At 60.1% G+C, this 89506-nt stretch carries 78 protein-coding genes, 4 tRNA genes, 1 pseudogene and 1 riboswitch; of the genes and pseudogenes, 56 read left to right on the forward strand and 27 right to left on the reverse strand.

Features of this window, described 5'->3' with window-relative positions; genetic code table 11:
• Positions 1–675: 675 nt before the first annotated feature.
• The gene (gltA, locus tag ACTJKS_RS21610; RefSeq protein ID WP_003222994.1) at positions 676–1965 is read right to left on the reverse strand and encodes a citrate synthase; all 1290 of its coding nucleotides are present in this window, start codon (positions 1963–1965) and stop codon (positions 676–678) included.
• Positions 1966–2328: 363 nt separating this feature from the next.
• Between gltA and sdhC the strand changes: the two genes are divergently transcribed.
• From sdhC to ACTJKS_RS21670, 12 genes are all read left to right on the forward strand, one after another.
• Positions 2329–2703 carry a succinate dehydrogenase, cytochrome b556 subunit gene (gene sdhC / locus ACTJKS_RS21615; RefSeq protein ID WP_016773673.1) on the forward strand — a complete coding sequence of 125 codons (375 nt, stop codon included), beginning with the start codon at positions 2329–2331 and terminating at the stop codon, positions 2701–2703.
• On the forward strand, positions 2697–3065 hold the full coding sequence (gene sdhD / locus ACTJKS_RS21620; protein WP_003222999.1) for a succinate dehydrogenase, hydrophobic membrane anchor protein: 369 nt from the start codon (positions 2697–2699) through the stop codon (positions 3063–3065). The genes sdhC and sdhD overlap by 7 nt, the downstream gene beginning before the upstream one ends.
• A gap of 3 nt (positions 3066–3068) precedes the next feature.
• A complete protein-coding gene (gene sdhA, locus ACTJKS_RS21625; RefSeq protein WP_007962857.1) occupies positions 3069–4841 on the forward strand; it encodes a succinate dehydrogenase flavoprotein subunit in 1773 nt (590 codons plus the stop codon).
• An 11-nt stretch (positions 4842–4852) separates the two neighbouring features.
• Positions 4853–5557 carry a succinate dehydrogenase iron-sulfur subunit gene (locus tag ACTJKS_RS21630; RefSeq protein WP_003223007.1) on the forward strand — a complete coding sequence of 235 codons (705 nt, stop codon included), beginning with the start codon at positions 4853–4855 and terminating at the stop codon, positions 5555–5557.
• A 259-nt stretch (positions 5558–5816) separates the two neighbouring features.
• Positions 5817–8648: a 2-oxoglutarate dehydrogenase E1 component gene (locus ACTJKS_RS21635; protein WP_086794958.1), complete on the forward strand. Its 2832-nt coding sequence runs from the start codon at positions 5817–5819 to the stop codon at positions 8646–8648.
• A gap of 42 nt (positions 8649–8690) precedes the next feature.
• A complete protein-coding gene (gene odhB, locus ACTJKS_RS21640) occupies positions 8691–9914 on the forward strand; it encodes a 2-oxoglutarate dehydrogenase complex dihydrolipoyllysine-residue succinyltransferase (RefSeq protein WP_262948063.1) in 1224 nt (407 codons plus the stop codon).
• 97 nt (positions 9915–10011) lie between these two features.
• Positions 10012–11448 (forward strand): dihydrolipoyl dehydrogenase, encoded by a 1437-nt coding sequence (gene lpdA / locus ACTJKS_RS21645; protein WP_041074385.1) that lies wholly within the window; start codon positions 10012–10014, stop codon positions 11446–11448.
• A 201-nt stretch (positions 11449–11649) separates the two neighbouring features.
• On the forward strand, positions 11650–12816 hold the full coding sequence (sucC, locus tag ACTJKS_RS21650; RefSeq protein ID WP_003223015.1) for an ADP-forming succinate--CoA ligase subunit beta: 1167 nt from the start codon (positions 11650–11652) through the stop codon (positions 12814–12816).
• The gene (gene sucD / locus ACTJKS_RS21655; RefSeq protein WP_003223019.1) at positions 12816–13697 is read left to right on the forward strand and encodes a succinate--CoA ligase subunit alpha; all 882 of its coding nucleotides are present in this window, start codon (positions 12816–12818) and stop codon (positions 13695–13697) included. The genes sucC and sucD overlap by 1 nt, the downstream gene beginning before the upstream one ends.
• 388 nt (positions 13698–14085) lie before the next feature.
• On the forward strand, positions 14086–15399 hold the full coding sequence (brnQ, locus tag ACTJKS_RS21660) for a branched-chain amino acid transport system II carrier protein (protein WP_047292845.1): 1314 nt from the start codon (positions 14086–14088) through the stop codon (positions 15397–15399).
• Positions 15400–15656: 257 nt separating this feature from the next.
• Positions 15657–16394, forward strand: coding sequence for a DUF599 domain-containing protein (locus ACTJKS_RS21665; protein ID WP_108182074.1), 738 nt, complete (start codon positions 15657–15659; stop codon positions 16392–16394).
• Positions 16394–16795, forward strand: coding sequence for an MAPEG family protein (locus ACTJKS_RS21670; protein WP_041074377.1), 402 nt, complete (start codon positions 16394–16396; stop codon positions 16793–16795). Before ACTJKS_RS21665 ends, ACTJKS_RS21670 begins: the two co-directional genes overlap by 1 nt.
• An 88-nt stretch (positions 16796–16883) precedes the next feature.
• Here ACTJKS_RS21670 and ACTJKS_RS21675 read toward each other — a convergent pair whose 3' ends face one another.
• Positions 16884–17120 carry a hypothetical protein gene (locus ACTJKS_RS21675; RefSeq protein WP_007962865.1) on the reverse strand — a complete coding sequence of 79 codons (237 nt, stop codon included), beginning with the start codon at positions 17118–17120 and terminating at the stop codon, positions 16884–16886.
• Positions 17121–17278: 158 nt separating this feature from the next.
• On the opposite strand from ACTJKS_RS21675, the gene ACTJKS_RS21680 reads away from it, so the two are divergent.
• The 4 genes from ACTJKS_RS21680 (at position 17279) to ACTJKS_RS21695 (ending at position 20987) form a co-directional block, all read left to right on the forward strand.
• The gene (locus tag ACTJKS_RS21680) at positions 17279–17755 is read left to right on the forward strand and encodes a PaaI family thioesterase (RefSeq protein ID WP_047292851.1); all 477 of its coding nucleotides are present in this window, start codon (positions 17279–17281) and stop codon (positions 17753–17755) included.
• On the forward strand, positions 17752–18204 hold the full coding sequence (locus tag ACTJKS_RS21685) for a PaaI family thioesterase (RefSeq protein ID WP_041074374.1): 453 nt from the start codon (positions 17752–17754) through the stop codon (positions 18202–18204). Before ACTJKS_RS21680 ends, ACTJKS_RS21685 begins: the two co-directional genes overlap by 4 nt.
• Before the next feature lie 81 nt (positions 18205–18285).
• Positions 18286–20190: a molecular chaperone HtpG gene (gene htpG / locus ACTJKS_RS21690; protein ID WP_198759072.1), complete on the forward strand. Its 1905-nt coding sequence runs from the start codon at positions 18286–18288 to the stop codon at positions 20188–20190.
• Positions 20191–20258: 68 nt separating this feature from the next.
• Positions 20259–20987, forward strand: coding sequence for a dienelactone hydrolase family protein (locus ACTJKS_RS21695; RefSeq protein WP_108182077.1), 729 nt, complete (start codon positions 20259–20261; stop codon positions 20985–20987).
• A 157-nt stretch (positions 20988–21144) separates the two neighbouring features.
• On the opposite strand, the gene ACTJKS_RS21700 is transcribed toward ACTJKS_RS21695, so the two are convergent.
• Positions 21145–22008, reverse strand: a complete 864-nt coding sequence (locus ACTJKS_RS21700) for a pirin family protein (protein ID WP_108182078.1) — start codon at positions 22006–22008, stop codon at positions 21145–21147.
• Between the two features lie 61 nt (positions 22009–22069).
• Positions 22070–22486, reverse strand: a complete 417-nt coding sequence (locus ACTJKS_RS21705) for an OsmC family protein (protein WP_027614046.1) — start codon at positions 22484–22486, stop codon at positions 22070–22072.
• A gap of 129 nt (positions 22487–22615) precedes the next feature.
• On the opposite strand from ACTJKS_RS21705, the gene ACTJKS_RS21710 reads away from it, so the two are divergent.
• Together ACTJKS_RS21710 and ACTJKS_RS21715 are read left to right on the forward strand one after the other, a co-directional pair.
• Positions 22616–23671 (forward strand): amidohydrolase family protein, encoded by a 1056-nt coding sequence (locus ACTJKS_RS21710; RefSeq protein ID WP_411157857.1) that lies wholly within the window; start codon positions 22616–22618, stop codon positions 23669–23671.
• Between the two features lie 130 nt (positions 23672–23801).
• On the forward strand, positions 23802–25427 hold the full coding sequence (locus ACTJKS_RS21715) for a methyl-accepting chemotaxis protein (protein WP_108182080.1): 1626 nt from the start codon (positions 23802–23804) through the stop codon (positions 25425–25427).
• Positions 25428–25614: 187 nt separating this feature from the next.
• On the opposite strand, the gene ACTJKS_RS21720 is transcribed toward ACTJKS_RS21715, so the two are convergent.
• Genes ACTJKS_RS21720 through purM form a run of 3 tightly spaced genes read right to left on the reverse strand, consistent with a single transcriptional unit; the run spans position 25615 to position 28045 of the window.
• On the reverse strand, positions 25615–26328 hold the full coding sequence (locus ACTJKS_RS21720) for a DUF3108 domain-containing protein (RefSeq protein WP_041074363.1): 714 nt from the start codon (positions 26326–26328) through the stop codon (positions 25615–25617).
• An 8-nt stretch (positions 26329–26336) separates the two neighbouring features.
• Positions 26337–26987 carry a phosphoribosylglycinamide formyltransferase gene (gene purN, locus ACTJKS_RS21725; protein ID WP_041074361.1) on the reverse strand — a complete coding sequence of 217 codons (651 nt, stop codon included), beginning with the start codon at positions 26985–26987 and terminating at the stop codon, positions 26337–26339.
• Entirely contained in the window at positions 26987–28045 is a 1059-nt protein-coding gene (gene purM / locus ACTJKS_RS21730; RefSeq protein WP_041074359.1) for a phosphoribosylformylglycinamidine cyclo-ligase, read from the reverse strand. Before purM ends, purN begins: the two co-directional genes overlap by 1 nt.
• 374 nt (positions 28046–28419) lie before the next feature.
• Between purM and ACTJKS_RS21735 the strand changes: the two genes are divergently transcribed.
• The 5 genes from ACTJKS_RS21735 to ACTJKS_RS21755 all read left to right on the forward strand — a co-directional run bounded on the left by ACTJKS_RS21735 (position 28420) and on the right by ACTJKS_RS21755 (position 33098).
• Positions 28420–29472, forward strand: coding sequence for a DUF2066 domain-containing protein (locus ACTJKS_RS21735; RefSeq protein ID WP_108182082.1), 1053 nt, complete (start codon positions 28420–28422; stop codon positions 29470–29472).
• A gap of 31 nt (positions 29473–29503) precedes the next feature.
• Positions 29504–30577: an AI-2E family transporter gene (locus tag ACTJKS_RS21740; RefSeq protein ID WP_041074356.1), complete on the forward strand. Its 1074-nt coding sequence runs from the start codon at positions 29504–29506 to the stop codon at positions 30575–30577.
• A gap of 219 nt (positions 30578–30796) precedes the next feature.
• Positions 30797–31501: a DnaA regulatory inactivator Hda gene (gene hda / locus ACTJKS_RS21745; protein ID WP_025111852.1), complete on the forward strand. Its 705-nt coding sequence runs from the start codon at positions 30797–30799 to the stop codon at positions 31499–31501.
• A gap of 225 nt (positions 31502–31726) precedes the next feature.
• Positions 31727–32341, forward strand: a complete 615-nt coding sequence (locus ACTJKS_RS21750) for a C40 family peptidase (protein ID WP_108182083.1) — start codon at positions 31727–31729, stop codon at positions 32339–32341.
• A gap of 220 nt (positions 32342–32561) precedes the next feature.
• A complete protein-coding gene (locus ACTJKS_RS21755) occupies positions 32562–33098 on the forward strand; it encodes a C40 family peptidase (RefSeq protein WP_034156233.1) in 537 nt (178 codons plus the stop codon).
• Positions 33099–33230: 132 nt separating this feature from the next.
• Here the strand turns inward: ACTJKS_RS21755 and ACTJKS_RS21760 are convergent, their stop codons facing one another.
• Together ACTJKS_RS21760 and ACTJKS_RS21765 are read right to left on the reverse strand one after the other, a co-directional pair.
• Complete coding sequence (locus ACTJKS_RS21760) at positions 33231–34544, reverse strand: PQQ-dependent sugar dehydrogenase (RefSeq protein WP_108182084.1); 1314 nt, start codon at positions 34542–34544, stop codon at positions 33231–33233.
• A gap of 66 nt (positions 34545–34610) precedes the next feature.
• Positions 34611–35195 (reverse strand): hypothetical protein, encoded by a 585-nt coding sequence (locus tag ACTJKS_RS21765; protein ID WP_041074348.1) that lies wholly within the window; start codon positions 35193–35195, stop codon positions 34611–34613.
• A 164-nt stretch (positions 35196–35359) separates the two neighbouring features.
• A riboswitch (cobalamin riboswitch) is annotated at positions 35360–35590 on the forward strand.
• A gap of 81 nt (positions 35591–35671) precedes the next feature.
• Between ACTJKS_RS21765 and cobO the strand changes: the two genes are divergently transcribed.
• From cobO to ACTJKS_RS21835, 14 genes and pseudogenes are all read left to right on the forward strand, one after another.
• Positions 35672–36283 carry a cob(I)yrinic acid a,c-diamide adenosyltransferase gene (gene cobO / locus ACTJKS_RS21770; RefSeq protein WP_041074346.1) on the forward strand — a complete coding sequence of 204 codons (612 nt, stop codon included), beginning with the start codon at positions 35672–35674 and terminating at the stop codon, positions 36281–36283.
• Positions 36280–37675: pseudogene (locus ACTJKS_RS21775) on the forward strand (cobyrinate a,c-diamide synthase). The gene cobO and the pseudogene ACTJKS_RS21775 overlap by 4 nt, the downstream one beginning before the upstream one ends.
• Entirely contained in the window at positions 37672–38322 is a 651-nt protein-coding gene (gene bluB, locus ACTJKS_RS21780; protein ID WP_086794931.1) for a 5,6-dimethylbenzimidazole synthase, read from the forward strand. Before ACTJKS_RS21775 ends, bluB begins: the two are co-directional and overlap by 4 nt.
• Positions 38319–39227, forward strand: a complete 909-nt coding sequence (cbiB, locus tag ACTJKS_RS21785; protein WP_108182086.1) for an adenosylcobinamide-phosphate synthase CbiB — start codon at positions 38319–38321, stop codon at positions 39225–39227. Before bluB ends, cbiB begins: the two co-directional genes overlap by 4 nt.
• A complete protein-coding gene (gene cobD / locus ACTJKS_RS21790) occupies positions 39220–40212 on the forward strand; it encodes a threonine-phosphate decarboxylase CobD (protein WP_108182087.1) in 993 nt (330 codons plus the stop codon). The genes cbiB and cobD overlap by 8 nt, the downstream gene beginning before the upstream one ends.
• Positions 40209–41660 carry a cobyric acid synthase gene (locus ACTJKS_RS21795; RefSeq protein WP_108182088.1) on the forward strand — a complete coding sequence of 484 codons (1452 nt, stop codon included), beginning with the start codon at positions 40209–40211 and terminating at the stop codon, positions 41658–41660. Before cobD ends, ACTJKS_RS21795 begins: the two co-directional genes overlap by 4 nt.
• A 185-nt stretch (positions 41661–41845) precedes the next feature.
• Positions 41846–42367: a bifunctional adenosylcobinamide kinase/adenosylcobinamide-phosphate guanylyltransferase gene (cobU, locus tag ACTJKS_RS21800; protein WP_108182089.1), complete on the forward strand. Its 522-nt coding sequence runs from the start codon at positions 41846–41848 to the stop codon at positions 42365–42367.
• On the forward strand, positions 42364–43419 hold the full coding sequence (gene cobT, locus ACTJKS_RS21805; protein ID WP_108182090.1) for a nicotinate-nucleotide--dimethylbenzimidazole phosphoribosyltransferase: 1056 nt from the start codon (positions 42364–42366) through the stop codon (positions 43417–43419). Before cobU ends, cobT begins: the two co-directional genes overlap by 4 nt.
• Positions 43416–43991: an alpha-ribazole phosphatase family protein gene (gene cobC / locus ACTJKS_RS21810; protein WP_108182091.1), complete on the forward strand. Its 576-nt coding sequence runs from the start codon at positions 43416–43418 to the stop codon at positions 43989–43991. The genes cobT and cobC overlap by 4 nt, the downstream gene beginning before the upstream one ends.
• A 1-nt stretch (position 43992) precedes the next feature.
• A complete protein-coding gene (locus ACTJKS_RS21815) occupies positions 43993–44724 on the forward strand; it encodes an adenosylcobinamide-GDP ribazoletransferase (RefSeq protein ID WP_108182092.1) in 732 nt (243 codons plus the stop codon).
• A gap of 201 nt (positions 44725–44925) precedes the next feature.
• Entirely contained in the window at positions 44926–45330 is a 405-nt protein-coding gene (locus tag ACTJKS_RS21820) for a MarR family winged helix-turn-helix transcriptional regulator (protein ID WP_007950413.1), read from the forward strand.
• Between the two features lie 53 nt (positions 45331–45383).
• Positions 45384–46592: an MFS transporter gene (locus ACTJKS_RS21825; RefSeq protein ID WP_262948062.1), complete on the forward strand. Its 1209-nt coding sequence runs from the start codon at positions 45384–45386 to the stop codon at positions 46590–46592.
• Entirely contained in the window at positions 46589–46714 is a 126-nt protein-coding gene (locus tag ACTJKS_RS21830; RefSeq protein ID WP_256588587.1) for a hypothetical protein, read from the forward strand. The genes ACTJKS_RS21825 and ACTJKS_RS21830 overlap by 4 nt, the downstream gene beginning before the upstream one ends.
• Before the next feature lie 55 nt (positions 46715–46769).
• Positions 46770–47330: a glutathione peroxidase gene (locus ACTJKS_RS21835; RefSeq protein ID WP_041074325.1), complete on the forward strand. Its 561-nt coding sequence runs from the start codon at positions 46770–46772 to the stop codon at positions 47328–47330.
• A 180-nt stretch (positions 47331–47510) separates the two neighbouring features.
• Here the strand turns inward: ACTJKS_RS21835 and ACTJKS_RS21840 are convergent, their stop codons facing one another.
• The 3 genes from ACTJKS_RS21840 to ACTJKS_RS21850 form a co-directional block, all read right to left on the reverse strand.
• Positions 47511–48782, reverse strand: coding sequence for an OmpP1/FadL family transporter (locus ACTJKS_RS21840; RefSeq protein WP_198759057.1), 1272 nt, complete (start codon positions 48780–48782; stop codon positions 47511–47513).
• A 146-nt stretch (positions 48783–48928) separates the two neighbouring features.
• Positions 48929–49411, reverse strand: a complete 483-nt coding sequence (locus tag ACTJKS_RS21845; RefSeq protein WP_108182096.1) for a hypothetical protein — start codon at positions 49409–49411, stop codon at positions 48929–48931.
• 274 nt (positions 49412–49685) lie between these two features.
• Complete coding sequence (locus tag ACTJKS_RS21850) at positions 49686–49910, reverse strand: hypothetical protein (RefSeq protein WP_007962908.1); 225 nt, start codon at positions 49908–49910, stop codon at positions 49686–49688.
• Positions 49911–50921: 1011 nt separating this feature from the next.
• Here ACTJKS_RS21850 and ACTJKS_RS21855 point away from each other — a divergent pair.
• On the forward strand, positions 50922–51245 hold the full coding sequence (locus ACTJKS_RS21855; protein ID WP_080963253.1) for a sel1 repeat family protein: 324 nt from the start codon (positions 50922–50924) through the stop codon (positions 51243–51245).
• A 175-nt stretch (positions 51246–51420) separates the two neighbouring features.
• Positions 51421–52785, forward strand: a complete 1365-nt coding sequence (rmuC, locus tag ACTJKS_RS21860) for a DNA recombination protein RmuC (protein ID WP_198759074.1) — start codon at positions 51421–51423, stop codon at positions 52783–52785.
• 91 nt (positions 52786–52876) lie between these two features.
• Here rmuC and ACTJKS_RS21865 read toward each other — a convergent pair whose 3' ends face one another.
• Both ACTJKS_RS21865 and ACTJKS_RS21870 read right to left on the reverse strand, forming a co-directional pair.
• A complete protein-coding gene (locus ACTJKS_RS21865; RefSeq protein ID WP_198759055.1) occupies positions 52877–56347 on the reverse strand; it encodes a hybrid sensor histidine kinase/response regulator in 3471 nt (1156 codons plus the stop codon).
• Positions 56348–56569: 222 nt separating this feature from the next.
• Entirely contained in the window at positions 56570–57112 is a 543-nt protein-coding gene (locus ACTJKS_RS21870; protein WP_262948061.1) for a TetR/AcrR family transcriptional regulator, read from the reverse strand.
• A gap of 91 nt (positions 57113–57203) precedes the next feature.
• Between ACTJKS_RS21870 and ACTJKS_RS21875 the strand changes: the two genes are divergently transcribed.
• From ACTJKS_RS21875 to ACTJKS_RS21890, 4 genes are all read left to right on the forward strand, one after another.
• Positions 57204–58391: an MFS transporter gene (locus tag ACTJKS_RS21875; protein ID WP_262948060.1), complete on the forward strand. Its 1188-nt coding sequence runs from the start codon at positions 57204–57206 to the stop codon at positions 58389–58391.
• Positions 58392–58443: 52 nt separating this feature from the next.
• Positions 58444–58755 carry a cupin domain-containing protein gene (locus ACTJKS_RS21880; RefSeq protein ID WP_262948059.1) on the forward strand — a complete coding sequence of 104 codons (312 nt, stop codon included), beginning with the start codon at positions 58444–58446 and terminating at the stop codon, positions 58753–58755.
• A gap of 105 nt (positions 58756–58860) precedes the next feature.
• A complete protein-coding gene (locus tag ACTJKS_RS21885; RefSeq protein WP_262948058.1) occupies positions 58861–60012 on the forward strand; it encodes a TDT family transporter in 1152 nt (383 codons plus the stop codon).
• Positions 60013–60109: 97 nt separating this feature from the next.
• Positions 60110–61984 carry an MFS transporter gene (locus ACTJKS_RS21890; RefSeq protein ID WP_262948057.1) on the forward strand — a complete coding sequence of 625 codons (1875 nt, stop codon included), beginning with the start codon at positions 60110–60112 and terminating at the stop codon, positions 61982–61984.
• 123 nt (positions 61985–62107) lie between these two features.
• Here ACTJKS_RS21890 and sugE read toward each other — a convergent pair whose 3' ends face one another.
• The 3 genes from sugE to rdgC all read right to left on the reverse strand — a co-directional run bounded on the left by sugE (position 62108) and on the right by rdgC (position 64602).
• The gene (gene sugE, locus ACTJKS_RS21895; RefSeq protein ID WP_003223093.1) at positions 62108–62422 is read right to left on the reverse strand and encodes a quaternary ammonium compound efflux SMR transporter SugE; all 315 of its coding nucleotides are present in this window, start codon (positions 62420–62422) and stop codon (positions 62108–62110) included.
• 119 nt (positions 62423–62541) lie between these two features.
• Positions 62542–63507 (reverse strand): bile acid:sodium symporter family protein, encoded by a 966-nt coding sequence (locus ACTJKS_RS21900; protein ID WP_047292912.1) that lies wholly within the window; start codon positions 63505–63507, stop codon positions 62542–62544.
• Positions 63508–63681: 174 nt separating this feature from the next.
• Complete coding sequence (gene rdgC / locus ACTJKS_RS21905; RefSeq protein WP_003223096.1) at positions 63682–64602, reverse strand: recombination-associated protein RdgC; 921 nt, start codon at positions 64600–64602, stop codon at positions 63682–63684.
• A gap of 159 nt (positions 64603–64761) precedes the next feature.
• Here rdgC and ACTJKS_RS21910 point away from each other — a divergent pair.
• The 4 genes from ACTJKS_RS21910 to ACTJKS_RS21925 all read left to right on the forward strand — a co-directional run bounded on the left by ACTJKS_RS21910 (position 64762) and on the right by ACTJKS_RS21925 (position 65305).
• Positions 64762–64837 (forward strand) — tRNA-Val (locus ACTJKS_RS21910).
• A gap of 19 nt (positions 64838–64856) precedes the next feature.
• Positions 64857–64933: transfer RNA gene (locus tag ACTJKS_RS21915), tRNA-Asp, on the forward strand.
• A 200-nt stretch (positions 64934–65133) separates the two neighbouring features.
• Positions 65134–65209, forward strand: a tRNA-Val gene (locus ACTJKS_RS21920).
• 19 nt (positions 65210–65228) lie between these two features.
• Positions 65229–65305: transfer RNA gene (locus tag ACTJKS_RS21925), tRNA-Asp, on the forward strand.
• Positions 65306–65505: 200 nt separating this feature from the next.
• On the opposite strand, the gene ACTJKS_RS21930 is transcribed toward ACTJKS_RS21925, so the two are convergent.
• Together ACTJKS_RS21930 and ACTJKS_RS21935 are read right to left on the reverse strand one after the other, a co-directional pair.
• Complete coding sequence (locus ACTJKS_RS21930; RefSeq protein ID WP_262948056.1) at positions 65506–66669, reverse strand: catalase family protein; 1164 nt, start codon at positions 66667–66669, stop codon at positions 65506–65508.
• Entirely contained in the window at positions 66666–68474 is a 1809-nt protein-coding gene (locus ACTJKS_RS21935; protein WP_262948055.1) for a cytochrome c, read from the reverse strand. The genes ACTJKS_RS21930 and ACTJKS_RS21935 overlap by 4 nt, the downstream gene beginning before the upstream one ends.
• A 270-nt stretch (positions 68475–68744) precedes the next feature.
• On the opposite strand from ACTJKS_RS21935, the gene ACTJKS_RS21940 reads away from it, so the two are divergent.
• From ACTJKS_RS21940 to ACTJKS_RS21970, 7 genes are all read left to right on the forward strand, one after another.
• On the forward strand, positions 68745–69461 hold the full coding sequence (locus tag ACTJKS_RS21940) for an FKBP-type peptidyl-prolyl cis-trans isomerase (protein WP_007966725.1): 717 nt from the start codon (positions 68745–68747) through the stop codon (positions 69459–69461).
• A 300-nt stretch (positions 69462–69761) separates the two neighbouring features.
• Positions 69762–70217 (forward strand): YkvA family protein, encoded by a 456-nt coding sequence (locus ACTJKS_RS21945; protein WP_041071886.1) that lies wholly within the window; start codon positions 69762–69764, stop codon positions 70215–70217.
• Positions 70218–70329: 112 nt separating this feature from the next.
• Positions 70330–70671: a helix-turn-helix domain-containing protein gene (locus tag ACTJKS_RS21950; protein ID WP_041071888.1), complete on the forward strand. Its 342-nt coding sequence runs from the start codon at positions 70330–70332 to the stop codon at positions 70669–70671.
• The gene (locus tag ACTJKS_RS21955; RefSeq protein WP_003223109.1) at positions 70668–71039 is read left to right on the forward strand and encodes a hypothetical protein; all 372 of its coding nucleotides are present in this window, start codon (positions 70668–70670) and stop codon (positions 71037–71039) included. The genes ACTJKS_RS21950 and ACTJKS_RS21955 overlap by 4 nt, the downstream gene beginning before the upstream one ends.
• Positions 71040–71438 (forward strand): sel1 repeat family protein, encoded by a 399-nt coding sequence (locus tag ACTJKS_RS21960; RefSeq protein WP_041071894.1) that lies wholly within the window; start codon positions 71040–71042, stop codon positions 71436–71438. It begins immediately after the preceding gene.
• Between the two features lie 246 nt (positions 71439–71684).
• Positions 71685–76466 (forward strand): RHS repeat-associated core domain-containing protein, encoded by a 4782-nt coding sequence (locus ACTJKS_RS21965; protein WP_411157856.1) that lies wholly within the window; start codon positions 71685–71687, stop codon positions 76464–76466.
• Positions 76466–76882 (forward strand): hypothetical protein, encoded by a 417-nt coding sequence (locus ACTJKS_RS21970; protein WP_262948054.1) that lies wholly within the window; start codon positions 76466–76468, stop codon positions 76880–76882. The genes ACTJKS_RS21965 and ACTJKS_RS21970 overlap by 1 nt, the downstream gene beginning before the upstream one ends.
• Positions 76883–76901: 19 nt before the next feature.
• Here the strand turns inward: ACTJKS_RS21970 and ACTJKS_RS21975 are convergent, their stop codons facing one another.
• Both ACTJKS_RS21975 and ACTJKS_RS21980 read right to left on the reverse strand, forming a co-directional pair.
• Positions 76902–78692: a bifunctional diguanylate cyclase/phosphodiesterase gene (locus ACTJKS_RS21975; protein WP_262948053.1), complete on the reverse strand. Its 1791-nt coding sequence runs from the start codon at positions 78690–78692 to the stop codon at positions 76902–76904.
• Between the two features lie 133 nt (positions 78693–78825).
• A complete protein-coding gene (locus ACTJKS_RS21980) occupies positions 78826–80910 on the reverse strand; it encodes a carboxy terminal-processing peptidase (RefSeq protein ID WP_161794910.1) in 2085 nt (694 codons plus the stop codon).
• Between the two features lie 138 nt (positions 80911–81048).
• Here ACTJKS_RS21980 and ACTJKS_RS21985 point away from each other — a divergent pair, with 138 nt between their 5' ends.
• Positions 81049–82011 (forward strand): zinc-binding dehydrogenase, encoded by a 963-nt coding sequence (locus tag ACTJKS_RS21985; protein WP_262948052.1) that lies wholly within the window; start codon positions 81049–81051, stop codon positions 82009–82011.
• 97 nt (positions 82012–82108) lie between these two features.
• Here the strand turns inward: ACTJKS_RS21985 and ACTJKS_RS21990 are convergent, their stop codons facing one another.
• The 6 genes from ACTJKS_RS21990 to ACTJKS_RS22015 all read right to left on the reverse strand — a co-directional run bounded on the left by ACTJKS_RS21990 (position 82109) and on the right by ACTJKS_RS22015 (position 87419).
• Positions 82109–82762, reverse strand: a complete 654-nt coding sequence (locus ACTJKS_RS21990; protein ID WP_108182112.1) for an HAD family hydrolase — start codon at positions 82760–82762, stop codon at positions 82109–82111.
• A 34-nt stretch (positions 82763–82796) separates the two neighbouring features.
• Positions 82797–83786 carry an ABC transporter ATP-binding protein gene (locus ACTJKS_RS21995; protein ID WP_262948051.1) on the reverse strand — a complete coding sequence of 330 codons (990 nt, stop codon included), beginning with the start codon at positions 83784–83786 and terminating at the stop codon, positions 82797–82799.
• Positions 83783–84583, reverse strand: coding sequence for an ABC transporter permease (locus tag ACTJKS_RS22000; protein WP_007965346.1), 801 nt, complete (start codon positions 84581–84583; stop codon positions 83783–83785). The genes ACTJKS_RS21995 and ACTJKS_RS22000 overlap by 4 nt, the downstream gene beginning before the upstream one ends.
• Entirely contained in the window at positions 84570–85406 is an 837-nt protein-coding gene (locus tag ACTJKS_RS22005) for an ABC transporter permease (RefSeq protein WP_262948089.1), read from the reverse strand. Before ACTJKS_RS22005 ends, ACTJKS_RS22000 begins: the two co-directional genes overlap by 14 nt.
• A 5-nt stretch (positions 85407–85411) precedes the next feature.
• Positions 85412–86218: an alkaline phosphatase family protein gene (locus ACTJKS_RS22010; protein WP_047292932.1), complete on the reverse strand. Its 807-nt coding sequence runs from the start codon at positions 86216–86218 to the stop codon at positions 85412–85414.
• A 133-nt stretch (positions 86219–86351) separates the two neighbouring features.
• The gene (locus tag ACTJKS_RS22015) at positions 86352–87419 is read right to left on the reverse strand and encodes an ABC transporter substrate-binding protein (RefSeq protein WP_041071914.1); all 1068 of its coding nucleotides are present in this window, start codon (positions 87417–87419) and stop codon (positions 86352–86354) included.
• A 352-nt stretch (positions 87420–87771) separates the two neighbouring features.
• Between ACTJKS_RS22015 and ACTJKS_RS22020 the strand changes: the two genes are divergently transcribed.
• Positions 87772–88485 carry a UTRA domain-containing protein gene (locus tag ACTJKS_RS22020; protein ID WP_007965348.1) on the forward strand — a complete coding sequence of 238 codons (714 nt, stop codon included), beginning with the start codon at positions 87772–87774 and terminating at the stop codon, positions 88483–88485.
• Positions 88486–89506: the final 1021 nt, after the last annotated feature.

The following is an 89506-nucleotide window of genomic DNA, read 5'->3' on the forward strand; positions in this document are numbered from 1 at the left end:
TGTTTGGCTGCGCCAAACGGTCGCTGCGCTCCCACCCCCGGATAAATCCCTCCACTCAGCCTGCCGACGGGCCCTCAGATCAAAAGCGGTACTCGAGCTAACGCTCATCGTGTTGAGTGGTGAAAAGCTAGCGCTTGGCTTTGGCGCTTCTGTGGGAGCGAGCTTGCTCGCGAAGGCGGCCTGACAGCCGACCAAATTCCAACTGAAAACACCCAATCCCCTGTAGGAACTGCCGAAGGCTGTGATCTTTTGATCTGCTTTGGCTTTGGCTTTGGCTTTTGATCTTAAGCCCCTTCGGCAGGCCGAGCGTAGGTGTCCATCAGGGGGTTAGGCGCGCAGCGCCGTGCGGCGAAGCCGCATACATCGAAAGGAGGTGCAGCGAAGCAAACCGTAGGCGATGCCCCCGGATGGGCACCGTAGCGAGGGAACGCTGAGCCTAAGCGAAGTGCCGTACGCCGGGGCAAAGCCTTTTGGGTTACCTTTTCGGCGTCTGGAAAAGGTGACTCGCTGTAAGAGCGAAACCGCCAGCGGCAGCACTCGCAGCAACGGATATGCCCACAAATGCCCAAAAGCCAGTCGGCCCCCAGGCCGCTGCGACCCCACAAACAAAAACGGCCTCTATATAAATAGAGGCCGTTCCCGATACAACTTCAAGACGTTATCGCAAGACAAGCCTTATTTGCGGTCTTCCAGCTTGGTGATATCACGCGACTCATAGCCAGTGTACAACTGGCGCGGACGGCCAATCTTGTACGGGCTGGAGAGCATTTCTTTCCAGTGCGAAATCCAGCCGACAGTACGTGCCAGGGCGAAGATCACGGTGAACATGCTGGTCGGAATGCCGATCGCCTTGAGGATGATCCCCGAGTAGAAGTCGACGTTCGGGTACAGCGAGCGTTCGATGAAGTACGGGTCGGTCAGGGCGATCTCTTCCAGGCGCATGGCCAGTTCGAGTTGCGGATCGTTGTTGATGCCCAGTTCTTTCAGCACTTCGTCGCAGGTCTGCTTCATCACAGTCGCGCGAGGGTCGCGGTTCTTGTAAACGCGGTGACCGAAGCCCATCAGCTTGAACGGGTCGTTCTTGTCCTTGGCCTTGGCGATGAACTTGTCGATGTTGGACACATCGCCAATCTCGTCAAGCATGGTCAGAACGGCTTCGTTCGCACCGCCGTGGGCAGGGCCCCACAGTGCGGCGATGCCGGCGGCGATACAAGCGAACGGGTTGGCACCCGAAGAGCCTGCCAGGCGCACGGTGGAGGTCGATGCGTTCTGCTCGTGGTCGGCGTGGAGGATGAAGATCCGGTCCATGGCCTTGGCGAGTACCGGGCTGATCGGTTTGATCTCGCACGGGGTGTTGAACATCATGTGCAGGAAGTTTTCCGCGTACGTCAGGTCGTTGCGCGGGTACATCATGGGTTGGCCCATGGAGTACTTGTAAACCATCGCTGCCAGGGTCGGCATCTTGGCAACCAGACGGATCGCGGAGATTTCGCGATGCTGCGGGTTATTGATGTCCAGGGAGTCGTGGTAGAAGGCCGAAAGGGCGCCGACTACGCCGCACATGACGGCCATCGGGTGGGCGTCGCGACGGAAGCCGTTGAAGAAGGTTTTCAGCTGCTCGTGAACCATGGTGTGGTTTTTCACGGTGCTGACGAACTGGGCCTTCTGTTCTGCGGTCGGCAGTTCGCCGTTGAGCAGCAGGTAGCAGGTTTCCAGGTAGTCCGACTTTTCAGCCAGCTGTTCGATCGGGTAGCCGCGGTGCAACAGAATGCCGTTGTCACCGTCGATATAGGTGATCTTCGATTCGCACGAGGCGGTCGACATGAAACCCGGGTCGAAAGTGAAGCGGCCCGTGGCCGTCAGGCCCCGAACATCGATTACATCGGGACCAACGGTGCCGGTTAAAATGGGCAGCTCGACGGGGGCTGCGCCCTCGATGATCAACTGCGCTTTTTTGTCAGCCATGTGGCCTCCTATTTATGCTTGAACCATCAGACAGACCCCCCACGCAGGGCCCGCACCACTATAGTGAGATAAATTCGAATGTCAATTTGCCTAAAGTCTTGCTCCAGAAGGCTTTAAGCGCACTTTTTCCTCGAAATTGACTGCCATTTACGCCTTTTATACGACTTGTGCAATCAGCTATTTGGGGTAGGTGATTGCGTTGTCATTAGTAGCCTAACTGTCTATACTCGGCCACCGACCGCCAAGGGCTTTTGGGCTTGCTTTCATTGGGGGTCGCATCCCTGGGTGGTGGTTACCTGACCAGTGCACTCCCCAACAACTTTGCCCTGATTGTTAGGGGCTCTTCAGTGTGAAAAAAAAGCCGTGAAAAGCCAACGACCTGTAAACCTAGACCTAAGGACCATCAAACTCCCAGTCACTGCTTACACGTCCATTCTTCACCGTATCTCCGGTGTCATCCTCTTCGTGTGCCTTGCCATCATGCTTTACGCATTGGACAAGTCGCTGAGCTCCGAGGAAGGCTTCGGTCAGGTGAAGGCGTGTCTGACCAGTCCGCTAGCCAAGCTAGTGATTTGGGGCATCCTGTCCGCTCTGCTGTATCACCTGGTAGCCGGTGTGCGCCATTTGATCATGGATATGGGCATCGGTGAGACGCTGGAAGGCGGCAAGCTGGGCTCGAAAATCGTTATCGCCGTTTCCGTGGTGGTAATCGTTCTGGCAGGAGTCTGGATATGGTAACTAACGTCACGAACCTCTCGCGTTCGGGCCTCTATGACTGGATGGCGCAACGTGTGTCGGCGGTCGTTCTCGCGGCTTACTTCATCTTTCTGATCGGATACGTCGTGGCCCACCCAGGCCTCGAGTACGCCCAGTGGCATGAACTGTTCGCCCACAACGGGATGCGTATTTTCAGCCTCCTGGCCCTTGTTGCTCTCGGCGCTCACGCCTGGGTCGGCATGTGGACCATCGCGACTGACTACCTGACGCCAATGGCGTTCGGCAAGTCCGCGACGGCTATACGTTTCCTTTTCCAGGCAGTATGCGGCGTTGCGATGTTCGCTTACTTCGTCTGGGGTGTGCAGATTCTCTGGGGTATCTGAGTCATGGCTAACATTCCAACGATTTCTTTCGACGCCATCATTATTGGTGGTGGCGGTGCTGGCATGCGCGCTGCGCTGCAGCTGGCACAGGGCGGTCACAAGACTGCGGTGATCACCAAGGTTTTCCCGACCCGTTCGCACACTGTATCCGCCCAGGGCGGCATCACCTGCGCGATCGCGTCCGCTGACCCGAACGATGACTGGCGCTGGCACATGTACGATACCGTCAAGGGTTCCGACTACATCGGTGACCAGGACGCTATCGAATACATGTGTCAGGAAGGCCCGGCTGCCGTTTTCGAACTGGACCACATGGGTCTGCCGTTCTCGCGTACCGAGCAAGGCCGTATCTACCAGCGTCCATTCGGTGGTCAGTCCAAGGACTACGGTAAGGGCGGCCAGGCTGCTCGCACCTGCGCAGCATCCGACCGTACCGGGCACGCGCTGCTGCACACCCTTTATCAGGGCAACCTGAAAGCCGGTACCACGTTCCTGAACGAGTACTACGCTGTCGACCTGGTGAAAAACCAGGAAGGCGAGTTCGTCGGTGTGATCGCGATCTGCATCGAAACCGGCGAAACTTCGTACATCCGTGCCAAGGCCACCGTACTGGCCACTGGCGGTGCCGGTCGTATCTACGCCTCCACCACCAACGCCCTGATCAACACCGGTGACGGCGTTGGCATGGCTCTGCGTGCTGGCGTACCGGTACAAGACATCGAAATGTGGCAGTTCCACCCGACCGGCATCGCCGGCGCCGGTGTACTGGTTACAGAAGGCTGCCGTGGTGAAGGTGGTTACCTGATCAACAAGCACGGCGAGCGTTTCATGGAGCGTTATGCTCCGAACGCGAAAGACCTGGCTGGTCGTGACGTGGTTGCCCGTTCGATGGTTAAAGAAATCATCGCCGGTAACGGTTGCGGTCCGAATGGCGACCACGTAATGCTCAAACTCGACCACTTGGGCGAGGAAGTGCTGCACAGCCGTCTGCCAGGCATCTGCGAACTGTCGAAGACTTTCGCACACGTTGACCCGGTGGTTGCGCCGGTTCCGGTTGTTCCGACCTGCCACTACATGATGGGCGGCGTTGCCACCAACATTCATGGTCAGGCGATCACCCAGAACGCCGAAGGCGTGGACCAGATCATTCCTGGCCTGTTCGCCGTAGGTGAAGTGGCTTGCGTATCGGTACACGGTGCCAACCGTCTGGGCGGCAACTCGCTGCTCGACCTGGTGGTATTCGGCCGCGCTGCCGGCCTGCACCTGGAGAAGGCGCTGACCGACGGCATCGAATACGACGACGCTACCGAAGCCGACATCGAAGCAGCCCTGTCGCGTCTGAACGCGCTGAACGGCCGTACCGATGGCGAAGACGTGGCAACCCTGCGTCGCGAGCTGCAAAGCTGCATGCAGAACTACTTCGGCGTATTCCGTACTGGCGAATACATGCAGAAGGGTATCGCTCAGCTGGCCGATCTGCGCAAGCGCATCGCCAATGTGAAGATCAACGATAAGTCGCAAGCGTTCAACACTGCGCGTATCGAAGCTCTGGAACTGCAAAACCTGCTGGAAGTGGCTGAAGCTACCGCCATCGCGGCCGAAGTACGTAAAGAGTCCCGCGGCGCTCACGCCCGTGAAGACTTCGAAGACCGTGACGACGAAAACTGGCTGTGCCACACCCTGTACTTCCCGGGTGAGAAACGCGTCGCCAAGCGTGCCGTAAACTTCTCGCCGAAGACTGTTCCGACTTTCGAACCTAAAGTCCGGACTTATTAAGGGTGATCGCCATGTTGCAAGTCAGTGTTTATCGCTACAACCCTGATCAGGACGCTGCGCCGTTCATGCAGGAATTCCAGGTCGATACCGGTGGTAAAGACCTGATGGTGCTGGACGTGCTGGCCCTGATCAAAGAGCAGGACGAGGGTTTCTCCTATCGTCGCTCTTGCCGTGAAGGTGTCTGCGGCTCCGACGGCATGAACATCAACGGCAAGAACGGTCTGGCGTGCATCACGCCGCTGTCCGCTGTCGTAAAAGGCAACAAGTTGATCGTTCGTCCGCTGCCAGGTTTGCCGGTTATCCGTGACCTGGTTGTCGATATGAGCATCTTCTACAAGCAATACGAGAAGGTTAAGCCTTACCTGCAGAACGACACGCCGGCTCCGGCCATCGAGCGTCTGCAGTCCCCTGAAGAGCGTGAAAAGCTCGACGGTCTGTACGAGTGCATCCTGTGCGCCTGCTGCTCGACCTCGTGCCCGTCCTTCTGGTGGAACCCGGACAAGTTCCTGGGTCCAGCTGCCCTGCTGCAAGCGTACCGCTTCCTGGCAGACAGCCGTGACACCAAGACGTCCGAGCGTCTGGCTTCGCTCGATGACCCGTTCAGCGTTTTCCGCTGCCGGGGCATCATGAACTGCGTCAACGTATGTCCGAAAGGCCTGAACCCGACTAAGGCCATCGGTCACATCCGTAACATGCTGCTTTCGAGCGGCGTGTGATTCAGCTGCTGTAACCGTAGAACCGCTGTAACGAAGAGGCTGTGGCGCGGGCTTCAACCCGCGTCATGGCTATAACCAGAGCAGTAGCCACAAGCTGCCGCTCTTATTTTGAAGAAATGAGACAAGCAGGGGCATCCGGGCTGGTACCCGGACTATCAGCGTGATCCTAAGTGGCTTGTTTTGGTCGCTGCATTCGGACTTCTGCAAGTTTGCTCGGTATTGACGCCGATGGTGTTCCCCTAACCGAGGGTGACCAAGCATGCAAGAAAGCGTGATGCAGCGCATGTGGAACAGCGCCTACCTTTCAGGTGGAAACGCTGCCTATGTGGAAGAGCTTTATGAGCTCTACCTGCACGACCCTAACGCTGTGCCAGAAGAGTGGCGCACCTACTTTCAGAAGCTGCCTGCCGACGGCAGCTCTGCCACTGATGTTTCGCACTCCACAATTCGCGATCATTTCGTGCTGCTGGCAAAGAACCAGCGCCGCGCTCAACCGGTTTCCGCCGGGAGCGTGAGCAGTGAGCACGAGAAGAAGCAAGTTGAAGTGCTGCGATTGATCCAGGCCTACCGTATGCGTGGCCACCAGGCAGCCCAGCTTGACCCGCTGGGGCTGTGGCAGCGTCCTGCACCTGCAGACCTGTCGATCAATCATTACGGCTTGACCAATGCCGATCTTGATACGACCTTCCGTGCCGGCGACCTGTTCATCGGCAAAGAGGAAGCGAGCCTACGCGAAATTCACGAAGCGTTGCAGCAGACATATTGCCGCACCATCGGCGCTGAATTCACGCACATCACCGATTCCGAGCAGCGCCAGTGGTTCCAGCAGCGTCTGGAAAGCGTGCGCGGTCGTCCGACGTACTCCGCTGACATCAAGAGCCACCTGCTTGAGCGCGTGACGGCCGGTGAAGGCCTGGAAAAATACCTGGGCACCAAATACCCGGGCACCAAGCGTTTCGGTCTGGAAGGCGGCGAAAGCCTGATTCCGATGCTCGACGAACTGATCCAGCGTTCCGGTTCCTACGGCACCAAGGAAGTCGTCATCGGCATGGCCCACCGTGGCCGTCTGAACGTGCTGGTCAACACCTTCGGCAAGAACCCGCGCGAGCTGTTCGACGAGTTCGAAGGCAAGAAGAAGGTCGAGCTGGGTTCCGGTGACGTCAAATACCACCAGGGCTTCTCGTCCAACGTGATGACCGCCGGCGGTGAAGTTCACCTGGCCATGGCGTTCAACCCGTCCCACCTGGAAATCGTTTCCCCGGTGGTAGAAGGTTCGGTTCGCGCCCGTCAGGATCGTCGTAACGACCCGACCGGTGAGAAGGTTCTGCCGATCTCCATCCACGGTGACGCTGCATTCGCAGGTCAGGGCGTGGTCATGGAAACCTTCCAGATGTCGCAGACCCGCGGTTTCAAGACCGGCGGTACCGTGCACATCGTGATCAACAACCAGGTCGGTTTCACCATCAGCAACCCGCTGGACTCGCGTTCCACCGAGTACGCCACCGACGTTGCGAAGATGATCCAGGCGCCGATCCTCCATGTGAATGGTGATGATCCGGAAGCCGTGCTGTTCGTGACTCAGCTGGCCATCGACTATCGCATGCAGTTCAAGCGCGACGTGGTGATCGACCTGGTCTGCTACCGTCGTCGCGGCCACAACGAGGCCGACGAGCCAAGCGGCACCCAGCCGCTGATGTATCAGCAGATCACCAAGCAGCGCACCACCCGTGAGCTGTACGCTGATCGTCTGACTCAGGCCGGTGTGCTCGACGCAGAGCGTGTACAGGCGAAAGTCGACGAGTACCGCAATGCGCTGGACAACGGTCTGCACGTGGTGAAATCGCTGGTCAAAGAGCCGAACAAAGAGCTGTTCGTGGACTGGCGTCCGTACCTGGGCCACGCCTGGACTGCGCGTCACGACACGCGTTTCGACCTGAAGACCCTGCAGGAACTGTCCGCCAAGCTGCTGGAAATTCCGGAAGGCTTCGTGGTTCAGCGTCAGGTTGCGAAGATCTACGAAGACCGTCAGAAGATGCAAGCCGGCGGCCTGCCGATCAACTGGGGTTACGCCGAAACCATGGCGTACGCGACCCTGGCGTTCGAAGGTCACCCGATCCGCATGACCGGTCAGGACATCGGCCGCGGTACGTTCTCGCACCGTCACGCTGTGCTGCACAACCAGAAAGACGCCGGCACCTACATTCCGCTGAAGCACCTGTACGAAGGTCAGCCACGCTTTGACCTGTACGACTCGTTCCTGTCGGAAGAAGCGGTACTGGCCTTCGAATACGGCTACTCGACCACCACGCCAAACGCGCTGGTGATCTGGGAAGCCCAGTTCGGCGACTTCGCCAACGGTGCACAGGTTGTTATCGACCAGTTCATCACCAGCGGCGAACACAAGTGGGGTCGTCTCTGCGGTCTGACCATGCTGTTGCCGCACGGCTACGAAGGTCAGGGTCCTGAGCACAGCTCGGCACGTCTTGAGCGTTACCTGCAACTGTGCGCCGAGCACAACATTCAGGTGTGCATGCCGACCACTCCGGCGCAGATCTACCACTTGCTGCGCCGTCAGGTGATTCGCCCGCTGCGCAAGCCATTGGTCGTTCTGACTCCAAAGTCGTTGCTGCGCCACAAACTGGCCATCTCGACCCTGGAAGATCTGGCCGAAGGTTCGTTCCAGACCGTGATCCCGGAAATCGACGCCCTGGACCCGAAAAAGGTCGAGCGTGTTGTTCTGTGTAGCGGCAAGGTCTACTACGACCTGCTGGAAAAACGTCGTGCCGAAGGCCGTGACGATATCGCCATCGTGCGTATCGAGCAGCTGTATCCATTCCCTGAGGACGACTTGAAAGAAGTCCTGGCGCCTTACACCAACGCCAAAGCGGCCGTCTGGTGTCAGGAAGAGCCAATGAACCAGGGCGCCTGGTACTGCAGCCAGCACCACCTGCGTCGCAGCATCGGTAACCTCAACAAATCTCTCGTACTCGAGTACGCGGGCCGTGAGGCTTCTGCTGCACCTGCATGTGGTTACGCATCGATGCACGCCGAGCAGCAGGAAAAACTGCTGCAAGACGCGTTTACCGTTTAACGCCTTCGCGCACCTGAAACCGAATTTAAGGAACCACAGATAATGGCTATCGAGATCAAAGCCCCCACTTTCCCGGAATCGGTTGCCGATGGCACCGTTGCCACCTGGCACAAAAAACCGGGCGACGCCGTCAAGCGTGACGAACTGATCGTCGACATCGAAACCGACAAAGTCGTACTGGAAGTGCTGGCTACCGCCGACGGCGTGCTGGGCGCAATCGTCAAGAACGAAGGCGACACCGTTCTGTCCGACGAAGTCCTGGGCTCCATCGTTGAAGGCGGCGCTGCTGCCGCTGCTCCAGCCGCCGCTGCTGCTCCGGCTGCTGCTGCCGCTGCCCCGGCTGCTGCCGAAGGCGAAGACGATCCTGTTGCTGCTCCGGCTGCGCGCAAGCTGGCTGAAGAAAACGGCATCAACATCGCTTCCGTTGCCGGCACCGGCAAAGGCGGTCGTGTGACCAAGGAAGACGTGGTGGCTGCTGTTGCCGCGAAGAAAGCCGCTCCGGCTGCTGCACCTGCCAAGGCTGCTGCTCCGGCTGCCGCTGCGCCGGTATTCGCTGCTGGTGACCGCGTTGAAAAACGTGTGCCGATGACCCGTCTGCGTGCCAAGGTTGCCGAGCGTCTGGTTGAAGCCCAGTCGAACATGGCGATGCTGACCACGTTCAACGAAGTCGACATGACCGAAGTCATGGCCCTGCGTTCGAAGTACAAGGATCTGTTCGAGAAGTCCCACAACGGCGTACGCCTGGGCTTCATGTCGTTCTTCGTCAAGGCTGCCACTGAAGCGCTGAAACGCTTCCCGGCAGTCAACGCTTCGATCGACGGCGCGGACATCGTCTACCACGGCTACGCCGACATCGGTGTTGCCGTTTCCAGCGACCGTGGTCTGGTTGTTCCGGTTCTGCGTAACGCCGAGCTGATGAGCCTGGCTGAAATCGAAGGCGGCATCGCCACGTTCGGCAAAAAAGCCCGTGACGGCAAACTGTCGATGGAAGAGATGACCGGTGGTACCTTCACCATCACCAACGGTGGTACCTTCGGCTCGATGATGTCGACTCCGATCGTCAACCCGCCGCAGGCAGCGATTCTGGGCATGCACAACATCATCCAGCGTCCTATGGCCATCAACGGTCAGGTCGTGATCCGTCCGATGATGTACCTGGCACTGTCCTACGATCACCGTCTGATCGATGGCAAAGAAGCTGTAACCTTCCTGGTGACCATCAAGAACCTGCTGGAAGATCCGGCTCGTCTGTTGCTGGATATCTGATAGAAGCAGCCATGCGCTGCGGGTGGCGTATCGTCGGCAACGACGGTACGGCCCGCAGCGCGCGGCTTGAAGCTTTTCGCTAAAGAGGATTTTTTGAATGTCGCAGAAATTTGACGTAGTAGTGATCGGTGCCGGCCCTGGCGGCTATGTAGCTGCCATCAAGGCCGCGCAGCTGGGTCTCACCACTGCCTGCATCGAGAAGTACACCGACGCTGAAGGCAAACAGGCCCTCGGCGGTACTTGCCTGAACGTCGGCTGCATTCCGTCCAAGGCGCTGCTGGACAGCTCCTGGAAGTACAAGGAAGCCAAAGAGAGCTTCAACGTTCACGGTATCTCGACCGGCGAAGTCAAAATGGACGTCGCTGCGATGGTTGGCCGCAAGGCTGGCATCGTCAAGAACCTGACTGGCGGCGTTGCCACCCTGTTCAAGGCCAACGGCGTGACCTCGATCCAGGGCCACGGCAAGCTGCTGGCTGGCAAGAAAGTCGAAGTCACCAAGCCGGACGGTTCGGTTGAAGTCATCGAAGCCGAAAACGTCATCCTGGCCCCAGGTTCGCGTCCGATCGACATTCCACCGGCTCCGGTCGATCAGAAAGTCATCGTCGATTCGACTGGCGCTCTGGAGTTCCAGGCCGTACCTAAGCGTCTGGGCGTGATCGGCGCTGGCGTGATCGGTCTGGAACTGGGTTCGGTGTGGTCGCGTCTGGGTGCAGAAGTGACTGTCCTCGAAGCACTGGACACCTTCCTGATGGCAGCGGACACCGCTGTTTCCAAGGAAGCGCTGAAAACCCTGACCAAGCAAGGTCTGGACATCAAGCTGGGCGCTCGCGTGACCGGTTCGAAAGTGAACGGCGACGAAGTCGTTGTTAACTACACCGATGCCAACGGCGAACAGACCATCACTTTCGACAAGCTGATCGTAGCCGTTGGTCGCCGTCCGGTGACCACTGATCTGCTGGCTGCCGACAGCGGCGTGACCCTGGACGAGCGCGGTTTCGTGCACGTTGACGATCACTGCGCCACCACCGTACCGGGCGTCTACGCCATCGGTGACGTGGTGCGCGGCATGATGCTGGCGCACAAGGCCTCGGAAGAGGGCATCATGGTTGTCGAGCGCATCAAGGGCCACAAAGCCCAGATGAACTATGACCTGATCCCATCGGTTATTTATACTCACCCGGAAATCGCGTGGGTTGGCAAAACCGAGCAGGCCTTGAAAGCCGAAGGCGTTGAAGTTAACGTCGGCACCTTCCCGTTCGCCGCTTCCGGCCGTGCCATGGCCGCCAACGATACCGGTGGTTTCGTCAAGGTCATCGCTGATGCCAAGACTGACCGCGTATTGGGCGTGCACGTGATTGGCCCGAGCGCTGCAGAACTGGTTCAGCAGGGCGCGATCGGTATGGAATTCGGCACCAGCGCTGAAGACCTGGGCATGATGGTTTTCTCCCATCCGACCCTGTCTGAAGCCTTGCACGAAGCTGCTCTGGCAGTGAATGGCGGCGCCATCCACATTGCCAACCGCAAGAAGCGTTAAGACACACAATAAGAAACCACGGCGGTAACGGCCCGTCGTGAGCCTTGCGAGCAAGTCTCACCGCGGAATGTCCGCTGGACGCAGTCTTGCGTAGCTGAATCGGGTAACCGGAAGGCTACGCAAGCAGCAGTCACAGGTGGCGCGGCACTCATCAAGAGCGCAGCGCCGAATGCGCAGTACCTAACGAAGACGGTAAAAAGCATGAATCTTCACGAGTATCAGGGTAAGCAGCTGTTCGCTGAATACGGCCTGCCAGTTTCCACTGGTTACGCAGTAGACACCCCGGAAGCAGCAGCAGAAGCTTGCGACAAAATCGGCGGCAGCGAGTGGGTTGTCAAAGCCCAGGTCCACGCCGGTGGTCGCGGTAAAGCGGGCGGCGTCAAGCTGGTTCGCAACAAAGAAGACGCCAAGGCCTTCGCACAGCAGTGGCTGGGCAAGCGTCTGGTGACTTACCAGACTGACGCCAATGGTCAGCCAGTCACCAAGATCCTGGTTGAATCGTGCACTGATATCGCTAAAGAGCTGTACCTGGGCGCTGTCGTTGACCGTTCGAGCCGTCGCATCGTGTTCATGGCTTCCACCGAAGGTGGCGTGGACATCGAGAAAATCGCTCACGACACTCCAGAAAAAATTCTGAAAGCCACTATCGATCCACTGGTTGGCGCTCAGCCATTCCAGGGTCGCGAGCTGGCGTTCCAACTGGGTCTGGAAGGCAAGCAAGTTGCCCAGTTCGCCAAGATCTTCGTCGGTCTGGCCAAACTGTTCCAGGATCACGATCTGGCCCTGCTGGAAGTGAACCCGCTGGTGATCAAGGCTGACGGCGATCTGCACTGCCTGGACGCCAAGATCAACATCGACGCCAACGCCATGTACCGTCAGCCTAAGCTGAAGACTTTCCACGATCCGTCGCAAGACGATCCGCGCGAAGCGCACGCTGCCAAGTTCGAACTGAACTACGTAGCCCTGGAAGGCAACATCGGCTGCATGGTCAACGGTGCCGGCCTGGCCATGGGTACCATGGACATCGTCAACCTGCACGGCGGCAAGCCAGCCAACTTCCTCGACGTAGGTGGTGGTGCTACCAAAGAGCGCGTGACCGAAGCCTTCAAGATCATCCTGTCCGACACCAACGTCGCTGCAGTACTGGTCAACATCTTCGGTGGCATCGTTCGCTGCGACATGATTGCCGAAGGCATCATCGGCGCCGTGAAAGAAGTCGGCGTGAAAATCCCGGTTGTTGTTCGCCTTGAAGGCAACAACGCTGAGCTGGGCGCTAAAGTACTGGCAGAAAGCGGTTTGAACATCATCGCTGCTACCAGCCTGACCGACGCTGCTCAACAAGTTGTCAAAGCTGCGGAGGGCAAATAATGAGCGTCCTGATCAATAAAGACACCAAAGTTATCTGCCAGGGTATTACCGGTTCGCAAGGTAGTTTCCACACCCAGCAAGCCATCGAATACGGCACCAAGATGGTTGGTGGTGTAACTCCGGGCAAAGGCGGCACCGAGCACCTGGGTCTGCCAGTGTTCAACACCGTTAAAGACGCAGTTGCTGCCACTGGCGCTACCGCCAGCGTGATCTACGTTCCGGCTCCTTTCTGCAAGGACTCGATCCTGGAAGCAGCGTTCGGCGGCATCAAGCTGATCGTTTGCATCACCGAAGGCATTCCTACCCTGGACATGCTGGACGCTAAAGTTAAGTGCGACGAGCTGGGTGTTACCCTGATCGGCCCTAACTGCCCAGGCGTAATCACTCCAGGCGAATGCAAGATCGGCATCATGCCAGGTCACATTCACTTGCCAGGCAAGGTCGGTATCGTTTCGCGTTCCGGCACCCTGACCTACGAAGCTGTGAAGCAGACCACTGACGCCGGTTTCGGTCAGTCGACTTGCGTCGGCATCGGTGGTGACCCGATCCCGGGTTCGAACTTCATCGACATCCTGAAGCTGTTCCAGGAAGACCCGAAGACCGAAGCGATCGTGATGATCGGCGAGATCGGCGGTTCGGCTGAAGAAGAAGCGGCTGCCTACATCAAGGCACACGTGACCAAGCCGGTTGTTTCCTACATCGCGGGTGTGACTGCTCCTCCGGGCAAGCGCATGGGCCATGCTGGCGCAATCATCTCTGGCGGCAAAGGCACTGCAGACGAGAAGTTCGCTGCGCTGCAAGACGCAGGCGTAAAAACCGTGCGTTCGCTGGCAGACATCGGCAAGGCCTTGGCCGAGCTGACCGGTTGGGCTGTCAAGTAAGCCTCGTGCTTGACTGACGCTTCACCAGACAAAGGCCACCTTCGGGTGGCCTTTGTTGTTTCTGAAGATCAAAAGATCGCAGCCTTCGGCAGCTCCTACAGATGATCCTGTGTAGGAGCTGCCGAAGGCTGCGATCTTTTGATCTTTGCGTTCTTTATGAAATTTAGATGCGTAAACGCGACACCGACACGTCGTGTATCGGATAGTTCGCCCTCAAACAGTGCGTTTGTCAGACAAATTCGTTAGGCTAGCAGCCATTTTTGCGTCTGCCGCCCACAAGGCATGCAACGCGCTAAACGGGTCAGCCCCATACGGACTGACAGCATTTCCCTGACCCAAAAGGGAAATCCCCCTCTAAATTCCGATTCAGTAGTGTGGTATTTCCTTAATGAAAGTTTTGAAAGGTCAGGACATCCTGGCACTGGGCTTTATGACATTTGCCCTGTTCGTCGGGGCCGGCAACATCATTTTCCCGCCTATCGTCGGCCTGCAGTCCGGACCTAACGTCTGGATGGCGGCGCTGGGCTTTTTGATCACGGCAGTCGGCCTGCCGGTGGTCACCGTTGTCGCTCTGGCCAAGGTCGGGGGGGCGATGGATGCGCTGAGCAGCCCGATTGGCAAGATCGCCGGTGGTGTCCTCGCCGCGGCGTGCTACCTGGCGGTCGGCCCGCTGTTCGCCACCCCGCGGACCGCGACCGTGTCGTTCGAAGTGGGTCTGGCGCCGCTGACCGGCGAAAGCCCTCTGGCGCTGTTCCTCTACAGCTCGGTGTACTTCCTGCTGGTGTTCTTCATCTCGCTGTATCCGGGCCGTCTGCTCGATACCGTGGGGCGTTTCCTCGCGCCGCTGAAAATCATCGCCCTGGCGGTACTCGGTATCGCCGCGTTCGCCTTGCCGGCCGGTGATATTGGCCAGGCCACGCCTGAATACGTCGCGGCACCGTTCTCCCAGGGCTTCATCAATGGTTACCTGACCATGGATACCCTCGGCGCGCTGGTCTTCGGCATCGTCATCGTCAACGCGATCCGCTCCCGTGGCGTCGAGTCGCCTGCGCTGATCACCCGTTACGCGATCATTGCCGGCCTGATCGCCGGTGTCGGTCTGGCGCTGGTGTACATCAGCCTGTTCCGCCTCGGTTCCGGAAGCCATGAAGTCGCGGTCGGTGCCACTAACGGCGCGGCAGTGCTGCATGCTTACGTGCAACACACCTTCGGTTCGCTGGGCAGCGGTTTCCTCGCGGTGCTGATCTCCCTGGCCTGTCTGGTCACAGCGGTCGGTCTGACCTGCGCCTGCGCCGAATACTTCAGTCGCGTACTGCCACTGTCCTACAAGACCCTGGTGATCATCCTGGCCGCGTTCTCGCTGCTGGTGTCGAACCTGGGCCTGACCAAGCTGATCGCGTTCTCGATCCCGGTACTGACCGCAATCTACCCGCCGTGCATCGTTCTGGTGGCCCTGAGCTTCTGCAAGGACTTCTGGCATGAACACGGGCGGATCCTCGGCCCGGTCATGCTGGTGTCGTTCCTGTTCGGCACCATCGACGCGCTCAAGGGCGCCGGTCTGGCTGACTGGATGCCGTCGCAGCTGGCGCACCTGCCGCTGAGTGAGCAGGGTCTGGCGTGGCTGGTGCCATGCGTGATGACCCTGGTGGTCGCCGTGGTCTGCGATCGCCTGCTGGGCAAGCGCAGCGAAGCCGTTGCCTGACGTTGTCTGACCCGCCACAAGCGGGTCTTCAGCGCTTAAACAGAAATGCCCCGTATCAATCGATACGGGGCATTTTTTATGGGCGTCTGGCAGTGTCTTTTTCCGCGAGCTAACGTCGAAGGGTTGCCGAAGTCTTAATGTGGGAGCGAGCCTGCTCGCGAAAGCGTTGTGTCAGCCGCCATCAATGTTGTGCGATACGCCGCTTTCGCGAGCAGGCTCGCTCCCACAGGTAGCATCCATACTCCACAGGGAATTGCATGTCGTTCATCCAAGCCAACCTGATCCACCTGCTGGCCGCGCTCTGGTTTGTCATCTGCTGGGGCGGCTACACCCGTTATGCGTCGTGGAAGGCCCGCGATACCGCGTGCCTGGCCAGTGTGTTGCACCTGTATCGCGAAGACTGGATGCGCCGCATGCTCCTGCGTGACAACCGCATCGCCGACGCCAGCGTTATCGGCAATCTGGAGCGTAACGCCTCGTTCTTCGCCTCCAGCACCCTGATTATTCTTGCCGGTATTCTGACCGTGCTCGGTGCGTCCGAACGCGCCGTGTCGTTGCTGGCGGATATCCCGATGGTGCAGCAGGCATCGCAGGGCATGTCGGAGATCAAGTTGCTGTGCCTGGCGCTGGTGTTCGTCTATGCGTTTTTCACGTTCAGTTGGTGCATGCGTCAGTACAACTTTGCGGCGGTGCTGGTCGGCTCAGCGCCAATGATCGGCGAGCGCCAAGTGTCCGAGCAGGAGCGCAAGGCGTTCGCAATGCGGGCGGCACGGGTGATTTCGATGGCGGCCAACCAGTTCAACTTCGGTCTGCGTTCCTACTACTTCGGCATGAGCATGCTGGCGTGGTTTGTCAGCCCATGGTTGTTCATGTTGATGAGTGCTGGTGTGGTTCTAGTGTTGTACCGCCGCGAGTTTCATTCCGACGTGCTCGATGTGATGGTCTATACCCCTACAGAGGCGCCATTGCCCGAAACCAATAAAGAGGCCGCTTGATGAGTATTCCGTTCTGGTGTGTGTTTATCAGTGCATTGTTGATCTACATCGCGCGTATGCCGGTGGGTAAAGCCATGAAAGAGCAGGGCGGTTACAACAACCACCTGCCGCGCCAACAACAGGCGCAACTCACTGGTTATGGCGCGCGGGCGCTGGCGGCGCATCAGAACTGCATCGAAGCGTTCATCCTCTTCGCCGTGGGTGTGCTGATGGCGCACACCACGCAAACCCAAGGCTGGTTGATTGATGCTCTGGCAATCATCTTTGTGATCGCGCGGATTCTTTACGTGTGGTTGTATCTGGCGGATAAACCAGCCCTGCGCAGTCTGGTGTGGCTGGTCGGCCTGCTCTGCAGTTTGTTGCTGATGATTAGTCCGACTTTTAGAACCGTATTGCTCTAAGAAAGCCTCTAAGCCAAGACTGACCAAAAATCACAGGCAAAAGAAAACCCGCACTTGGCGGGTTTTCTTTTTCTGCATCAAGTCGCAATTATTGCTTCTTGGCAGCTTCTTCTTGAGCAGCTTGATTCGATTCAGCCTGAGCTTTGGCAGCTTCGGCGTTTTCTTTTGCTGCGTCGTTCACTTTATCCTGAGCTTTGTTCATGTCTTGCTGAGCTTGCTCAGCATGTTGGTTGGCATCTTGAGCTTTGTCCTCGGATTTTTTATCGCAGGCAGCGAGACCGAGGGAAGCGGTCAACATCAAGGCAATAGCTAAAGTCTTACGCATGGGGTGTTTCTCCTTATGGAAAATAACTACTGGCCTTAAGAGCGCAGCGCCAAAGGTTAAGTTCCTCATTTGGTTCAGATATATAAGTTTGTTTTTCAGTGGAACTTTTGCCGTATTGCTTACTACTGGCAAAAGGCTCTAACGAGAGTAATTATCAAATGGCTGAAAACCCCGTTTTTGAGCGCGCGACACGCTTTCTCTCCGCCCTGCGCCATTGTCAGGTGCTCGGTTTGACGGTGCACAGCGCCAGCAGCGAAGGGCTGACGGTGAAGCTGCCGTACAGCGCGCAAATCGTTGGCAATCCGCAAACCGGGGTCATCCACGGCGGCGCGATTACTTCGCTGATGGACACCGCATGCGGCATGTCCACATTGTGCGTGCTGCCGGAATTCGAAGTCTGCCCGACCCTGGACCTGCGCATCGACTACATGCACGCCGCAGAGCCGAACAAGGACGTCTACGGTTTCGCCGAGTGTTATCGGGTCACCACCGATGTGATCTTCGCCCGCGGTTTTGCCTATCAGGACGATCCGCAGCAACCCATAGCCCATGTTGTTGGCACGTTCATGCGCATGGGCAAGGGGCTGAAAGGCACCCAGGGATTTGGCGGCAGGATCAAAGGAGAACTTCGATGAGCGATGACTGGAAGCAACAACTGCTGCTGGCTCACGCCCAGGGCGATTACGCGCCTTTGCTGCAGATGATTCCCTACGCCGGGCTGATCGGCGTCGAATGCTCGCGAGTCGGTGATGACCTGCTATTCAAGCTGCCGGCGAACAAGGACAACATTGGTAACCCTTTATTGCCTGCGATCCATGGCGGGGTGATCGCCGGATTCATGGAGCTGGCAGCCGCGTTGCATTTGTTGATCTTCACCGGAGCGCCCGGGGTACCGAAGATCATCGATTTTTCCCTGGATTACCTGCGCGCCGGGCAGTTTCGCGACACTTGGGCCAAATGTCAGGTCTGCCGTCAGGGCCGGCGCGTGGCCAACGTCGCCATCACGGCCTGGCAAAGTACCGAGAGCGAGCCGATTGCCACCGCCCGTGCACACTTCAAAATCGATGAGCCCTTGAAATCCTGAACGCTGCCCCCAACTCAGTGAACAACCCGCCGCCGACCCTCCGGGTCGCGGCCACTGCCATCTGATTGGAGTTTGATGACCATGAGTGTGGAAACTCAAAAGGAAACCCTGGGCTTCCAGACCGAGGTAAAGCAGCTGCTGCACCTCATGATCCATTCGCTGTATTCCAACAAGGAAATCTTCCTTCGCGAATTGATCTCGAACGCCTCTGACGCTGTCGACAAGCTGCGCTTCGAAGCTCTGGCCAAGCCGGAATTGCTCGAAGGTGGCGCTGAACTGAAAATCCGTGTGAGCTTCGACAAGGACGCCAAGACCGTCACCCTCGAAGACAACGGTATCGGCATGAACCGTGACGATGTGATCACCCACCTGGGGACCATCGCCAAATCCGGTACCGCCGATTTCATGAAGAATCTCTCGGGCGATCAGAAGAAAGATTCGCACCTGATCGGCCAGTTTGGTGTGGGCTTCTACTCCGCCTTCATCGTTGCCGACAAAGTCGATGTGTACAGCCGTCGCGCCGGCACTCCTGCCAGCGAAGGCGTGCACTGGTCGTCGAAAGGCGAGGGCGAGTTCGAAGTTGCCACTATCGACAAGCCAGAGCGCGGTACCCGCATCGTCCTGCACCTGAAGTCCGGTGAAGACGAGTTCGCCGATGGCTGGCGTCTGCGCAACATCATCAAGAAATACTCCGACCACATCGCGCTGCCGATCGAGCTGCCGAAAGAAGTGGCTGCTGCCGAGGGCGAAGAGAAACCAGCGGTTGAATGGGAAACCGTCAACCGCGCCAGCGCCCTGTGGACCCGTCCGCGCACTGAAGTGAAGGACGAGGAATACCAGGAGTTCTACAAGCACATCGCCCACGACTTCGAAAACCCGCTGGCCTGGAGCCACAACAAAGTCGAAGGCAAACTCGAGTACAGCTCGCTGCTGTACGTGCCGGCCCGCGCGCCGTTCGACCTGTACCAGCGTGAAGCGCCGAAAGGCCTGAAGCTCTACGTGCAGCGCGTGTTCGTGATGGATCAGGCCGAGTCGTTCCTGCCCCTGTACCTGCGCTTCATCAAAGGTGTGGTCGATTCCAACGACCTGTCGCTGAACGTGTCGCGGGAAATCCTGCAGAAAGACCCGATCATCGACTCGATGAAGTCGGCGCTGACCAAGCGCGTGCTGGACATGCTGGAAAAACTGGCGAAGAACGAGCCGGAGCAATACAAGGGCTTCTGGAAAAACTTCGGTCAGGTCATGAAAGAAGGCCCGGCAGAAGATTTCGCCAACAAGGAAAAAATTGCCGGTCTGCTGCGCTTCGCATCGACCACCGAAGGTGACGGCGAGCAGATCGTCGGTCTGGCTGACTACCTGGCGCGCGCCAAGGAAGGTCAGGACAAGATCTACTACCTCACCGGTGAAACCTACGCGCAAGTCAAGAACAGTCCGCACCTGGAAGTCTTCCGCAAGAAAGGCATCGAAGTGCTGCTGCTGACCGACCGTATCGACGAGTGGCTGATGAGCTACCTCAGCGAATTCGATGGCAAGACCTTTGTCGACGTGGCACGCGGTGACCTCGATCTGGGCAACCTGGACTCGGAAGAGGACAAGAAAGCTGCAGAAGAAGTCGCCAAGTCCAAAGAAGGTCTGGTCGAGCGCCTGAAAACCGCGCTGGGCGATTCCGTTGCTGAGGTTCGCGTCTCTCATCGTCTGACCGACTCGCCAGCCATTCTGGCCATCGGCGAACAGGACCTGGGCCTGCAAATGCGCCAGATCCTCGAAGCCAGCGGGCAGAAAGTGCCGGAGTCGAAGCCGATTTTCGAATTCAACCCGAGCCACCCGCTGATCGAGAAACTCGACGGCGAGCAGAACGAAGGGCGTTTTGGCGACCTGTCGCACATCCTCTTCGATCAGGCCGCTCTGGCGGCTGGCGAAAGCTTGAAAGACCCGGCCGCTTATGTGACCCGTCTGAACAAGCTGCTGGTTGAGTTGTCAGCCTAATCACGATGTAGAAAAACCCGCTTCGGCGGGTTTTTTCATTCTGGTGTTTAACTAATCAGGAGTCAGAAATGAGCCAAGTTACTGTTCGTTCCGTGGTCTATCAGTTGGATGGTCAGCCCTATGAAGGTCGTCTGGCGTTCGACGCCGAGCACAAGGGCGCGCGCCCGGGCCTGTTGATGGCGCCGAACTGGATGGGCGTCAGCGCCGGTGCCGAGGAGATCGCCAAGTCGGTCGCGGCCAAGGGTTACGTGGTGTTGATTGCTGACGTGTACGGGCAGGCAGTGCGTCCGCAGAACGCTGACGAGGCAGGCGCGGCGATGATGCCGCTGAAGAACGATCGTGCACTGCTGCGTAAGCGTATGCAGGCGGCGTTCGAACAACTGCAGAAGCAGGGCGAGGCGGCGGTCGATACCTCGAAGCTGGCAGTGTTCGGTTTCTGCTTCGGCGGTTGCTGTGCGCTGGATCTGGCGCGTACCGGTGCACCGGTGAAGGCGGCGGTGTCGTTCCACGGCACGCTTGACTCACCGAACCCGGCCGATGCGCAGAACATCAAGGGCTCAGTGCTGGTGTTGCACGGTGCTTCCGACCCGTTGGTGCCGAAAGAGCAATTGCCGGCGTTCGAAGATGAAATGAACGCGGCGAAGGTCGATTGGCAGTTGCTCAGCTATGGCGGTGCGGTGCACTCATTCACCGATCCGCATGCCAATGTGCCAGGCAAGATGATGTACGACGCGAAGACCGCCCAGCGTGCGTTCAAGTCGATGCATGATCTGCTGGAAGAAGTGTTCAACGGCTGATTGTGCAGTCAGGCATTGACTCGGTTGGTGCCTGATCTGGCCTCATCGCTGGCAAGCCAGCTCCCACAGTGTTCGATTCGTTTGCTGGATATTTGTCCGGCGCTAAACCTGTGGGAGCTGGCTTGCCAGCGATGGCTGACTAACAGGCGACACAGAGCTAAGGCAATTCAATCCGCTCAACTTCCCCCGGTACCGTCGGCCAATCCCCGGCCGCCCACTTGCGCCGCGCCTCATCGATCGCCGCCGGATCGCTCGCGACGAAATTCCAGTTGATCCGCCGTGGCCCGTCCAGTGCTGCGCCGCCAAACACCACCGCGTGCACATCGCTTTCGGCAAACAGGCTCATCGCTTCCCCGCCCGGCAACACCGCCAGCGCGTGGGGTTCGAGGGGCTCGCCATTCAATTGCGCATCGCCACTCAGCACATACACCGCGCGTTCTGCGTGCTCGGTCGGGATCAGCAGTGTGGTCGCGGTCTGCATCTTCACTTCGGCATACAGCGTAGGAGAAAGCACCGGCACCGGCGATTCCAGGCAAAAGCCTGACCCGGCAATCATCCGAATCTGCACGCCAAGGTTATTGCTGACCGGCAAGGTTGCGGCCGGGTGATGGCTGTAATGCCCAGGGCCTTGCTCATGATCCTTGGGCGAAGCCAGCCAGATCTGCAAACCGTGCATCGTGAAGCTTTGCGCCCACAACGGCGCGGGCGTGCGCTCGACATGGGCAATCGCACTGCCGGCGGTCATCCAGCTGACATCGCCGGCGCTGACCACTTGATCGGAGCCAAGGCTGTCCTTGTGCTGGATCTGCCCTTCGAAGAGGTAGGTCAGGGTCGACAGACCAATGTGCGGATGCTGTCGGATGTTCATGCCTTTGCCCGTCGGATAAACCGTCTCGAGCATGTGGTCGAAAAATACAAATGGCCCGACGCTGCGGCATTTGGCTGACGGCAGCGGGCGCAGGATCGGCTGGCCTTCGACGTCTTCGGCGCGCGGGCGGATGATCAGTGGTTGCGTATCCATGGTGCATTCCAGGCTGAGCGGGTGATGCCAGAAGCATAACCCGCCGCTGGCAAGAGGGTGATTACTGGCTGTCGAAGCCTTGTGGAGCGTGGGTTTCGATGCTGACGTCGGTGGTGGTCATCAGTTTGTGGATCGGGCAGCGATCGGCGACGCGCAGCAGTTCTTCACGCTGGGCATCGGTGAGGACGCCCTTGAGGGTAAGCGTCACATGCAGGGCATATTTGCCTTTCTGCTCTTCGCTGTTGTCGCGTTTGACCTCGACACCCACGCCGGTCAGCGGGATGTCTTTCTTCTTCGCGTACATTTTCAGGGTCAGGGCTTTGCAGGCACCGAGCGCGGCGTCGAAGTAGTCGTGTGGCTCGGGTGCCGAGCCTTCGCCGCCGGCAGACTTCGGCACGTCGGCAAACAATTCGTGGTCATCGATCTGTACGGTGTGACGAAAACCTTCGGCGGAGACGGTATTGACGGTAACAGTCATGGCAACCTCACTGGCAGTAGGAAAAAGTCGTGCGATCAAAAAAGACCTTGCAGTTATAGAGCATTCCCACAGAGCCGCGTTCCACTTTCCTGCAAGATGAACCCTTGTTGTCGGCTCAAGGTCTAGGCTATGCCTACCTGTCGGAGATTACTTGTGTCCCTGTTTCGTTTGAGTCTTGCCTGCCTGCTGGCATGTGCCGGTACCGCCAGCGCCCGCGATTACACTTACAGCGATGCGCACCTGCACTATGTGGATTTTTTCCAGGAGACCGCCGGCATGGCGAAATTGCTCACGGCCATGCAGGACAATTCCATCGACCATGTGATGATTTCCGGCATTCCCGTGGCGAAGAAATGGCATGAAGACGAACCCAAACGTCCACGCTATTACGCCGGTGATGACGCCGACGCCTACTGGTACAGCGCCACCGACGTGATCGTTGCCGATGCCGTGCAGAAACTGACGCCGGAGCAGCGTCTGCACTTTCATCCATTCCTCTCAGGCTTCAACCCTAACGACAAGAACTCTGCCGCACACATCCAGCGCCTGCTCGATCTGTATCCGGGTCTGTGGCAGGGCATCGGCGAAGTGTTCACCCGCCATGATGACCTGACGGCACTGACCGCTGGCGATACCCCTCGGGCCAATAACGAAGCGATGAAGCGGATATATCACCTGGCCGCCGAAAACGATCTGCCGGTGATGCTGCATTCCAACATCACTTCCAAGCGTGAGAAAAATCCGCTGTACCTGAAGGAAGTTGAAGAACCGCTGCGAAATCACCCGCACACCCGGTTCATCTGGGCGCACGCCGGCACCAGTGCGGAGATCCATCGGCACCAGACGCAGTTGGAATTCCTTCTGCCCACCGTCAGCCGGATGTTGGAGGCTTACCCGAATCTATTCATCGATCTGTCGTGGAGCATGCTCACGCCGTATCTGCTGGATGAGCAGGGCAAGCCGCGTGCGCAATGGCTGGCATTGGTGGAGAAATACCCTGAGCGCTTTATGGTGGGTTCGGATGTTGTAGGCCGATTCAACAAGCTCGGTGAGGAAATGCGCAGTTTCACGCCGTTCCTTGATGCCTTGCCCGAAGACGTGGCGCGTAAAGTCGCCCGGGATAATTTCTTGGCGATATTGCCGCGAACAGCAGCAAAGTCCGGGAAATCCGCGCTGAATCGTTAATGCCGAGGGTTCGAAGTATCAAGGCCTTTTGATATCACCTTTTCGTCTTACGCAAATTTGCGCGGGGCCGATACCTTCTAGAGCAACCAGCTGCAGGGTTGATGCAGCGCTTTTGGAAGGAACCAGAGTAATGAGCATCCGTAGTCTCAATATTGCGCCGCGTGCCGGCCTGGGTTTTGGTGTGTTGGCCTTGATGGTGTTTGCCTTGGGGGCGTTCGCCCTGCTGCAAATGTCGAACATGCGCGCCCAGTCGGATGAGGTCGACAACAACTGGCTGCCGAGCGTGATGGCGGTCGGCGAGATGAGTCAGGACATGCTGCGCCTGCGTGCGCTGACCATGCGTCTGTTGCTCAATCGGGATCCGCAGGCGCTGGCGCAGAATGTCGCCAAGCTCAATGACCTGCGCGGTGTACTGAGCGAAGCCCAGCAACGCTATGACGTGTTGATCGTGCTGCCCGAAGAGCGCAAGTTGTTCGACCGCTTCAAGGTCGCCGAGCACCAATATCTGGAGTTTCAGGCGCAGGTCATGCAGTTGTCCGCGCAGAATCGGGTGGAGGAGGCGGCGGCCATTCTCAACGGTGAGATGAGCCCCTTGGCCGACGACATGGCGGTCACCCTCAAAGAGTTGGTCGAGCTGAACAAGCACAACGCCAACCTTGCCACCGAAGCGGCGCGCCTGGTCTTCATCAATTCGCGGGTCTGGGTCGGCGTGATGATCGGCATCACTGCGCTGATCACCATCGGTCTGGCGCTGTTGCTGACCCGCAGCATCGTCTTGCCTCTGACGCAGTCGCTGGGCGTGGCGGAAGTGGTGGCCGGTGGCGATCTGACGGGCGATATCAATATCTCCGGCAAGGACGAACCGGCGCGGCTGCTGCAGGCGCTGAAAAGCATGCAGCACAACCTGCGCGACACCATCCGGCAGATTTCCGAGTCGTCCAGTCAGTTGGCTTCGGCTTCGGAGGAGCTGAGTTGTGTCACCGAAGACGCCACACGTGGGCTGCACCAGCAGAGCCTGGAGATTGAACAGGCCGCCACGGCGGTCAATCAGATGACGGCTGCCGTTGAGGAAGTGGCGAGCAATGCGGTGGCGACGTCCGAGGCGTCACGCGAGTCTGATCGCATCGCCCAGCGTGGTCGCGAGCAGGTCCGGCAGACCGTGACATCAATCGAATCCCTGGCAGATGACGTCACGTCGAATGCCACGCAGGTGGAGGACCTGGCGCAGAAGGTTCACGGCATCAGCAAGGTGCTGGATGTGATCCGCTCGATTGCCGAGCAGACCAACCTGCTCGCGCTAAACGCTGCGATCGAGGCGGCGCGGGCCGGCGATGCCGGTCGCGGCTTCGCGGTGGTGGCCGATGAGGTGCGGGCGCTGGCCCATCGCACCCAGCAATCGACCCAGGAAATCGAACAGATGATCGGCGGTATCCAGCAGGGCACCGATTCGGCGGTCAATTCGATGCAGCAGAGCAGCCTTCGCGCCAATTCAACGCTGGAACTGGCGAAGGCGGCGGGTGAGGCGCTGGAAGAAATCGCCTCGGCGTTCACCTTGATCAACGAGCGCAACCTGGTGATCGCCAGCGCCTCGGAGGAGCAGGCGGCAGTGGCGCGGGAGGTGGACCGCAATCTGATGAATATTCGCGATCTGGCGACGCAGACTTCTGCCGGGGCTAATCAGACCAGTGCGGCGAGCCAGGAGTTGTCGCGGCTGGCGGTGGATTTGAACAATATGGTGGCCAAATTTTCGGTCTGATCTGACCGCTGAAGATCGAGCTGAACCCTGTGGGAGCGAGCCTGCTCGCGAAAGCGGTGTATCAACCACAAACNCTGAACTGACGCTTTCGCGAGCAGGCTCGCTCCCACAGGGGATATGTGTCGTCGCGAAAACTGCAGGCATAAAAAAGCCCCGCATCTGCGGGGCTTTTTGTTGTAGCGGCGGATCAGCTGCCTTTAACGGTTTTGCCGTTGACCGTGCCGTCCTGGAGCATGATGTTGTACTCCTTGCCGTCGGTTTCAACCTGTTGCAGGCGGACCAGCAGGTAATCCCAATCCTTGGCGAACCACAGCACGGTGGTGCGCTTGCTTTGTGTCGGATCGCGCACGCGCTCGACCTTGATTGCATCGATCTTGCCGGCCTTGGTGTCGACTTTCTCGGCACCCAGTACACGGAAGTCATAGGTATCGACTTCACCGTCATCGACCACCTGGTAGCTCATGGTCTTCTTGCCGGAGGCGACGTCGTGTTGCAGCGCCAGTTGATAGGTCGACTTGTCGACCATGCCACGGTTCAGCGGGATCTTCACTGCGTCGCCACGGTCGGTGCCGGTGACCATCTTGCTGTTCCAGTCGAAGTCCAGATCAGCCTTTTTCGCTTTGCCCAGACCGCCACGTTCGAAGTGGTAGGACTGCGGCAGCAGGGTGTCCTTGTCCAGGGTCAGGGTGCTTTCTTCAGTCAGGCTGGCGATCATCATCGACGCCTTGAAGCTGAGTTTCCAGACGCCGTTGGCTTCCTTGGTCAGGCTGCGTTCGGCGGTGCCACTCATGGGCAACTGTTTCCAGTCGGCAGTGTAGCTGGCGGAGAACGGTTGAAGGTCTGCCGCCTGCGCGAAGGGCAGGGCGAGCAGAGCGCAAGCGAAGAGCAGGGCGCGACGCATAAAATCTCCTAGTGTCGAATCAAGTGGCCGCTGGCCGCGAGTAACTGGCCATCCAGTAAAGCACCTTGCTCACCGAGTGCCAGTCGGCCTTCGGCAAACCAGCGTACAGCCATCGGGTAGATCAGGTGTTCCTGGACATGCACTCGCTGCGCAAGTGTCTGCGGCGTGTCGTGCAACTCTACCGGTATTACTGCCTGTACGACCAGTGGTCCACCATCGAGTTCCTCGGTGACGAAGTGCACGGAGCAGCCGTGTTCCGCGTCGCCGGCCTCGAGCGCGCGCTGATGAGTGTGTAACCCTTTGTATTTGGGCAGCAGCGACGGGTGGATATTGAGCAGACGACCCTGGTAGTGGCGCACGAAATCAGCGCTGAGAATGCGCATGAAGCCGGCCAGCACCACGAGTTTCGGTTTGAATTCGTCGATCAGTTCGATCAGGGCTGCATCGAAGGCCTCGCGACCTTCGAAGGCCTTGTGATCCAGCGAGCGGGTGGCGATACCCGCGTCACTGGCGCGTTGCAGGCCGTAGGCGTCGGCGCGGTTGGAAATCACCGCGGCGATGCGGACCGGGCTGTCGCCGGTCCGCGTGCTGTCGATCAGAGCCTGCAAGTTACTGCCGGTGCCGGACAACAGCACCACGACATCACAGGTCTGGGACATCAGTGAGCCTTGAGGTTTTTCAGCTCGACTTGAGCAGCGCCTTCGGCAGCGGCAGCGATCTGGCCGATGACCCAAGGCTGCTCGCCGGCATCACGCAGGGTGTTCAGGGTCACTTCAACGTGCTCCTGAGCCACGCAGATGACCATGCCAACGCCGCAGTTCAGTACGCGGTGCATCTCGGTCTCGTCAACGTTGCCTTTCTCTTGCAGCCAGTCGAAGACCGCCGGGCGAGTCCAGCTGGCCACGTCAACCACGGCCTGAGCGCCTTTTGGCAGAACGCGCGGGATGTTGTCCAGCAGACCGCCACCGGTGATGTGGGCCATGGCCTTGACTGCGCCGGTGTCCTTGATCAGCTTGAGCAGCGGCTTCACGTAGATGCGGGTCGGGGCCATCAGCAGGTCGGTCAGCGGTTTGCCGTCGAGCTGAACGGTTTCGATGTCGGCGCCGGACACTTCGATGATCTTGCGGATCAGCGAGTAGCCGTTGGAGTGCGGGCCGGACGATGGCAGGGCGATCAGCGCGTCACCGGTGGCCACTTTCGAACCGTCGATGATGTCGGCTTTTTCCACGACACCGACGCAGAAGCCGGCCAGGTCGTAGTCTTCGCCTTCGTACATGCCAGGCATTTCAGCGGTTTCGCCGCCAACCAGAGAGCAGCCAGCCAGTTCGCAGCCTGCACCGATACCGGTGACCACGGTGGCAGCTACGTCGACGTTCAGCTTGCCGGTGGCGTAGTAGTCGAGGAAGAACAGCGGTTCTGCGCCGCACACCACCAGATCGTTGACGCACATGGCGACCAGGTCCTGGCCGATGCTGTCGTGCTTGTTCAGGTTCAGCGCCAGGCGCAGCTTGGTGCCAACGCCATCGGTGCCGGAAACCAGCACAGGCTGCTTGTAGCCGGCCGGGATCTCGCAGAGGGCGCCGAAACCGCCCAGGCCGCCCATGACTTCCGGGCGCGCAGTGCGCTTGGCGACGCTCTTGATGCGTTCGACCAATGCTTCACCGGCGTCGATGTCTACACCGGCGTCCTTGTAGCTCAGGGAGGGTTGCTTGCTCATGATCCAGGCCTTTAGGGGAGGGGATTCAGGGGTAACGACCGAGTTCAGCGGGAACATCGAAATCGAGAGGGCGATGGCCTTACGCGAATTTCGGGGTGCCCGGCTGTTGCCGGTCTGCGAAGGCGCGCGATTTTATCAGGCTTGAGGGGCAGCGGCCATCCTCGCGCCGACGGGCAGGGGCATAATCAGCGGAAATTTTTTGCAATTGTGCCGGGTGGCTGCCTGTATAAGGTGTACCGATTAACCGTCTATCGTTATCCCTGTGCAAAAACTTACCGCCGCCGTGTGAATGTTTTGCGATGGCAGATTGTCACAGCCTTGCTTAACCGGTTCACGCGGCCTGTTCCAGCCGCTCCTGTCGACGGGAATTTTCCATGCGTTTTTGTAAATTGTTGGTTGTGGGTTTTTTGTCCGTGGTCAGCCTGGCGAGTCATGCCGAAAACCTCAGAGGTCTCTATCAAGTGCGTCAGCCGGTCAGCAGCCAGGCGCCGGAAGAGCGCGATCGCGCCACGCAGGCGGCGCTGGATACGCTCGTATTGCGCCTGACCGGCGACCCGAAGGCTGTGCAGAATCCAGGACTGGCGACGATTCGCAAAGACCCGCAGCAGATCATCAGTCAGTTCGGTTTTGATGCCGGGCCACCGGAAGTGCTGAAAGTCGATTTCGACCCGGCCACCACTGAGCAGGCGCTGCGTCGTGCGGGATTGTCGTTGTGGGGCGCGAGCCGGCCGTCGATCCTGAGTTGGTGGCTGAACGATTCGACTGAAGGTTCGAGCCTGGTCGGTGACGGTCAGGCAGCGGCGGCACCACTGCGTGCGGCGGCTCAGCATCGTGGTTTGCCCTTGCGTTTGCCGCTGGCTGATTTGAGTGAGCAACTGGTGGCCACCGCGCCAGTGCTGGATGGCACCGATCCCGCACCATTGCGCGGCGCTTCGGAGCGTTACGGTGCGGATGCCTTGCTGGCGGTGCATGCGCACGAAGAGGGTGGGCAGTGGCAGGCCAAGTGGCATCTGTGGCTGGGCGATCAGAAAGAGGCCGGCAGCGTGCAGGGTGCCGATCAGGCTGGCGTGGCCGATGCGGTAATGCTGGCGGTAGCGGAGCGTCTGGCGCCGCGATTTGTCGCCAAGCCTGGTGCTTCGGGCCAACAGACCCTGGAAGTGCAGGGCATGAATCTTGAGCATTACGCCACACTGCTGCGGTTACTCGAACCGTTTGGTGTGCGTCTGCAAAGTGTCGATGGTGATCGCATCGTGTATCGGGTCAACGGCAGTGCCGATCAGTTGCGCGCGCAGTTGTCGTTAGCGAAGTTGCAGGAGCTGCCGGCTGAAGCGCCGGCGCCCGTGCCGGCGCCACAACCGGCTGTTGTCGGTGCAGCGCCGGTTGCCGCGCCGGCCCCTGCGGCATCGTCGTTGCGGTTTCGCTGGTAAGTCTTTCCTTATATAGAAGCAGGAGTGATACATGGCCGATACGCGGCGTTGGTTCTGGCTCGGTGGGGTGGTCCTGCTTTGCGCGTTTGTCTGGTTGCTGCACCCGATCCTCACGCCGTTTCTGGTGGCGCTGCTGCTGGCGTACCTGTTCGATCCGCTGGTGGATCGCCTTGAACGACTCGGACTGTCCCGCACCTGGGGCGTGATCGCGGTGTTTGCCTTGTTCACCCTGATTGTCACCACGTTGTTGCTGGTGTTGGTACCGATGCTCGCCAAGCAGTTGTTGCGCTTGTACGAACTGGCACCGCAGATGCTCGATTGGCTGCAGCACACGGCGCTGCCGTGGGCGCAGTCGAAACTGGGCCTGTCGGACGGTTTCTGGAAGTTCGACAAGGTCAAGGCTGCAATCAGTGAACACATGGGGCAAACCACTGACATCGTCGGTGTGGTGCTGAGTCAGGCCACGGCTTCAAGCCTGGCGCTGATCGGCTGGCTGGCGAATCTGGTGTTGATTCCGGTGGTGAGTTTCTACCTGCTGCGTGACTGGGATGTGATGATGGCCAAGATCCGCAGCCTGCTGCCCCGTGACCGTGAAGAAACCATCGTCTCGCTCGCGGGTGAGTGCCACGAGGTGCTCGGCGCGTTCGTGCGCGGGCAGTTGCTGGTGATGCTGGCGCTGGGCGTGATTTACGCAGCGGGTCTGATGATCGTTGGGCTGGAACTGGGGCTGTTGATCGGCCTGATCGCCGGTCTGGCGGCCATCGTGCCGTACATGGGCTTTGTCATCGGCATTGGCGCGGCGCTGATTGCCGGCTTGTTCCAGTTCGGTGGTGATCTGTATCCGATGATCGGAATCGTGGCGGTGTTCATGGTCGGGCAGGCGCTCGAAGGCATGGTGCTGACGCCTTTGCTGGTGGGTGACCGGATCGGTCTGCATCCGGTGGCGGTGATTTTCGCGATTCTGGCCGGCGGCGAGCTGTTCGGCTTTACCGGTGTGCTGCTGGCATTGCCGGTGGCGGCGGTGATCATGGTGCTGGTGCGTCACGTGCACGATTTGTACAAGGACTCGGATATTTACAGCGGGACCGATGAGCCCGAGTTGTAATCCGATCACGGGCGGCCCGGCATTGTGCCGGGTTGGCCCGGGTTTTGCGGCGGGTTCGTTCGATACCGCGTCAGAGAAACTGTCATAAAACCAGCGTGTTAACGCAAACCTTTGATTTTGCTTGGGGTCTGTCGCATTGTGCGCTCAGCTTCACGGGTATAAACTTCGCAAACATTACACAGAGGCCACTAACGGTTCCTTGAGAACTGTTCAGTCAGCATGAAACCGATTCAGCTGCCCCTAGGTGTGCGTCTGCGTGACGACGCCACCTTCATCAACTACTACCCAGGCGCCAATGCCGCTGCACTCGGCTATGTCGAGCGCCTATGCGAAGCCGACGCCGGTTGGACCGAAAGCCTGATCTACCTGTGGGGCAAGCACGGGGTAGGGCGTACGCATCTGTTGCAGGCGGCTTGCCTGCGCTTTGAGCAGATGGGTGAGCCGGCGGTGTACCTGCCGCTGGCCGAATTGATGGATCGCGGTATCGAAATCCTCGACAACCTTGAGCAGTACGAACTGGTCTGCCTGGATGACTTGCAGGTGATTGCCGGCAAGCCGGACTGGGAAGAGGCGATGTTTCATCTGTTCAACCGCTTGCGTGACAGCGGTCGGCGTTTGCTGATTGCCGCTTCAACCTCGCCACGCGAGCTGCCGGTGAAACTGGCTGACCTCAAATCGCGCCTGACGCTGGCGCTGATCTTCCAGATGCGCCCGCTTTCCGATGAAGACAAATTGCGTGCCCTGCAATTGCGTGCTTCGCGTCGCGGCCTGCACCTGACCGATGAAGTCGGACACTTTATTCTGACCCGCGGCACCCGCAGCATGAGTGCACTGTTCGACCTGCTCGAACAGCTGGATCAGGCCTCGTTGCAGGCGCAACGCAAGCTGACAATTCCGTTCCTGAAAGAGACCCTCGGTTGGTAGTCAGCCCTTGAAATACGAGGCTTTCAGCACGTTTCGACATATTTCAGGCGCCAGAAAATCCGCGTTTCCGCAACGTATGCAGACCGCGTATCGAGTCAAATGGGCTTAAGCGCTTAGATGTAAACGAGAAACCGGGAAGTCACAAAAAGATCGATTGAATTTGCAAATGAGGCCGATAGCGGGCATAGTCTCGGCTTCTTTACAACTTCAGCCACGGTCGTGCCCATGCTAAATCGCTTCGCACCCCTCGTGCCTCTCGCACTCGTCACCCTGTTGTTCGGTTGCGCTGCTCATTCTCCAGTTCAAGAGCAGCCTCAGCAGGTTAAAAATTCTGCCACTGCCCAGTCTTCCGTTACTTACCAGGAAGAGCTGGACACCGAAAAAGAACTCTCGGACTTCAACAAGAAGCCGTACGAGCTCCCGGTTCTGGCCGACAGTATCCTTGAACGCGGCATGTCCCTGATCGGTACCCGTTACCGTTTCGGCGGCACCTCTGAAGCCGGTTTCGACTGCAGCGGTTTCATCGGTTACCTGTTCCGCGAAGAGGCCGGCATGAATCTGCCGCGCTCCACCCGTGAAATGATCAACGTGGATGCGCCTCTGGTCTCGCGCGGCAACCTTGAGCCGGGCGATCTGCTGTTCTTCGCCACCAACGGTCGTCGCGGTCGTGTAAGCCACGCCGGGATCTACCTGGGTGACAATCAGTTCATCCACTCCAGCAGTCGTCGCAGCGGCGGTGTTCGCATCGACAGCCTGGGTGACAGCTACTGGAGCAAGACCTTCATCGAAGCCAAACGCGCGCTCGCGATGGCTCCGACCGTGGTCACCGCTCGCAAGTAATTCCCCCGTTGTCGCCACGTCCGTGGCGACAAGAACGGTGCCCGGCAAGGGAGTAGACCTAGACTTTACAAGGTGAAGTTAAAGTCTTACTTGAAGTTTGCCGCGTAGCCGCTAGAATCCTGTATCTATATTGATGGCAAACCGCCTGCGTGCTCCGCAGGCGGTTTTGTTTCTGTCCATTCGGCAGAGAAAGCCGCAGCCAGATCAGGATGTTCTGCTTATGACGATGTCGGCCCGCCTCACATTGATTTTCTTCGCAGCGCTGCTCAGCGCCTGCGCCAGCCGCACCCCGCCGCCTGCGCCCGTGGTACGCGCTCCGGTGGTGTTCGGGCCCTCCCAAGCTTTTTCGCCCGCTGCTGAAGACGTGCTGTTTCGCGCGCTGGGCCTGGTTGGCACGCCCTATCGCTGGGGCGGCAACACGCCAGACTCCGGGTTTGATTGCAGCGGTCTGATAGGTTTCGTCTACCGCGATGCCGCCGGCATCTCCCTGCCGCGCTCCACCCGCGAGATGATCGTGATGCAGGCGCCGAATGTGGGCAAGGAAGGGTTGCAGACCGGCGACCTGATCTTCTTCGCCACCAACGGCGGCTCTCAGGTCAGCCATGCGGGGATCTACGTGGGGGAAGGTCGCTTCGTGCATGCGCCAGCAACCGGCGGCACAGTGAAGCTGGACAGCCTGTCGAAGGCGTATTGGCAGAAGGCGTATCTGAGTGCCAAGCGGGTGTTGCAGCCGGAGCATCTGGCGCATAACCCGTAGTAAAAATAGCAGCCATTCCAATGTGGGAGCGAGCCTGCTCGCGAAAGCGGTGTATCAGTCAACCCAATGGAGGCTGACACTACGCATTCGCGAGCAGGCTCGCTCCCACAGTTGTTTCAGGTCAGGCAAAAGTTACTTGGCGGACGAAACCCGCCAAACCTTGTTCCCCACATCATCCGCCACCAGCAAACCACCTTGCTGGTCGATTGCCACGCCTACCGGGCGGCCCAAAGCGTTCTCGTCCTTGTCGAGGAAACCGGTCAGCACATCCACCGGTGCTCCGTTCGGCTTGCCGGCGGCGAATGGTACGAAAATCACCTTATAGCCACTGTGCGGTTTGCGGTTCCACGAGCCGTGTTGACCGATGAACGCGCCTTCCTTGAACTGCGCCGGCAGGCTGTTGCCTTCGGCGAAGGTCAGGCCCAGCGAGGCAGTGTGCGGGCCGACGGCGTAGTCCGGAGCGATGGCCTTGGCCACCAGATCCAGATTCTGCGGCTTCACCCGCACATCCACGTGCTGGCCGTAATAGCTGAAAGGCCAGCCATAGAAGCCACCGTCCTTGACCGAGGTGATGTAGTCCGGCACCAGGTCGCTGCCGATTTCGTCACGTTCGTTGACTGCTGTCCACAGCGCGCCTGTGGTGGGTTCCCACGCCAGACCGTTGGGGTTACGAATGCCCGAGGCGAAGATCCGGTGATTGCCGGTGGCGCGATCCACTTCCCAGATCGCGGCGCGACCTTCCTCTTTATCCAGACCATTCTCGCCGACGTTGCTGTTCGAGCCGACGGTGACATACAGCTTGCTGCCGTCCTTGCTGGCGATGACGTTCTTGGTCCAGTGATGGTTCAGCGTACCGCCAGGCAGATCGGTGACTTTGATCGGCTGGGTCTTGATCTCGGTCGCGCCGAATTCGTAGTGAAAGCGCAGCAGGCGATCGGTGTCAGCGACGTACAAATCGTTACCGACCAGGGTCATGCCAAACGGCGAATTGAGATTTTGAAGAAACACCGTGCGGGTCTCGGCCACGCCGTCGTGATCGGCGTCGCGCAACAAGGTGATGCGGTTCGGGCTTGGCACGCCGGCACCGGCTTTGCCCATGACTTTCTTCATCACCCAGCCGCGAATACCACTGCTGTCATCCGGCTTGGGCGGCGCGTTGGTTTCCGCCACCAATACGTCACCGTTGGGCAGCACGTAGAGCCAGCGTGGGTGATCGAGGCCTTCGGCAAATGCAGCCACTTGCGTACCGGCTGCGGCGGTCGGTTTGCCACCTGCAGGCCAGCCGACCGCTGGGGCGATGTTCACCGTCGGGATCAGGGTTTTGTTCGGTTCAGGCAGTTTCGGTGACGGACCGGTGCCGTCGGAAACCTGCAGGCTGGAGGATTCACCGCAGGCGGCGAGCCCTCCGGCGAGAGCGATGACGAGAGCGAGTCGGGTTTTGCGCATTGCTGATCTTCCCTATGAATGCATGCTTAATCATAGAGGAGCTTGCGCACCCGATGGTTCAACCGCTCAACCGCGGGCCTCTTTGAACAGCACGGCGATGCCCGGATGATAGTTGCCCGCTTCGCTGCGCAACTTGCGGTAGGCGTAGGGGAAATACCAGGCCACGGCGCAGCAGTGTTCCTTTTGCAGGTCGTCGACCATGTCCTGCAGTTCTTCGGGGCTGGCACTGTGCTGGGCCTTCTGCGGGGCGACGAACAGACAGCCGAGTTTGAGGTCACTGGCGAAGCTGATGCGTTTGGCATCGCTGGTGATGTCCAGCAGGGCCTGAGTCAGGTTGAGGTTGTTGACCCGCGGCCAGCGCTGGGTGGCCTGAAGGTAGGCGCGGTCTTCGGCCCCGGCGATGAACAGGTCGGCGCGGGCATTGCGCTCGCCATCCTCGTTCTGCTTGCGGGTGGTGGTATCGCAGAGGGTAACCAACTCGGCCATCCATGCCGCAGCGGAGAGCAAGCCGAGATTGGCTTTCTCGTCATGCCAGTAGGGTGTGTCGTTGTCACCGCGTACCGCGTTGTAACGGTCAATACAGTCAAACCAGCGTTCAAGCACCGGGCGCAGGAATTCCAGGCGCGGGTTGCTGATGATCATGCCTTGCATCGTCATCATCCTTATTGTTGTGGTGTGCTTTTTCAATCAAAAGCATGGCTCTTTGATATCACTTGTCTCAGTGTGGCACAAGATTGGCGTCAGATAATTGATCGGCGGCAGTTATTCGCCCGACGGCCCCCTCTTTAATTGACGCTCCATCCCCAACCCTCTAACCTTCGCGGCTTGTTTCAGGTGCTCTGTGACGCGTGTCGACAGAGTGAAACAGGGAAGCCGGTGAGGGTTGTCTTCAGGTGAAAGACGATCACGATCCCGGCGCTGCCCCCGCAACGGTAAATGAGTGAAAACTGCGCATTGAGCCACTGTGTCGACCGACGCGGGAAGGCGCGCAGTCAGGCGATTCGCCGCTCATGAGCCCGGAGACCGGCCTGATCCATCCAGCGGCATCACGGTGGGCGATGCCAGGCTTTTTGCCGTCTGTTCTTGTGCCTGCCCGCCGTTATCCAGCCTCAACGGAGAGCTCCCCCATGACCGATTCCCCCGAGCGCGACGAACGCCATCTGGCGCGTATGCAGCGCAAAAAAGCCGTGATCGACGAACGCATCGCCAATTCGCCCGACGAGTGCGGCCTGGTGCTGGTGTTGACCGGCAATGGCAAAGGCAAAAGCAGCTCGGCGTTCGGCATGCTTGCCCGTGCCATGGGCCACGGCATGCAGTGCGGTGTGGTGCAGTTCATCAAGGGCCGCAACAGCACTGGCGAAGAACTGTTTTTCCGCCGCTTCCCCGAGCAAGTGCGTTTTCACGTAATGGGCGAGGGTTTCACCTGGGAAACCCAGGACCGCCAGCGTGACATCGCCGCCGCCGAAGCTGCGTGGGCAGTGTCCCGCGAGCTGCTGCGCGATCCGTCGATCGGCCTGGTGGTGCTGGATGAACTGAACATTGCCCTGAAACACGGCTACCTCGATCTGGATCGAGTGCTCAGCGACCTGCAGGCGCGTCCGCCGATGCAGCACGTGATCGTCACCGGCCGCGCGGCCAAACCGGAAATGATCGAGATGGGCGACACCGTCACCGAAATGGGTATGCTCAAGCACGCCTTCCAGGCCGGCATCAAAGCGCAGAAAGGCGTCGAACTTTGAATCAACCACGTCACTGCCCGGCGGTGCTGATTGCCGCCCCGGCCTCCGGTCAGGGCAAGACCACCGTCACCGCCGCGCTCGCTCGCTTGCATCGCAATCAGGGGCGCAAGGTGCGCGTGTTCAAGTGCGGCCCGGACTTCCTCGACCCGATGATTCTCGAGCGCGCCAGCGGTGCGCCGGTGTATCAAATGGACATGTGGATGGTCGGCGAGCAGGAAAGCCGCCGCCTGTTGTGGGAAGCCGCCGCCGAAGCCGATCTGATCCTGATCGAAGGCGTGATGGGCCTGTTCGACGGCACGCCGTCCAGTGCTGATCTGGCGCGGCATTTCGGCGTGCCGGTGCTTGGTGTGATCGATGGCACCGCCATGGCCCAGACCTTTGGTGCACTGGCGCTGGGGTTGGCGCGCTATCAGCCGGACCTGCCGTTTGCCGGGGTGCTGGCCAACCGCGTCGGCACTTTGCGTCATGCGCAATTGCTCGAAGGCAGCCTCACCGAAGGTCTGCGTTGGTACGGCGCGCTGTCGCGGGAAACCGGGATCGAGTTGCCGAGCCGCCATCTCGGTCTGGTGCAAGCCAGCGAACTGAATGATCTGGACCTGCGTCTCGACGCGGCCGCCCAAGCGTTGGCCAGCAGTTGCGAGGTAGCGCTGCCACCGGCCGTGGAGTTCGCCGCGCCTGAAGTGATCCCTGCTGAGCCGCTGCTCGACGGCGTGCGCATTGCCGTCGCTCGTGACGAAGCCTTTGCCTTCACCTACGGTGCCAGCCTCGATCTGCTGCGGGCGATGGGCGCCGAGTTGAGTTTCTTTTCGCCGATCCGCGATACCCAATTGCCCGACGCCGACAGTCTGTATTTGCCCGGTGGTTACCCGGAATTGCACCATGTCTCGCTGGCGCGAAACACCGCGATGCTGGATGCGATTCGCGCGCACCACGCCGCCGGCAAACCACTGCTTGCCGAGTGCGGCGGCATGCTCTATCTGCTCGACGCGTTGACCGATGTCGAAGGCACCCGCGCCGAACTGGTCGGGCTGCTGCGCGGTGAGGCAGTGATGCAAAAACGTCTGGCGGCACTGGCACTGCAAGCGGTGGATTTGCCGGAGGGCTCGCTGCGTGGGCACACCTATCACCATTCCCTGACCAGCACCGAGCTGACGCCGATTGCCCGGGGCATCAGCCCGAATGGCGGGCGCGGGGCGGAGGCGGTTTATCGGGAGGGGCGGATGACGGCGTCGTACGTGCATTTTTACTTTCCGTCGAACCCGACTGCGATTGCCGCATTGTTTGCGCCAGATCTCAAGGCCGCCATCGCTGGCAAGCCAGCTCCCACAGTGGCCGGTGTCATGCCTGAAGAAACGCGATCCCCNAGCTGGCTTGCCAGCGATGGGGCCATGACCGACAACGCCTATTCCGAGGCCGAACGCGCAGCCGTCTACCGAGCCATCGCCGAACGCCGCGACATGCGCCACTTCACCGGCGGCACGGTCGAGCCGGAGCTGCTGCGCCGTCTGCTCGAAGCCGCGCATCAGGCGCCCAGCGTCGGTCTGATGCAGCCATGGCGCTTCATCCGCATCAGCGATCGCGCCCTGCGCGGGCAGATCCAGAACCTCGTCGAAGAAGAGCGCGTGCGTACCGCCGAAGCCCTCGGCGAGCGCAGTGACGAGTTCATGAAGCTCAAGGTTGAAGGCATCAACGACTGCGCCGAAGTGCTGGTCGCGGCGCTGATGGATGATCGCGAAAAGCACATTTTCGGCCGTCGTACGCTGCCGGAAATGGACATGGCCTCGCTGTCCTGCGCGATTCAGAATCTGTGGCTGGCGTCCCGTGCCGAGGGGCTGGGCATGGGCTGGGTGTCGCTGTTCGAACCGCAGGCGCTGGCCGATCTGCTGCAGCTGCCGGCCGGGGCCAAGCCATTGGCGGTGTTGTGCCTGGGGCCGGTCAAGGCATTCTATCCGGCGCCGATGCTGGTACTCGAAGGGTGGGCGCAGGCGCGGCCGCTCAATGAGTTGCTGTACGAAAATTATTGGGGAGTGAGTCAATGAGTGTGGCGTTGTTGAGTGTCGCCGCAGTCGCGCTGGATGCGCTGCTGGGTGAACCGAAACGCTGGCATCCGCTGGTGGCGTTCGGCAATTTTGCCGGGCGCGTCGAGCGCCGTTTCAATGCGGGCGGACGTGGCTGGCGCAGTCACGGGGTCACCGCGTGGGTGATCGCGGTGCTGCCGCTGACCTTGCTCGCGACCGCGTTTTCCTGGGCGCCGTACGTCGGCTGGATCGTCGAGATTCTGGCGCTGTATTGCGCCCTCGGCATGCGCAGCCTCGGTGAGCATGTCGCGCCGGTAGCTGCCGCCTTGCGCGCCGATGATCTGGAAGAAGCACGCAAACGCGTCGGTTATCTGGTCAGCCGTCAGACCAGCGAACTGGACAGCACCGCCGTCGCCCGCGCCGCCACTGAATCGGTGCTGGAAAACGGCAGTGACGCGGTGTTCGCCGCGCTGTTCTGGTTTGTCGTGGCCGGTGCGCCGGGGGTGGTGCTCTATCGCCTGAGCAATACGCTCGACGCGATGTGGGGCTATCGCAACGAACGCTTCGAGCGCTTCGGCTGGTGCGCGGCAAAAATCGACGACGTGCTCAACTACATTCCGGCCCGACTGGTGGCGCTGACCTACGCACTGCTGGGCAACACCCGGCTCGCCTGGAAATGCTGGCGCAGCCAGGGCCCGCAATGGGACAGCCCCAACGCCGGTCCGGTAATGGCGGCTGGCGCCGGTGCGTTAGGCGTCGAACTGGGCGGACCGGCGATTTATCACGGTGAGCTGCATGAGCGTCCGCAACTGGGCGAAGGTGCGCCGGCGGATGCCGATTCGATTGATCGCGGCTGGCAATTGGTCCAGCGCGGGGTATGGTTATGGCTGCTGATTCTCTGCGTGGGGGCTGAATTCTATGCTTGAGCACGGTGGCCGGCTGCGCAAGGCTGCACTCGATTACGGGATTGCCGAGGCCAACTGGCTCGACCTGTCCAGCGGGCTTGCGCCGTGGCCGTTTGCGGTGCCGCAGATTCCGTTGCGCGCCTGGGCACGCTTGCCGGAAACCGACGACGGGCTGGAGCAGGCCGCGTGTGATTACTACGGTGCTTCGCAGGTGCTGCCGGTGGCCGGTTCGCAAATGGCGATCCAGCTGCTGCCGCGTTTGCGCCGCGCCGGCAAGGTCGGTGTGTTGTCGCCGTGTTATGCCGAGCACGCCGAAGCCTGGCGTCGCAGTGGTTATATCGTGCGCGAAGTGCTGGAGCAGGAAGTGGAATTCTTTCTCGACAGCCTCGACGTGCTGGTGGTGGTCAATCCGAACAATCCCACTGGCCTGAGCCTGACCCCGGCGCGGCTGCTCGACTGGCATGCGCGGCTGGCCCAGCGCGGCGGCTGGCTGGTGGTCGATGAAGCGTTCATGGATAACACGCCGCAGCTGAGCCTGGCCTCGCACACCCATCAAGTTGGCCTGATCGTCTTGCGCTCGTTCGGCAAGTTTTTCGGTCTGGCCGGGGTGCGTCTGGGGTTTGTGCTGGCCGAGCGCAAGTTGCTCAGGTTGCTCGCCGAACAGGTCGGGCCGTGGGCGGTGAGCGGGCCGACGCGGGTGCTCGGTCAGGCCTGTTTGCAGGACACCGAAGCGCACACTCGGCAACGTATTCGCAGCGATGAGGCCAGTGAGCGTCTGGCGCTGCTGCTGGAGCGCTATGGTTTCAAACCCCACGGTGGTTGTGCGTTGTTTCAGTGGCTGGTCACCGAGCACGCGCAAGCGCTACACGAGTTCATGGCCCGACGCGGGATCCTTCTGCGCATCTTCACCCACAACAGCAGTTTGCGTTTTGGCCTGCCGGCCAACGCCGCTGAAGAAGCGCGCCTCGAACAGGCGCTGCAAGCCTTTGCCAAGGAATCGAAATGACCACCGTGATGGTGCAAGGCACCACCTCCGACGCCGGTAAAAGCACGCTAGTGACGGCGCTGTGTCGCTGGGCCACCCGTCAGGGCGTGGCGGTGGTGCCGTTCAAACCGCAGAACATGGCGCTCAACAGCGCGGTGACCGCCGACGGCGGCGAGATCGGCCGGGCGCAAGCGGTGCAGGCGCAAGCCGCGCATCTTGAACCGCATACCGACATGAACCCGGTGTTGCTCAAGCCCAACAGCGACACCGGCGCGCAGGTGATCATCCATGGCCGCGCGGTCACCAGCATGAATGCGGTGGCGTATCACGACTACAAAGCCATCGCCATGCAAGCGGTGCTCGCGTCGCACGAGCGGCTGAGCGCGGCGTATCCGCTGGTGATGGTCGAAGGCGCCGGCTCGCCGGCCGAGATCAACCTGCGTGCCGGGGACATCGCCAACATGGGCTTCGCCGAAGCGGTGGATTGCCCGGTGCTGCTGATCGCCGACATCAATCGCGGCGGGGTGTTTGCGCATCTGGTCGGCACGCTGGAGCTGCTGTCGCCGAGCGAGCAGGCGCGGGTCAAGGGCTTCATCATCAACCGCTTTCGCGGTGACATCGCCTTGCTGCAACCGGGCCTCGACTGGCTGGAACAGCGCACCGGCAAACCGGTTATCGGTGTGCTGCCGTACGTGATGGATCTGCATCTGGAGGCTGAGGACGGCATCGACCAGCGCCAGACCGACAAGGCCGAGCAAGTGCTGAAAGTGGTGGTGCCGGTGCTGCCGCGTATCAGCAATCACACCGACTTCGATCCGCTGCGTTTGCATCCGCAGGTCGATCTGCAATTCATCGGCCCGGGGCAGGCGATCCCTGCCGCCGATCTGATCATCCTGCCCGGCTCGAAAAGCGTGCGCAGCGATCTTGCCTATTTACGTGCCAATGGCTGGGACGCGGCGATCAATCGGCACTTGCGCTATGGCGGCAAGTTGCTGGGGATCTGCGGCGGTCTGCAAATGCTCGGTGAGCAGGTGCACGATCCGCTGGGCCTGGAAGGCGCGCCGGGCTCCAGTGCCGGCCTCGGTTTGCTGGCGTTCGAAACCACGCTGGAAGCCGAGAAGCAGTTGCGCAATGTCCGTGGGCATCTGGCGCTGGAAAACGCCGAGGTCAGTGGCTATGAAATTCATGCCGGGGTAACGGTAGGCCCGGCGCTGGAGAACGCGGCGGTGCATCTGGAGGATGGTCGTTGCGATGGCGCGCAGAGTCTGGACGGGCAGGTGTTCGGCACCTACCTGCATGGCTTGTTCGAATCACCGCAAGCCAGTGCCGCGTTGCTGCGCTGGGCCGGGTTGAGCGCTGTGCAGGAGGTGGATTACCACGGTCTGCGCGAGCGCGATATCGAGCGGCTGGCGGATCTGGTGGAGCAGCATCTGGATACCGGGCTGCTGCGTCAGCTCTGCGGGATTTAGGCTGGCTGTTACGGCCTCTTCGCGAGCAGGCTCGCTCCCACTTTNGGTTGCCTCAATACATAAATGACAGGACATCTCCATCCTCCACAGGGGAGTGAGGTGTTTCAGCCACTGCGATCACTGTGGGAGCGGGCTTGCCCGCGAAGAGGCCGGTTGCCTCAACACTTAATTTTCAGGATGTCCCCATGCACCAACTGATCCTCGGCGGCGCCCGCTCCGGCAAAAGTCGCCTCGCGGAAAAACTCGCCAGCGACAGCCAGCTGGCGGTCACTTACATCGCCACCAGCCAGCCGCTGGACGGTGAAATGAACGCCCGCGTCGCCCATCACCGCGCCCGGCGTCCGGCCGAATGGGCGCTGATCGAAGAACCCATAGCGCTGGCCCGTGTCCTGCGTGAAAACGCCGGCGGCGAGCGTTGCCTGCTGGTGGACTGCCTGACCCTGTGGCTGACCAATCTGCTGATGCTCGATGACGCCGCGCGTCTCGCCGCCGAACGTGAAGCTCTGCTGGACTGCCTGGCGTCATTGCCGGGAGAAATCATTTTTGTCAGCAACGAGACCGGAATGGGTGTCGTGCCGCTGGGCGAATTGACTCGCCGCTACGTCGATGAAGCCGGTTGGCTGCATCAAGCTCTGGCCGAGCGTTGTCAGCGAGTCGTCCTGACTGTCGCCGGCCTGCCCCTGACCCTGAAAGGACCTGCGTTATGACTCAAGCGTGGTGGTTGAACCCGTGCCAATCCGTAAATACCGAGATCGTTGAACACGCGGCGGCGCGCCAACAGCAACTGACCAAACCGGCCGGCTCCCTCGGTCGCCTCGAAAGCGTGGCGGTGCAGCTGGCCGGATTGCAGGGGCAGATCAAGCCGACCCTCAAGCAGGTCTGGATCGCGATTTTTGCTGGTGATCACGGGGTGGTCGCGGAAGGTGTTTCCGCCTTCCCGCAGGAGGTCACCGGGCAGATGCTGCTCAACTTCGTCAGCGGCGGTGCGGCGATCAGCGTGCTGGCGCGCCAGCTCGATGCGCAACTGGAAGTGGTCGATCTGGGCACCGTGACACCTACGTTGAATCTGCCGGGCGTGCGTCATCTGAACATCGGCCCGGGCACGGCGAATTTCGCCAAAGGCGCGGCGATGACCCAAGCGCAGGGCGAACTCGCCTTACAGGCCGGTCGTGACAGCGTGCTGCGCGCCAAAGCGGCGGGCGCACAGTTGTTCATCGGTGGCGAAATGGGCATCGGCAACACCACTGCCGCCAGTGCACTGGCGTGTGCCTTGCTCGATTGCCCGGTGGCGCACCTGACCGGTCCCGGCACGGGGTTGAATGCCGAGGGCGTCAGCCATAAAGCACAAGTGATCGAGCGCGCACTGGCGCTGCACGCGGCGCAACGTGGCGATGCGCTGCAAACCCTGTTCAACCTCGGCGGGTTTGAAATCGCCGCACTGGTCGGCGCGTACCTGGCTTGTGCGCAGGAAGGCGTGGCGGTGCTGGTCGACGGCTTTATCTGCACGGTCGCTGCGTTGGTCGCGGTGCGACTGAATCCAGCCTGCCGCGAGTGGCTGCTGTTCGGCCACCGGGGCGCCGAGCCGGGCCATCGTCATGTGCTGGAAACCCTCAATGCCGAACCGCTGCTGGAACTCGGTTTGCGTCTGGGCGAGGGCAGCGGGGCGGCGTTGGCTGTGCCGCTGTTGCGTCTGGCCTGCGACCTGCACGGGCAGATGGCGACGTTCGCCGAAGCGGCGGTGGCGGATCGTCCGGCATGACGTTGCGTCTGGACCTGCTGCGCCACGGTGAGACTGAACTGGGCGGTGGGCTGCGCGGTAGCCTCGATGATGCGCTCACGGAAAAGGGTTGGGCGCAGATGCGTGCGGCGGTGATCGCGGGCGGGCCGTGGGATCGCTTGATCAGTTCGCCGCTGCAGCGTTGCGCGCGGTTCGCTGCAGAGCTGGGCGAGCAACTGAATCTGCCGGTGCAGTTGGACAAGGACCTGCAGGAACTGCATTTCGGTGCCTGGGAAGGGCAGAGCGCAGCGGCACTGATGGAGACCGATGCCGAGGCGCTGGGGTTGTTCTGGGCCGATCCGTATGCTTTCACGCCGCCGCAGGGTGAGCCGGTCAGTGATTTTGCGGCGCGCGTGCTGGGCGCGGTTGCGCGTTTGCATCAGGCCTATACCGGTGAACGCGTTTTGTTGATCAGTCATGGCGGCGTGATGCGTCTGTTGCTGGCGCAGGCGCGAGGTTTGCCACGTGAGCAGTTGCTCAATGTCGAAGTCGCGCATGCTTCGCTGTTCGCGCTCAGCGTCGAGGCCGATGGTTCGCTCAAGGAAGGTCACTGAGATGCTGCCACTGTGGATCGCCCTGCAATTTCTCAGCAGCCTGCCGATTCGTCTGCCGGGGATGCCGGAGCCGCAACAGCTCGGGCGTTCGCTGTTGTTTTATCCGCTGGTGGGGTTGCTGTTCGGGGTGATCCTCTGGGCATTCAACCTGGTATTGGCCGGCGCGCCGTTGTTGTTGCATGCGGCGCTGTTGCTGGCGGTGTGGGTGCTGCTCAGCGGCGCGCTGCATCTGGATGGTCTGGCTGACAGCGCTGATGCCTGGCTTGGTGGTTTCGGTGATCGCGAGCGCACGCTGACGATCATGAAGGATCCGCGCAGCGGGCCGATTGCCGTGGTGACGCTGGTGTTGGTGTTGCTGCTGAAGTTTTGCGCGTTGCTGGCGCTGGTCGAGCAAGGGCACGCGGTGATGTTGATCATCGTGCCGCTGCTGGGGCGCGCGGCGTTGCTGGGGCTGTTTCTGACCACGCCTTATGTGCGCGCGGGAGGTCTGGGGCAGGCGTTGGCTGATCATTTGCCGCGCAGGGCCGGTTGGTGGGTGCTGGGGGCGAGTGCGCTGGCCTGCTTGCTGATTACCGGGGTGAAAGCGATTGTTGCGCTGGTTGTCGCGTTCGTCGGGTTTGTCTGGCTGCGGCAGGTGATGATGCGGCGGTTGGGCGGGACCACGGGCGATACGGCCGGGGCGTTGCTGGAATTGCTGGAGATGGCGGTGCTGGTTGGGGTGGTGTTGGTCTGACAGGTGTCTGTTGCCTGTTCGGACCTCATCGCTGGCAAGCCAGCTCCCACAAGTATTGAGGCGTTTGCAGATTTTTTGAACACTTGCAAAAAACTGTGGGAGCTGGCTTGCCAGCGATGGGGATGTGTCAGACGCCACAATCCTTATTGATAAACTCATGTGCAACTTGATTTAACACAGTCGCGGGTATATACACGCATCATGCTTCCTTCTCAGTGTTTGTGCACCAACCTGCGTCGCGCCGCTCGTGGCGTCAGCAGGCATTACGACGGCGCTCTCGACGGCTTCGGGATCAACGTTGCCCAGTATTCTTTGCTGTGCAATCTGCAGCGTCTGGATCAACCGAGCATCTCGGAACTGGCCGAAGCCATGGGCCTGGATCGCAGCACCCTGGGGCGCAACCTGCGGGTGCTGGAAGGCGAGGGCTTGGTGGCGCTGGCCGAGGGCGAGGACATGCGCAATCGCATCGTCCGGCTCACCGAAACCGGTGCACAACGCCTCGCGGCGGCGCTGCCGGCCTGGGAAGCGGCGCAACAGCGATTGATCGATCGCCTGGGCGCCGAGAAGCGTGAAACCTTGCTGCGACTGTTGGATGAACTGGCCTGAGGGCCGGTTTTTCCGGATTTAAGCGGGTATATACCCGCGAACGGAGAATAACAATGACATCGATGTGGCGTACGTGCGGTTGGGTGTTGCTGGGAAGTGCGCTGATTCTGGCGTTGTCATTGGGCGTGCGGCACGGCTTCGGTCTGTTCCTGTCGCCGATGAGTGCGCAGTTCGGCTGGGGGCGCGAAGTGTTTGCCTTCGCCATCGCCCTGCAGAACCTGATCTGGGGTCTGGCGCAGCCGTTCACTGGCGCCCTGGCTGACCGTTTCGGGGCGGCGAAAGTGGTGCTGGTCGGCGGCGTGCTGTATGCCGCGGGCCTGGTGTGCATGGGGCTGTCCGATTCGGCGCTGACCCTGTCGCTGAGTGCCGGTCTGTTGATCGGTATCGGTCTGTCCGGTACGTCGTTCTCGGTGATTCTCGGCGTGGTCGGTCGTGCGGTGCCGCCGGAAAAACGCAGCATGGGCATGGGCATCGCCAGTGCTGCCGGTTCGTTCGGCCAGTTTGCGATGTTGCCGGGCACGCTGGGTTTGATCGGCTGGCTCGGCTGGTCGGCGGCGCTGTTGGTACTCGGTTTGCTGGTGGCGCTGATTGTGCCGTTGGTGAGCATGCTCAAGGACACGCCGCTGCCGGTGCTGGGCCATGAGCAGAGCTTGTCCGAAGCGCTGCGCGAAGCCTGCTCGCACTCGGGGTTCTGGCTGTTGGCATTCGGCTTTTTCGTCTGCGGCTTTCAGGTGGTGTTCATCGGTGTGCATCTGCCGGCCTATCTGGTTGATCAACATCTGCCGGCAACCGTCGGCACCACGGTGCTGGCGCTGATCGGTCTGTTCAATATCTTTGGCACTTATACCGCTGGCTGGCTCGGCGGACGCATGTCCAAGCCGCGTCTGCTGACGGCGTTGTACCTGCTGCGTGCGGTGGTGATCGTGCTGTTCCTGTGGCTGCCGGTGACGACGACGTCGGCGTACCTGTTCGGCATGGCCATGGGTTTCCTGTGGCTGTCGACGGTGCCATTGACCAACGGCACGGTGGCGACCTTGTTTGGCGTGCGCAATCTGTCCATGCTCGGCGGTATCGTGTTCCTCTTTCATCAGCTTGGCTCGTTCCTCGGCGGCTGGCTGGGTGGGGTGGTGTATGACCGTACCGGGAGTTATGACTTGATCTGGCAAGTGGCGATTCTCTTGAGTCTGCTGGCGGCCGCGCTGAACTGGCCGGTACGCGAGCGTCCGGTGGCGCGTCTGCAGCCGGCGGTCGGCGCCGTATGAAGCGTTCCTGGCCGCGTATCGCCTTTACCGCACTCGGCGCGCTGTTGCTGGCGCTGGTGTGGTGGGGCTGGCATCAGGGCGGCCTAGCGTTGATGCAGTTGGGCTTGGGCGCTTGCTTGTAGGCTTGGAGGGCGAGTAACGTCGGGAGTCTGATGACTGCTCAAAGGATGCCCCGACATGCTCATGCGCTGGTGTGCTGTACCCGCGTTGCTGATGGCGTTGACCGGACTGGCCCAGGCGGCTGATTGCCCGGAGGCGCTGCAAGGTTCGTTGCCCAAGTTGCGCGCCAAGGAATCCGTCGATCTGTGCCAGCGCTACGCCGGCAAGCCGCTGGTGGTGGTCAATACCGCCAGTTTCTGTGGCTTCGCCCCCCAGTTCGAGGGCCTCGAGGCGCTCAATCAGCATTACAAGGCGCAAGGCCTGGAAATGCTCGGCGTGCCCTCCAATGACTTCAAGCAGGAGTCCAAGGACAGCGCCGAAACCGCCAAGGTCTGCTACGCCAACTACGGCGTGACGTTCACCATGACCGAGCCGCAGAAGGTCCGTGGCGACGATGCGACTCACCTGTTCAAGGTGCTGGCCGAACAGAGCAGTGCGCCGAAGTGGAATTTCTACAAGTACGTGATTGATCGTCAGGGCAAGGTGATTGCCAATTTCTCCAGCCTGACCAAGCCGGATGATCCGGAGTTTATCGCGGCAGTTGAAAAGGCCATTGCTTCAAAACCACTGCAACCATGACCCTGTAGGAGCTGCGGAACGCTGCGATCTTTTGATCTTAAAAAACAAGATCAAAAGATCGCAGCCTCGTTTCACTCGACAGCTCCTACAGGTTGTAAATCTCAGGCACAAAAAAGCCCCGCTTTCTGTAAAGAGAGCGGGGCTTTTCTGTGGGCGAGGGTTTAGCCTCGCCGTGCAGCATCAGAAGCGGTAGGTAGCGCCAACACCGAAACCGTTTGCCGAGTTTTCATACTTGGCGTCGTAGGTCTGGCCACGATCGTTCTGGTTGTGGACCTTGACCGACTCTTCTTTCAGGTACGAGTAAGCCACGTCGATGGTCAGGTCTTCGGTCGGGCTCCAGCCGGCACCGATGCTGAAGATTGTGCGGTCGCCAGTAGGGATGCGTGGCGAGCGGTCGACGTTGTTGGTCGGCGACTGGTCGAAGGTCAGACCGGTACGCAGTACCCATTCCTTGTTCAGCTGGTACGAAGTACCCACGGCGTAAGCCCAGGAGTCGTGCCAGTTCTGCTCTTCAGTGATCTCGCCGAACTGGCCGGCCAGCAGCGGCTGGACGCCGGAGTTTTCAACGGTGATCTTCTTCAACTGGCTCCAGCGGGTCCAGGTCGAACCGGCATAAACGTTCCAGCGATCGTTGATCGCCTGAGTGACCGAGAAGTCCACGGATTCAGGGGTGGTGATCTTCAGCGAAGCGTCGTACTTCTGCTGGGCGCTTAGGCCGACGGCGCCCAATACGCCGTAGTTGACCTTGGTGTTGCCTTCGAGCTTGTAATCGACTTTCGAGTGGTAGGTCAGACCCAGACGCGTGGTGTCGGTGGCCTGTACCAGCACGCCGATGTTGTAGCCCAGCGCGGTGTCGTCACCCTTGATCTTGACCTTGCCGTCCGGCGCGGCCTGGGTGATCGACAGGTTGGATTCCAGCGTACCGTCGATACGGTTGATGGTCGGACCGAAACCGATCGACACCACATCGTTGAACTTGTAGCTGACAGTTGGCTGGAAAGTGATGACTTGTACTTCGGACTTGCTGCCGAAGTAACGGCCGCCAAAGCCTTTTTCATAGTCGGTAATCAGGCCGAACGGCACGTAAACGCCGAGGCCGAATGCCCAATGCTCGTCGATCGGTTTGACGTAGAAGCCCATAGGTACGGAGGTGAAGGGCACCATGTCGCCTTTGTTGCTGCCGCCGTTAGGGCTGGAGCTGGCGTCGCTGATATCGGTCTTGGCATCGAGGAATGCAACACCGCCGGTGACTTGTTCGCGCGTGAGGCGCGACATGCCGGCAGGGTTGCCATAAACAGTGCTTGCGTCGTCGGCAGAAGAGGATCGCCCAGCGTAACCAGTACCCATCCCGCTGATGCTGTGTTCGTTGATGGCAAAGCCAGCTGCGAAGATCTGGGTGGATGCCATGGTAACGGCGAGGCTAAGGGTGGTTTTGAGCATGACTTTTTTCATTATTAGAACTCCTGGTGATCACCGGGGCGAAAATTACCAACATTTTCGTCCCAGCGCTATAGTCCCTATGCCTTGAGTTAGAGCGGTTTTGTAGGACAATCCGACCAGATTCGCGACCTGTTGAGCGATCTTTCAAAACTCGCCAGTCAACACGCGACCTGATTCACCGGTGAAACACACGTTTGCCAGGCGCAGGTGAAGTCGCGCAGACGGCCTTGCGGCTGGAAGGTCTGACGCCAGATTCGCGCCATGCCCAGCAGATCGCCCGGGGCGGGGAGGGTGGGGTGTTGTTCTTCTACCAGTAGCCAGGCGATGGCGGTGGCGTAACGCAGATTGACGGTCAATTCCAGGTGCGGGCCGCTAAGAAAAGCATGCTGGCTGGCGAGACCGCGAACAAGGCTCGCGCGCTCCGGATCCAGTGCCAGGTAGTGATCCCAAAGGGCTTGGTGGCGGTGCTCGGCAATCCGGTAGAGGCCGTGGCCACGGCGGTCATGCAGGGCGGAGCCGAGGGCGGACTGGCTGGCGGCGATTCCCAGCAGCAGGGATTCGGCGGTTGCGCAGTGACGTCCCAGATAAATCAATGTGGGACGGATCACGTAGCGACACAGTTCGCTGGCAGCGATACCCATAATGCCCTCGATTCTTGTAATGGGGCGGCGAAACCTGAAGGGGCCTTGGCAGCGGTGGATCGACTCAGGCTCGCCGGAAGCGGATCAAGCCGCTTGAGTTGAAGTGTAGTGTCATATTCACGTCGTAAAGGCCTGTTTTTAAAATATTTCCGGCGCTGGGTCAGTCGCGTTATATCCGATGGTGCTTAGACGTCAAAAGCTAAAAGCGAAACATCAGGCAATAAAAAGCCCCGCATTATGTGCGGGGCTTTTGCTTTTTCAGCCTTTTCGGCCCTCAGGCAATCAAGGCCTGACGCGTACGATCAATAATGGCCTGCAGCGGTTCGGCGCTGGAGTATTGATCGGGGTACAAGCGCTCGCTGTGGCGGGCGATTCCGTGTTCATTAACCACGGTGAAGCTGAAGCAGCCTTTGCGAGCGGCCATGATCAGGCAGTTCATTGGGGCAAAAGCGTTGGTTAGGGTGCGAATGGCATCCTGAGTCTGGATTTGAGTAGACATAGTTATTAGGTGTTCCTACAAATGACACGGATAAGAACCGTGCAACGTTAAAACGTTCCAGTAATGTCGACCACCATTGGTCGAGCAAAGAACCCGACTGGAACAAAGCAGCCAGTTTGAAGCGCTAAATAAGTTGGCGCGCTTGGGCTGGCAGGTAGGTACTTAGGAGGACAGGCAACACATCGAGGGCAGAGGTTCTGGGCCCGGGGTGAAGATCCTGATCAATTTGCAGGTTGGTTCGGTCAGAGTAAGTGGTCTTCGCAGCACCCTTTGCATTCATTCAAAGGCTGTGCTGGCGCAAGATTTACCTGGAAACCATCGAGGGGTCGTTCCCGCTTTTTTCGGTGAAGGGCTTCTGGGAAGAAGGTTGACCGTGGGGATGTGTTCGACCGGAATTGACTTTCAGCTTGGTACTAACGCCGCGGATAGTAACGGAACGTCCTGGGCAATGCAAACCCTGCGGCAAAAAAGATTTCGGTCGGTGGCGCGGATCGTGGGTGACAGGGCTGGCCCTTTCGCGAGCAAGCTCGCTCCCACAGGAGAACAGGGACCGAATGTGGGAGCGAGCCTGCTCGCGAAGAAGCCGTCCGTCGCCACAAAAGCGTGCAGCCATGCCCATCGCCAACCCGCTTATCCACTGCTCAGGGTGCAAAACGACCCGAAAAAGCGCATCGATATAACCGGGTAACAGGTACTTGTGCACATTAGTTGCGCAGACGGTAACCTCACTGTCATATCAATCCTGACCCCGGTGGCTGCCTGCATCAAAAGTTTAAGTCAATGAAAAATATCGTCTTTTTTTGTTGGTGAAAAAATCGTCAGTTTGACTGCGAGCCCCATTCCACAAGGCTTTGCGCGAGTTCGGGAGCGGTTGTCCACTGAGTTATCCACAGCTTCTGTGGATTGTCCCTAGCGCTTGCTCTAGCACGCGCGTGCCGGGTTTTTTTCGACTTTACCTGTACGAAAAAGAGAGTAAAGTGGCGCGCCTTCCGATCTGTCCCACAGTGTTTTATGAAGTTTCGCTCAGTATCAGACTCTGTTACCTCCGAACACCCTCGTGTTACCTCTCCCAAGCGATTTTCCGTGCGTGTGGCCGAATGGCTGCTCGACAGCCCGCGGCTGGGCGATAGCCGTAATGCCAAGCATCTGGCGGGGCGTCTGCTCAAGCAACCGGCACGCGAAGGCGTAGTCACGGCGCAAAGTCGCCTCGGCCAATTGATGTGCCGCGAGTGCGGCAATGCCCGGGATCGGCGCATCGGCCAGGATCTGCTGCGCCAGGCCGCTCGCGCCGGCGACCGTCGTGCACAACGGGAACTCGGTCTGCTCGAAGACTGAGCTGTCCAACGCCCCACGCCTTGGTTAACCTTCAGGCTTTATCGGATCGGCAGGAGTGGCTATGGCTATGGACTTGACCAGCGTGTTGCTGGGTCTGGCGGGCGCGGGATTGCCGCTGCTGGCGCTGGCCTGGCAACTGCAGCGGCGGGCCAGCGACCGGCAAGCCGAGGTCGCCTTGCTCGAAGAGCGCCTGGCCATGGCGCAACTGGCGCAGGACGGGCTCAATGCCCAGCTTGAGGCCAGCCGCGATGAAATCGTCGACCTCGGCCAAGTCAATGCCGCCAGGCAGGCGGAGTTGGCGGCTCTGCGCCGCGAAGTCGAGTTGCTGCAGATCGAGCGTGATGACGCCCGCGACGCCTCCCACGCCTGGAACATCGAGCGTGCCAATAAAGAGGCCGAATTGCGTCGTCTCGACGCCCAGGCCGCTTCGCTGAGCGCCGAATTGCGCGAGCAACAGGAAAGCCATCAACAACGTCTCAACGACCTGCAAGGCTCGCGCGATGAGCTGCGGGCGCAGTTCGCCGAGCTCGCCGGCAAGATCTTCGATGAGCGTGAACAGCGCTTTGCCGAGACCAGTCAACAGCGCCTCGGCCAGTTGCTCGATCCGTTGAAAGAACGCATCCAGTCCTTCGAAAAGCGCGTGGAGGAAAGTTATCAGGCCGAAGCCCGTGAACGCTTCTCGTTGGCCAAGGAACTGGAGCGCCTGCAAGCGCTTAACCTGCGCCTGAGTGATGAAGCGACCAACCTGACCCGCGCCCTCAAAGGCCAGAAGACCCAAGGCAACTGGGGTGAATTGATCCTTGAACGGGTGCTGGAACATGCGGGTCTGGAGAAGGGCCGCGAGTACCAGACCCAGGTCAACCTCAAGGGGCCGGACGGCGAGCGCTTCCAGCCAGACGTGATCATTTACCTGCCGGGCGACAAGCAGGTGGTGGTCGACTCCAAGGTCAGCCTCACGGCGTATCAGCAGTACGTCGCCGCTGAAGACGACACCCTCGGCCAGATCGCGATCAAGCAGCACGTGCTGTCGCTGCGCAGTCACGTCAAAGGCCTGGCCGGAAAGGATTACAAGCGTCTGGAAGGCCTGCACAGCCTCGATTTCGTGTTGCTGTTCGTGCCGATCGAAGCGGCATTTTCCGCCGCTTTGCAAGCCGAGCCGACGCTGTTTCAGGAGGCGTTCGACCGCAACATCGTGATCGTCAGCCCAACCACCTTGCTGGCGACGTTACGGGTGATCGACAGCCTTTGGAAGCAGGAGCGGCAGAGCCAGAACGCCCGGGAAATCGCCGAGCGTGCCGGCTGGCTGTACGACAAATTCGTGCTGTTCATTCAGGATCTGGACGAAGTCGGCAATCGCCTGCAACAGCTGGACAAGGCCTACAGTTCGGCGCGCAACAAACTCACGGAAGGGCGCGGCAACCTGGTCAGCCGCAGTGAACAGCTCAAACTGCTCGGTGCGCGGGCGAGCAAGAGTCTGCCGGCGGATTTGCTGGAACGGGCGATGACCGATGTCGATGGGCTGGTCGAACTGCCAGAGTGAAGAGCAAAAGATCGCAGCCTGCGGCAGCTCCTACAGGATGAANTGAATGCAAATCCCATGTAGGAGCTGCCGCAGGCTGCGATCTTTTGCTTTACAGCGGCACATACCGACTCAACAACGCCCGCAACGCCGCAGGTTTCACTGGTTTGGCCAGATAATCCAGCCCTGCCGCATGCACCTGCGCCACCGTCTCCGGGCGGCCATCGGCGCTGATCACCACCCCCGGCACCGGCTCGCCTAACGTGGTGCGCAGCCACGCCATCAGCTCGGTCCCGGTATCGCCGTGGTCGAGGTGATAGTCGACCAGTGCCAGTTGCGGTCGTACGCCATCGTTGAGCAGCGCCGCGCATTCCTCGCGATTACGCGCTGTCCACACTTGGCAGCCCCAGCGGGTGAGCAGACTGTTCATGCCAATCAGAATGCTGTCTTCGTTGTCGATGCACAGCACTTGCGCGCCGCTAAGCAATTTGCCGTTCAACTCCACCGCGGCTGTCTGCGGCAGCGCTTGCGTCCGGGCCAGCGGCACGCTGACACTGAACACGCTGCCGCGCCCCGGCCACGAACGTACACGCAGGGTATGGCCGAGCACGCGACATAAACCGTCGGCAATCGCCAGGCCCAGGCCGAGGCCTTTTTCGGCGCGGGTCTGATGGCTGTCGAGGCGTTTGAATTCCTCGAAAATCACCTGTTGCTTGTCTTCCGGAATCCCCGGTCCGCGATCCCACACTTCCAGACACAGTTCACTGCCGCGACGGCGTACGCCCAGCAGCACCGGGCCCTTGGCGTAGCGGAACGCGTTGGTCAGGAAGTTCTGCAAGATCCGTCGCAGCAGCTTGATGTCGCTGTCGATACGCAAATGACTGCCGCGCACCCGGAACGTCAGCCCTTGTTCCTGCGCCAGCGCCTTGAATTCGGCGCCGAGGGTGTCGAACAGCTCGTTGACCGCGAACGGCTTGCGATCGGGGTTGATCTTGCCGTTTTCCAGGCGGGAAATATCCAGCAGGTCGCTGATCAAGTCTTCTGCCGAACGCAGCGAACTGTCGAGGTGTTGCACCAGTTTCTGTGCCTCGCTGCTCAAACCGTCGTCCTGATGGGACAGGGCGGCAGAGAACAGGCGCGCGGCGTTCAGCGGCTGCATCAGGTCATGGCTGACGGCGGCGAGAAAACGTGTTTTTGACTGATTCGCGGCCTCGGCATGGCCCTTGGCTTCGGTCAGTGCAACGTTGAGCTGCGACAGCTCTTGGGTGCGCTCGCTGACCCGTTGCTCCAAACCTTCGTTGGCCTCGGTCAGCGCCTGCTCGGCTTCGCGGAACGCGGTGATGTCGGTGAAACTCATGACGAAGCCGCCGCCGGGCATCGGGTTGCCGATCAGCTCGATCACCCGGCCGTTGGGGAACAAGCGTTCGGAGGTGTGCGCACGGCCCTGACGCATCCAGTGCAGGCGCCGGGCAACGTGGACCTCCGCCTCGCCGGGGCCGCACAAGCCGCGTTCGGCGTTGTAGCGAATGATGTCGGCAATCGGCCGGCCGACGCTGATCAAGCCGTCCGGGTAGTTGAATAGCTCCAGATAGCGCCGGTTCCAGGCCACCAGTTTCAGCGACTGGTCGACCACGCTGATGCCCTGGGTAATGTTTTCGATCGCGCCTTGCAGCAAGGCGCGGTTGAACTGCAGGACTTCCGAGGCTTCGTCAGCGATTCGGACGACGTCTTCCAGCTGCATTTCCCGACCTTCAATCGCGGCTTTTACTACCGCGCGCGTCGACGAAGCGCCGAGCACACCGGCCAGCAGACGTTCGGTGTGGGCGATCCATTCGCCGTCAGCATTCTGGTTCGGGTTGAAGCCCTTGCCCTGGCGGTAAGCGAAACGAATGAAGCTCTGCCGCGCACGCTCTTCACCGACAAAGCGTGCCGCCAGTTGCAGCAAATCATCAATCTGCACCGCAAGCATCGAGCGCGCACTCGGCCGAGCACTGATTTCCTGGCCGATGAAGCGCCCGGCCTGCCAGTGTTCCGAGACCCGCGTGCGCGACAACACCGAGACCCATGCAAACAGCGTGAAGTTGCCCGCCAGTGACAGCACCACGCCTTGGGTCAGCGGGGTGATCGGCAGGTTCAGCGGGTTACTGTGCAGCCACGAAAGGCCTGGGAACGTGCTCAGCGACCAGCCGAGGCTGTGGGCGGCAATCGGCAGGATCAGCGTGTAAAACCAGAGGAACGTACCGGCGGCCAGACCGGCGAACACCCCACGGCGGTTGGCCTGTTTCCAGTACAGCGCGCCGAGCATCGCCGGGGCCAGTTGGGTGACGGCGGCGAAGGCGATCTGGCCGATGGTTGCGAGGCTTGCGGTGGAGCCGAGCAATCGGTAACTGACGTAGGCCAGCAACAGAATCAGCACGATGCTCACGCGGCGCACCGAGAGCATCCACTGGCGGAACACTTCGAACGGGCGCTCGGCGTTGTTACGGCGCAGCAACCACGGCAAGAGCATGTCGTTGGAAACCATGGTCGACAGCGCCACACTGGCCACAATCACCATGCCGGTGGCCGCTGACGCACCACCGATGAACGCCAGCAACGCCAGGGCCGGATGGGCCTGGGCCAGTGGCAGGCTGATCACGAACGAGTCCGGGAGTACGTGGCTCGGCAGCATCATCTGCCCGGCGAGGGCGATCGGCACCACGAACAGCGCGGCCAGCGCCAGATAAGCCGGGAACACCCATTTGGCCAGGCGCAGGTCTTGCGGGTCGATGTTCTCCACCACCGTGACATGAAACTGTCGTGGCAGGCAGATGATCGCCATCATCGCCACACCCGTTTGCACCACCATCGACGGCCAGTTGATGGTTTCTTTCCAGTATTGCTCCAGTCGTGGCGCGAGCATGGCCTGATTGAACAGGTCGTCGAAACCGTCATACAGGCCAAAGGTGACGAAGGCGCCGACAGCAAGAAAGGCGAACAACTTGACCAGTGATTCAAAGGCAATCGCCAGCACCATGCCGCGGTGGTGCTCGGTGGCGTCGAGGTTGCGCGTACCGAAGACAATGGTGAACAACGCCAGCACCAGCGACACGATCAGCGCGGTGTCTTGGGCGCGGGTGCCCATGGCGTCGGCCCCGGCGCCGATCAGCAGGTTCACGCCGAGCACAATGCCTTTGAGTTGCAGAGCGATATAGGGCAGGACGCCAACCAGACAGATCAGCGCCACCACCACTGCCAGCGATTGCGATTTGCCGTAGCGCGCGGCGATGAAGTCGGCAATCGAGGTGATGTTCTCCTGTTTGCTGATCATCACCATTTTCTGCAGGACCCACGGCGCGCCCAGCAACAAGAGGATCGGCCCGAGGTAGATCGGCAGGAATGACCACAGCTGTTCGGCGGCTTGGCCGACGGCGCCGAAGAACGTCCAACTGGTGCAATAAACCGCCAGCGACAGGCTGTACACCCAGGCACGCATCCGCGGCGGCAACGGCGTGCTGCGACGGTCGCCGTAGAAGGCGATGGCGAACATGATGGCCATATAGGCCAGGGCGACGGCGGCGATCAGCCCGGTGGACAGCGACATGCAACACTCCCGACAAAAGACTCCCCGGCAATCCTGCCCGGGCGGACAGTCTCGCATGAGTGAGGCGGTTAGTCAGTGTCGACCAAGGTCGTGGCGTGGCGGGGTGTCGCAGGTTTGAAACCGGGTGGTTTCTCGGGTGACCGGTCGGGCCTCTTCGCGAGCAAGCTCGCTCCCACATTTGGAATGCAATCCCCTGTGGGAGCGAGCCTGCTCGCGAAAGCGTCAGTCCTGTCGCAGTGCGATATCGATCAACCGATGCAGCTCATCCACCTCCAGCGCCGCCGCCGAAAACAGAATCCGGAACACCACCGGGGCCACCACCAGATTGATCAGATGATCAACGCTCGGCGCCGGCTCGTCAGGGTGACGCTCGATGATGGTCTGCAACTGCGCGCCAATGATCGTCACGCAATACCCCGGCGTGGCGCTGGCCTGCACGTCGCGCATCATGTTGCGCCCAGGCTCCGAACTCATCTCGTCCAGATACTGCTCGGCCCAGGCGCGGATATCACCGCGCAGGTCACCGGTCACCGCCGGTTCACTGTCCGGGCGCATGCGGGCGAGGGCAACGTCGGCGAGCAATGCTGCCAGATCACCCCAGCGCCGATAGATCGTCGACGGCGTGACCCCGGCGCGCGCCGCGATTTGCGGGACGGTCACGGTGCTGCGCTCCTGTTCTTGCAGAAGTGCGCGGACTGCCGAATGAATCGACTCTTGCACCCGGGCACTGCGGCCACCGGGGCGTAAACTTTCTTTAATAGCCATGCGCCAGACCTTAACACAAAGAATTTGCTTTAAGCCAAAGCCGGGAGCACACTCCGCAAAAGCAAAAAATTAGCTTTTGCGGAGTGTGCCCATGACCAGCCTTGCTTCCAACCGTGCCAGCCTGATTTTTCTGGCGATCACCTTACTCAGTTTTCTCGCTGCTTCCACAGCGCCAACGCCGTTGTACCATCTGTATCAGGATCAATTGCATTTTTCGGCAGCGGTGCTGACCCTGATTTTCGGCGTGTACGCCCTGAGTCTGCTGGCGGCGCTGCTGACGGTCGGTTCGCTGTCCGATCACTTGGGGCGCAAACCGGTGATTTTCACTGCCGTGCTGCTCAATGCGCTGGCGATGCTGCTGTTTATCAGCGCCGACAGTGTTGCCTGGTTGATCAGCGCCCGCGTGCTGCAGGGTTTTGCCACCGGCATGGCCACCGCTGTTTTGAGCGCGACACTGCTTGACACCGATCGCCAGCAAGGGCCGTTGATCAACAGCGTCGCACCGTTGCTCGGCATGGCGCTGGGCAGCATGGGCTGTGGCCTGCTGGCCGAATTCGCCCCGGCGCCGTTGCAACTGACTTACTGGTTGTTGCTGGCGTTGTTTGTGTTGCAGGCGGTGTATGTCTGGCGTCTGCCGGAAAGCGTCACCCCGCAGGCCGGGGCCTGGGCTTCGTTGCGGCCGACCCTGCATGTGCCGATTCAGGCGCGTTCGACCTTGTGGCGTGTGCTGCCGCTGAACACGGCGACCTGGGCCCTCGGCGGCTTTTTTGCCTCGCTGGCGCCGTCGCTGGTGCGCACCGCCACCGGCTCGACGTCGAACCTGATCGGCGGCGCGACCGTCTCGGCGTTGACCGTGACCGGGGCGCTGATGATTTTCACTTTGCGCAATCGTCCCGCCGGCAAAGCCCTGCAAATCGGCGCCAGTCTGCTGCCTGTCGGCGTGCTGCTGATTTTGCTTGGCGTGCACAGTGCCAGTCTGGCGCTGTTTTTCCTCGGCACACTGGTTGCCGGTTGCGGCTTTGGCTCGGGTTTCCTCGGCGCGGTGCGCAGTCTGGTGCCGCTAGCCCTGCCGCATGAGCGGGCCGGTTTGATGTCGGCGTACTACGCGCTGAGTTATCTGGCGTTCTGCCTGCCGGCCTTGTTGGCCGGGCATTTGACCCGAGCCTATGGGTTGCTGGCGACCACCGACGGCTACGGCGCCGGATTGATCGTCCTGGCCGTCGCCGCGCTGTTGCTCAGCCTGCGCCCGCAAGCGGCCAAGGTGTGCAGCGCTCCATAAGCGCGGCGCTTTCAGCTACCTTTGGCCGGCCCTTCTTTTCACGGATCGACACATGAAAATTATCCGCAGCAAGTCGTTCACCGCCGAGCGTGCCTGGGGCGCGCTGGACATCGCCAACATGAACGGCATCACCACGCGCCTGCACTGGACCGATCAGCCGTACAAATGGCACATCAACGACGGTGAGGAAGTTTTCGTGGTGCTCGATGGGCGGGTGCAGATGCACTATCGCGAACAGGGCAAGGAAAAGCAGGTGCTGCTGGAGGTCGGCGACATTTTCTACGCCTCGGTCGGCACTGAGCACGTTGCGCACCCGCAGGGGGTGGCGCGGATTCTGGTAATCGAAAGCGAAGGCAGTGCTTGACTGCTTATCTGCAAAGTAGATAACAGATAGAGAAATTACCCGTTATATAGATATTCGATTCGGTTCTACCATGGACTCAACCTCATCTGAGGACAGGAGTTCATGATGATTTGCCCCAACACTGCCAAACCCGGTATCAAGCCGTTCAGCCAGCTTCAGCATCCGCGTGAAGTGATCCGTCAATTCACCCCGAACTGGTTCGCCGCGACCATGGGCACCGGCGTGCTGGCCCTGGCGCTGGCGCAACTGCCGGTGGCGATCCCCGGGTTGCACGCGGTGGCCGAAGGGTTGTGGCTGTTCAACATTCTGTTGTTCACCTTGTTTACCTTCGCTTATGCCGCGCGCTGGATTTTATTCTTCGATGAAGCGCGGCGGATCTTCGGCCACTCCACCGTATCGATGTTCTTCGGCACGATTCCCATGGGCCTGGCGACCATCATCAACGGCTTTCTGCTGTTCGGCCTGCCCCGCTGGGGCGATGGGGTAATTCATCTTGCCGAAGTGCTGTGGTGGCTCGATGTGGCGATGTCGCTGGCCTGCGGTGTGTTGATTCCGTACATGATGTTTACCCGTCAGGAACACAGCATCGACCAGATGACCGCCGTCTGGCTGCTACCGGTGGTGGCGGCGGAGGTGGCGGCGGCCAGCGGTGGCTTGCTCGCGCCGCATCTGGCTGATGCCCATGCACAACTGGTGGTGCTGACCACCAGTTACGTGCTCTGGGCATTTTCCCTGCCGGTGGCGTTCAGCATTCTGACCATCCTGTTGCTGCGCATGGCGCTGCATAAACTGCCTCACGAAAACATGGCCGCCTCGAGCTGGCTGGCCCTCGGCCCGATCGGCACTGGTGCGTTGGGCATGTTGCTGCTGGGCGCTGATGCACCAGCGATCTTCGCCGCTAACGGGCTGCCGGGTATCGGTGAAATCGCTGCAGGCGTAGGGCTGGTCGCCGGTATCACCCTGTGGGGCTTCGGCTTGTGGTGGATGTTGATGGCGCTGCTGATCACCGCGCGTTACCTGCGTGACGGCATCCCGTTCAACCTCGGCTGGTGGGGTTTTACCTTCCCGCTGGGCGTGTATTCGCTGGCGACCCTCAAGCTCGCCAGCACGCTGAACCTGGGTTTTTTCAGCGTGGTCGGCTGCGTGCTGGTGAGTCTGCTGGCGGTGATGTGGCTGATCGTCGGTAAACGCACCGTGCAAGGCGCGTGGCGCGGTGAGCTGTTTGTCTCACCTTGTATTGCAGGGTTGAAGAAATAACCTGAAAAGTTTAGGTAAGGTGTGGCCTGGATCGCGGATCGAGATTCCAATAAGCAGATCCAGGCCATTCTCTACCGACCTCAGGGAAACACGGAAGATGAGTCACCCCTCACAGTTCAACCTGCTTCGCACCCGGCGCTTTCTGCCGTTTTTCATCACACAGTCGCTGGGCGCGTTCAATGACAACGTGTTCAAGCAGTCGCTGATTCTCGCCATTCTGTATCGGCTGACCATCGAGGGTGACCGTTCGATCTGGGTCAACCTGTGTGCGCTGCTGTTTATCCTGCCGTTCTTCCTGTTCTCGGCGCTGGCCGGGCAGTTCGGGGAAAAATTCGCCAAGGACGCGCTGATCCGTCTGATCAAGCTCGCGGAAATCGCGATCATGGCCGTAGGATCGATCGGTTTCCTGTTCGATCACCTGTCGCTGATGCTGGTGGCGCTGTTTGCCATGGGCACGCATTCGGCGCTGTTCGGGCCGGTGAAGTATTCGATCCTGCCGCAGGCGTTGCGTGAGGATGAACTGGTTGGCGGCAACGGGCTGGTGGAGATGGGCACGTTTCTGGCGATTCTCGCCGGGACCATCGGCGCCGGCATCATCATGTCCTCGACCCATTACGCGCCACTGGTGTCGACGGCGATTGTCGGCATTGCCGTGCTGGGTTATCTCGCCAGTCGCGGCATTCCACGCGCTGCCGCGGCGTCGCCGGAAATGCGCCTGAACTGGAACATCTTCAGCCAGTCCTGGGCCACCCTCAAACTCGGTCTGGGCCAGACGCCTGCGGTGTCGCGTTCGATTGTCGGCAACTCGTGGTTCTGGTTTGTCGGGGCGATTTACCTGACGCAGATCCCGGCCTACGCCAAGGAGTGGATGCACGGCGACGAAACCGTGGTGACGCTGATTCTCACGGTGTTTTCGGTAGGCATTGCGCTGGGTTCGATGCTGTGCGAGAAGCTCTCCGGGCGCAAGGTCGAGATCGGTCTGGTGCCGTTCGGTTCGTTCGGCCTGACCGTGTTTGGCCTGCTGCTGTGGTGGCATTCCGGTGGAATCCCGGAAAGCGTCAACGGCCACAGCTGGACCGAAGTGCTGGGCTTTGCGCATACCTGGGCGGTGCTGGTCGACATTCTCGGCCTCGGTATTTTTGGCGGCTTCTATATTGTGCCGCTGTACGCGTTGATCCAGTCGCGCACCGCCGAGAACGAGCGGGCGCGGGTGATTGCCGCCAACAACATTCTCAACGCTCTGTTCATGGTGGTGTCGGCGATCGTTTCGATCGTGTTGCTGAGTGTGGTCAAACTGTCGATTCCGCAGCTGTTCCTGGTGGTGTCGCTGTTGAACATCGGCGTCAACGCCTACATCTTCAAGATCGTCCCCGAGTTCAGCATGCGTTTCATGATCTGGCTGCTCAGCCATTCCATGTACCGCGTCGAGCACCGCAACCTTGAGGCGATCCCGGACGAGGGCGCGGCGCTGTTGGTGTGCAACCACGTGTCTTTCGTCGATGCGCTGCTGATTGGCGGCGCGGTGCGTCGGCCGATTCGCTTTGTCATGTATTACAAAATCTACAACCTGCCGGTGCTGAACTTTATCTTCCGCACGGCGGGGACGATTCCGATTGCCGGACGCAACGAAGACATCCAGATCTACGAAAAAGCCTTCACCCGGATTGCCCAGTATCTGAAGGACGGTGAGCTGGTGTGCATCTTCCCGGAAGGCAAGTTGACCACTGACGGCGAGATCAATGAGTTCAAGGGCGGGCTGACGCGGATTCTCGAAGAAACGCCGGTGCCGGTGATTCCGCTGGCGTTGCAGGGGTTGTGGGGGAGTTTCTTCAGCCGCGATCCGAACAAGGGACTGTTCAAGCGGTTGTGGTCGCGGGTGACGTTGGTGGCGGGTTCGGCGGTGGCGGTGGAATCTGCGGAGCCGGCGAAACTGCAGGGGTTGGTGGGGGCGTTGCGCGGGGCCGTCAAGTAGTTGTTGCCTGAATTGGCCCCATCGCTGGCAAGCCAGCTCCCACAGGTTTTATGGATTTACACAAGATTTGTGTTCACCGGAGATCTCTGTGGGAGCTGGCTTGCCAGCGATGGGGCCATTGGCTTAAGCGCTTACTTTAAGGCCAATCAACCCGGTAATGATCAACGCCACACTGGCCAGCCGAATCAATGCCATCGATTCACCAAACAGAATGATCCCGGCAATCACCGTGCCCACAGCGCCGACTCCGGTCCAGATCGCATAAGCCGTACCCAGCGGCAATTCCTTCATTGCGAGACCCAGCAGGCCAAGGCTGATGGCCATGGCCGCCACGGTCAGGACGGTGGGGAGCGGGCGGGTGAAGCCGTCGGTGTATTTCAGGCCGACGGCCCAGCCGACTTCGAACAGGCCGGCGAAAAACAGAATGATCCAGGACATGAGAGACCTCCATCGATTGATGGGGCCGTCCCCAGATTGATAACTCGATCGAGCCGCAGGGTCGTCCCCGCGTAGCGCAACAGTCTGCCGAGCATTAATCCGGGGATCAAGTTTCCCGGTCAGTCGGCCGGCTGCTGCGCCAGCGCCTCACGGTCTTGCTTCTCGCTCATGCGCCGGAACCAGGTCGAGAGCAACGCCCCGGAAATGTTGTGCCAGACGCTGAACAACGCGCTCGGCACCGCCGCCAGCGGCGAGAAGTGCGCACTCGCCAGCGCCGCGCCCAACCCCGAGTTCTGCATGCCGACCTCCAGCGCCAGCGACTTGCGCTGCGCCAGTGGCAACTTGAACAGACGTCCGGTGAAGTAACCCAGCAGGTAGCCGAAGCTGTTGTGCAGCATCACCACGGCCATGATCAGCAGGCCGGATTCGGCGATCTTCGCCTGACTGGCGGCCACCACGGCGGTGACGATAATCACGATGCTGACCACCGACACCAGTGGCAACACGTCCACCGCGTGGCGCACCTTGTCGCCGAGCACGCGTTGCGCGACCACGCCGAGCACGATCGGCAGCAACACCACTTGCAGGATTGACCAGAACAATTCCATGAACGAAACCGGTAACCACGCCGAAGCCAGCAGCCAGATCAGCGCCGGGGTCAGCAGCGGGGCGAGGAGGGTGGTGACGGCAGCAATCGCCACCGACAGCGCCAGATCGCCGCGGGCCAGCCAGGTCATGACGTTGGAGGAGGTGCCGCTTGGGCAGCAGCCGACCAGAATCACCCCGACCGCGATTTCCGGTGGCAGATGGAAGATCTGGCAGAGCAACCACGCCACACCGGGCATGATCACAAAATGTGCGACCACGCCCAACGCCACACGCCACGGATGGCGGGCGACGGCAGCAAAGTCGTCAAGTTTGAGGGTCAGACCCATGCCGAACATCACCAGCCCCAGCAGCGGCACGATCGCACCCTTGAGACCGAGAAACCACGCCGGTTGCAGGAACGCGATCACGGCGAAAATCAGAACCCAGTAAGCGAAAGTGTTGCCGACAAAGCGGCTGAGTGCAGCCAGTGCGCGCATGGCGTGTTCCTTATTATATGAAAGCGTTAGGAAGCTAAGCATACGGTGCCAGCAAAAAGATCGCAGCCTTCGGCAGCTCATACAGGAAAACACATTCCAAATGTAGGAGCTGCCGAAGGCTGCGATCTTTGCTTTTTCAGGCGCCCTCAATAAAGGAGGGCGCCGGAGAGAGGTTTAGATCCCCTGCGGAGTCTCTTCCCCACCCAACGCTTCCACCAGTGCCGGCAGGAAGTCGCCGAAGGTCAGCATCATCAGGGTGAAGCTGGCGTCCAGTTGGCCCAGAGCCTCGTCGCCACCGTCCTGTTCCGCCTGATCCTGCAGCAGGTCTTCGAACTTCAGGCGTTTGACGGTCATTTTGTCGTCAAGCATGAACGACAGCTTGTCCTGCCAGGCCAGCGACAATTGGGTGACCACTTTGCCGGTGCTCAAGTGCAGCTGAATTTCTTCGCTGGTCAGGTCCTGACGCTTGCAACGCACGATGCCGCCGTCTTCGTGGGTGTCGCGCAGCTCGCACTCGTCCAGAACGAAGAAGTCCGGGGCCGCTTGCTGGGTGGTGACCCACTCGGTCATCACGGCGGTCGGCGCGGTTTTCACGGTCAGCGGACGCACGGGCAGGGTGCCGAGCACTTCACGCATTGTGGAGAGCAGGTCTTCGGCGCGTTTCGGGCTGGCCGAGTTGACCAGGATCAGGCCCTGTTTCGGCGCGATGGCAGCGAAGGTCGACGAACGACGGATAAAGGCACGCGGCAGGAACGCCTGGATGATTTCATCCTTGATCTGATCGCGTTCCTTCTTGTAGACCTTGCGCATCTGCTCGGCTTCGATCTCTTCGACCTTTTCCTTGACCGCGTCGCGCACGACGCTGCCCGGCAGAATACGTTCTTCCTTACGCGCAGCGATCAGCAGGAAGTCGCCGCTGACGTGCACCAGTGGCGCATCTTCGCCTTTGCCGAATGGCGCGACGAAACCGTAGGTGGTCAACTCCTGGCTTGCACATGGACGCGCCAGTTTGGTGGCCAGTGCAGTTTCCAGCGCCTCGGCATCGACAGGCAGGTCTTGGGTCAGGCGATAGATCAGCAGGTTTTTGAACCACATGGGGTGAGTCTCTCCTTTATACAAAGGGGGGCATTATTGTCTTCGCCGTGGCATAGGCCAACCCTTCTCTAAGCCTTTGGAAGGCCTGAGAAAATTAATTAAAAAAGTGCTTGCCAGAGGTTGGGTCGCTCCGTAGAATGCGCGCCACACCGAAGCGAAGGGTGATTAGCTCAGCTGGGAGAGCGTCTGCCTTACAAGCAGAATGTCGGCGGTTCGATCCCGTCATCACCCACCATTCGTTTCAAGTGTTTAGCGCAGCGGTAGTTCAGTCGGTTAGAATACCGGCCTGTCACGCCGGGGGTCGCGGGTTCGAGTCCCGTCCGCTGCGCCATATTCGGTAACCTGGACCACTGAACGCCAGGTCACCATGGAAAAACCCGCTGAAGCGGGTTTTTTTCTGTCTCACGTTTGTACCTTGTTCCATCGGGTTTGTGTCGTTTCACCAGTTTTCGGATTTTTTTGAAAAAAAACTTCAATTAAATCAACACTTTACGAAAACTTGTGGCATAATGCGCCCCGTAACGAAGCGAAGGGTGATTAGCTCAGCTGGGAGAGCGTCTGCCTTACAAGCAGAATGTCGGCGGTTCGATCCCGTCATCACCCACCATTCGTTTCAAGCGTTTCGCGCAGCGGTAGTTCAGTCGGTTAGAATACCGGCCTGTCACGCCGGGGGTCGCGGGTTCGAGTCCCGTCCGCTGCGCCATATTCGGTCACCTGGACCCACTGAACGCCAGGTCACCACAGAAAGCCCGCCGAGTGCGGGCTTTTTGCTGTCTGCGATTTGTGAAATCACTCGATCTCATCTGTAGGAGCTGCGGCACGCTGCGATCTTTTGATCTTGCTTTTAGAGATCAAAAGATCGCAGCCTCGTTTCACTCGACAGCTCCTACAGAGGAATTCTCACTATTCGGCATTGCGACTGTGCCGATAATCGCTCACCGCCTCATACACCGCTTTACGCAAGCGATTGATCCCGCCAATCGGCCGATGCGCCTCGATACCAAACCACGGATTGAACGACAGGTTGTCGCATGCCAGATTCAGCGCTGGCGTGTCGAAGTCCTGCGCCGGCAGGGTGATCCGTGCCACTGTTTCGAACGCTGAATACTGCTCGCGCCACTCGATGCTGGTGTCCTCGATCGGCATGTACTTATTCGCATCCTGGCGCTGAATCTGCAGCACGAAACACGCCGGTACCCGATCCGTCGACAATTGCTGATTCAAGGCGCTGCGCAGGAAATTCGGCAGGTTGTGATTTTGCGCGGGCAGGGTGTAGGTCGGGCAGTTGTCCGGATCCGGCGCAACGCGAAACTTGGCATTGGCCTCGCCAAATTTGTAAGGCGATACCGAAAAGTAGGTGGTCGCGGTCGGGCTGTCCGGCGGCGGTGACAGGGTCGCCAGGGCGATGAGCAGGTGGCGAATCTGCCAGGTGCGCGGATCCCAACCGGGGAAAAACGCCATGATTTTTTTTCCGTCAGCCTGAGCTGCCACATTCTGACGGTACTCGGCGACATCGCTGACGAAGAAGTTCGGGTGGCTGAACATCACAAAGTCTTGTTCACGGCGCACCTGACGGTCGTCGAGCAGCTGCTTGCCGGGGACATCGAGCAGCTTGATTGCCATCCCCCGGGCGTCGCGGATGCTGTCGAATTGCGGGTAGGCGTTGCCATTGGACAAGCGAATCAGCGCCTGCCAGGTTTTGCCCGGTTCGCCGAAAACACCCTGGCGCAGCGCTGGCGTCAGTTCTGGCAACACCGTGACCTCGGCTTTTACGCAACCGTGTGCCTTGGCATGCGCATCGCGCAAGTAGCGTGTGCCTTCGCGGTGATGGTCGACGATGCGCACGGCGGTCTGGATGACGTCCTGGGTCATGGCCGCTTCACCGGCGGGAATCTGTTCCTGCGCCGACACCGGACCTCTATGTTGCCAGATGAACCACGCGCTCGCGATCGCCCAGCCCAGCAGGCCGACAATCAGCAGGGCCAGCAGGGTTTTGCCCAGCAGTCGTCCCAGCCACAGCCAGATGCGGGCGAGAAGGGAGGGTTTTTTGTACGAGTTGATCATCATGGCAGTTGCGCCTCCAACGGCCCGCCCAGGACTTTCAGGTACTCCAGCAAGGCCCAGCGTTCTTCGGGTTGCAGCAGGCGGCCGATAACCCCATTGCCACGCTCGCCGGCGCGGAATTCGTGGCCGCTGTTGTGGTTGCCGGTGATACGCGTATCGAACAAAAAGCCGTTGGTGAAGGCTTCGGTGCGATAACCCAGATGTCGCGGGTCATACTCGAACGAACCCTTATAGAAAGTCGTCGCGCGCTCATCCTGCGGCGACAGCAACTGATATAGGCTTGGCACCGAACCGTTGTGCAGAAACGGCGCGGTGGCCCAGACACCGGCCAGTGGTCTGGCCTTGTAGGCAACCTTTTCACGCACACCGATCGGCAGGCCGAAGCCGTCGAGTTGTGGCTTTTCCTCAGCGGTGATGCCGGCCTCGCGATAGGCGCGGTTCTCGACGAATGCGGTGACGTAGGCCAGGCCCTTGGCCACCGACAGCTGGCTCAGGTCCAGTGGTTCGGTGGGCGTCGGATGCAACTTCACATCCATTTGCTCAAGTTCTTTCGGGTCCCATTGCAGCGGCGTCAGGTCGAAACGGTGAGTGGCAATGTTGGTCGCGGCATTCGGGTCGGTGCCGATCACCTCCACCGGCAACATGTGCAAGTGCTGCACCCAGCGCTCGCCTTCCTGAGTCTTGCGCGGCACGTGGCAACCGGCGCAGTTCTCGGCAAACAGCGTGCGGCCCTTGGCGGCCAGCGGTTTGTCGATGGCGCCCAGGACATCTTCCGGCCAGGCTGGCGGTTGCAGGCGTTGCAGGGTTTCCTCGATTGTGTGCAGATCGCGCACGCGCACACTTGAGGCATAACGCGCATCGCCTTGCAGCGGCTGGCCGTTGCTGTCGAAGAAATTCAGCGTGGCGCCGACGCCCAATGCCTCACCGATGTTGCGCGCCATCGGTTGCTGGGCCGAGCCGTTCCACTGCACCCAGTCGAAGGTCCACATGTCCCACAGTTGCGGGTAGTCGACCGGGGCGTTGGCCACGCGGTAGTTGGCGGGGGAAATCGCGTCGCCGAAGGTGGCGTTGGCAATGCGGCCGAACGCATCGGTGCGTCCAGGGCCTTCCTCGGTCGGGTAGAGGCCGCGATGGGTATCGTTCCAGGCGACTTTCAGGAAGGTGTTCAGCGATTGCTTGAAGTCTTTGCGCAGTTGCTCGCGGCGCAGCTCGTAGCCATCGCCCAGAACATTTCTGGCGAAGCGTTCGAATTTCCATGGGTTGTAGTAAGTCGAGGCCAGACTCGCGACCAAGGCTTGTCCGAAACTGCCACCGCGCAATGTAGGAACGCTGGAAGGCAAGACATGCTGCGCCGATCCGCCGTCGATCCGCATGGCCTGGCCGTTGAAGCGCAGTTCGCCGGTGTGGCAGGCGGCGCAGGTGATATCGAGGTATTGCTCGGTACCGCCGGGGTTCTGATGGCGGGCAAAGCCAACCGGCAGATTGCCGGGGTTGTTCGGCGTGGCTTTCTGCTGCGGATCAACCAGAAAACCGAAGCGTGCGAGGTATTCCGGGGACGCGAAACGCTGCTGCGAGAAGGGCAGTTCCAGCGCCTGGAACCATTCATAGCGCAGGCCTTTGACCTGCGTTCCTTGCGGGGTGAAATAGTAAGTCTGGCGCTCCTCCTCGCTCCACTGCTGCAGGTAATGCACCTGCTGGGCCGGGGTATAGAAGGGCAGTTTCGGGTTGGCGATGTAGTACAGAATCACGGCCAGGACCAGGCCCAGCAGTACCACGATCAGAGTCAGCACACGGAATAAGAGGCGCAAGATAAACATCCTTGTCGAGTTGTTGCGCTGTTATGCCTCAGCTGCTGCAGGTGCGGCAAGTGGCCATTACGCCAACTGTCGTAGGAAGCCTCGTCAGTCCTTGTCAGGCCAAGATGACAGAAGCTTCATCGTCGCTTTGCTCGAATGCGTTTTAATCCCTGAACTTATCGGACGTTTCCTGCTCTCATGCCGGTAGCCATTGGTCGTGGCGGCCTGATAAGCTCGCGGCTTTACTCGATTGCCCTTTCGGCGCATGAACAAGGAAATAGCATGAAACAGCATCGGTTGGCGGCGGCGGTAGCCCTGGTTAGCCTGGTCCTCGCGGGTTGTGATTCGCAGACCAGCGTAGAGCTGAAAACCCCGGCGCAAAAAGCTTCCTACGGTATCGGCCTGAACATGGGCAAGAGCCTTGCTCAGGAAGGCATGGATGATCTGGACTCCAAAGCGGTAGCCCAGGGCATCGAAGATGCCGTCGGCAAGAAAGAACAGAAGCTGAAAGACGAAGAACTGGTCGAAGCTTTCGCCGCGCTGCAAAAGCGTGCCGAAGAGCGTATGGCCAAGATGAGCGAAGAGTCGGCAGCCGCCGGCAAGAAATTCCTCGAAGAAAACGGCAAAAAGCCTGGCGTTACCACCACCGCTTCCGGTCTGCAGTACGAAGTGGTCAAGAAAGCCGACGGCCCACAGCCCAAGCCGACCGACGTAGTGACTGTTCACTACACCGGCAAGCTGACCAACGGCACCGTGTTCGACAGCTCCGTTGAACGTGGCAGCCCGATCGATCTGCCGGTCAGCGGCGTGATCCCGGGTTGGGTTGAAGGTCTGCAACTGATGCACGTTGGCGAGAAGTACAAACTGTACATCCCTAGCGATCTGGCTTACGGCGCGCAATCGCCAAGCCCGGCAATCCCGGCCAACTCGGTTCTGGTCTTCGACCTGGAACTGCTGGCCATCAAGGATCCAGCCAAAGAAGACGCCGCTGCCAAGTAACAGGCATCGGTAACGGCTTCGCCAACAACGCCTCGCTTATGCGGGGCGTTGTTGCATCTGAAGGATGGCGCAGGTAAACAGAGCGAACGGATGCCGCTGACAGCAGTCCTAGAGATTGAGGCCGCCGTGGGTAGACGTCCTGAGCCGCCAAGTCAATGAAATATTGGGTTTTTTTATGTGAGTAAAAAACGCCCGATCTGAGCGAAGCCCTTATGAAACGGGGCTCTCAGCGCTGAAATGCAGCTCTGTTCACAAGGTTATCCACAATTTGTGTGGATAACATTTCAACGGGAGAAATAGATGAAAGCGCCGTGGAATTTCGCCCGGTTTCTGCCTCTGGCGGGACGCCTGCTGGCCCGTGGCCGCCTGCCGACTCTGCTGTTCGCCGTGGCGAGCAAGGGCGCTGCGCAAGGTAATCGCCTGGGCAAGCTCAAGGATGATCTGCGCTTGCTCCAGGCATTGTGTCTGGCTTACTGGCGCGGCGAGTACCGGGCGATCAGTCCGAAAGCCATCGTTTCGGTGGTGGCAGGGTTGATGTATTTCCTCAGCCCGGTGGACGCGATCCCGGATTTCATCCCCGTATTCGGCATGCTCGATGACATTGCTGTTCTCGCCTGGCTGATGAAAACCCTCGACGACGAACTCGCTGCCTTCCGGCTCTGGCGCAATCGACAACAGCCGGAAAAACTCGCAGTGGTCGAGCGTTTGCCCGATACCCCCGAGCAACTTCAACTGCAGGGTCCGAAAAAAACCTGATTCACCTCGCCTGCAGGCAGATTGATACCCCCCGCGACCTTGGCCGCTGTTAGGATTACACTTCTAGGGAAAAGTGCCGACTCGCTAAGTGTTGTTGTCCTACGGGGTAGTCATGGATATTCAGATAATTGCACGCGATGGCGAACCCGAATATGCGGTTCTGCCATGGGGCCAGTATCAGGCTCTATTGAAAGCAGCAGGCATCAACGACATACCGCAGCAGCAGGCGCCAGCGCCGGCCGCCGCAGCGCCAGACCCGATTCTTCCAGGTCTGGATCAACTACGCAGTCTGCGCGAAGGGAAGGGCATCGCCATCGAGGCGCTGGCCCGCACGGTAGGCATCAGCCCGTCTTATCTGGCCATGATCGAAAGCGGCGAGCGTCAACCTGACGCCGCGATTCGCCGCAGCCTGGCCTGGGAACTGACGGTGCCGGGTTGGAGGGATGAATCGTGAGCGTACGCATCAGTCGTCAACATTGGGACGGATTGCTGGGGGAGCTGGATCAGGCGCGCAGGCAGCGCCATCTGTTGACCTATCGAGCCTTGCTCGAACGTTTGCAACTGCCGACGCCGGCGATGCAGACGCTGACCGCGGCACTTGAGCATCTGGCCGCACTCGACGCCAAGGCCGAGCAGCCATTGCGCAGTTCGCTGGTGATCAGCCAAGGGGCCAGCCGTTTGCCACGAACCGGTTTTTTTGAATGCGTTGAACGTCTGGGACGTTTCTCCGGGCCATCCGATGGCGTTGCGGCTGCCTCTTGGCATGCGTCGGAAGTGGTCAGGGTTTTCGAATACGAGTACCCGGAATCGGCGGAGGCCTGAGTGTTCTTTCGACTCAAGGCGTCGGCCAGTTACTGGTTGGCCCGCAGGCTGTTTCACTGGTCGTGGTTCGTCCGCCAACCCAGAGGCTGGCGCTGGCTCGAAGGGCAGTTTGCGCGCATGGCCAATCTGGGCGATGTCGGCGCGCAAAGCTTTTATGGGCACATTCTGACGTTTCGCGGTGTTGGCCTGGGCGCCCGCGAAGAGGGTGTGCGACTGTTGCGTCTGGCGGCGCTCGCCGGCGATGGCAAAGCAGCTTATCAGGTCGGCGTGATCAGCCTGGCCGGTACTCCGAGCAAAGCGCCGGATCCGGCAGAAGCGGCGCGCTGGTGGACGCTGGCCGCCAAGGCCGGCCACCCGTTGGCCGAGCTCAAACTCAAAGAGTTGAGCGCTCGGGATTAAACCCAGTAAATCATTTTGTATCGTTGGATAAACGTGGCGTGAGGGAAACCTCACGCCACGTTTGCGTTTATCGCCATACGTTTTGTAGTAATCAGTCCTTTGCAGAATAGTCCTACAGCAAAAGCCTACTCGCCTGACTTCTTTCCTGATTGATCCCCCGCAAAGTCCCCGCGCCTAATTTTTGCGCGAGGGAACGCTCATGTTTGACCCGGTTTTTCATTCCACCCCGCATCGTTGCGTGCGCTGATGGAAGCCGTCAGCCGTATCGAGCAGGAACTCGACAGCTTTCCCGACACCCTCAGCCTCTATCGCCAGCAGCTTGAACATTGGTTCAGCAGAGCGGCCGATCAGGTCAGCCATGCGGCGGATTTGCCGTCGCTGATGGGCATGGAGCGGATCATCCGTTTCGGTGATCGCATCACCGCTGTCAGCACAGGAGACAGTGAGTTTGCCTCCGGCGTCGTGCAGTGCCCGAAAAGCGGGGTGCTGACGATCGAGAGCAAATTCGAGTCGGTGTACGACATTCCGCTGGGCGACATCGTGGTCGATGTGGTGGCGGTGGATGATGGCCAAATCTTCCCCGTCGGACTTGATGCGCAAGGCCGGGGAACATTCACCGGGACGCCCGGCAAGTTCTATCGCGTGCAGGTGCACAGCGACGTTACCTCGGAGCAGATCGAGGCGCTGTTCAAGTCCTACGACGGCTTGACCGGCAATCTGGAGGGCTGGCTGCGCAGCGAGTGGCAGGGGTTCAAGCCGCAGTGGTCACAATCGGTGGCGACCGCGGCGGGCAACGGCATGCTCGCCGGGAGTTGGGCGGCGATCGAGGGCGTGTGGGACAGCATTGGCATGCTGTCGGAGATTCTGCAGGATCCAGGGGCGTTTGCTGAACGCCTTGGAAGCGGTGCGGCCGATCTGATCCGCCTCGCAGAATCAGCTCCGGATGTCATGCAAAAGCTGCAGTTGCTGGTCAGCGACGAGGCGGCGCTGTGTTTGCTGCTGCGCAGTGCGAGTCTCTGGTTGGAGATGCTGCCGCCCAGCCAGATCGCCGGTAAATCCGCTGAAATGGCGTCGATGATGATCGTGCAGGTGCTGCTCGATGTGCTGATCGGCGTTGTGTTGACATTCGTCGGGGCTGGCGCAGGGATCGCCTATCTGACGCTACGCCTGGCGGATCGCGCCGCCCAGCTGCTCACGGTTGTGAAACGCTTGGTAAAGGCGATGTTCGGCATCGTCAACACGTTCATCCATTACGTCGACCAGTACAAAACCGTCGCCGCGCGGGGCATTGCCGCCGGAGTTAAAAAGGGCCGCATGCAGTTGCGCTGGGATGCGAAGCGCAATGCCGCCCTGCAGAAAAACGAGCATCACGACGACTCTCCGGAACAAGCGAAAAACCCCAACGGCGACAGCGCCGATTGCGCGCCGCTGACCTGCACCAACGGCTGTCCGGTGTCGATGGTCACCGGCGAAGAACTGCTGACCCTGACCGATGGCACGCTCGATGGCTTGCTGCCGTTCGAGTTCACCCGGTTGTACCGCACCAGCGCGGTGGAGATCGATGTCGGGCTGGGGTTTGGCTGGAGTCATTCGCTGGCGCATCGGCTGGAGTTCGATGGCGAGGCGGTGGTCTGGGTCGATCACGAGAACCGCCGCACGCGGTTCCCATTGCCCAGTGTTGAACGGCCGCAGATTCACAACAGCCTGTCGCGGGCGGCGATTTTTCTCGGCGATGAGCCGGAAGAACTGATCCTCGCGCTGGCGGGGGAGGCGGCGCGGTTTTATCACTTTCGTGCCGGGCGGCTGACGGCGGTCAGTGATGCGTATGGCAATCGTCTGACCGTTTCTCGCGATCATCAGCAGCGAATTCTCCGCCTGGACAATGGCGCGGGTCGCTCGCTGCTGTTGCGCTACGACCGGGCGCATCTGGTGGCAGTTGATTACCAGGTGTTTGCGGCGGGTGGCTGGCGTACCGAGCAAACGCTGGTCAGTTATGGCTACGACGCCCGTCAGCGATTGTTGGCCGCGACCAACGCCGTCGGTGACAGCGAGCGTTACGACTACGACGATCAGCACGTCATCCTGCAGCGGCAACTGAGCGGCGGCGCGAGCTTTTTCTGGGAGTGGGAGCGTTCCGGCAAAGCTGCGCGTTGCGTGCGCCATTGGGCCTCCTTCGCGCAGATGAATACGCGGTATGTCTGGGACGACAGCGGCCGCGTCACGGTGCATTACGTTGATGGCAGCGAAGAAACCTACGTCCACGATGACAGCGCGCGGCTGGTGCGCAAGGTCGAGGCCGATGGCGGTGAGCACCTCAAGGCTTATGACGCTGCGGGCCGGGTGATCGCCGAGCAGGATCCGCTGGGTGCGGTCACCGAATACCGCTACGACGACGTCGGACGGCTGATCGCGCTGCTTCCGCCGGACGATGAGCCAACGTCCTATGAGTACCGCAACGGTTTCCTGCACAGCCGTTCACGCGGCGAGGCGGTGTGGACGTTTCGGCGCAACGCCGAGGGCGATGTCACCGAGGCGGTCGATCCGGACGGCCAGGTCACCTATTACTACTACGACACGCGCGGGCAGTTACTGTCGGTCCGTTATCCGGACACCAGCCGGCACATTTTTGTCTGGAACGACCTTGGCCAACTGACCGAGGAAACCCTGCCCGACGGTGGTGTACGGCGCTTTTCCTACGATGCGCTGGGGCGGCGGACGACCTCATGCGACGAACACGGTGCGATCACTCGCCAGCAGTGGGACGCCGTTGGCCGACTGGTTCAGACGACGTTGCCTACAGGCGCCACTCGCGCCTACAGCTACGGCGCGTACGGCCAGGTCACGGCCGAGCGTGACGAACTCGGGCGCATCACCCGCTACGAGTATGACGACGACCTGCACCTGGTCTCGCGCAGGATCAATCCCGACGGCACGCGGGTGCAGTATCGCTACGACCATGCGCAACTGCTGCTGACGGAAATCGAGAACGAGTCCGGCGAAAAGTACCGACTGGACTACACGCCAACCGGATTGATCCGACAGGAAACCGGCTTCGACGGCCGGCGCACCGCGTACGCCTACGACCGTAACGGGCACCTGCTGGAAAAAACCGAGTTCGGCGATGACGGCTCGACGCTGGTCACTGCCTACGCGCGTGATGCGGCCGGGCGTCTGCTGCTGAAAACCCTGCCGGACGGGGTTGAGGTGGCTTACACCTACGACCGCCTGGGCCGATTAACCGGGGTCGATGATGGCCAGCAACATCCACTGGCCTTTGAATACGACCTGCAGGACCGGCTGATCACCGAGCATCAGGGCTGGGGCACCTTGCGTTATGCCTATGACGCCTGCGGCCAGCTCAAGCGCCAGCGTCTGCCGGACAACAGCACGCTCGACTATCACTACGCCAAGGGCGGCGCGCTGACCGCCATTAACCTTAATGGCACGCGGCTGACCAGCCACGTCTATCAATCGGGTCGCGAACAACAACGCCAACAAGGCCTGTTGCTCAGCGAATATGCCTACGACGATCAAGGCCGTTTGCTGGCCCACGCTGTAGGCCATCAGCACGCTTCGCTGTATCGCCGCGATTATGCCTACAGCGCCAACGGCAATCTGGAACACATTGCCGACAGCCGTCACGGTCAGCGCACCTATGGCTACGATGCCCTCGACCGGCTGATTCGCGTCCGCCACTCGCGCGACGAACTGCCCGAAGCCTTCGCCCACGACCCGGCCGGCAACCTGCTGATGCAGGACCGTCCCGGCCCCACCCGGATCAAGGGCAACCGCCTGCTGATGCAGGGCGACCGGCACTACGACTACGACGCCTTCGGCAACCTGATCCGCGAGCGTCGTGGCCGCGATCAACTGCTGATCACCGAATACCGCTACGACTGCCAGCACCGCCTGATCGGCCTGACCCGCCCCGACGGCCAAACCGCGACCTACCAATACGACGCCTTCGGCCGACGCATCCGCAAGACTGTCGACGGCCATGCCACCGAGTTCTTCTGGCAAGGCGACCACCTCGTCGCCGAAAGCAGCAAAACCCACCACCGCAGCTACGTCTACGAACCCGGCACCTTCCGCCCGCTGGCGCTGCTCGACGGCAAAGGCCCGAAACGCGCCTGCCCGTTCTACTACCAGCTCGACCACCTCGGCACCCCGCAGGAACTCACCGATTACAGCGGCGAAATCGTCTGGTCGGCGCAGTACGACGCCTACGGCAAGGTCGCGGCGATCACCCTGGCGGGCGAGGACTACCTCGACCAGCCGCTGCGCTTTCAGGGGCAGTATTTCGATGCGGAGAGCGGGCTGCATTACAACCGGCATCGGTATTACGACCCGAGGTTGGGACGGTATCTGACACCGGATCCGATCAAGTTGGCGGGTGGGTTGAATCAGTACCAGTACGTGCCGAATCCGACGGGGTGGGTGGATCCGTTGGGGTTGAACTCCAATTGTCCACCGCCGACACCGCGCCGTCCGATGCGCTACGAGGCGGGTCGTGCAGTTGTCGAAGAAGGTGCGCCTCCACTGCCGAAGATGACAGCGCAGGAGCGGCGGGCGAGGCTTGATGAGGTGGCTGAGGAGAATGCGAAGCGTCGGGTACATGAGTATGAAGATCTTTATGGTATGCACACCGTAAAAAAACACAGCTCCGAAATTCCTGATCGAGCCCTTAAGCAACGTGGAATTAATGGTGCTGATCCTCATACTGGTATTGTCCCAGTACGTGCAAGAGGAAATCTTAGCTCTCAGTTTCATAACTGGCGGATGCATTTGGGCGCGTTGAATAAAGCGATGACAAAGGATAAAGATGGTTTAATTATGCACACAGGGAAAGATCAAAAAGGTAATCCAATAGTTAGGTTGGAGTTGCCTGGGGCGGGGCGTGGGTATAGGCCAAATAGAATGGATCAGAAAAATCCGAGCCTCAATGAGGATATGAATTGGTTCGAAGTGAAATTCGATCAGGTAAATATACAGAAGCCGTTTACGGGTTTTCCTGCTGAGGGTAAGTAATGTTGAAAGATCCGTTTTTGAATGAGCCTTTTGATCCGCGGTTAATGTGGTTTATTGGTATGTTCGATGTTTATGATCGGGAAGAAACACGAGGGGTAGAACTCGAAGTTTACAATCCCGATGATCCTGGTGATCGGGAGGCTTTGATCCGAAAGTATTGTCTGGATCTGCCGTACCTCTCTCATCGGCACAAACTGGTCTTACTTGAGAATCTGGAAGTAAAACTCGCGGATCCAACATGTGACTTTCAGCATTTGTTCGAGATCGATCCTTGCGAAGCCGCAAGTTGGCCTCGTGAAGAGTGGGATTCCCTTGAAAATCCTCGAGGTTTTTTTGAGGATATTTATAAATTGGCGATAGAGGTTTGGGAACTGGATCTTGCAAAAGCCGCTAGTGAAGATCGGTCTATATGGTAGCTTCGATTATTTGAAAACATCAACGATGGCCAGAAACGAGGGCTTCGGTAAACGGTAGAGCATCCATACTTTCAATCACATGCACGCTATACCCCGGAACATTCTTCGCATGATGCTTCGCCTGCGAAGCCATTTCCGCGAGTTGGCTGGCATCCAGTTCTGCGCAGGCTGCGGGGTGCAAGTGGACGACGCCGATGGAGAGTGACAACAACGGATACTCCTGCCGAGTCCCTTGGCGATTCGGCGCGATGAAGCAGCCAGCCTCAAGATGCTCCGGGCGATAGAAACGGCGGCATTGGCTCTGGAAGTCGTCGAGTAGTTGATTGAGGCGTTTGCGCCAGTCTTCCGGGCCGAGCACCAGCAGGAAGTCGTCGCCGCCGATGTGGCCGACGAAGTCGCGGGACGGGTCGACGCGTTCGTTCAGGCATTGCGCCAGGCACAGCAGGACTTCGTCGCCACGGCCGTAGCCGTAGATGTCGTTGAAGGGTTTGAAGCTGTCGATGTCGACGTAGCAGATGATCGACTCGCGGCCCTGTTGCAGCAGGCGGGTCAGGCATTGCTGGATCGGTACGTTGCCGGGCAGCAGGGTCAGCGGGTTGGCGTAGCGTGCCTGCTGGATTTTCAATTCGGTGATCAGTTTGAGCACGTCGATCACCCGACCGAGGCCGAGATAGCCGCCGTTGAGGGTGATGATGAAATCTTCTTCGATGCGCTGCCGGGCGCGGCTGGTGATCAGGCGGCTGACCTGTTGCAGCGACTGGCTCATTTCCACGGCGAGGAAGTCGTCGTTCATCAGGCGGCTGATCGGTTTGCGTGCGAACAGGTCGGTGGCGAACGGTTTGAGCAGCGCGTCGGACAACGAATGGCGATGGACGATGCCGCACGGCTGGCCCTGTTCGTCGAGCACTGCCAGTGAATTCAGATTGGCCTGGCGGCGGAAGGCCTCCAGCACCGTCGCGGTTGGTGTGTCGCGATGCACCGCCGGTTGGTCGTTGAGCAGGGCGCTGAGGTCGCTGCCTTCGTCGTTCAATGCCACGGCGCTGCTGTCGTGTTTCGGCATCAAGGCCCGGGCGTCGCGGGGCGGATGCTCCTGTGGACGACCGAGCAGGTAACCCTGTACCAGATCGACGCCCATTTCGGTCAGCACCGCCAGTTCCTCTGGCAACTCGATCCCCTCGGCAATCACCTGCGCCCTTGAGGCCTTGGCGATTTGCAGGATCGAGCCGACGAACTCTCGTTTCAACGCGTCCTGATGAATGCCGTCGATAAAGTGCCGGTCGATCTTCACGTAATCCGGGCGCAGTTCTGACCACAGACGCAGGCTCGAATAGCCGGCGCCCAAGTCATCCAGCGCAATCGAAAAGCCCATCGCCCGATAGTGATGCAGGGCGGTTTGCAGCAACTGGAAATCGTCGATCGGCGTCTGTTCGGTGAGTTCGATCACTACTTGGCTCGGTGGAATGCCGAAGTCCTGCAGCAGTTGCAGGGTCCGTCCCGGTTGGTGCGCGGCTTCGAGCAGGGACTCCGGCGAGACGTTGAGGAACAGCTTGCCCGGCAATTGCTGCTCGTTGAAACGACGGCAGGCAGACTGGCGGCAGGCGATCTCCAGTTCGCTCAAGCGGCCGGCCTGACGCGCCACGGCAAACAGCGCGATAGGCGAGTGTAGCGGGCTGTTGGACGGGCCTCGGGTAAGGGCTTCGTAGCCGAGAATGCGGCGCTCGGAGAGACAGATGATCGGCTGGAACAGGCTGTGCAAACCGCTTTGAGTCAGGATCGAGCTCAAGGCACTCAGCTGTTCGGTCGTGGTCATGGCAATCTCTGGCGATAAAAAAAGGACTGGGAGCGCTCTTGCTTGAAGAGGCGCTCCCAGTCCTTTATTTCACGACAGAATGATGACTGTTTGATGACGCTCCGGGGAGCGTCACCACTAAATTGCCATCATCTTACTTCTTGGCCACCTGGTTGCTCAGCTTCAGGTAATCCAGCAGCACGCGTCCGGTTTCGCTCAGGTAGGCGTCGTCTTCTGGTTTGACCTTGTCCGGCTCAGCCGCAGCCAGCGCGTCTTCATCTTCTTTCTTCAGCTCTTTGAGCGGCTCTTCGCCTTTGGCTTTGCGACGGATGTTTTCCATCGCCAGTTGCTTGGCATCGATGTCCGCGTGCTGGGCACGACGATCGGCTTCGTTGAGGCTGACGGTTTTTTCTTCCATCAACTTCTGCGCCAGGGCCAGCTTGTCGCGGATGAACACGAACTCGGCGTCTTTGGCGCTGCGTGCGTCGTGCTCGGACTTGAGCTGCGCGAGGAACGGTTTGAACGGATCGGAGGCCGGCTTGATTGCCGCCTTGATGGTGTCCCACGGCATGGCTTCCGGCAGGGCACTTTCGCCGATTTCCTTGGTGTCGATGATCGACGGGTAGTCGATGTCCGGCAGTACGCCCTGATGCTGGGTGCTCTGCCCGGAAACCCGGTAGAACTTGGCCAGGGTCAGTTTCAGTTCGCCATGGTTCAGCGGCTGAATGGTCTGTACGGTGCCTTTGCCGAAGGTCTGGCCACCGATGATCAATGCGCGATGGTAGTCCTGCATGGCGCCGGCGAAGATCTCCGAAGCCGACGCGGACAGGCGGTTGACCAGCAGTGCCATCGGGCCTTTGTAGAACGCGCCCGGGTTTTCATCTTCGAGGACATCGACGCGGCCATCGGCATTACGCACGAGGACGGTCGGGCCCTTGTCGATGAACAGGCTGGTCAGTTCGGTGGCTTCCTGCAGGGAGCCGCCGCCGTTGTTGCGCAGGTCGATGACCACGCCGTCGACTTTCTCTTTCTGCAGTTCGGTCAGCAGTTTCTTGACGTCACGGGTGGTGCTCTTGTAATCCGGATCACCGGCACGGAACGCCTTGAAGTCGAGGTAGAAAGCCGGGATCTCAATGACGCCGAGCTTGTAGTCCTTGCCGTCCTGTTTCAGGTTCAGCACGGACTTTTTCACCGCCTGGTCTTCAAGCTTCACCGCTTCGCGAGTGATCGGCACGATCTTGCTGGTCTGGTCGTTCGGCGCATTGCTCGCCGGAATCACTTCCAGGCGCACCACGGTGCCTTTCGGGCCGCGGATCAGCTTGACCACTTCGTCCAGACGCCAGCCCACCACGTCGACCATCTCTTTGTTGCCCTGGGCAACGCCGATGATCTTGTCGGCCGGTGCGACCTGTTTGGTCTTGTCGGCCGGGCCTGCCGGCACCAGACGTACGACTTTCACTTGATCGTTGTCGCTCTGCAACACGGCGCCGATGCCCTCCAGGGACAGGCTCATGTTGATGTCGAAGTTCTCCGCGTTATCCGGCGACAGATAGTTGGTGTGCGGGTCGTAGGACATGGCGAAGGTGTTGATGTACGCTTGGAAGATGTCTTCCGCGCGGGTCTGATCGAGGCGCGCCAACTGATTCTTGTAGCGCTTGGTCAGGGTTTCCTGGATCTGCTTGGAATCCTTGCCGGCAATCTTCTGCCGCAGCACTTCGTCCTTGACGCGTTTGCGCCACAGGTCGTCGAGTTCAGCGGTGGATTTGAGCCAAGGGGCGTCCTTGCGATCGATCAGCAGGGTCTCCTTGGTGGTGAAATCCATCTTGTCGACGCCCTTGTTCAGCTCCGCAATGGCGAAGTCCAGACGCGCCTTGACGCGATCCAGATAGCGCTTGTAGATGGTGAACCCGGCGTTGAGGTCGCCGCTTTTGAGGAAGTCGTCGAACTGGGTCTTCCACTTGTCGAATTCGGCGATGTCGCTGGCCATGAAATAGCTGCGCGACGGGTCCAGCAGCTTGATGTAGCTGTCGTAGATGATCACCGAGCGCGCATCGTCGAGCGGCGGCTTGCTGTAGTGGTGACGCTTGAGCAACTCGACGACGTTGAGACTGGCGATCACTTCGTCGCGATCAGGCTGCAAGTTGTCCCAGCTGTTGGCTGCGAAGGTTTTGCCCGACATCGGCAACAAGCCGATACCGATGAAAAGAGCGAGGGCGGTGCTGGGGAGCAAATGCTTCATGCTGATTCGACGCGGGGACAATTGATAACGCATATTAGGCCGTCTTTGAAGTCGCCGGTTCTACGAGAGCCGGTCGCATAATGCAAAAAGCCCGGCGCTACAGCTTCGGGCTCAGTCCAGACTCACTATGGAGGCACTGTGAAGGCATTGCAAGGCGTTGAAGGTCAAGTGGCATGGGTTGAAGAGCCGAGTCCGGCATGTGATGTAGGACAAGTGCGCATTCGTGTGGCGGCAGCCGGCCTCAATCGCGCCGATTTATTACAGAAAGCCGGGCTTTATCCACCGCCGCCCGGTGCCAGTCAGGTGCTCGGTCTTGAGTGCTCCGGGGTGATCAGCGAAGTCGGCGCCGGCTCGTCCTGGCAGGTCGGCGACCGGGTCTGCGCGTTGCTGGCCGGGGGCGCAATGGCTGAAGAGGTGGTCGTCGACGGACGGCACGTGCTGCCGGTGCCCGAAGGTGTTTCGTTGATCGAGGCCGCAGCATTACCCGAGGTTTATGCAACGGTCTGGCTCAACGTGTTTCAACTGGCGGCGTTGAAACCGGGCGAGAAGGTTCTGCTGCATGCTGGCGCGAGTGGAATTGGTTCAGCCGCCATTCAGCTGTGCAAGGCGTTTGGCAATCCCTGTTGGGTCAGCGTTGGCTCGCCCGAGCGTCTGGCCTACTGTGAAGCGCTGGGCGCCCAGGGCGGGGTGGTGCGCAGCGATGACCTGGAGAGTCTGCGCGACTTCGGTCCGTTTGACGTGATCCTCGATCCGGTCGGCGGTAATTACGCCGCGCTCAACCTCAAGCTGACGGCGCTGGACGGTCGTTGGGTGCTGATCGGCCTGATGGGCGGGCGTGAGGCGAAACTGGACCTGGCGCAGGTTCTGGCCAAGCGAGTGCAGTTGCTTGGTTCGACGTTGCGCAGTCGCGATGATCAGTTCAAGGCCGATCTGTTCAGCGACTTGAGCCAGCATGTGTGGCCCCTGTTTGCCGAGGGGCGGTTGAGTCCGCAACTGGCGAAAACCTTTCCGGTGAAAGACGCCGAGGCGGCGTTTGCCGAGCTGGCGAGCAATACGGTTTCGGGGAAAGTGGTGCTGGTGATTGACGACAGTCTGAGCTGATTGGAAGGGCAAGATCAAAAGATCGCAGCCTGCGGCAGCTCCTACAGTGGGAGGGTGTACACCCTGTAGGAGCTGCCGCAGGCTGCGATCGTTGTTTTTACTTCCAGAGATGGATCGGCCAGCCGGCTTTTTCGGCGTGCTCCAGCAACACCGGATCCGGATTCACCACATGCGGGAAATCCACCTTCAGCAGCAACGGCAGATCATTGCGTGAATCTGAATAGAAACTCGCGCCTTCCAGGTTCTCTTCCTCGGCGTCCAGCCATTCCAGCAGGCGGGTGATCTTGCCTTCGCGGTAGGTCAGGGTGCCGACGGTCTGGCCAGTGTAAACGCCGTGCGCGACGTCCAGTTCGATGCCGAGAATTTCATCGATGCCCAGGCGTTCGGCAATCGGTTTGACCAGGTGCGTGCCCGAGGCCGAGATCACCAGAATCCGGTCACCGGCCTTGCGATGGGCGGCGATGGTTTTGGTCGCGTCGCTGAAGATGATCGGTTCGATAAAGTCTTCGACCCATGGGCCGACCAGGTGCTCGAGCTCTTCCGGGGTACGCCCGATCATCGGCTCGAGGCTGAACGCCATGAATTCTTCCATGCGCAATTTGCCATGGCTGTAGGCGTCCATCAGCTCGTTGTTCTTGCGCATGAACGACTCGGGATCGACCCAGCCCAGGCGCCCCATCTGCTCGCTCCAGAGGGTGGCGCAGTCGCCGTGGATCAGGGTTTCGTCCAGATCAAAAATTGCCAGGGCCATCAGTGCAGTTCTCTCTTCAACGTCAGCAAAGTCATCAGGCTACCTCACACAGGGCCGTCGGATCGATGGAAAGCGCCAGACGCTGACCGTCGGGATGCAGATCCGCCGCCGAGCGGTTGAGCACGTCGACCAGCAGTTCCACGCCGCGTGCTTCGACCCGGTAGCGGATCACGTTGCCGAGCAGGCTGTGGCTGCGGATCTGCGCGTCGAGTTCGCCATTGAGGCTCAGTTCGATGGCTTCCGGGCGAATCGCGATGCGGTGGCTGATCGGCCGTTGCAACAGCTTTGAGGCACTGTCGGCGTCGAGCAGGTTGTAGTTGCCGATGAAGCCGGCGGCGAACACATCGACCGGTGCGGTGTAGAGGGTTTCGGCGTCTCCGCTTTGCACGATCTTTCCCTGGTTCATCAGGAAAATCCGGTCGGACATGGTCAGCGCTTCTTCCTGGTCGTGGGTGACGAAGATGGTGGTCAGGCCGAGTTCGCGCTGGATCTGGCGGATCTGTTCGCGCAGGTGTTTGCGGATTCGCGCATCCAGCGCCGACAGCGGTTCATCCAGCAACAACAGGCGTGGGCGGGTGACCAAGGAGCGGGCGAGGGCGACACGCTGGCATTGGCCACCGGACAACTGATGCGGATAGCGGCTGGCGAAGTCGTGCAGTTCAACCATTTTCAACACTTCGCTGACGCGTTTGTGACTGTCGTCAGGATTGACCTTCTGCATACGCAGGCCGAAGGCGACGTTCTGCTCGACGGTCATGTTGGGGAACAGCGCGTAGCTCTGGAACACCATGCCGATCCCGCGTTTCTGCGGGCTCAGCGGCACGATGTCGACGCCATCAAGGAGGATCTTGCCGCCATCCACCGGCGTCAGCCCGGCGATACAACGCAGCAGGGTGGACTTGCCGCAACCGGACGGGCCGAGCAGGGTGACGAACTCGCCTTTGTTGATTTCGCAGTTGATGTCGCTGAACACCGTGGTGCCCGCGTAGTTTTTCTGCAGGTGTTGGACGCTGACGTAGCTCATTCGCTTTTGTCCTTGTTCAAGATGTTGGCGATCCAGGTCAGGACCAGCACGAAAAAGAAGTACGAGATCACCAGCGCACTGGTGAAGTGGCCGCTGCTGTTGCGCATGTTGTTCAGGTACACCTGCAGGGTTTCGTAGCGCGTGCCGACGAGGATGTTGGCGAACACGAATTCCCCGAACAGGAACGAGAACGACAGCAGCAGCGCGACCATCAGGCCTTTGCGCAGGTTCGGCAGTACCACCAGAAACGCGGCCTGAAAGGTGCTGGCGCCGAGCAGTTGCGCGGCGTCCATCAGGTCGCGCAGGTTGATCGCCTGCAGGTTGTTGGTGATCGCCCGGTACATGAACGGCAGCGCCACGGTGAAGTAGCAACCGATCAGGATCCACGGCGTACCGACCATCGCCAGCGGCCCCGAACCGTACAGTTGCAACAGGCCTACCGACGACACCACTGGCGGCACCGCGAAGGGCAGCAGGATCAGGATGTTCATCAGCGCATCGAGTTTCGGGAAGTGGTAATGCACCACGAACAGCAACGGCAGGATCAGCACCACCGACAGCACCAGCGCGCCCACGCACACCAGCAGCGACTGGCCGAAAGCATGCAGAAAGCGCGGATCGCTCCACAGCTGGAGGTACCACTTGAAGGTGAAACCGCTGGGCAGGATGGTCGCCGACCAGCTGCTGGCGATCGAATAGATCAGCGTGCCCACCAGCGGCAGCAGCAGGATCGCGAACAGCAAATAAACCACGACGCGGTGGTAGACGCCGGCCGGGCCGGATTCAGCGCGAGACATGGTAGCTCCTCTTCAGCAGCAATTGATGCACGACGGTGACGAGGGTCATCAACGCCACCAGCACCACGGCCAGGGCGCTGGCCAGATTCGGATCGAGGGAAATATCCCCGGAAACCATTGCCGCGATGCGGATCGGCAGCACGTTGAAGTTACCGGTGGTCAAGGCGTACACCGTGGCGTAGGCGCCGAGAGCGTTGGCCAGCAGGATCACAAATGTACCGAGCAGTGCCGGAGTCAGCACCGGCAGACCAATATGCCGCCAGAACTGCCAGCCGTTGGCGCCGAGCAGCGCAGCGGATTCGCGCCAGTCTTCACGCAAGGCGTCGAAGGCCGGGTAGAGCAGCAGCACGCCGAGGGGAATCTGGAAGTAGGTATAGAGGATGATCAGGCCGGTTTTCGAGTACAGGTTGAAGTCCTGAATGATCCCGGCCTGCTTGAGCATGATCGTGATGCTGCCGTTGAAGCCGAGCAGGATGATGAACGCGAAGGCCAGGGGCACGCCGGCGAAGTTGCTGGTCATGTTGGCGAAGGCATTCACGAAGTTGCGCAGTTTCGAGTCGACCCGACGCAATGAGTACGCGCCGAGCACGGCGATGATGATGCCGAACACACTCGACCAGAAACTGATCTCCAGGCTGTACTGAATCGCCTGCAGATAGAACTTGGAACTGAAGATCTTGCTGAAGTTGGCGAAGCCCCAGCCGAATTCTTCCGATTGCAGGCTGTTGATCATCACCCAGACCAGCGGGGCGATTTCGAACACGATAAAGAACAGGGCGAACGGCACCAGGCACAGGGCTGCCTGCCATTTGCCGCGAGTCATGGCATTCACTTGAGCAGCTCCCGGCATACAGGTTTGTCGTGGGGGGCGCCGAGCAGTTCGCAGACGGTGCCGCAGATCTCGGTTTGTTTCGGCGCGGCATCAATATTGAAGCTGAAGGCGTCACCGAAAACGAACAGCGGCACCTGCCGCTCTTCCGGTAACAGGCCGTTGTGCGAGCGGTCGTTGTTCATGCCGTGGTCGGCGGTAACCAGTACCTGATAGCCCGCATCGAGCCAGCCTTGCAGGTAGTCGGCGAGGATGATGTCCGCCGAGCGTGCGCTATTGCGGTATTGCGTGGAGTCGAGGCCGTGCTTGTGGCCGGCGTCGTCGATGTTCATCGGGTGAATCAGCAGAAAGTTCGGCGCATGGCGCAGGCGCAGGTTTTCCGCGTCGGCAAACAGGTGCGAATCCGGGTAGTGATCGCTCCAGTAGAAATGGCCGTGCTGGATCGGCAATGACAGATTTTCGGTGTGCCGGTCGCGGGCCACGACGAACGGCGAGCGGTTATACAGCTCGCTGACCCAGTGATAGGCCGCTGCGGCGGTTTTCAGGCCGGCGTCGCGGGCGTAGTGATAGATGCTGCGCTGGTTGGACAGACGCGCGACGTTGTTGTGGACGATGCCACTGTCGATCGGCGGCACGCCGGTGAGGATGCATTCGTAAAGCGGTCGGGACAGGGCCGGCAACTCGCACTCCAACTGATAGAGTGCGGCGCGTCCTGCGCCAACGTAAGCCTGCAGATGCCCCATGGCGTGACGCGCGACCTCGTAGTTGAGACCGTCGAGCACGACAAGGATGACGTTGTGCTTCATAGGGGCAAAAACTCCGAAAACAAAACTTGGATCGTTCAATGTAGGAGCTGCCGCAGGCTGCGATCTTTTGACTCTGCCTTTTAAAAGCAAGATCAAAAGATCGCAGCCTGCGGCAGCTCCTACAGATGAAGGATTACTTCATCTCGACGATGACTTCTTCGTTCCACTTCTGCGGCAGGGCCTTGGAGGTTTTTTCCCACGCGTCGGCGTCCTTGATTGGCGTGACCTTCTTGTACTGCTCGTTTGGCAGCAGCTTGGCCTTCACGTCTTCCGGCAGTTGCAGATGTTCGGCACGGATCGGACGGGCGTTGCCGCGCGCCAGGTTGGTCTGGCCGGCGTCGCTGAAGATGTATTCGCGGGTCAGCTTGGCGGCGTTCGGGTTTTTTGCGTACTTGTTGATGATGGTGGTGTAGCCGGAAATCACCGAGCCGTCGGACGGGATCAGCACCACGTAGTCATCCGGGTTGGCCATCTTGGCCTTATAACTCAGGCCGTTGAAGTCCCAGACCACGCCGACTTCGATCTCGCCTTTTTCCATGGTGGCGATGGTCGGATTGGCCATCGACAGGCGACCTTGCTTGGCGATGTCTGCAAACAGCAGCAGGGCCGGCTGGAGGTTCTTCTCGTCGCCACCGTTGGCCAGGGCAGCGGCCAGTACGCCGTTGGCGGCTTGCGCGGCGGTGCTCACGTCACCGATGGAAACCTTGTATTTGCCACCCTTGAGGTCAGCCCATTTGGTCGGTACTTCGGAACCGTGCAGCAGCTTCTTGTTGACGATGAAGGCGATGGTGCCGGTGTAGGCCAGTGCCCAGTTGCCGTCCTTGTCCTTGGCCCAGGCCGGCACCTGATCCCAGGTGCTCGGTTTGTACGGTTGCACCACGCCCTGCTTGACCGCGATCGGGCCGAAGGCGGCGCCAACGTCGCCAATGTCGGCGGTGGCGTTGTCTTTTTCAGCGGCGAACTTGGCGATTTCCTGGGCCGAGCTCATGTCGGTGTCAATGTGTTTCAGGCCGTAGGTCTTGGCCAGGTCTTCCCAGGTGCCTTTCCAGTTGGCCCAGTCATCGGGCATGCCGACGCTGTTGACGGCGCCTTCCGCTTTCGCAGCGGCTTCGAGGGTTTTCAGATCGGTGTCGGCCGCCATGGCGGCGGTGCACATTGCAATGGTCGAGCCTAACAGTGTTGCCAGGAAAAGCTGTTTCATTCCGAAGCTCCTTGGTCGTGTTCAACGCTGCGATTGCGGTTTGTGTTGGTCTAGGTCAGCAATACCTGAGCCAATTTAAGCGGGCTGGATGACACTTTGATGTCGGCGGTCGCCCGGCAGGCCTTTTATTTGCCCGGTTTCGGCGCTTGCCCGCTAAGCGTAGACCAAGGTCAAAGCCCCGGCAGACAAGGCACTTGGCCGATGTATTGCAAGTCATGAAGGCGACCGTCGGGCGGGTTTGTCATCTCTCGGTCATCTGCACTGCCTAGGCTTGCAAGACATGGAAACGGCTTGCAGGCCGTACGGTTTTTGCCCCGAAACAGTGCTGGTCTAGTCCAGATAGGTAACGTTGATGCGCGATGAGGCAACAAAAGCGGTGACAGCCATCGGCCAGGTGCTGCAGGAGCAGCTCGATCATGGCCTGTTGGCGCCGGGCAGCAAGCTGCCGGCCGAGCGCAAGCTCAGTGAGTTGTTCGGCACCACGCGCATCACGGTGCGTGAGGCGTTGTTGCAGCTGGAGGCGCAGGGGCAGATTTATCGCGAGGAGCGCCGTGGCTGGTTCGTTTCGCCGCCGCGTCTGGCGTACAACCTGATGCAGCGCAGTCACTTTCACGCGATGGTCAGTGCACAGGGGCGGGTGCCGTCGACCGAGGTGATTTCGGCGCGGTTGCAGCCGGCGTCGGTGGCGGTGTGTGCGTTGTTGCAGTTGCCTGCTTTGTCGAGCGTGATTCAGATTTGTCGGTCGCGGCGGATTGACGGGCGGCTGGTGCTGTATGTGGAGCACTATCTGAATCCGCAGTATTTTCCGGGGATTCTGGGGTTTGATTTGAATCAGTCGATGACCGAGTTGTATGCGCGGCATTACGATTTGCGCTATGGGCGGGTGCGGTTCGAGATTGTGCCGACGTCGTTGTCGGTGGATGCGGCGGCGGCTTTGCGCGTGTCTGTCGGGAGTCCGGGGTTACGGATTGCTCGGGTCAATTATGATCAGCATGAGCGGTTGATTGATTGTGATCTGGAGTTTTGGCGGCATGATGCGATTCATGTGGGGGTTGATGTGGTTTGACCTTGGCGGCCTTTGGGCCGACCAGGCTGTTGGGTTCTGTGTGAATATCCGTTGCTTCGGGTGCTGCCGCTGACGGTTTCGCTCTTACAGCGAGTCCCTTTGGCAAACGCCCCAAAGGAACCAAAGGTCTGTGCCCTGACGTTCGGCCCGCTCGCTAAAGCTCGGGGTTCCTTCGCTCCGGTATCGATCCGGGCGCATCGCCTCCGGTTTGCTTCGCTGCACCTCCTCTCGATGTGTTCGACTTCGTCGAACGGTCGCTTCGCTCCCACCCCCGGATCAATCCCTCCGCTCAGCCTGCCGACGGGCCGGTGAGTCAAGATCAAGAGCTTTCGGCGAGCTGACACTCGGCCATTGAGTGGTGAAGAGCCTGCGGTCGGCTTTTGCTTTGCTGTAGGGGGTGAGCCTGCTCGCGATGGCGGCCTGAAAGCCGACCAATCACCAACTGCCTGCACTCAATCCAACTGTGGGAGCTGGCCTGCCAGTGGTGGTGACCTCCCAGCCGACCAACTCCAACAGCCCACACCCAATCCACTGTGGGAGCGAGCTTGCTCGCGAAGGCGGCCTGACAGCCGACCAATCTCCAACTGCCTGCACCCAATCCCACTGTGGGAGCTGGCTTGCCAGCGATGGCGGCCTGACAGCCGACCAATCTCTAACTGCCTGCACCCAATCTCTCTGTGGGAGCTGGCCTGCCAGTGATGGTGACCTCCCAGCCGACCAATCTCCAACTGCCTGCACTCAATCCAACTGTGGGAGCTGGCTTGCCAGCGATGGCGGCCTGACAGCCGACCAATCTCTAACTGCCTGCACCCAATCTCTCTGTGGGAGCTGGCCGGCCAGTGATGGTGACCTCCCAGCCGACCAATCTCCAACTGCCTGCACTCAATCCAACTGTGGGAGCTGGCTTGCCAGTGATGGCGGCCTGACAGCCGACCAATCTCTAACTGCCTGCACCCAATCTCTCTGTGGGAGCTGGCCTGCCAGTGATGGTGACCTCCCAGCCGACCAATCTCCAACTGCC

The sequence above is a fragment of the Pseudomonas sp. 22189 genome (assembly GCF_052045635.1).
Taxonomy (GTDB): Bacteria; Pseudomonadota; Gammaproteobacteria; order Pseudomonadales; family Pseudomonadaceae; genus Aquipseudomonas; species Aquipseudomonas parakoreensis.

Coding starts and splice junctions, on each gene's coding strand:
- ACTJKS_RS21945 (WP_041071886.1), top strand. CDS start 69,762: ATGAAAGCGCCGTGGAATTTCGCCCGGTTTCTGCCTCTGGCGGGACGC.
- ACTJKS_RS21850 (WP_007962908.1), bottom strand. CDS start 49,910: ATGTCTACTCAAATCCAGACTCAGGATGCCATTCGCACCCTAACCAAC.
- purN (WP_041074361.1), bottom strand. CDS start 26,987: ATGTCCCAGACCTGTGATGTCGTGGTGCTGTTGTCCGGCACCGGCAGT.
- cobC (WP_108182091.1), top strand. CDS start 43,416: ATGACGTTGCGTCTGGACCTGCTGCGCCACGGTGAGACTGAACTGGGC.
- ACTJKS_RS21635 (WP_086794958.1), top strand. CDS start 5,817: ATGCAAGAAAGCGTGATGCAGCGCATGTGGAACAGCGCCTACCTTTCA.
- ACTJKS_RS21885 (WP_262948058.1), top strand. CDS start 58,861: ATGATTTGCCCCAACACTGCCAAACCCGGTATCAAGCCGTTCAGCCAG.
- ACTJKS_RS21675 (WP_007962865.1), bottom strand. CDS start 17,120: ATGCGTAAGACTTTAGCTATTGCCTTGATGTTGACCGCTTCCCTCGGT.
- ACTJKS_RS22000 (WP_007965346.1), bottom strand. CDS start 84,583: ATGTCTCGCGCTGAATCCGGCCCGGCCGGCGTCTACCACCGCGTCGTG.
- ACTJKS_RS21755 (WP_034156233.1), top strand. CDS start 32,562: ATGACGATGTCGGCCCGCCTCACATTGATTTTCTTCGCAGCGCTGCTC.
- ACTJKS_RS21710 (WP_411157857.1), top strand. CDS start 22,616: ATGCCTACCTGTCGGAGATTACTTGTGTCCCTGTTTCGTTTGAGTCTT.
- purM (WP_041074359.1), bottom strand. CDS start 28,045: ATGAGCAAGCAACCCTCCCTGAGCTACAAGGACGCCGGTGTAGACATC.
- ACTJKS_RS21845 (WP_108182096.1), bottom strand. CDS start 49,411: ATGGGTATCGCTGCCAGCGAACTGTGTCGCTACGTGATCCGTCCCACA.
- ACTJKS_RS21980 (WP_161794910.1), bottom strand. CDS start 80,910: ATGAAGCATTTGCTCCCCAGCACCGCCCTCGCTCTTTTCATCGGTATC.
- ACTJKS_RS22015 (WP_041071914.1), bottom strand. CDS start 87,419: ATGAAACAGCTTTTCCTGGCAACACTGTTAGGCTCGACCATTGCAATG.
- ACTJKS_RS21750 (WP_108182083.1), top strand. CDS start 31,727: ATGCTAAATCGCTTCGCACCCCTCGTGCCTCTCGCACTCGTCACCCTG.
- ACTJKS_RS22005 (WP_262948089.1), bottom strand. CDS start 85,406: ATGACTCGCGGCAAATGGCAGGCAGCCCTGTGCCTGGTGCCGTTCGCC.
- ACTJKS_RS21765 (WP_041074348.1), bottom strand. CDS start 35,195: ATGCAAGGCATGATCATCAGCAACCCGCGCCTGGAATTCCTGCGCCCG.
- ACTJKS_RS22020 (WP_007965348.1), top strand. CDS start 87,772: ATGCGCGATGAGGCAACAAAAGCGGTGACAGCCATCGGCCAGGTGCTG.
- lpdA (WP_041074385.1), top strand. CDS start 10,012: ATGTCGCAGAAATTTGACGTAGTAGTGATCGGTGCCGGCCCTGGCGGC.
- cobO (WP_041074346.1), top strand. CDS start 35,672: ATGACCGATTCCCCCGAGCGCGACGAACGCCATCTGGCGCGTATGCAG.
- ACTJKS_RS21930 (WP_262948056.1), bottom strand. CDS start 66,669: ATGATGATCAACTCGTACAAAAAACCCTCCCTTCTCGCCCGCATCTGG.
- ACTJKS_RS21995 (WP_262948051.1), bottom strand. CDS start 83,786: ATGAGCTACGTCAGCGTCCAACACCTGCAGAAAAACTACGCGGGCACC.
- cobU (WP_108182089.1), top strand. CDS start 41,846: ATGCACCAACTGATCCTCGGCGGCGCCCGCTCCGGCAAAAGTCGCCTC.
- sucD (WP_003223019.1), top strand. CDS start 12,816: ATGAGCGTCCTGATCAATAAAGACACCAAAGTTATCTGCCAGGGTATT.
- htpG (WP_198759072.1), top strand. CDS start 18,286: ATGAGTGTGGAAACTCAAAAGGAAACCCTGGGCTTCCAGACCGAGGTA.
- sugE (WP_003223093.1), bottom strand. CDS start 62,422: ATGTCCTGGATCATTCTGTTTTTCGCCGGCCTGTTCGAAGTCGGCTGG.
- brnQ (WP_047292845.1), top strand. CDS start 14,086: ATGAAAGTTTTGAAAGGTCAGGACATCCTGGCACTGGGCTTTATGACA.
- ACTJKS_RS21820 (WP_007950413.1), top strand. CDS start 44,926: ATGCTTCCTTCTCAGTGTTTGTGCACCAACCTGCGTCGCGCCGCTCGT.
- ACTJKS_RS21685 (WP_041074374.1), top strand. CDS start 17,752: ATGAGCGATGACTGGAAGCAACAACTGCTGCTGGCTCACGCCCAGGGC.
- ACTJKS_RS21760 (WP_108182084.1), bottom strand. CDS start 34,544: ATGCGCAAAACCCGACTCGCTCTCGTCATCGCTCTCGCCGGAGGGCTC.
- ACTJKS_RS21855 (WP_080963253.1), top strand. CDS start 50,922: ATGAAGTTTCGCTCAGTATCAGACTCTGTTACCTCCGAACACCCTCGT.
- ACTJKS_RS21705 (WP_027614046.1), bottom strand. CDS start 22,486: ATGACTGTTACCGTCAATACCGTCTCCGCCGAAGGTTTTCGTCACACC.
- ACTJKS_RS21670 (WP_041074377.1), top strand. CDS start 16,394: ATGAGTATTCCGTTCTGGTGTGTGTTTATCAGTGCATTGTTGATCTAC.
- ACTJKS_RS21830 (WP_256588587.1), top strand. CDS start 46,589: ATGAAGCGTTCCTGGCCGCGTATCGCCTTTACCGCACTCGGCGCGCTG.
- ACTJKS_RS21835 (WP_041074325.1), top strand. CDS start 46,770: ATGCTCATGCGCTGGTGTGCTGTACCCGCGTTGCTGATGGCGTTGACC.
- odhB (WP_262948063.1), top strand. CDS start 8,691: ATGGCTATCGAGATCAAAGCCCCCACTTTCCCGGAATCGGTTGCCGAT.
- ACTJKS_RS21965 (WP_411157856.1), top strand. CDS start 71,685: ATGGAAGCCGTCAGCCGTATCGAGCAGGAACTCGACAGCTTTCCCGAC.
- ACTJKS_RS21940 (WP_007966725.1), top strand. CDS start 68,745: ATGAAACAGCATCGGTTGGCGGCGGCGGTAGCCCTGGTTAGCCTGGTC.
- sucC (WP_003223015.1), top strand. CDS start 11,650: ATGAATCTTCACGAGTATCAGGGTAAGCAGCTGTTCGCTGAATACGGC.
- ACTJKS_RS21970 (WP_262948054.1), top strand. CDS start 76,466: ATGTTGAAAGATCCGTTTTTGAATGAGCCTTTTGATCCGCGGTTAATG.
- sdhA (WP_007962857.1), top strand. CDS start 3,069: ATGGCTAACATTCCAACGATTTCTTTCGACGCCATCATTATTGGTGGT.
- ACTJKS_RS22010 (WP_047292932.1), bottom strand. CDS start 86,218: ATGAAGCACAACGTCATCCTTGTCGTGCTCGACGGTCTCAACTACGAG.
- ACTJKS_RS21715 (WP_108182080.1), top strand. CDS start 23,802: ATGAGCATCCGTAGTCTCAATATTGCGCCGCGTGCCGGCCTGGGTTTT.
- ACTJKS_RS21720 (WP_041074363.1), bottom strand. CDS start 26,328: ATGCGTCGCGCCCTGCTCTTCGCTTGCGCTCTGCTCGCCCTGCCCTTC.
- bluB (WP_086794931.1), top strand. CDS start 37,672: ATGACCGACAACGCCTATTCCGAGGCCGAACGCGCAGCCGTCTACCGA.
- ACTJKS_RS21840 (WP_198759057.1), bottom strand. CDS start 48,782: ATGAAAAAAGTCATGCTCAAAACCACCCTTAGCCTCGCCGTTACCATG.
- ACTJKS_RS21665 (WP_108182074.1), top strand. CDS start 15,657: ATGTCGTTCATCCAAGCCAACCTGATCCACCTGCTGGCCGCGCTCTGG.
- ACTJKS_RS21815 (WP_108182092.1), top strand. CDS start 43,993: ATGCTGCCACTGTGGATCGCCCTGCAATTTCTCAGCAGCCTGCCGATT.
- ACTJKS_RS21900 (WP_047292912.1), bottom strand. CDS start 63,507: ATGCGCGCACTGGCTGCACTCAGCCGCTTTGTCGGCAACACTTTCGCT.
- gltA (WP_003222994.1), bottom strand. CDS start 1,965: ATGGCTGACAAAAAAGCGCAGTTGATCATCGAGGGCGCAGCCCCCGTC.
- cobT (WP_108182090.1), top strand. CDS start 42,364: ATGACTCAAGCGTGGTGGTTGAACCCGTGCCAATCCGTAAATACCGAG.
- ACTJKS_RS21695 (WP_108182077.1), top strand. CDS start 20,259: ATGAGCCAAGTTACTGTTCGTTCCGTGGTCTATCAGTTGGATGGTCAG.
- ACTJKS_RS21735 (WP_108182082.1), top strand. CDS start 28,420: ATGCGTTTTTGTAAATTGTTGGTTGTGGGTTTTTTGTCCGTGGTCAGC.
- ACTJKS_RS21630 (WP_003223007.1), top strand. CDS start 4,853: ATGTTGCAAGTCAGTGTTTATCGCTACAACCCTGATCAGGACGCTGCG.
- ACTJKS_RS21680 (WP_047292851.1), top strand. CDS start 17,279: ATGGCTGAAAACCCCGTTTTTGAGCGCGCGACACGCTTTCTCTCCGCC.
- cobD (WP_108182087.1), top strand. CDS start 39,220: ATGCTTGAGCACGGTGGCCGGCTGCGCAAGGCTGCACTCGATTACGGG.
- ACTJKS_RS21875 (WP_262948060.1), top strand. CDS start 57,204: ATGACCAGCCTTGCTTCCAACCGTGCCAGCCTGATTTTTCTGGCGATC.
- ACTJKS_RS21795 (WP_108182088.1), top strand. CDS start 40,209: ATGACCACCGTGATGGTGCAAGGCACCACCTCCGACGCCGGTAAAAGC.
- cbiB (WP_108182086.1), top strand. CDS start 38,319: ATGAGTGTGGCGTTGTTGAGTGTCGCCGCAGTCGCGCTGGATGCGCTG.
- ACTJKS_RS21700 (WP_108182078.1), bottom strand. CDS start 22,008: ATGGATACGCAACCACTGATCATCCGCCCGCGCGCCGAAGACGTCGAA.
- hda (WP_025111852.1), top strand. CDS start 30,797: ATGAAACCGATTCAGCTGCCCCTAGGTGTGCGTCTGCGTGACGACGCC.
- ACTJKS_RS21890 (WP_262948057.1), top strand. CDS start 60,110: ATGAGTCACCCCTCACAGTTCAACCTGCTTCGCACCCGGCGCTTTCTG.
- ACTJKS_RS21975 (WP_262948053.1), bottom strand. CDS start 78,692: ATGACCACGACCGAACAGCTGAGTGCCTTGAGCTCGATCCTGACTCAA.
- ACTJKS_RS21865 (WP_198759055.1), bottom strand. CDS start 56,347: ATGTCGCTGTCCACCGGGCTGATCGCCGCCGTCGCCCTGGCCTATATG.
- ACTJKS_RS21740 (WP_041074356.1), top strand. CDS start 29,504: ATGGCCGATACGCGGCGTTGGTTCTGGCTCGGTGGGGTGGTCCTGCTT.
- ACTJKS_RS21870 (WP_262948061.1), bottom strand. CDS start 57,112: ATGGCTATTAAAGAAAGTTTACGCCCCGGTGGCCGCAGTGCCCGGGTG.
- ACTJKS_RS21990 (WP_108182112.1), bottom strand. CDS start 82,762: ATGGCCCTGGCAATTTTTGATCTGGACGAAACCCTGATCCACGGCGAC.
- ACTJKS_RS21825 (WP_262948062.1), top strand. CDS start 45,384: ATGACATCGATGTGGCGTACGTGCGGTTGGGTGTTGCTGGGAAGTGCG.
- sdhD (WP_003222999.1), top strand. CDS start 2,697: ATGGTAACTAACGTCACGAACCTCTCGCGTTCGGGCCTCTATGACTGG.
- rdgC (WP_003223096.1), bottom strand. CDS start 64,602: ATGTGGTTCAAAAACCTGCTGATCTATCGCCTGACCCAAGACCTGCCT.
- ACTJKS_RS21880 (WP_262948059.1), top strand. CDS start 58,444: ATGAAAATTATCCGCAGCAAGTCGTTCACCGCCGAGCGTGCCTGGGGC.
- ACTJKS_RS21950 (WP_041071888.1), top strand. CDS start 70,330: ATGGATATTCAGATAATTGCACGCGATGGCGAACCCGAATATGCGGTT.